100 protein-coding genes (1 of these 100 cut by a window edge) are annotated in these 114,622 nt (G+C 62.7%); 30 read left to right on the top strand and 70 right to left on the bottom strand.

Annotated elements, in window-relative coordinates; genetic code table 11:
- Positions 1–657: the start of a serine protease gene (locus NEZ08_RS24805; protein ID WP_298113142.1), read on the bottom strand. 693 nt of this gene lie to the left of the window's left edge; the window shows 657 of its 1,350 coding nt (coding positions 1–657); it begins with the start codon at positions 655–657; its stop codon lies off the left edge, out of view.
- 112 nt (positions 658–769) lie between these two features.
- On the opposite strand from NEZ08_RS24805, the gene NEZ08_RS24800 reads away from it, so the two are divergent.
- Positions 770–1,570 (top strand): molybdopterin-synthase adenylyltransferase MoeB, encoded by an 801-nt coding sequence (locus NEZ08_RS24800; protein WP_298113139.1) that lies wholly within the window; start codon positions 770–772, stop codon positions 1,568–1,570.
- Positions 1,571–1,591: 21 nt separating this feature from the next.
- Here the strand turns inward: NEZ08_RS24800 and NEZ08_RS24795 are convergent, their stop codons facing one another.
- Positions 1,592–2,593 (bottom strand): D-glycerate dehydrogenase, encoded by a 1,002-nt coding sequence (locus tag NEZ08_RS24795; RefSeq protein ID WP_298113136.1) that lies wholly within the window; start codon positions 2,591–2,593, stop codon positions 1,592–1,594.
- 260 nt (positions 2,594–2,853) lie between these two features.
- Here NEZ08_RS24795 and NEZ08_RS24790 point away from each other — a divergent pair, with 260 nt between their 5' ends.
- On the top strand, positions 2,854–3,372 hold the full coding sequence (locus NEZ08_RS24790) for an SH3 domain-containing protein (RefSeq protein ID WP_298113133.1): 519 nt from the start codon (positions 2,854–2,856) through the stop codon (positions 3,370–3,372).
- An 81-nt stretch (positions 3,373–3,453) separates the two neighbouring features.
- Here the strand turns inward: NEZ08_RS24790 and irrA are convergent, their stop codons facing one another.
- Positions 3,454–3,945 (bottom strand): iron response transcriptional regulator IrrA, encoded by a 492-nt coding sequence (gene irrA / locus NEZ08_RS24785; protein ID WP_298113130.1) that lies wholly within the window; start codon positions 3,943–3,945, stop codon positions 3,454–3,456.
- A gap of 382 nt (positions 3,946–4,327) precedes the next feature.
- Here irrA and fabA point away from each other — a divergent pair, with 382 nt between their 5' ends.
- The 3 genes from fabA (at position 4,328) to fabV (ending at position 7,351) form a co-directional block, all read left to right on the top strand.
- A complete protein-coding gene (fabA, locus tag NEZ08_RS24780) occupies positions 4,328–4,858 on the top strand; it encodes a 3-hydroxyacyl-[acyl-carrier-protein] dehydratase FabA (protein ID WP_298113128.1) in 531 nt (176 codons plus the stop codon).
- Positions 4,859–4,933: 75 nt separating this feature from the next.
- Positions 4,934–6,157, top strand: coding sequence for a beta-ketoacyl-ACP synthase I (gene fabB, locus NEZ08_RS24775; protein WP_298113126.1), 1,224 nt, complete (start codon positions 4,934–4,936; stop codon positions 6,155–6,157).
- Positions 6,158–6,181: 24 nt separating this feature from the next.
- Positions 6,182–7,351 carry an enoyl-ACP reductase FabV gene (fabV, locus tag NEZ08_RS24770; RefSeq protein ID WP_298113122.1) on the top strand — a complete coding sequence of 390 codons (1,170 nt, stop codon included), beginning with the start codon at positions 6,182–6,184 and terminating at the stop codon, positions 7,349–7,351.
- A gap of 1 nt (position 7,352) precedes the next feature.
- Here the strand turns inward: fabV and NEZ08_RS24765 are convergent, their stop codons facing one another.
- The 3 genes from NEZ08_RS24765 to NEZ08_RS24755 form a co-directional block, all read right to left on the bottom strand.
- A complete protein-coding gene (locus NEZ08_RS24765; RefSeq protein WP_298113119.1) occupies positions 7,353–7,949 on the bottom strand; it encodes a glutathione S-transferase family protein in 597 nt (198 codons plus the stop codon).
- A 56-nt stretch (positions 7,950–8,005) separates the two neighbouring features.
- Positions 8,006–8,953 carry a hypothetical protein gene (locus tag NEZ08_RS24760; protein WP_298113116.1) on the bottom strand — a complete coding sequence of 316 codons (948 nt, stop codon included), beginning with the start codon at positions 8,951–8,953 and terminating at the stop codon, positions 8,006–8,008.
- Positions 8,954–9,033: 80 nt separating this feature from the next.
- On the bottom strand, positions 9,034–9,972 hold the full coding sequence (locus NEZ08_RS24755) for a hydrogen peroxide-inducible genes activator (RefSeq protein ID WP_298113113.1): 939 nt from the start codon (positions 9,970–9,972) through the stop codon (positions 9,034–9,036).
- Positions 9,973–10,101: 129 nt separating this feature from the next.
- Between NEZ08_RS24755 and katG the strand changes: the two genes are divergently transcribed.
- Entirely contained in the window at positions 10,102–12,252 is a 2,151-nt protein-coding gene (katG, locus tag NEZ08_RS24750; RefSeq protein WP_298113110.1) for a catalase/peroxidase HPI, read from the top strand.
- 70 nt (positions 12,253–12,322) lie between these two features.
- Here katG and pnp read toward each other — a convergent pair whose 3' ends face one another.
- The 8 genes from pnp to rimP all read right to left on the bottom strand — a co-directional run bounded on the left by pnp (position 12,323) and on the right by rimP (position 22,505).
- Positions 12,323–14,485 (bottom strand): polyribonucleotide nucleotidyltransferase, encoded by a 2,163-nt coding sequence (gene pnp, locus NEZ08_RS24745; RefSeq protein WP_298113107.1) that lies wholly within the window; start codon positions 14,483–14,485, stop codon positions 12,323–12,325.
- Positions 14,486–14,811: 326 nt separating this feature from the next.
- Positions 14,812–15,081 carry a 30S ribosomal protein S15 gene (gene rpsO / locus NEZ08_RS24740; protein WP_298113103.1) on the bottom strand — a complete coding sequence of 90 codons (270 nt, stop codon included), beginning with the start codon at positions 15,079–15,081 and terminating at the stop codon, positions 14,812–14,814.
- A gap of 2 nt (positions 15,082–15,083) precedes the next feature.
- Positions 15,084–16,187, bottom strand: coding sequence for a tRNA pseudouridine(55) synthase TruB (gene truB / locus NEZ08_RS24735; RefSeq protein ID WP_298113192.1), 1,104 nt, complete (start codon positions 16,185–16,187; stop codon positions 15,084–15,086).
- Entirely contained in the window at positions 16,187–16,600 is a 414-nt protein-coding gene (gene rbfA / locus NEZ08_RS24730; protein WP_298113100.1) for a 30S ribosome-binding factor RbfA, read from the bottom strand. Before rbfA ends, truB begins: the two co-directional genes overlap by 1 nt.
- Before the next feature lie 155 nt (positions 16,601–16,755).
- Complete coding sequence (gene infB / locus NEZ08_RS24725; protein ID WP_298113098.1) at positions 16,756–19,395, bottom strand: translation initiation factor IF-2; 2,640 nt, start codon at positions 19,393–19,395, stop codon at positions 16,756–16,758.
- Positions 19,396–19,414: 19 nt separating this feature from the next.
- Positions 19,415–20,128: an RNA-binding protein gene (locus NEZ08_RS24720; RefSeq protein ID WP_298113094.1), complete on the bottom strand. Its 714-nt coding sequence runs from the start codon at positions 20,126–20,128 to the stop codon at positions 19,415–19,417.
- A gap of 22 nt (positions 20,129–20,150) precedes the next feature.
- Complete coding sequence (gene nusA, locus NEZ08_RS24715; RefSeq protein WP_298113091.1) at positions 20,151–21,761, bottom strand: transcription termination factor NusA; 1,611 nt, start codon at positions 21,759–21,761, stop codon at positions 20,151–20,153.
- Between the two features lie 3 nt (positions 21,762–21,764).
- A complete protein-coding gene (gene rimP / locus NEZ08_RS24710; RefSeq protein WP_298113188.1) occupies positions 21,765–22,505 on the bottom strand; it encodes a ribosome maturation factor RimP in 741 nt (246 codons plus the stop codon).
- A gap of 315 nt (positions 22,506–22,820) precedes the next feature.
- On the opposite strand from rimP, the gene NEZ08_RS24705 reads away from it, so the two are divergent.
- Positions 22,821–23,903, top strand: a complete 1,083-nt coding sequence (locus NEZ08_RS24705) for a DUF2336 domain-containing protein (RefSeq protein ID WP_298113088.1) — start codon at positions 22,821–22,823, stop codon at positions 23,901–23,903.
- A 15-nt stretch (positions 23,904–23,918) separates the two neighbouring features.
- On the opposite strand, the gene NEZ08_RS24700 is transcribed toward NEZ08_RS24705, so the two are convergent.
- The 15 genes from NEZ08_RS24700 to murJ all read right to left on the bottom strand — a co-directional run bounded on the left by NEZ08_RS24700 (position 23,919) and on the right by murJ (position 38,182).
- Positions 23,919–24,659, bottom strand: a complete 741-nt coding sequence (locus NEZ08_RS24700; protein WP_298113086.1) for a tRNA (guanine(46)-N(7))-methyltransferase TrmB — start codon at positions 24,657–24,659, stop codon at positions 23,919–23,921.
- Positions 24,656–25,789, bottom strand: coding sequence for a M20 family metallopeptidase (locus NEZ08_RS24695; RefSeq protein WP_298113083.1), 1,134 nt, complete (start codon positions 25,787–25,789; stop codon positions 24,656–24,658). Before NEZ08_RS24695 ends, NEZ08_RS24700 begins: the two co-directional genes overlap by 4 nt.
- A gap of 137 nt (positions 25,790–25,926) precedes the next feature.
- On the bottom strand, positions 25,927–26,349 hold the full coding sequence (locus NEZ08_RS24690; protein WP_298113080.1) for a helix-turn-helix transcriptional regulator: 423 nt from the start codon (positions 26,347–26,349) through the stop codon (positions 25,927–25,929).
- 109 nt (positions 26,350–26,458) lie between these two features.
- Positions 26,459–28,063 (bottom strand): apolipoprotein N-acyltransferase, encoded by a 1,605-nt coding sequence (gene lnt / locus NEZ08_RS24685; RefSeq protein ID WP_298113078.1) that lies wholly within the window; start codon positions 28,061–28,063, stop codon positions 26,459–26,461.
- Positions 28,060–29,166, bottom strand: a complete 1,107-nt coding sequence (locus tag NEZ08_RS24680; RefSeq protein ID WP_298113075.1) for a hemolysin family protein — start codon at positions 29,164–29,166, stop codon at positions 28,060–28,062. Before NEZ08_RS24680 ends, lnt begins: the two co-directional genes overlap by 4 nt.
- 1 nt (position 29,167) lies before the next feature.
- On the bottom strand, positions 29,168–29,668 hold the full coding sequence (ybeY, locus tag NEZ08_RS24675; protein WP_298113073.1) for an rRNA maturation RNase YbeY: 501 nt from the start codon (positions 29,666–29,668) through the stop codon (positions 29,168–29,170).
- Positions 29,669–29,750: 82 nt separating this feature from the next.
- Positions 29,751–30,746 carry a PhoH family protein gene (locus NEZ08_RS24670; protein ID WP_298113070.1) on the bottom strand — a complete coding sequence of 332 codons (996 nt, stop codon included), beginning with the start codon at positions 30,744–30,746 and terminating at the stop codon, positions 29,751–29,753.
- Between the two features lie 229 nt (positions 30,747–30,975).
- Positions 30,976–32,394: a tRNA (N6-isopentenyl adenosine(37)-C2)-methylthiotransferase MiaB gene (gene miaB / locus NEZ08_RS24665; protein ID WP_298113067.1), complete on the bottom strand. Its 1,419-nt coding sequence runs from the start codon at positions 32,392–32,394 to the stop codon at positions 30,976–30,978.
- A gap of 28 nt (positions 32,395–32,422) precedes the next feature.
- Entirely contained in the window at positions 32,423–32,872 is a 450-nt protein-coding gene (locus NEZ08_RS24660; protein ID WP_298113064.1) for a Fur family transcriptional regulator, read from the bottom strand.
- A gap of 68 nt (positions 32,873–32,940) precedes the next feature.
- Positions 32,941–33,426 carry a ribosomal protein S18-alanine N-acetyltransferase gene (gene rimI / locus NEZ08_RS24655; RefSeq protein WP_298113061.1) on the bottom strand — a complete coding sequence of 162 codons (486 nt, stop codon included), beginning with the start codon at positions 33,424–33,426 and terminating at the stop codon, positions 32,941–32,943.
- Positions 33,423–34,121, bottom strand: coding sequence for a tRNA (adenosine(37)-N6)-threonylcarbamoyltransferase complex dimerization subunit type 1 TsaB (gene tsaB / locus NEZ08_RS24650; protein WP_298113058.1), 699 nt, complete (start codon positions 34,119–34,121; stop codon positions 33,423–33,425). The genes rimI and tsaB overlap by 4 nt, the downstream gene beginning before the upstream one ends.
- An 89-nt stretch (positions 34,122–34,210) precedes the next feature.
- The gene (locus NEZ08_RS24645) at positions 34,211–34,780 is read right to left on the bottom strand and encodes a NifU family protein (protein WP_298113056.1); all 570 of its coding nucleotides are present in this window, start codon (positions 34,778–34,780) and stop codon (positions 34,211–34,213) included.
- Positions 34,781–34,879: 99 nt separating this feature from the next.
- Positions 34,880–35,374 carry a universal stress protein gene (locus NEZ08_RS24640; protein ID WP_298113055.1) on the bottom strand — a complete coding sequence of 165 codons (495 nt, stop codon included), beginning with the start codon at positions 35,372–35,374 and terminating at the stop codon, positions 34,880–34,882.
- A gap of 118 nt (positions 35,375–35,492) precedes the next feature.
- The gene (gene trpS / locus NEZ08_RS24635) at positions 35,493–36,545 is read right to left on the bottom strand and encodes a tryptophan--tRNA ligase (protein ID WP_298113053.1); all 1,053 of its coding nucleotides are present in this window, start codon (positions 36,543–36,545) and stop codon (positions 35,493–35,495) included.
- Between the two features lie 95 nt (positions 36,546–36,640).
- Positions 36,641–38,182 (bottom strand): murein biosynthesis integral membrane protein MurJ, encoded by a 1,542-nt coding sequence (gene murJ / locus NEZ08_RS24630; RefSeq protein ID WP_298113051.1) that lies wholly within the window; start codon positions 38,180–38,182, stop codon positions 36,641–36,643.
- A 102-nt stretch (positions 38,183–38,284) separates the two neighbouring features.
- On the opposite strand from murJ, the gene NEZ08_RS24625 reads away from it, so the two are divergent.
- Positions 38,285–39,286: an adenosine kinase gene (locus NEZ08_RS24625; RefSeq protein WP_298113049.1), complete on the top strand. Its 1,002-nt coding sequence runs from the start codon at positions 38,285–38,287 to the stop codon at positions 39,284–39,286.
- 53 nt (positions 39,287–39,339) lie between these two features.
- On the opposite strand, the gene NEZ08_RS24620 is transcribed toward NEZ08_RS24625, so the two are convergent.
- Positions 39,340–40,533 carry a serine hydrolase gene (locus NEZ08_RS24620; protein ID WP_298113046.1) on the bottom strand — a complete coding sequence of 398 codons (1,194 nt, stop codon included), beginning with the start codon at positions 40,531–40,533 and terminating at the stop codon, positions 39,340–39,342.
- A gap of 336 nt (positions 40,534–40,869) precedes the next feature.
- Here NEZ08_RS24620 and NEZ08_RS24615 point away from each other — a divergent pair, with 336 nt between their 5' ends.
- Complete coding sequence (locus tag NEZ08_RS24615) at positions 40,870–41,190, top strand: hypothetical protein (protein WP_298113043.1); 321 nt, start codon at positions 40,870–40,872, stop codon at positions 41,188–41,190.
- A 138-nt stretch (positions 41,191–41,328) separates the two neighbouring features.
- Positions 41,329–42,825: an NAD-dependent succinate-semialdehyde dehydrogenase gene (locus NEZ08_RS24610; protein ID WP_298113038.1), complete on the top strand. Its 1,497-nt coding sequence runs from the start codon at positions 41,329–41,331 to the stop codon at positions 42,823–42,825.
- Positions 42,826–42,865: 40 nt separating this feature from the next.
- Here the strand turns inward: NEZ08_RS24610 and NEZ08_RS24605 are convergent, their stop codons facing one another.
- From NEZ08_RS24605 to NEZ08_RS24560, 10 genes are all read right to left on the bottom strand, one after another.
- Complete coding sequence (locus NEZ08_RS24605; RefSeq protein ID WP_298113036.1) at positions 42,866–43,432, bottom strand: hypothetical protein; 567 nt, start codon at positions 43,430–43,432, stop codon at positions 42,866–42,868.
- A gap of 1 nt (position 43,433) precedes the next feature.
- Positions 43,434–43,754 carry a hypothetical protein gene (locus NEZ08_RS24600; protein WP_298113033.1) on the bottom strand — a complete coding sequence of 107 codons (321 nt, stop codon included), beginning with the start codon at positions 43,752–43,754 and terminating at the stop codon, positions 43,434–43,436.
- 5 nt (positions 43,755–43,759) lie between these two features.
- Complete coding sequence (locus NEZ08_RS24595) at positions 43,760–44,260, bottom strand: hypothetical protein (RefSeq protein WP_298113030.1); 501 nt, start codon at positions 44,258–44,260, stop codon at positions 43,760–43,762.
- Between the two features lie 114 nt (positions 44,261–44,374).
- On the bottom strand, positions 44,375–45,013 hold the full coding sequence (locus NEZ08_RS24590) for a hypothetical protein (protein ID WP_298113026.1): 639 nt from the start codon (positions 45,011–45,013) through the stop codon (positions 44,375–44,377).
- Between the two features lie 117 nt (positions 45,014–45,130).
- Positions 45,131–47,287: a SulP family inorganic anion transporter gene (locus NEZ08_RS24585; RefSeq protein WP_298113185.1), complete on the bottom strand. Its 2,157-nt coding sequence runs from the start codon at positions 47,285–47,287 to the stop codon at positions 45,131–45,133.
- A 68-nt stretch (positions 47,288–47,355) separates the two neighbouring features.
- Entirely contained in the window at positions 47,356–48,270 is a 915-nt protein-coding gene (locus NEZ08_RS24580) for a phosphoribosylaminoimidazolesuccinocarboxamide synthase (protein WP_298113024.1), read from the bottom strand.
- A 51-nt stretch (positions 48,271–48,321) separates the two neighbouring features.
- Complete coding sequence (locus NEZ08_RS24575) at positions 48,322–49,239, bottom strand: pirin family protein (RefSeq protein WP_298113021.1); 918 nt, start codon at positions 49,237–49,239, stop codon at positions 48,322–48,324.
- Positions 49,240–49,251: 12 nt separating this feature from the next.
- Positions 49,252–50,589 carry a Rieske 2Fe-2S domain-containing protein gene (locus tag NEZ08_RS24570; protein WP_298113018.1) on the bottom strand — a complete coding sequence of 446 codons (1,338 nt, stop codon included), beginning with the start codon at positions 50,587–50,589 and terminating at the stop codon, positions 49,252–49,254.
- 711 nt (positions 50,590–51,300) lie between these two features.
- Positions 51,301–53,304 (bottom strand): methyl-accepting chemotaxis protein, encoded by a 2,004-nt coding sequence (locus tag NEZ08_RS24565; protein WP_298113015.1) that lies wholly within the window; start codon positions 53,302–53,304, stop codon positions 51,301–51,303.
- 246 nt (positions 53,305–53,550) lie between these two features.
- The gene (locus NEZ08_RS24560; protein ID WP_298113013.1) at positions 53,551–55,104 is read right to left on the bottom strand and encodes a winged helix-turn-helix domain-containing protein; all 1,554 of its coding nucleotides are present in this window, start codon (positions 55,102–55,104) and stop codon (positions 53,551–53,553) included.
- Between the two features lie 184 nt (positions 55,105–55,288).
- On the opposite strand from NEZ08_RS24560, the gene NEZ08_RS24555 reads away from it, so the two are divergent.
- The gene (locus NEZ08_RS24555) at positions 55,289–56,338 is read left to right on the top strand and encodes an alpha/beta hydrolase (protein WP_298113010.1); all 1,050 of its coding nucleotides are present in this window, start codon (positions 55,289–55,291) and stop codon (positions 56,336–56,338) included.
- A 51-nt stretch (positions 56,339–56,389) separates the two neighbouring features.
- Here NEZ08_RS24555 and NEZ08_RS24550 read toward each other — a convergent pair whose 3' ends face one another.
- The 5 genes from NEZ08_RS24550 to NEZ08_RS24530 all read right to left on the bottom strand — a co-directional run bounded on the left by NEZ08_RS24550 (position 56,390) and on the right by NEZ08_RS24530 (position 60,925).
- Complete coding sequence (locus NEZ08_RS24550; protein ID WP_298113007.1) at positions 56,390–57,256, bottom strand: alpha/beta hydrolase; 867 nt, start codon at positions 57,254–57,256, stop codon at positions 56,390–56,392.
- A 190-nt stretch (positions 57,257–57,446) separates the two neighbouring features.
- Complete coding sequence (locus NEZ08_RS24545; protein WP_298113004.1) at positions 57,447–57,896, bottom strand: cupin domain-containing protein; 450 nt, start codon at positions 57,894–57,896, stop codon at positions 57,447–57,449.
- Positions 57,897–58,159: 263 nt separating this feature from the next.
- Positions 58,160–59,446 carry a flavodoxin-dependent (E)-4-hydroxy-3-methylbut-2-enyl-diphosphate synthase gene (gene ispG / locus NEZ08_RS24540; protein ID WP_298113002.1) on the bottom strand — a complete coding sequence of 429 codons (1,287 nt, stop codon included), beginning with the start codon at positions 59,444–59,446 and terminating at the stop codon, positions 58,160–58,162.
- Positions 59,447–59,458: 12 nt separating this feature from the next.
- A complete protein-coding gene (locus NEZ08_RS24535) occupies positions 59,459–60,415 on the bottom strand; it encodes a DMT family transporter (protein ID WP_298113000.1) in 957 nt (318 codons plus the stop codon).
- Between the two features lie 24 nt (positions 60,416–60,439).
- A complete protein-coding gene (locus tag NEZ08_RS24530) occupies positions 60,440–60,925 on the bottom strand; it encodes a Fur family transcriptional regulator (protein WP_298112997.1) in 486 nt (161 codons plus the stop codon).
- A gap of 239 nt (positions 60,926–61,164) precedes the next feature.
- Between NEZ08_RS24530 and NEZ08_RS24525 the strand changes: the two genes are divergently transcribed.
- From NEZ08_RS24525 to NEZ08_RS24515, 3 genes are read left to right on the top strand one after another with little or no spacing between them, the layout of a single operon-like run.
- Positions 61,165–61,644: a MarR family winged helix-turn-helix transcriptional regulator gene (locus NEZ08_RS24525; protein WP_298112995.1), complete on the top strand. Its 480-nt coding sequence runs from the start codon at positions 61,165–61,167 to the stop codon at positions 61,642–61,644.
- Positions 61,637–62,800 (top strand): HlyD family secretion protein, encoded by a 1,164-nt coding sequence (locus NEZ08_RS24520; protein ID WP_298112992.1) that lies wholly within the window; start codon positions 61,637–61,639, stop codon positions 62,798–62,800. The genes NEZ08_RS24525 and NEZ08_RS24520 overlap by 8 nt, the downstream gene beginning before the upstream one ends.
- Entirely contained in the window at positions 62,800–64,338 is a 1,539-nt protein-coding gene (locus NEZ08_RS24515; protein ID WP_298112989.1) for an MDR family MFS transporter, read from the top strand. Before NEZ08_RS24520 ends, NEZ08_RS24515 begins: the two co-directional genes overlap by 1 nt.
- 59 nt (positions 64,339–64,397) lie before the next feature.
- Here the strand turns inward: NEZ08_RS24515 and NEZ08_RS24510 are convergent, their stop codons facing one another.
- From NEZ08_RS24510 to pcaF, 9 genes are all read right to left on the bottom strand, one after another.
- On the bottom strand, positions 64,398–65,351 hold the full coding sequence (locus NEZ08_RS24510) for a Gfo/Idh/MocA family oxidoreductase (RefSeq protein ID WP_298112986.1): 954 nt from the start codon (positions 65,349–65,351) through the stop codon (positions 64,398–64,400).
- Position 65,352: 1 nt separating this feature from the next.
- Positions 65,353–66,207, bottom strand: coding sequence for a class III extradiol dioxygenase subunit beta (locus tag NEZ08_RS24505; protein ID WP_298112984.1), 855 nt, complete (start codon positions 66,205–66,207; stop codon positions 65,353–65,355).
- Positions 66,207–66,596 (bottom strand): protocatechuate 4,5-dioxygenase subunit alpha, encoded by a 390-nt coding sequence (gene ligA, locus NEZ08_RS24500; protein WP_298112982.1) that lies wholly within the window; start codon positions 66,594–66,596, stop codon positions 66,207–66,209. Before ligA ends, NEZ08_RS24505 begins: the two co-directional genes overlap by 1 nt.
- Before the next feature lie 13 nt (positions 66,597–66,609).
- Positions 66,610–67,542 carry an amidohydrolase family protein gene (locus NEZ08_RS24495; RefSeq protein WP_298112979.1) on the bottom strand — a complete coding sequence of 311 codons (933 nt, stop codon included), beginning with the start codon at positions 67,540–67,542 and terminating at the stop codon, positions 66,610–66,612.
- A 31-nt stretch (positions 67,543–67,573) separates the two neighbouring features.
- Positions 67,574–68,275 (bottom strand): substrate-binding domain-containing protein, encoded by a 702-nt coding sequence (locus NEZ08_RS24490; protein WP_298112977.1) that lies wholly within the window; start codon positions 68,273–68,275, stop codon positions 67,574–67,576.
- A 33-nt stretch (positions 68,276–68,308) separates the two neighbouring features.
- On the bottom strand, positions 68,309–69,004 hold the full coding sequence (ligK, locus tag NEZ08_RS24485; protein WP_298112974.1) for a 4-carboxy-4-hydroxy-2-oxoadipate aldolase/oxaloacetate decarboxylase: 696 nt from the start codon (positions 69,002–69,004) through the stop codon (positions 68,309–68,311).
- Positions 69,005–69,006: 2 nt separating this feature from the next.
- On the bottom strand, positions 69,007–70,035 hold the full coding sequence (locus NEZ08_RS24480) for an amidohydrolase family protein (protein WP_298112971.1): 1,029 nt from the start codon (positions 70,033–70,035) through the stop codon (positions 69,007–69,009).
- 142 nt (positions 70,036–70,177) lie between these two features.
- Positions 70,178–70,915, bottom strand: a complete 738-nt coding sequence (locus NEZ08_RS24475; RefSeq protein ID WP_298112967.1) for a TetR/AcrR family transcriptional regulator — start codon at positions 70,913–70,915, stop codon at positions 70,178–70,180.
- Between the two features lie 222 nt (positions 70,916–71,137).
- Entirely contained in the window at positions 71,138–72,346 is a 1,209-nt protein-coding gene (gene pcaF / locus NEZ08_RS24470) for a 3-oxoadipyl-CoA thiolase (RefSeq protein ID WP_298112964.1), read from the bottom strand.
- A gap of 305 nt (positions 72,347–72,651) precedes the next feature.
- Here pcaF and mutS point away from each other — a divergent pair, with 305 nt between their 5' ends.
- Entirely contained in the window at positions 72,652–75,378 is a 2,727-nt protein-coding gene (mutS, locus tag NEZ08_RS24465) for a DNA mismatch repair protein MutS (RefSeq protein WP_298112961.1), read from the top strand.
- Positions 75,379–75,488: 110 nt separating this feature from the next.
- On the opposite strand, the gene NEZ08_RS24460 is transcribed toward mutS, so the two are convergent.
- Both NEZ08_RS24460 and NEZ08_RS24455 read right to left on the bottom strand, forming a co-directional pair.
- Positions 75,489–76,286 carry a hypothetical protein gene (locus NEZ08_RS24460; protein ID WP_298112958.1) on the bottom strand — a complete coding sequence of 266 codons (798 nt, stop codon included), beginning with the start codon at positions 76,284–76,286 and terminating at the stop codon, positions 75,489–75,491.
- Positions 76,287–76,442: 156 nt separating this feature from the next.
- Positions 76,443–76,952: an OsmC family protein gene (locus NEZ08_RS24455; RefSeq protein WP_298112957.1), complete on the bottom strand. Its 510-nt coding sequence runs from the start codon at positions 76,950–76,952 to the stop codon at positions 76,443–76,445.
- A 304-nt stretch (positions 76,953–77,256) separates the two neighbouring features.
- On the opposite strand from NEZ08_RS24455, the gene NEZ08_RS24450 reads away from it, so the two are divergent.
- Complete coding sequence (locus NEZ08_RS24450) at positions 77,257–80,040, top strand: [protein-PII] uridylyltransferase (protein WP_298112954.1); 2,784 nt, start codon at positions 77,257–77,259, stop codon at positions 80,038–80,040.
- Positions 80,041–80,049: 9 nt separating this feature from the next.
- Here the strand turns inward: NEZ08_RS24450 and NEZ08_RS24445 are convergent, their stop codons facing one another.
- Complete coding sequence (locus NEZ08_RS24445) at positions 80,050–80,484, bottom strand: DUF1330 domain-containing protein (protein WP_298112951.1); 435 nt, start codon at positions 80,482–80,484, stop codon at positions 80,050–80,052.
- Positions 80,485–80,832: 348 nt separating this feature from the next.
- On the opposite strand from NEZ08_RS24445, the gene NEZ08_RS24440 reads away from it, so the two are divergent.
- Both NEZ08_RS24440 and NEZ08_RS24435 read left to right on the top strand, forming a co-directional pair.
- Positions 80,833–82,056: an ABC transporter substrate-binding protein gene (locus NEZ08_RS24440; protein ID WP_298112948.1), complete on the top strand. Its 1,224-nt coding sequence runs from the start codon at positions 80,833–80,835 to the stop codon at positions 82,054–82,056.
- A 228-nt stretch (positions 82,057–82,284) separates the two neighbouring features.
- Positions 82,285–84,462: a transglycosylase domain-containing protein gene (locus NEZ08_RS24435; protein ID WP_298112945.1), complete on the top strand. Its 2,178-nt coding sequence runs from the start codon at positions 82,285–82,287 to the stop codon at positions 84,460–84,462.
- Positions 84,463–84,969: 507 nt separating this feature from the next.
- Here the strand turns inward: NEZ08_RS24435 and NEZ08_RS24430 are convergent.
- The 5 genes from NEZ08_RS24430 to NEZ08_RS24410 form a co-directional block, all read right to left on the bottom strand.
- Complete coding sequence (locus NEZ08_RS24430) at positions 84,970–86,358, bottom strand: TolC family outer membrane protein (protein WP_298112942.1); 1,389 nt, start codon at positions 86,356–86,358, stop codon at positions 84,970–84,972.
- A gap of 207 nt (positions 86,359–86,565) precedes the next feature.
- Complete coding sequence (locus NEZ08_RS24425) at positions 86,566–87,405, bottom strand: M48 family metallopeptidase (RefSeq protein ID WP_298112939.1); 840 nt, start codon at positions 87,403–87,405, stop codon at positions 86,566–86,568.
- Positions 87,406–87,644: 239 nt separating this feature from the next.
- On the bottom strand, positions 87,645–88,973 hold the full coding sequence (locus NEZ08_RS24420; protein ID WP_298112936.1) for a polyhydroxyalkanoate depolymerase: 1,329 nt from the start codon (positions 88,971–88,973) through the stop codon (positions 87,645–87,647).
- Between the two features lie 126 nt (positions 88,974–89,099).
- A complete protein-coding gene (locus NEZ08_RS24415) occupies positions 89,100–89,915 on the bottom strand; it encodes an ABC transporter permease (RefSeq protein ID WP_298112933.1) in 816 nt (271 codons plus the stop codon).
- Positions 89,912–90,703, bottom strand: a complete 792-nt coding sequence (locus NEZ08_RS24410; protein ID WP_298112930.1) for an ABC transporter ATP-binding protein — start codon at positions 90,701–90,703, stop codon at positions 89,912–89,914. Before NEZ08_RS24410 ends, NEZ08_RS24415 begins: the two co-directional genes overlap by 4 nt.
- A gap of 123 nt (positions 90,704–90,826) precedes the next feature.
- Here NEZ08_RS24410 and NEZ08_RS24405 point away from each other — a divergent pair, with 123 nt between their 5' ends.
- Together NEZ08_RS24405 and NEZ08_RS24400 are read left to right on the top strand one after the other, a co-directional pair.
- Positions 90,827–92,161 (top strand): ActS/PrrB/RegB family redox-sensitive histidine kinase, encoded by a 1,335-nt coding sequence (locus tag NEZ08_RS24405; protein ID WP_298112927.1) that lies wholly within the window; start codon positions 90,827–90,829, stop codon positions 92,159–92,161.
- Positions 92,162–92,245: 84 nt separating this feature from the next.
- The gene (locus NEZ08_RS24400; protein ID WP_298112922.1) at positions 92,246–92,800 is read left to right on the top strand and encodes an ActR/PrrA/RegA family redox response regulator transcription factor; all 555 of its coding nucleotides are present in this window, start codon (positions 92,246–92,248) and stop codon (positions 92,798–92,800) included.
- Positions 92,801–92,809: 9 nt separating this feature from the next.
- On the opposite strand, the gene NEZ08_RS24395 is transcribed toward NEZ08_RS24400, so the two are convergent.
- Positions 92,810–93,295, bottom strand: coding sequence for an MmcB family DNA repair protein (locus NEZ08_RS24395; protein ID WP_298112918.1), 486 nt, complete (start codon positions 93,293–93,295; stop codon positions 92,810–92,812).
- A gap of 178 nt (positions 93,296–93,473) precedes the next feature.
- On the opposite strand from NEZ08_RS24395, the gene NEZ08_RS24390 reads away from it, so the two are divergent.
- Positions 93,474–94,142, top strand: coding sequence for an MBL fold metallo-hydrolase (locus tag NEZ08_RS24390; protein ID WP_298112916.1), 669 nt, complete (start codon positions 93,474–93,476; stop codon positions 94,140–94,142).
- A gap of 22 nt (positions 94,143–94,164) precedes the next feature.
- On the opposite strand, the gene NEZ08_RS24385 is transcribed toward NEZ08_RS24390, so the two are convergent.
- Both NEZ08_RS24385 and NEZ08_RS24380 read right to left on the bottom strand, forming a co-directional pair.
- The gene (locus tag NEZ08_RS24385) at positions 94,165–95,394 is read right to left on the bottom strand and encodes a PHB depolymerase family esterase (protein ID WP_298112913.1); all 1,230 of its coding nucleotides are present in this window, start codon (positions 95,392–95,394) and stop codon (positions 94,165–94,167) included.
- A 572-nt stretch (positions 95,395–95,966) separates the two neighbouring features.
- A complete protein-coding gene (locus tag NEZ08_RS24380) occupies positions 95,967–96,356 on the bottom strand; it encodes a response regulator (protein WP_298112910.1) in 390 nt (129 codons plus the stop codon).
- A 102-nt stretch (positions 96,357–96,458) separates the two neighbouring features.
- On the opposite strand from NEZ08_RS24380, the gene NEZ08_RS24375 reads away from it, so the two are divergent.
- The 3 genes from NEZ08_RS24375 (at position 96,459) to NEZ08_RS24365 (ending at position 101,253) form a co-directional block, all read left to right on the top strand.
- Positions 96,459–97,466: a chemotaxis protein CheB gene (locus NEZ08_RS24375; RefSeq protein ID WP_298112907.1), complete on the top strand. Its 1,008-nt coding sequence runs from the start codon at positions 96,459–96,461 to the stop codon at positions 97,464–97,466.
- A gap of 8 nt (positions 97,467–97,474) precedes the next feature.
- Positions 97,475–97,756, top strand: coding sequence for a hypothetical protein (locus NEZ08_RS24370; RefSeq protein ID WP_298112904.1), 282 nt, complete (start codon positions 97,475–97,477; stop codon positions 97,754–97,756).
- Between the two features lie 323 nt (positions 97,757–98,079).
- Entirely contained in the window at positions 98,080–101,253 is a 3,174-nt protein-coding gene (locus tag NEZ08_RS24365) for a CheR family methyltransferase (RefSeq protein WP_298112901.1), read from the top strand.
- A 457-nt stretch (positions 101,254–101,710) separates the two neighbouring features.
- On the opposite strand, the gene NEZ08_RS24355 is transcribed toward NEZ08_RS24365, so the two are convergent.
- Positions 101,711–101,905, bottom strand: a complete 195-nt coding sequence (locus NEZ08_RS24355) for a hypothetical protein (protein ID WP_298112898.1) — start codon at positions 101,903–101,905, stop codon at positions 101,711–101,713.
- 236 nt (positions 101,906–102,141) lie between these two features.
- On the bottom strand, positions 102,142–103,611 hold the full coding sequence (locus tag NEZ08_RS24350) for a glycosyltransferase (protein ID WP_298112895.1): 1,470 nt from the start codon (positions 103,609–103,611) through the stop codon (positions 102,142–102,144).
- A 192-nt stretch (positions 103,612–103,803) separates the two neighbouring features.
- On the opposite strand from NEZ08_RS24350, the gene NEZ08_RS24345 reads away from it, so the two are divergent.
- Positions 103,804–105,063 (top strand): LLM class flavin-dependent oxidoreductase, encoded by a 1,260-nt coding sequence (locus NEZ08_RS24345; RefSeq protein WP_298112892.1) that lies wholly within the window; start codon positions 103,804–103,806, stop codon positions 105,061–105,063.
- A 41-nt stretch (positions 105,064–105,104) separates the two neighbouring features.
- Complete coding sequence (locus NEZ08_RS24340; protein ID WP_298112888.1) at positions 105,105–106,481, top strand: cytochrome P450; 1,377 nt, start codon at positions 105,105–105,107, stop codon at positions 106,479–106,481.
- 13 nt (positions 106,482–106,494) lie between these two features.
- Here NEZ08_RS24340 and NEZ08_RS24335 read toward each other — a convergent pair whose 3' ends face one another.
- Positions 106,495–107,337 (bottom strand): SDR family NAD(P)-dependent oxidoreductase, encoded by an 843-nt coding sequence (locus NEZ08_RS24335; protein WP_298112884.1) that lies wholly within the window; start codon positions 107,335–107,337, stop codon positions 106,495–106,497.
- 228 nt (positions 107,338–107,565) lie between these two features.
- Between NEZ08_RS24335 and NEZ08_RS24330 the strand changes: the two genes are divergently transcribed.
- The 3 genes from NEZ08_RS24330 to NEZ08_RS24320 all read left to right on the top strand — a co-directional run bounded on the left by NEZ08_RS24330 (position 107,566) and on the right by NEZ08_RS24320 (position 111,041).
- On the top strand, positions 107,566–108,531 hold the full coding sequence (locus NEZ08_RS24330; RefSeq protein WP_298113179.1) for an HWE histidine kinase domain-containing protein: 966 nt from the start codon (positions 107,566–107,568) through the stop codon (positions 108,529–108,531).
- Positions 108,532–108,699: 168 nt separating this feature from the next.
- Positions 108,700–110,484: an EAL domain-containing protein gene (locus NEZ08_RS24325; RefSeq protein WP_298112881.1), complete on the top strand. Its 1,785-nt coding sequence runs from the start codon at positions 108,700–108,702 to the stop codon at positions 110,482–110,484.
- 152 nt (positions 110,485–110,636) lie between these two features.
- Positions 110,637–111,041, top strand: a complete 405-nt coding sequence (locus NEZ08_RS24320) for a YccF domain-containing protein (RefSeq protein WP_298112878.1) — start codon at positions 110,637–110,639, stop codon at positions 111,039–111,041.
- A gap of 17 nt (positions 111,042–111,058) precedes the next feature.
- On the opposite strand, the gene NEZ08_RS24315 is transcribed toward NEZ08_RS24320, so the two are convergent.
- Both NEZ08_RS24315 and NEZ08_RS24310 read right to left on the bottom strand, forming a co-directional pair.
- Positions 111,059–112,765, bottom strand: coding sequence for a SulP family inorganic anion transporter (locus NEZ08_RS24315; RefSeq protein WP_298112875.1), 1,707 nt, complete (start codon positions 112,763–112,765; stop codon positions 111,059–111,061).
- A 139-nt stretch (positions 112,766–112,904) separates the two neighbouring features.
- Positions 112,905–113,393 (bottom strand): Lrp/AsnC family transcriptional regulator, encoded by a 489-nt coding sequence (locus NEZ08_RS24310; RefSeq protein ID WP_298112873.1) that lies wholly within the window; start codon positions 113,391–113,393, stop codon positions 112,905–112,907.
- Positions 113,394–113,519: 126 nt separating this feature from the next.
- Between NEZ08_RS24310 and ald the strand changes: the two genes are divergently transcribed.
- On the top strand, positions 113,520–114,622 hold a 1,103-nt coding region (ald, locus tag NEZ08_RS24305), incomplete at its 3' end, for an alanine dehydrogenase (RefSeq protein ID WP_298112871.1).

Here is a 114,622-nt window from a genome sequence, read left to right as displayed (position 1 = left end):
GTCAGTCCTGAAGGCGCCGCGCACATAAAACTTCTTCAGGCCTTGCCGGCCGGAGAGTACGAAGAATTCCGGCTTCACCACGCTGTAGTCGACGGTGCGGCCGGCCGGCTCCTTCTTCTCTCGGTTGGCCAGCTTGGCCGTGGTCGGGCCTGCTTCCTTGCGTCGCCTCAGCAGCACCTGGATGGTGCCATTCGGCGAGCTCCATTTCGTGCCGTCGCCATCGGAGGTCTGCTGCGGCACCAGCCTGGTCGGAACGCCGAGCTGTGCGCCGGTTACCGCATCGGTCACGAGCTTCCAGCCGGCATTTTCGCGCTTTCGCCGTCCCATCTCGGCGAGCACGGCGCGTTCCTTCGTATTGAGCACGCCGGTCGGCGTGCCGCCATTGACCTTCTGGAATTGTTTGATCGATTCCACCATCCGCTCGCTGACGTCGCCGGATATCGCGCCATTATATTGACCCACCCAGGCGAGGTCGGACTGGATCGCCAGCCGCTCGCTTTGGTCCATCGCATTGGCGGTTTCCGCGGGCGATTGCAGCGCGGGGCGTGCCGGCGCGGCATGTTTGGCCTTGGCGTGAGAGGAAAGGGTGCTGGTCTGGGCGTCCGCGGAGGCCATTGCTGTCACGAATATCAATGTTGCGCTCAGCATCGATCTCATGACACTTCTAAAGTCCATTGACGTGGCCTCTTTTAAGCACATTTGTTGGGTCGGTACCAACGGCCCGACGGTTCATGAGAGTTCATGGCCGAAGCGAAGGTAAGTCTGCGACATGCTGAGTTCTGAAGAACTCGAACGCTATGCCCGGCATATCGTGCTGCGCGAAGTTGGAGGCCCCGGCCAGGCGGCCTTGAAGGAAGCTTGCGTGCTGGTGATCGGAGCCGGTGGCCTCGGCGCGCCGGCATTGATGTATCTGGCGGCGGCTGGCGTCGGCACCTTGGGCGTGGTGGACGACGACGTGGTGTCGCTCTCCAATCTTCAGCGTCAGATCATTCACGACACCTATGATATCGGCAAAGCGAAGGTCGATAGTGCCGCCGAGCGCATTGCCGGTCTCAACCCGCATGTCAGTTTTGCCGCTCACGCCACGCGGTTGAATGCAGGAAACGCGCTCGAATTGATCGGCAGCTACGATCTGGTGCTCGATGGCTCCGACAATTTCGACACGCGCTATCTCGTCTCCGATGCCTGCTATCTCGCGGGTAAACCCCTGATCACGGCGGCGCTCGGCATGTTCGACGGCTCGCTGACGACGATTCGTGCGCACGAGAGAAACGCCCAGGGCGAGTTCAATCCGACCTATCGCTGCCTGTTTCCCGAGCCGCCGCCGCCGGGCACGGTGCCGACTTGTGCGGAAGCCGGCGTGATGGGCGCGCTCGCCGGCATTTTGGGGTCAATGATGGCGCTGGAGGCGATCCGCGAAATCGTCGGCTTCGGCGAGGGGTTGGTCGGACGGCTGTTGATGGTGGATGCGCGCTCCATGCGCTTCGAGACGCTGCGTTACGCGCGCGACCCGCTCAATCCGCTTAACGGCGATGCGCCTGTCGTCACCGACCTGAGCGCGCATCGCTGAAACCTCTCGGCGAAGTGCCTTTCACAGCATGTTGGGTAGCACGCGATCCGGCGGCTTGTGATTGTCGAGGAAGGCTCTGATGTTGATGATCACCTTCTCGCCCATCTCGACGCGGCCTTCGATCGTAGCGGAGCCCATATGCGGCAGCAGCGCCACCTTTCCGGCCTTGGCAAGCCGCACCAGTTTCGGACTGACGGCTGGCTCGTGCTCGAACACGTCGAGGCCCGCGCCGGCGATCTCGCCGGCTTCGATCAGCTTGGTCAGTGTCTCCTCGTCGATGATTTCGCCGCGCGCGGTGTTGACGATATAGGCGTCCTTTCGGATCAGCTTCAGCCGCCGCGCTGACAGCAGGTGGAAGGTCGCCGGCGTATGCGGACAATTCACCGAGATGATGTCCATCCGCGCCAGCATCTGGTCGAGGCTTTCCCAATAGGTCGCGCCGAGTTCCTCGGCGATACGCGGCGCCACCGGCCGGCGGTTATGATAGTGGATTTGCAGGCCGAAGGCGTGCGCGCGGCGCGCGACCGCCTGGCCGATCCGGCCCATGCCGACGATGCCGAGCCTTTTTCCCCCGAGCCGATGGCCGAGCATCCAGGTCGGCGACCAGCCCGCCCAATGCTTGCCGTCGGTAAGCACGGAAGCGCCCTCGATCAGCCGCCGCGGCACCGCCAGGATCAGCGCCATGGTCATGTCGGCGGTGTCTTCGGTCAAAACTTTCGGCGTGTTGGTCACTGTGATGCCGCGCGCATGCGCCGCCGCGACATCGATGTTGTCGACGCCATTGCCGAAATTGGCGATAAGCCTCAGCCGCAGATCCGGCTGGTTGAGCAATTCTTCATCGATCTCGTCAGTAACCGTCGGAACCAGGATATCGGCGGTGCGGGCCGCATCAATCAGTTGTTCCCGCGTCAGCGGAGTATCCTCGAGGTTAAGCCGCGCATCGAACAGCTCCCGCATCCGGGTCTCAATCGAGTCCGGCAACTTGCGCGTGACGACAACGAGAGGCTTTTTCCTGACCGACATGTCCTGCTCTCATGAGGTTGTTCAGACCTCATTAACCCGGGTGTTCGACACTGCCGGAGCCACGTAGTCCGGGCGTTTCCATTGGCCTCCCGGGGGCTTCTGTGTCGTGCCGTTTGGTCCTCTCTAGCAGAAGACCGGGGCAAAACAAGAACCCGCGAGATGCGGTAGGAATTTAAGCCGGGGCCATGCGGGTCGGCAGCGGGGTTTGGGTCGGCGGCCCGAAGAATCCGGGCCGGTGGGTGTCGGCGGGAGACGCGTTGATGGAGTTGGGGCGTTTTGGTTCGCAGGCGCTTTTGGTCTGCCTGCTGTGTGTGACGGCCGGCATGGCCGCTTCAGCCAAGGAGTCCACGACCAGCGGGTTGCCAATCCCGCGCTACGTCAGTCTCAAATCCGACCATGTGAATGTCCGCGCCGGTCCCACCAAGGACAATGACGTGGAGTGGGTCTATACGCGATCGGGCCTGCCGGTCGAGATCACGGCTGAATTCGAGAATTGGCGCCGGGTCCGCGATTCGGAAGGCGCAGAGGGCTGGGTCTATCATTCGCTGCTGTCGGGCCGCCGCACCGCGGTCGTGACCATGAAGCACAAGGACGACCTCGCCTCGATCTACGAGCGCGCCGATAGTACGAGCCCGGTCACGGCCCGCCTGCAAGCCGGCGTCGTCGCGCAGGTCAAGCACTGCGGTTCCGGATGGTGCCACGTCGCGGGCAATGGTTTCGACGGCTGGATCGAGCAGCAGCGGCTCTGGGGCGTCTATGCCGACGAGAAGGTGGATTGACGCGATCGGGATTGACCGGCAGTCATCTGATCCAGATGAATACATCGTATGCGCGGATCAAGCCCCGCGCATGACGAGGACTCAGCGCTTCTTGCGCAGCCGCACGACCATGTCGATGCGGGCGATCTCATAACCCTCGGGAACTTCAGGCATCTTCTGCAACACCAGATTCGGATCCTCGATGTCGACCAGCTCGTGGTTGTTTTCGAGGTAGAAATGGTGATGCGCGGACACATTAGTGTCGAAATAGGTCTTGGTGCCGTCGACGCTGACCTGGCGCAAAAGACCGGCGTCGGTCAGCTGGTTCAGCGTGTTATAAACTGTCGCCAGAGAGACCGGGACCTTGGCCAAGCTCGCTTCTTCATAAAGCATTTCGGCGGTCAGGTGGCGGGCGCCCTTGCCGAACAACAGCCAGCCCAATGCCATCCGTTGGCGTGTCGGACGCAGGCCCGCGGCCTGCAACATTTCATTGACGTCATGCCAAGGGCAGCCGGTCAGCGTCGGCTCCCGCACGGTCGCTCTGGGCTCGGAAGCCGGTACCTCGCCATTCAAAACCGGTCGACTGTCGCTCATTTCCACGTCAAACTCTAAAAAGAACCATGATATTTCGTGAGAATATAAGGACCGGAGCTCGCAGATGCAAGTTTTTCGCAACTAGAGCCGTCCGAGCGTTGGGGGGTCGAGCCATGTCCGTGTCGTATGCGAGGTATCTTGCCCGAGGTTGTTCGAACCCCCGGCAAACCGCGCGTTTGGCCCCGGTCCCGCGCTTTGCGGCCCGCATGCCCTGTGATAGAGAGCCCGAACTTCGGTTGATCCCGGACAGTATGGATAATCGCCGGCACAGGGTTCCCGAGCCTGTGCAGTGAGGGCGAACCGGGATGATGGCACCGCTTTCCCGTCCATAGGAGGCGTCGCGCCAACTGCTTGATCGGGTCTTTATATCAGGGGCTGGCACATGCTGAATCGGCGCAGTGGTTACGAATATGAAGATCTACTCGCCTGTGCCCGCGGCGAGCTGTTCGGACCCGGCAACGCCCAATTGCCTTTACCGCCGATGCTGATGTTCGACCGCATTACGGAGATCACCGAAACCGGCGGAGAATTCGGCAAGGGCCTGATCCGCGCGGAACTCGACGTCAAGCCGGATCTTTGGTTCTTCGGTTGCCATTTCAAGAACGATCCCGTCATGCCCGGCTGCCTGGGGCTGGATGCGATGTGGCAGATGGTTGGTTTCTACCTCGGCTGGATTGGCGGCACCGGCCGCGGTCGCGCGTTGGGTATGGGGGAGGTGAAGTTCGCCGGCCAAGTGCTGCCGAATGTCCGCAAGGTTGTGTACAACATCGACATCAAGCGCGTGATGCGATCGAAGCTGGTGCTGGGCATCGCGGATGGCTGGCTTTCCATGGATGGCGAGATTATCTATCGCGCCAAGGACTTGAGGGTCGGCCTGTTCAAGCAGGATACCGCTGTTCTGCCGGCGGCCTGAACCTTTTTGCCGGCGCGAGACGACTTTCAGTTTTGGCGACAAAGATCGCAGAAGAAGACAACGAGGTGAGGCGTCATGAGGCGGGTTGTGATCACGGGGATGGGCATTGTCTCATCGATCGGAAACAACACCCAGGAAGTGCTTTCGAGCCTCCACGAGGCCAAGTCGGGAATCACGCGGGCGGAAAAATACGCCGAGATGGGATTCCGCTCGCAGGTCCAGGGCGCGCCCACGCTCGATCCCTCCAGCGTGATCGATCGCCGCGCGATGCGTTTCCTCGCTGATGGTGCAGCCTGGAATCATATCGCCATGGAACAGGCGATCCGGGACTCCGGCCTGGAGCCATCTGACGTATCCAATATCCGAACCGGCATCATCATGGGATCGGGTGGTCCGTCCGCGCGCACGATCGTCGAGGCTGCCGACATCACGCGTACCAAAGGGCCGAAGCGGGTCGGTCCGTTTGCCGTACCGAAGGCCATGTCGTCGACTGCATCGGCAACCCTTGCCACCTGGTTCAAGATCAAGGGGGTGAACTATTCGATCTCGTCGGCTTGCGCGACCTCCAATCACTGCATCGGCAATGCCTACGAGATCATTCAGATCGGCAAGCAGGACATTATCTTCGCCGGCGGCTGCGAGGAGCTGGACTGGAGCCTGTCGGTGCTGTTCGACGCGATGGGAGCGATGTCCTCGAAGTACAACGACACGCCGGCGACCGCTTCGCGGCCCTATGACGTCAGTCGCGATGGTTTCGTCATTGCCGGCGGTGCAGGTGTCGTTGTGCTGGAAGAACTCGAGCACGCCAAGGCGCGCGGCGCGCGCATCTATGGCGAAATCGTCGGCTACGGCGCAACCTCGGACGGTTATGACATGGTCGCCCCGTCGGGTGAAGGCGCCGAGCGCTGCATGCGGATGGCGCTGTCCACCGTTAACACCAGGATCGATTATATCAACCCGCACGCTACTTCGACGCCGGCTGGCGACCCGCCGGAGATCGAGGCGATTCGCAAGGTGTTCGGGACCGGCGACAACTGCCCGCCGATTTCCGCGACTAAGGCGCTCACCGGGCATTCGCTCGGCGCGACCGGCGTGCAGGAAGCGATCTATTCGCTTCTGATGATGAACAACGGCTTCATCTGCGAAAGCGCCCACATCAATGAACTCGACCCCGTGTTCGCCGACATGCCGATCGTGCGCAAGCGCATCGACAACGCCAAGCTCGGCACGGTACTGTCGAATTCCTTCGGTTTCGGCGGCACCAACGCGACGCTGGTGTTCAAGCGGCTTGACGCGTGATTGGCGATTGAAGACGGGGTGGGCATGATCATCGAACCGCGCGTGCGAGGTTTCATCTGCACGACCGCGCATCCTGTCGGCTGCGCGCAGAATGTCCGTGAGCAGATCGCTTATGTCCGCCGCCAGGGCCCCATATCGGATCGTCCCCAGCGCGTCGCTGTGCTTGGCTGCTCGACCGGATACGGTCTCGCGAGCCGCATCGTCGCGACCTTCGCGGGCGGGGCGGACACCATCGGCGTGTCGCTGGAGCGCGAGCCGACAGAAAAAAGGACGGCCAGCGCAGGCTGGTACAACAACCGTGCCTTCGAGATCGAAGCCAGGAAGATCGGACGATCTCCCCTCACTTTGGAGGGAGACGCGTTCTCCGACGAGCTGAAGGCAACGTTTATCGAGCGCGTGCGGGAAAAATTCGGTCAGCTGGACATGCTGGTCTACAGCATGGCCGCGCCAGTCCGGACAGATCCCGTGACGGGAACAACATATCGCTCTGTCATCAAGCCGCTGGGCGCGCCTGTTCAGATCAAGACCCTCGACACCGAAACCGGCGAAGTCTTCGAGACGACCCTTGAGCCGGCGAGCGAGGATCAAACGACGGCCACGGTCGCGGTGATGGGTGGCGAAGACTGGAAGCGCTGGATCGACCGGCTCGCGGATGCCGATGTCCTGGCCCCGGGCTTCCGGACACTCAACTACACCTATATCGGCAGCGAACTAACGTGGCCGATCTATTGGAATGGTACGCTGGGTCGCGCCAAGGTCGATCTTGATCACAAGGCGGAAGCGATCCGCGGGCGGTTGGGTACGGACGCCGCGCGCGTGGTGGCGCTGAAGGCCGTGGTCACGCAAGCGAGTTCAGCCATTCCGGTGGTGCCGCTCTACGGCACCGTGCTGTTCAAGGTGATGAAGCAGCTCGGGCTTCACGAAGGCTGCATCGAGCAGATCGATCGCTTGTTCCGGACACGCCTGGGCTCCGGGGAACTTGACGAGGCGCAGCGCGTCAGGGTCGACGACTGGGAGCTCTCGCCGGAAGTTCAGGACGAAGTGCGCCGGCGCTGGCCGCTGCTCTCTACCGAAACGCTCGGCGAACTGGCGGATCTCGCAGAATACAAGAGCCAATTCCTTCGCCTATTCGGATTCGGCATCGATGGTGTCGACTACGCGCAGGACGTCGACCCCCGCGTCGTGCCCGGTTAGCTCATCCCATCACGAGTTCAGCGGCGCGCTTAAACGCCGGTCGCGCCGTGCAGCGGTCGAGATAGCGATCGAATGACGGACGTGTCGGGATCATCTTGAACAGGCGGACCGAGAAATTCAGCCCCGACCCGATCACGATGTCGGCGGCCGAAAAATTCTCGCCGAGAATCCACGGTCCTTTCTGAAGTGCGGCATCGAGGACATCGAACACCCGCTGCGCATCGCCCCAGCCAGCGGAGACGGGATTCATCTCGATCTTGGTTGCGACCTGTACCATCGCCGGCTCGATGCAGCCCGGTCCGAAGAATAGCCAATAGTAATATTTCGCGCGCAGCGCATCGCCGACGGGCGGCGCCAGCTTCGCTTGCGGATAGCGCTCGGCTACATAGGCGCAGATCGCGGCCGCTTCGGCGAGCGTCGTTTCGCCCTCCTGAATGGCCGGCACCTTGCCCATCGGATTGATTGCGAGATATTCCGGCGTCTTCTGCGCGCCCTTGGTGATGTCGGTCAGCACCCGCTCATACGGTTGGCCTGCCTCTTCCATCAGCCAAAGAGCGGAAAACGAGCGCGAGCGCGGCGACCAATAAAGCTTCATCATAATGGCGGTTCCTTCAATGCCGTCGCTTTCCGAGCGGACGTGGTGAAAGTTTTTATCTATTGGGCGCTGCCAGTATCATTAAGATATGCAGGCAATTCTTTGTCCAGCTTTGCGGCGACCAGGGCGCGCGCGCCGTCGCGCAATCGGCTGTTGCCAGCTACTGCCTCGGACGTCGCTGGGACTTCGAAATCCCTGAGCGGCTCGAAGAACTCGCTCCTCCCCAGATTCGAAAGATGTGCAGCGAGCCTCGCCCCGAACCCGATCGGGTCTGCACGTTTGGCAAAGGACTTGCCGTCGTAAACGACGATGCCAATGAAGGAAAACAACTGAGCATTCCTGAAAGTCCCGGAAGCCCAGTTGGTCAGCAGGCCGATGCCGGTCGCCGTCTGATTTGTTCCGGAGACTTGCCCCGTGAAACGGGTGACAACGAGATAGCGCTCGCAATTCGCATTTCCGGCGACTCGCCTGACGACGTCGACCAGATCATGGCTGGCGTCGCGGAACAACTCTCTGGGAGGATGATAAAAGGGCTCAAATGCGTCTCTGGCGTATAGGATTCGCTTGACCGACTTACCGGGGGCAGCCGCGCGAGCACGCGCGACCACCAGATCGTCGAGCCCCCAGGATTCGATCGGTACCTCGGTCAGTTCATTGCCGAACACCGTGAGCCCAATGTGCTCCATCACAAACGTGTCGCCGATCGCTGGAATGACCCCGATCTGGCACGGGCCGTTCTCGGTCGTGACCGTGGCCTGCGTTGCAGTCGCTTTGACTTTCGCCGCACGCTTCTTGACTGCGGACTTGGCAGGCGAGGGGGTGGAATGCGTGGCTGTTACCGGAGGAGACTGGCTCCAGCCAGGAGATGTGAGGAATGCGGCGAAAAGGACGGCGCCGGTGAGTGAACGTAGCATGAGATGAAAATGGCCAGCGGGATGAAAGTTGAGGAGCAGGACACCGAAAACTAGAACGTGCAGGGGTCGTCTGGCAAGGAGAGCGACGTTCAAGGTCGCCCACTCCCATCAATCATATTTCGTCGTCTCTTCGATCTCGGGGGCTTATGCGCAGCCCGGCATGACCGCGATGGTCAGCCGGTCAGACGGCGCAAGGCAGGCGCGATCGGCTGGCGCGGGCGCTCCTTGCCGGCCGACAGGCATACGACGTCGGAGATTTGCGCAAGTTGGCGCGCGAGCGGGCTGGTCTTGCGCCAGACCATGCCGATGGTACGTGACGGCTGCGGATTCTTGAAGCGCGCAACCGACACTGAAGCCGAGCGCGTCTCGACGGCGACAGCCATTTCCGGAATCAACGTCACGCCGATTCCGGCGCCGACCATCTGGACCAGCGTCGACAGCGAACTTGCGTCCAGCATTTCGCGTGGCGGCGAAGTGTGCATGTTGCAAAACGACAGGGCCTGGTCGCGGAAACAATGTCCCTCTTCGAGAAGCAGAAGCTTCATTTCGCGCAAACTCTCCCGGCTCGGTACCGGCGTTCCCGCCTGCTCTCCCGGCCTCACGAGCAGGAAATTTTCCTTGAACAACGCGATCTCGGTCAGCGAGGGTTCGGAGACCGGCAAAGCCACGATCGCGGTATCAAGCCGGCCTTCGGCGACTTCCTTGATCAGCCTCGGCGTCAGCGTCTCGCGCACATGGATATCCAGTTCCGGATGCAGCCGCGCCAGATTCTCGATCACCTTGGGCAACAAATATGGTGCGATGGTCGGAATCATGCCGACGCGCAGGCGTCCGGCCAGCCGGTCGCGCGAAGCGCGGGCAAAATCGCCGAGTTCATCGACCGAACGCAGGATGTCGCGGACGCGTTGCAGCAGCTCCTCGCCGAATTTGGTCAACCGCAGCTGGCGTGCGCTGCGTTCGAGCAGTACCCCGCCCAGCGCTTCCTCCATTTCCTTGATTTGCATCGAGAGCGCCGGCTGCGAAATCGAGCAGGCCTCGGCAGCGCGTCCGAAATGGCCGTGCCGTGCCAGCGCATCGAAATAGCGCAGTTGCCGCAGGGAGACGTTTATCATGAGACGCGAGCCATCAGAATATCCTATCGCTATTATCATTAAACCCTATTTTACCTGATGGAAAGGGCTGCGTAGATTGGCGCCGGCTGGCCTTAAGGGCGAACTCCCGAACCACAAGAGGAGACGATCATGGACGACAAAACGAAGTGCCCGTTTACGGGCGGTACACACGGCTTCACCAATCGCGACTGGTGGCCGGATATGCTCGACATTTCCGTTCTCCATCGCAATTCGACGCTGTCCGATCCGATGGGCAAGGCATTCGACTATGCCAAGGAGTTCAAGACCCTGGACCTGAATGCCGTCATCAAGGACCTGAACGCCTTGATGACGGCCTCGCAGGAGTGGTGGCCCGCCGACTTCGGTCACTATGGCGGCTTGATGATCCGCATGGCTTGGCACTCCGCCGGCACGTACCGCATCACCGACGGCCGGGGGGGCGCCGGCGCGGGTCAGCAGCGCTTTGCGCCGCTCAACAGCTGGCCGGACAACGCCAACCTCGACAAAGCGCGCCGGCTGCTCTGGCCGATCAAGCAGAAGTACGGCCGCAAGATATCATGGGCCGACCTGATGGTTCTCGCCGGCAACGTCGCGCTGGAATCGATGGGTTTCAGGACGTTCGGATTTGCCGGCGGTCGCGCCGACGTCTGGGAGCCGGAGGAATTGTACTGGGGGCCCGAAGGCACCTGGCTGGGCGACGAACGCTACTCTGGTGAACGGCAACTTGCCGAACCACTTGGTGCCGTGCAGATGGGCCTCATCTACGTCAATCCGGAAGGGCCGAACGGCAACCCGGACCCGGTTGCCGCCGCCAAGGACATCCGCGAAACCTTCTTCCGCATGGCAATGAATGACGAAGAGACCGTCGCGTTGATTGCCGGCGGACACTCGTTCGGCAAGACGCATGGTGCGGGCGATCCCTCCCTGGTGGGAGCGGCGCCGGAAGGCGGCGCGATCGAGGATCAGGGCCTGGGGTGGAAGAGCAAGCACGGCACCGGCATCGGCGCCGACGCCATCACCGGCGGCCCCGAAGTCACCTGGACACAGACGCCGACCAAGTGGAGCAATCTCTTCTTCAAGAACCTGTTCGAGAACGAATGGGAGCTGACGACGAGCCCGGCCGGCGCGAAGCAGTGGAAGGCGAAGGGCGCGGAGGCTTCAATCCCGGACGCCTTCGACAAATCGAAGAAGCATGTCCCGACGATGCTGACCACCGACCTGTCGCTGCGCTTCGATCCGGCCTATGAGAAGATCTCGCGCCGGTTCTACGAGCATCCGGATCAGTTCGCCGACGCCTTTGCACGGGCCTGGTTCAAGCTCACGCACCGCGATATGGGCCCAGTCGCGCGTTACCTTGGCCCGCTGGTGCCGAAGGAAACGCTGATCTGGCAGGATCCGATCCCACCTGCCGACCATCCGCCGATCAGCGAGGCCGATGTCGTGGCGCTGAAGGCGAAGATTCTCGCCTCCGGCCTCACCGTGTCGCAGCTCGTTTCGACCGCTTGGGCGTCGGCCTCGACCTTCCGCGGCTCGGACAAGCGTGGCGGCGCGAATGGTGCGCGCATTCGCCTGGCGCCCCAGAAGGACTGGGAGGTCAACGAGCCGGCGGAGCTCAAGACCGTTCTCGGCAAACTCGAAGCAATCCAGAAGGAGTTCGGCAAGAAGGTTTCGCTTGCCGACCTGATCGTACTCGGTGGCTCCGCCGCGGTCGAAAAGGCCGCCAAGGACGCCGGCGTCGACGTGAAGGTGCCGTTCACGCCGGGCCGCACGGATGCCTCGCAGGATCAGACTGATGTCGAATCCTTCGCACCGCTCGAGCCCCGCGCCGACGCCTTCCGCAATTATATCGGCAAGAAGCAGCAGTTCATGGGGCCCGCCGAGGCGATGGTGGACCGTGCGCAACTGCTCGGGCTGACGGGACCCGAGATGACGGTCCTCATCGGCGGACTGCGCGTGCTCGGCGCCAATTACGGCAAGTCAAAGCATGGCGTCTTCACCCAGAAGCCGGGCACGCTTTCCAACGATTTCTTCGTCAAACTGCTTGACATGGGCACGGTCTGGCAGCCTGCGGCCGACGGTACTTATGAAGGCCGCGACCGCAAGACAAAGGCTCCGAAGTGGACGGGAACGCACGTCGATCTGATCTTCGGGTCGCACTCACAGCTGCGGGCGTTCGCCGAAGTCTATGCCTGCGCCGACTCGAAGGAGAAATTCGTCAAGGATTTCGTCGCCGCGTGGGTGAAGGTAATGAACGCCGACCGGTTCGACCTGGCGGCGTAACGCGGAGCAGGCAACCAAAACAAAAGGGCGGCTGAAAAGCCGCCCTTTTTCAGTTCCATTTGTTGCGAGCTTACTCGCCGGCAACAGCAGCCGGGGCGGCCTCGGTCTTCTCCGCCTTCTGCTTGGCTTCGAGGTCTTCGCCGGTCGTCTGGTCGACCGCCTTCATCGACAGCCGCGTCTTGCCGCGGTCGTCGAAGCCGAGCAGCTTGACCTTGACCTTGTCGCCTTCCTTGACGACGTCGGAGGTCTTCTGCACCCGGTTGGGGGCGAGCTGGCTGATGTGAACGAGGCCATCCTTGGCGCCGAAGAAGTTCACGAACGCGCCGAACTCCATCACCTTGACCACGGTGCCGTCATAGATCTGGCCGATCTCCGGATCGGAAGCGATCGACTTGATCCACTTGATTGCGGCCTTCATCGCTTCGCCGTCATTGGAGGCGACCTTCACGGTGCCGTCGTCTTCGATATTGACCTTGGCGCCGGTCTTCTCGACGATTTCGCGGATCACCTTGCCGCCGGTGCCGATCACTTCGCGGATCTTGTCGGTGGCGATCTTGAAGGTCTCGATACGCGGCGCGTACTCTCCGAGCTCGGCGCGGGCGGCCGTCAGCGCCTTGGCCATCTCACCCAGGATGTGGATGCGGCCTTCCTTGGCCTGGCCGAGCGCGACCCGCATGATCTCCTCGGTGATGCCCTCGATCTTGATGTCCATCTGGAGCGAGGTGATGCCCTGATCGGTGCCGGCGACCTTGAAGTCCATGTCGCCGAGATGATCCTCGTCGCCGAGGATGTCCGAGAGCACCGCATAACGCTTGTCTTCGAGGATGAGACCCATCGCGATGCCCGCGGTCGGCCGCTTCAACGGCACGCCGGCATCCATCAGCGCAAGCGAAGCGCCGCAGACCGAAGCCATCGAGGACGAACCGTTCGACTCGGTGATCTCGGAGACCACGCGCACCGTGTAGGGGAATTCGTGGTGCGGCGGCAGCACGGGGTGGATTGCGCGCCAGGCAAGCTTGCCGTGGCCGATCTCGCGCCGCTTGGTGCCGCCGAGGCGGCCGGTCTCGCCGACCGAGTAGGGCGGGAAGTTATAGTGCAGCAGGAACGTCTCCTTGTACGTCCCCGACAGCGCGTCGATGTACTGCTCATCCTCGCCTGTGCCGAGCGTGGTCACGACCATCGCCTGGGTTTCGCCGCGGGTGAACAACGCCGAGCCGTGGGCGCGCGGCAGCACGCCGACCTCGGCGATGATGTTACGGACGGTCTTGACGTCGCGGCCGTCGATGCGCTTGCCGGTGTCGAGGATGTTCCAGCGGACGATCTTCGCTTCCAGCTCCTTGAACACGTCGGCGACGCGCAGCTTGTCGTACTTCGGCTCCTGCCCTTCGGGGAAGAAGTGCGCCATCACCTTTTCCTTGGCGACGCCGACCGCAGCGTAGCGGTCCTGCTTGACCGGAATGGCGTAAGCCGCACGCAGATCCTGCTCGATCAGCCCGAGCATTTCCTTCTCGATCGCCGAATTGTCGATCGGCGTGACTTCGAGAGGTTCCTTTGCCGCCTTTTCGGCGAGCTCGATGATCGCGCTGATCACCGGCTGGAAGTGACGGTGGCCGAACATCACGGCGCCCAGCATCACGTCCTCATTGAGCTCCTTGGCTTCCGATTCCACCATCAGCACGGCATCCGCCGTGCCGGCGACGACGAGATCGAGCTGGGTCTCGGTCATCTCGTCGAGGGTCGGATTGAGGATAAATTCGTCGTTGGCGAAGCCGACGCGGGCCGCGCCGATCGGTCCCTTGAACGGCACGCCCGACAGCGTCAGCGCGGCGGAAGCCGCGACCATCGCGAGCACGTCAGGATCGTTCTCCATGTCATGCGACAGGGTGGTGATGATCACCTGGGTTTCGTTGCGCCAGCCGTCGACGAACAGCGGGCGGATCGGGCGGTCGATCAGACGGGAGACCAGCGTCTCCTTTTCCGTGGGACGGCCCTCGCGCTTGAAATAGCCGCCCGGGATGCGGCCTGCGGCGTAAGCCTTTTCCTGATAGTCAACGGTCAGCGGCAGGAAGTCGACGCCCTCACGCGGCGCTTTCGCTGCAACCACCGTGGCTAGCACGATGGTCTCGCCGTAAGTTGCAACAACAGCGCCGCCGGCCTGGCGTGCGATCTTTCCGGTTTCAAGTTTGAGCGGACGCCCGCCCCAGTCGATCTCGACTGAATGGATATTGAACATCGAAGTCTTCTTTCATCTGTTTAGGAAAGAAGAGGCGCCACAAAAACGAAAAACCATGCGCAAGATGGCGAGACGCTGAGCGCGACGGGGCATCAGCATCCGGCGATCCTGCCATGGTTTCTGGTTTTAGGATGGCGTCCATCCTTTCGCTTAAGTCCCGGGCACCTTGCCCGGCACGCCCATCAGCCGGATTGCTGCTGGACGTCTTATGAGGGCACGAACGCTTCCTGCCCTTGCGCATGACCGATTCCGAAGGCCGAACCTGAGGACTGTCGGACGATCATGCAAAAACGCGCGCCAGGCGACGCGCGTACTTCACTAAAAGCTCAACGCCGAATGTTGTGCTTTTCAATCAGCGCGAGATAGCGCGCCTCGTCCTTGCGCTTCAAATAGTCGAGAAGCGAACGGCGCGTGGCGACCATTTTCAACAAACCGCGGCGTGAATGGTTGTCCTTCACGTGGCTCTTGAAATGATCGGTGAGGTTGTTGATGCGTTCCGACAGAATCGCAACCTGCACCTCGGGTGAGCCGGTGTCGCCGGCCTTGTTGGCATTGTTCTTGATGACTTCCGCTTTGCGTTCGGCGGTAATCGACATCGTCAGCTACTTTCGTTGTTGCGAGCCGGACTGGCAGTCAGTCCGTTCAGGTTGAACACGCGCTTGGGGATGAGTTCGCCATTGCCAATTTCGGCAAGCGCCAGAAGACGGCCTGCCACCGTGACATAGACTGTGCCGCTACAATTGGGCGCATCCCGTCCGCGCAACAAAACGGCCTGGCCCCTGTGGAGCCTTGCCGCATCCGCCCGAGTGACGGCCAGTGCCGGGATGTCGTCCAGCGCGGTCTCAACGGGCAAAAGCGCCTCGGCGAGGCTAGCCTCACCGGACGCGGCTCTATGGCACAAAGCCTCCAATTGTTCCAGAGGAATCATGTCGTTCTCGACGAACGGGCCGACCAGCGTCCGCCGGAGCCCGCTGATATGGCCAAAACAGCCGAGAATTCGCCCGATATCGCGGGCCAGTGCCCTCACATAGGTACCTTTGCCGCACTCGGCCTCGAATACCGAATGGCTGCTATCGGGCTGCTCTACAAGGGTTAATTGGTGAATCTCGACCGGGCGCGGCTTCAATTCGACCGCTTCCCCGTCCCGCGCCAGGTCATAAGCCCGTTCGCCTTGGACCTTGATGGCCGAATATTGCGGCGGGATCTGCTCGATCAGGCCGGTGAACTGCGGGAGCAACGCCTCGATCGCCTCAACCGAGGGTCTGAATTCGCTGGTCCGGATAATGCGGCCTTCGGTGTCATCGGTATCGCGTTCCTCGCCCCACGTGACGGTGAAGCGATAGCGCTTGCGGCCGTCCATCACGAACGGCACGGTCTTGGTTGCCTCGCCGAGGGCGATCGGCAAACCGCCGGAGGCCAGCGGATCGAGGGTACCGGCGTGGCCCGCCCGCTTGGCGGAGAACAGCCGTTTGACCACGGCGACCGCGTGGGTGGACGTCATGCCGATCGGCTTGTCGAGCACGACCCAGCCGTGGACGTCGCGCTTGTCGCGGCGCGGCTGGTTTTGCCTCGATTGTTTCTGACGAGGGTCGTTATTGACGTGCCGCGCCTCATCGCGGGAACCTGAAAAAATATTTTTTTCCGCGGCGGCGGAATCGGCATTTTCCGATTCGATCGAGTGGTTGGCCGTCGTCACAGTCATCATTCGTCATCCGAATCGGGTGCGAGATCGCGCTGCACCGCAGGTGTTCGCAGTAATTTCTCGATACGTTCCGCTTCGTCGAATCGGTCGTCGATGCGGAATCGAATCTCAGGTGCAAATTTCAGGTTAACGCGGTGAGCCACTTCGCCGCGCAGGAAGCGCTTGTTGCGATTGAGGGCCGCTATAACGACATCGGCGTCGTGGCCGCCAAGCGGCATCACATAAATGGTCGCCAGCTTGAGATCCGGAGACATCTTCACTTCCGGAACCGTGATGATGTGGCCTTCGAGATCCGGGTCGTGGACGTTGCCATGCGCCAGAATCTCGGCGAGCGCATGGCGTACCGTCTCGCCAACGCGCAATTGGCGCTGCGAACCGCCGCCGGCGGAGTTCTTGTGATGATGGCGGGGCATTGGATCCTAACGGAACGTCGTCATGGCCGGGCTTGTCCCGGCCATCCACGTCTGCCTTGCTGCTGAATTCCTTGCGACGTGGCTGCCCGGCATAAAGCCGGGCGTGACGTCAGATTATTTCAACCTTCCTTGTAACGTAGCCGTAAGGATCAGACTTACAGGCTGCGCTGGATCGTTTCGACACGATAGCACTCGATGACGTCGCCGACCCGCATGTCGCCGTAGTTCTCGAACGCCATGCCGCATTCCTGACCCGACTGCACTTCCTTCACTTCGTCCTTGAAGCGCTTCAGCGTCGACAGCTTGCCTTCATGCACGACGACGTTGTCACGAATCAGGCGGACATTTGCGCCGCGTTCCACGGTGCCGTCGGTGACGCGACAGCCCGCAACCTTGCCGACCTTGGAGATGTTGAACACTTCCAGGATCTGGGCATTGCCGAGCATGGTTTCGCGCAGCGTCGGTGCGAGCAGACCGCTCATCGCCTTCTTCACGTCATCCACGAGGTCGTAGATGATGTTGTAGTAGCGAATCTCGATGCCGTTGCGCTTGGCGGCGGCCGCCGCCTCCTTGTTGGCGCGGACGGAGAAGCCGATGATCGCGGCGTTGAAGCCTTCCGCCAGCGTCACGTCGGATTCCGAGATGCCGCCGACGCCGGCATGCAGGATGCGAGCGGCGACTTCGTCGGTGCCGAGCTTCTCCAGTGAGCCGAGGATCGCTTCCAGCGAGCCCTGAACGTCGGCCTTGACGACCAGCGGGAATTCCTTGCGGCCGGATGTCTTCAGCTGCGACATCATCTGTTCGAGCGAACCGCGCATGCCTGAAACCGAGGCCGCGGCGTTCTCCCGCTTCTGGTGGGCGCGATAGCTCGTGATCTGGCGGGCTCTCGCTTCGTTCTCCACAACGGCGAGACGGTCGCCAGCCTCCGGCGGGCCATTAAAGCCGAGCACCTCGACAGGAACCGACGGCCCGGCTTCCTCGACGGTGTCGCCCTGATCGGAAATCAGCGCGCGTACGCGGCCCATTTCGGCGCCGGCCACGATGATATCGCCGACGCGCAGGGTGCCGCGCTGTACCAGCACGGTCGCGACCGGGCCGCGGCCGCGGTCGAGCTTGGCTTCGATCACGGTACCCTCCGCCGGCCGCGCAGAATTGGTCTTGAGGTCGAGGATCTCCGCCTGCAAGGCGATCATCTCGAGCAGCCGGTCGAGATTGGTCTTGTTCTTGGCCGAGACCTCGACGTCGACGACATCGCCGCCGAGCGATTCGACCTGAACCTCGTGCTGCAACAGTTCGGTGCGCACGCGCTCGGGTCTGGCGTCCGGCTTGTCGATCTTATTGATGGCGACGATCATCGGCACCTTCGCCGCCTTGGCGTGATTGATCGCTTCCACCGTCTGCGGCATCACGCCGTCATCGGCAGCGACCACCAGCACGACGATGTCGGTCACCTTCGCGCCGCGGGCGCGCATCGCGGTGAACGCGGCGTGGCCGGGCGTATCGATGAAGGTGATCTTCTTGCCGCTTTCCGGAGAGGTCACCTGATAGGCGCCGATATGCTGGGTAATGCCGCCCGCTTCGCCGGACACGACATTGGCGTGGCGCAGCGCGTCGAGAAGCGAAGTCTTGCCGTGGTCGACATGGCCCATCACGGTGACGACAGGCGAGCGCGGTTCGGTATCGGTGGAATCGTCGACGACGTCGAACAGGCCTTCCTCGACATCGGAAGCTGCGACGCGCTTGACGGTGTGGCCCAATTCCTCCGCGATCAGCTGTGCGGTATCGGCGTCGATCACGTCCGTGATCTTGTGCATCGCGCCCTGCTTCATCAGCAGGCGGATGACGTCAACGGCCCGCTCCGACATGCGGTTAGCGAGTTCCTGGATGGTAATGGCTTCCGGGATCGTCACCTCGCGAACAAGCTTTTCTTTCGGCTCGGCTGTTTGGTGGCCTTTGAGACGCTGCGTGCGGCGGCGGAACGAGGCGATCGAGCGCTCGCGTACGTCGTCGGCGTTAAGGGCGGTGACCAGGGTCAGCCGGCCGCGCTGCTTGGGCGGAGCGGCCTTGTTGGCTTTCGGAGCTGGTGCGGGACGGCCGGCACCAGGGCCGCGCCTGATCTGGCGCGGGCCTTCATCCTCGTCGGAAGCATCGGCGGCAATGCCGGGCGCACGGGCCACCGGAATTGCCGGGCGGGCGGCGGGTGACGTGCTGCGGGCGCCCGGCGCTGCCGGACGGGCCGGTGCCGCCGCAGCAGGGCGGGCTTCGGCTTCGCCGAAACGCTTCTTGGCTTCGAGTTCGGCCTTGCGCTTGGACTCTTCGTCCTGGCGATGACGCTCTTCCTCGGCCTTGCGCCGAGCTTCGGCCGCTTCGCGCTCGGCCCGTTCGATGCTCTCCCGGCTGGCGCGTCGCTGGGCCTCTTCTTCGGCAATCCGCCGTTCCTCGACGTCGCGCAGCCTGGCGTCCGCCAACGCGCTCGCGCGCGCGGAGCGTTCGTCCTCGGTGAGGGTGCGCAGCACCACCCCCGAGTTGCCGCGCGCTGCGGCGGGCGGCGGAGCGGAACGGGCGGTCGGCGCCGGGGTCGCAGCCTTGGCAGCAACCGGTTCGGTCGCATGCGTTTCGGCGGCGGGGGCTTCACCCCCGACGCGGCGCTTGCCGCGCTTTTCCACCACGACCTGTTTGGTGCGGCCGTGGCTGAAGCTCTGGCGCACGGTTCCGGTCTCGACCCGCGGTTTGAGCGTCAGGGTCTTGGTCGGCACACTGAGCGTCTTGTCGCCAGGCGTTTTGGTATCAACCATTCAGCAGTCCTAATCCTGTCTAGTCGTGCGTCGTCTGCACGGTCTTGATGGGCGAATTCTTGGCCGCGGATCTGTCGTCGTCCGCCATCCGGTATCGGACCAGCAACTGGCTACGTGACAGGAACGTGTCGCTCGCCGGGCCTGCGAGCAGGGCAGCATGTATCACATTTGACCGCCCTAGTGCCAAATCCAATTGCTCGGAAGTGAGCACATTAACTATGAGAATTTCGGCCTGACTGCCGTCACCCATGCGGTTTTGTCGGACGAGGGCGTCCAATTTGCGGACTCCGTCCGTGGCCCCGTCGCTGGCGTGGACCAAGGCCCGGACCGGGTTCTGACGTTGCCGATCGAGTGCCTCGGCGACCTTCGCGAAACCGGAAACGACCTGTCCCGCCTTGGCTGCCATAGCGAGAGCCTCGACGGCAGACCGCGCCAGCAGCCGCTCGGTATCGTCAGCAAGCGTCGCCGCCACACGGACTTGGCGCTTGAATCCTCTCGTAAAATGGTGACGCCGCACCGCTTCTGCAACGGCTGAGCGGGACGCGGAAACCCACAGGCCGCGCCCCGGAAGCCTGCGCTTGAGATCGGGGATCACCTCGCCGGACGGGGCGACCACAAAACGGATCAGTTCATCGATCGGCCGCACATCCCGGCTGACCGCGCACATCCGCAAGGTCGCGGACTTGTGAGTCCGCGGTCCATGGTCGAGTTCCGGATCGATGGCGGCGAGCATGCGGGCGACATGGCTCCCAACGTCAGGCCGGCTGAGCTTCGGAGGCGGTTGCCTCCTCGGTCTTCTTCTCCAGGTCGGCCTCGCTAATCCAGCCGGCGAGCACGCGCGCCTGCATGATCAGGTGCTCGGCGTCATCGCGGGAAATCTCGATGCCGTCGAGGGCGCCAGGATGCTTGACCGGCTCGGCGCCTTCCTTGCGCTCGGTCCAGCCGACGAGGTCGTCGGTCGCGCAGCCCGCGAGGTCCTCGACGCTCTTGATGTCGTTTTCGCCGAATTTCACCAGCATCTTCGAGGTGACGCCCGGCACCTTCTTCAGATCGTCGGAAACGCCAAGCTCCTTCCGCTTGTTTTCGAGTTCGCTCTCGAGCCGCTCCAGATATTCCTTGGCGCGGTTCTGCAACTCGTTGGCGGTTTCGTCGTCAAAGCCCTCGATACCGGCCAGCTCCCGGACGTCGACCATCGCCAGTTCCTCAACCGAGGTGAAGCCTTCGGAGGCGAGCAGCTGGCCGACCACTTCGTCGACATTGAGCGCTTCCATGAAGACGCGGGTGGAGTTTTCGAAATCAGCCTGACGGCGCTCCGATTCCTCCTGCTCGGTCAGGATGTCGATGTCCCAGCCCGTCAATTGCGAGGCCAGCCGCACGTTCTGGCCACGGCGGCCAATGGCGAGCGACAACTGGTTGTTGGTATCGGGCACCACGACCTCGATGCGCTCGCGGTCTTCGTCGATCACGACCTTGGAGACTTCGGCCGGCGCCAGCGCGTTGACCACGAAGGTCGCGATATCCGGCGACCAGGGGATGATGTCGATCTTCTCGCCCTGCAGCTCGTTGACGACCGCCTGCACGCGCGAGCCGCGCATGCCGACGCAGGCGCCGACCGGATCGACCGACGAATCCCGCGAGATCACGCCGATTTTCGCGCGCGAGCCGGGGTCACGGGCAACTGCCTTGATCTCGACGATGCCGTCATAGATTTCCGGCACTTCCTGCGCGAACAGCTTGGCCATAAACTGCGGATGGGTCCGGGACAGGAAGATTTGCGGCCCGCGGGTTTCGCGCCGCACGTCGAAGATATAGGCGCGGACGCGGTCGCCGTTGCGGAACACCTCGCGCGGCAGCATTTCGTCCCGCCGGATGATGGCCTCGCCCCGGCCGAGATCGACGATCACGCTGCCATATTCGACACGCTTGACGATGCCGTTGACGATATCGCCGATGCGGTCCTTGAATTCCTGATATTGCCGGTCGCGCTCGGCCTCGCGCACCTTCTGCACAATTACCTGCTTGGCCGATTGGGCGGCGATACGGCCGTATTCCAGGGGCGGCAGCGTGTCGGCGATGGTGTCGCCGATCTGCGCGCCGGGATTGGCGCGGCGCGCGTCTTCCAGCGAGATCTGGTTGGCGGAGTTTTCAACATGCTCGACCACCAGCATGTGGCGGGACAGCCGCAGTTCGCCCTTCTTGGCGTCGATCTCGGCGTGGACGTCGGTCTCGCTGCCGTAGCGGGCGCGGGCTGCTTTCGCGATGGCGTCTTCCATTGCCGCGATCACGATGCCGCGATCGATCGATTTCTCGCGCGCAACTGCATCGGCGATTTGCAGCAGTTCAAGCTTGTTGGCGCTGACGGCCATGGCTCAGTCTCCTCTTTCGGGATCGATGTCGCCCCGGCGCGCGCGTTCGGCGGCCAAGCGATGTTGTTTGGTGTTCTTCGGAAATGGCTTCTTCGCCCGCTTCGGCGTGTGAATGTTGGCGTGTGGCGCCCCCGGCGGCTCGAGACCGAGGCTGCGCTTCAATTCGCGTTCGGCAGCCTTGCCGCGCCGCATGGATTCCGCGACCAGTTCGTCGGTGAGAACAAGCCGCGCTTCTGCGATATCTTCCATCGTCAGCCACACGTCCGCGTCCTCACCGGCTCTGGCATCATCCCGGTGCAGCCGCACCGCGCCGCCCTCGACGCCGGCGAGCGTTCCGCGGAAGCGCTTGCGTCCCTGATGGGCAAGCGCCATCTCGACCTTCGCAAGGTGGCCGGTAAAGCGTTCGAAGTCCGAGCGGCGCACCAGGGGACGATCGATGCCGGGCGAAGAAATCTCCAGCCGATAGGCGCGGTCGATCGGGTCCGCGATGTCGAGCACCGGCGACAGTGCTCGCGAGATCGCCTCGCAATCCTCGATCTGCATGGAACCGTCTGGTCGCTCAGCCATGATCTGTACGGTGCAGCCAGCCTCTCCGGAAATCTTGATCCGGACCAGGCGGTACCCCATGCCGTGCAAGACTGGCGCAGCGACCGCCGATACGCGCGCCGCCACGCCCGGCTCGACGACGAGCCGGGGCTCATCGAGCAGGTCGGTCTCAAGGGAACCAGGCGTTGGGTCTATCATATCAGGGGTCAAAGGGGTCTTCGGGCGTCTTGCGTCGATGCTGCTCGCGTCCATGTCAGGTTCCGGGCCTCAACAGGCCAAGCCCTTTCAGGTAATAAAAAAGAGCGGGTCCCGCAGGGCCCACTCTCACTACGCGATCGTAGAGAAAATGTAAGTTGGATTGAAATATAGCTTTTTTTCGCGGGTCCGACAAGGCCCGCAAGACGCCGGAGGCGCTAATTTCGCGGACGCCGGCCCACGGCAAACCTAACGCTTCTTTCACCATGCCAACCTAGATTGCCGCCGGCTAGCGTCCCAACGGTTTACGTGTAGTCCATGACCGTCGTCACGTCGCTGTTACCGGACATCGAAGAAATCGTCAGGCGCGGCGATCCACAGCGCCTCGCCAAAGTGAGCCGCGGCATCGCCGAGCTGTTCGTGCAGCGGGCGGTCAGCTTTCAGCCCGGCCATATTGAATTGTTCGATCACATCCTGACCGGCATTGTTCCGCAAACCGAGATCTCGGCTCGCGCGGCTATTGCCGAGCGTATCGCAGCACTTGTCAACGCGCCGCCGACGCTGATCGGCCAGCTCGCGCGCGAAGACAACATATCGGTGGCAGGCCCGGTGCTGCGCCGGTCGCCTGTGCTCGAGGAGCGGACGCTGGTCGAGATTGCGCGCGCAAAGGGGCAGGATCATCTGCTCGCAATGACGGAGCGCGCGACACTTTCGCCTGGCCTGACCGACGTGATGGTTCAACGCGGCGAGCGCGATGTCATCCGCCGGGCGGCCGCCAATGCAGGGGCGAGATTTTCGGCGATCGGCTACTCCGCGCTGGTCAAACGCGCCGCCAAGGATGGCATGCTGACGCTCACGGTCGGCCAGCGCAGGGATCTCCCTGACCGACTGTTGAAGGAGCTTTTGTCGGGATCGGTCGACGTCTTGCGGCGGCGCCTGTTCGACATTGCCGAGCCCACCCGGCAGGCTGCCGTCGCAAAAGCGATGGGCGAGATTTCCGGCAAGGCGGACCAGCCCGAAAAGCAGCGCGACTTCGTGCCGGCGCAACGCACGATTCTCTCGTTGTATCGCGCCGGCGATCTGGACCAGGACGCGTTGCTCGGATTTGCCAAGGGCTTCAAATACGCGGAGACGGTCGCCGCTTTATCGGCGATGTCAGGTGTTCCGATCGCCGCCGTTGACCGGTTGATGGCCGGTGATCGTCACGATCCTATCCTGATCATCGCCAAATCGATCGGGCTCGATTGGCCGACCGTGCGTGCGCTGGTTCTGCTGCGGCTCGGGCCCGCGCGGATACCGGCCGCGGCGGATATCGACAATATCAGGATGAACTTCATGCGGCTCGCGCCCTCCACCGCTGAGCGGGTCGTCAGTTTCTGGCGGGCGCGCGAGACGGCGTGATCCAGCGTGGCTAAATTAGTCGATCTTCTTAAAAGTCAGATACGTGGCGGCGCGGCCTTCCCGCGTCGCCTTGCGGCCATAGCGGGTCATCGTGTAGCCGGGCCACGGCACGCACCAATCGGATGCTCGCTCCGCCGTCCACACAAAATCCGGCGCGTGCGCAAAATGCCTCAGCGTCCAGGCAGAGTAGTCATCGATGTCGCTGACAAAGCGAAACTCTCCGCCCGGCTTCAACGCGCGCGCCATCGCCGATATGGTCGCATCCTGCACGAAGCGCCGTTTCCAGTGGCGCCGTTTTGGCCATGGATCCGGGTGGATCAAATCGATCCGTGCCAGCGAGCATGCCGGCAGCCAGGCCAGCAGCTCCGCGGCATCACCGGCGAACAGCCGGACATTCCCGATGCCGTTTGTCTCGATCAATGTCAGGATCTTGGCCATGCCGTTGACATAGGGCTCGCAGCCGATGAAGCCGGCATTCGGAAAGGCGCGCGCCTCGGCGATCAGATGCTCGCCACCGCCGAAGCCGATCTCGAGCCGGACATGATCGACCGGTGCGTCGAACAGCGCGTTCAGGTCGGTGACCGGCGCATCAGCAATGTTGAGCGACAGCTTCGGCAGCAGATGCGCGACGAGGTCAGCCTGATGGGCACGCAGTTTGTGGCCCTTGCGGCGGCCGAAAAACGCGCGCTGACCCTGGGGCGTCGCATCGCCCGGGCGCTTTTCGCCGATGTCGTGATCGCCGGTTCGCGTGTTCATTGCAGCGTCTGGTAGAGCCGGTACAACAGCCGCGTCCTCGGCTCGATCGACGAAATGTACATCTGCTCGTAGTGGGTGTGCGCGCCCTCGCCGTCGACGCCGAGACCGTCAAGTGTTGCGGTGAAGGGCGCGGTAAAATTGCCGTCGGAGCCGCCGCCGGAATAGCTGTCGCGCAGTTCAAAGCCGATGTCTGCGGCAAGCGCCTTGGCATGTTCGAACAGTGCGGTTCCACCAGGGCTCTTCTCGAACGGCGGACGGTTGAGCTCGCCTGTCACCTTGACGCTGACGTCTTCGGTCTTTGCCGTCAGGCCCATTATCTTCTGCATCAGCGCTTCCGCATCGGCAAGGGTCGGCACGCGCATGTCGACTTCGGCATAGGCCTCTTCCGCAATCACATTGGGTTTGGTGCCGCCTCTGACAACGCCGACGTTCACCGTGATGCCGCGCGAAAGATCGTTCATCGCCTCCAGCGTCTGGATGACGCTGCCCAGTTCACGGATGGCGCTTCGGCCATCCTGCGGCCGCGTGCCGGCGTGGGAAGGCACGCCTCTGATGAACACCTCGAAGCGCGCCACGCCCTTGCGGCTGGTGACGATCTTGCCGCCGTCGCGCGCCGGTTCCGTGACCAGCACATATTTGGCCTTGCGCCCTTCCGCCTCGATCAGGGCGCGCGAGGTGGGGCTGCCGATCTCCTCATCGGAAACATAGAGATGGGTGATACCGAGCGGCGAATGTTCGCCATTGGCGCAGAGTTCGCGAAACGCATGAAAAGCCAGATAGGCGCCGCCCTTCATATCGTAGATGCCTGGGCCGAAGGCGCTGTCGTCCTTCACATGAAATGGCAGCCGCCCGATGAATCCAAGCGGATGCACCGTGTCAAGATGGCTCAGGACGAGAATCCCCGGCCGCTCCTGGCCCCATGACGACCGCACCACGAGGTGATCGCCGCATCCGGAATGGCCTGCGACGCGATCGAGCCTTGCGGGCAGGCCGCGATAGCCGTCGGCGACAATGCTGGCAAGCTTGTTGACCTGATCGGGTGCGTCGGTCGGCGTCTCGATCTCGACCCAGCGGCGGATGCCGTCGAGGATCGCATCGGGATCAAGGGGACGGGCGGTTGCAATTGGCATGGGGTTACTTGTCCGATCGATTTAAGCCTTGCTCGCTCCCGCGCAAAGGCGAGCCGCCGGTACTTTGGAAGCCCGGTTCAATAGCATCATTGCCAATTCCGGCAACGGATAGTGTGAAAGCGATCCGTGCCGATCGCCTATATCGGACGCTTGTCCGCGCCCTCATGGGCAGCGATCTGTTCGACGAGTTCGACTATGCTGCGCCGAAGCTTGGCGTCGCCGATGCGCGTGAAAGCGCGCGTCAGCGCCAGACCCTCCGATGTCGCAAGGAAATCGGAGACGTAGGAGGGCGAGGGGCCGTCGATGACATTGTCCGCTTTCGCCGTGCCGCTTGGGCCGCCTTCGAACAGAAAGGATACCGGTACCTGAAGGATTTCGGCGATCTGCTGAATGCGGCTCGCACCGACGCGGTTGGTACCCTTTTCGTATTTCTGCACTTGCTGAAAAGTAAGGCCGAGCGCCTCGCCCAATTTTTCCTGGCTCATGCCGAGCATGATGCGGCGCATACGCACCCGGCTGCCGACATATTTGTCAACAGGGTTGGGCGCTTTGGTCGACATCGCCGACGCTCCTCCAGCCACGGTGCAGCGGATACGAATTATGCCTCAGGCGGAGAAGCCGTCAAATGCTGAGCGGCGCGAAGCTGTGGCCGAAATGACGCTCCATGACTTATTTTGCAGTGCGACGGCGGAGCACCAAGAACCATGCAGCGGCCAGGATGATCAGGATCGGAACATCGCCGACGCGGGCGTACGTCGTCGGCGGGATGGCGGCCGGCAAGGACGAATCCAGCACGCCTTCCAGCCCCAGTCCGAGCCGCGCGACGATGCGTCCCACCGGGTCGATCACCGCGGAGATGCCTGTATTTGCTGCGCGAACCAGCGGCAACCCCTGTTCGACGGCGCGCATGCGCGCCTGTTGCAGATGCTGATAGGGGCCCGTGGAAATTCCAAACCAGCCGTCATTGGTGACGTTGACGATCCAGCCCGGCCGGTCCTTTTGTTCGACAACATCACCGGGAAAGATCGCCTCATAGCAGATCAGAGGTAGCATGGGCGGTGCATTCGGCACCTTCATGCTGCGGCGAACCGTCCCCGGAATGAATCCGCCCTGGACCTTGGTCAGCTGCTCGAAGCCGATCTTTTCCATCAGGCCCTGGAACGGCAGAAATTCGCCGAACGGCACCAGATGCAGCTTGTCGTATACCGACAGCACGTTGCCCTCGTGGTCGATGACATAGATCGAGTTATAGGCGCGCCGGATCCGCGTGCCCGGCGGCACGTCGGGCGCGCGCACCGATCCGGTGATCAAGACCGCACCCTTGGGCAACAGGTCGGCGATCTCTGCCATCGCCTCAGGTTCGCGGGTCAGGAAGAATGGAAACGCCGATTCCGGCCAGACCAGGATGTTGACGTCGCGCACGCCGGTGGACTGCGGTCCGGAGGCGCGGTCAGACAGCGAGAGATATTTCTTCATCACCTCCGCCCTGGCGCCATAGTTGAACTTCGCATCCTGCTGCAAGTCGGGCTGCATGATCCGCAGTTTCGGGCCCGCCAGCATCACGGTCGGATGCCGGTTCAAGCGGACGGCACCGAAGACCGTCATGGCGAGCAGTACGGCGAGGGCGAGTGCCGGCGCGATCCAGCGCTTGCGCTTGCGCGAGGCGCCGTCGATCAGGACCGCCGGACTTGCGAAGATCGCCACCGCCAGAAATGTCAGGCCCCACAGACCGATCAGCGAGGCGGTCTGTGCGAGCACCAGCGGTTCGGTCAGCGCGTAGCCGAGCGCATTCCACGGAAACCCCGTGAGCGCATGGCCGCGCAGCCATTCGCTCATGGTCAGGCTGGCGGCGAGTGCGACCACGCGCGACGCATCGCGAGTCCAGAACAGCCGCGCGAGCCCAAAGCCGAGCGCCATGAACAGCGCGAGATAGGCCGGCAGTCCCAGAATCGCGAACGGCATCAGCCAGGCGAAGGTCGATGCGTCCACCAGGAAAGCATAGCCGATCCAGTACAGTCCCGGCACGAAATAGCCGAGCCCGAACCACCAGCCGGTCAGCGCCGCTGCCGGCACGCCGCGCCATCGCCCCGCACCGGCGCCATCGATCTGCCAGACGATGACGGGAAAGGTGACAAACAGGATCGGCCACGCATTGAACGGCGCCATCGCGAGCGAGGAGAGCGCGCCGGCGAGAAGCGCGATCGCTGCGCGCTTCCACCCCCAGGCCAGGATGATCGCAAGACCGCCTGCCCGCAGTTTATGGGAGATCGTCACGACGAGGCGGCTCCATCGCCGGGCGGGTTGGTCTGCTCGCCCGGCGGGGTAGCGTCGGGCGCCGCCTCGCGGCGCCGATTTTCACGCTGGGTGCGCAGCGGCGTGCGCTCCTTGCGCGTGGCGATGCGCAGCCGCTTGACCCGCCGCGGATCGGCATCGAGCACTTCGATTTCGAAGTTGCCGGGCCCGGAGATCACCTCGCCGCGCACCGGCAGTCGGCCGACGTGGCTGACCAGAAAACCGCCCAGTGTTGCGACTTCCTCGCCGGCCTCTCCGGTTACGAACTCTTCGCCGATCACGGAGCGGACGTCCTCGAGGCTTGCGCGCGCATCTGCAATGAAGGAATTATCCCCCTGCCTCACGATCGCCGGCGGTTCGTCGCTGTCGTGCTCGTCGTCGATCTCTCCGACGATCTGTTCAACGATGTCCTCGATGGAAACCAGGCCATCTGTGCCGCCATATTCGTCGACAACGAGCGCCAGGTGAATGCGCGAGGCCTGCATCTGCGCCAGGAGATCAATCGCCCGCATCGACGGCGGCACGAACAGGAGCTTGCGGATGATATTGGCCTCCGACAGCGGCAGCGCCAGATCGACCGCGCGTAGATCAAGTCCTGCCGGAAGCGGCTTCTTGGATTTCGGCCTGGTTTTCGGCTTTGCCGCCTGATTCGTCATGAACGCCAGCAGGTCGCGGATGTGAACGATGCCTTCGGGGTCGTCGAGGGTTTCGTTGTACACCACAAGACGGGAATGGGCGGCGCTCTCGAACAGGCTCATCAATTCACCGAGCGGAATGTCGCGCTTGACCGCAACGATATCGGCGCGGTGGATCATCACATCCGCAATACGTCGCTCATGCAGCGAAAGGATGTTGCGCAACATGGTGCGCTCGACGGCGGAAAAGCCGACCTCATCGGGCCGCGAGGCGTCGAGCACGACTTGCAGGTCGTCACGGACCGATCCTGGCTTCCAACCGAACAGCGTGCGGATGGCGCGCACCAGCCAGTTATCCGCGACCGGGCGCATAAGCTCGCCCTCCTGCACGACCGCCGGCAGGTTGCGCGTGTTGCGCGGATTGTCTTGGATCGGGTCGGAGTCCGGCATCTCACATCCGCTCCGCGTAAGGGTCGGGAATGCCCAGCTGCGACAGGATTTCGCGTTCCAGTTGCTCCATGGTCTCGGCGTCCTGATCCTTCTCGTGATCATGGCCGATCAGATGCAGGAAACCATGCACGGCCAAATGGCTGAGATGTTGATCGAACGGCTTTTGCTCCTCGTCGGCCTCGCGCCGCGTCGTCTCGTAGGCGATCGCGATATCCCCGAGCATGCGCGGTGCATCATCAGTCTGCCGCGGGCCGCGTGGTTGCAGGGCCGGGAACGATAGCACGTTGGTCGGCTTGTCGATGCCGCGCCAGTTTCGATTCAATGTCCTGATGCCGGCATCGTCGGTCAGCATGATCGCGAGTTCGCTTTCGCCGACATCGGCGGTGACGAATTCGGCCGCAGCCGCGATGGCGCGGTCGATCACAGCCGCCGCTTCAGGTTCGGCCTGCCAGCAGTCGGCGGTCACGAGAATTTCGGTAATCGGAAGGGCAGACGGTGCCATCGGTTAGGGCGTTATCTATGCAACGGTGGTTCGGCCGCCAGTGTGACAACAGGCGAGCGGGCGGAGAAGCGGTGTTCCGGCATTATGCTTTCCCGGCTGCCGGCCGCTGCGGCTTTCCTTCATAGGCCGCCACGATCCGCGCCACCAGTTCATGGCGAATCACGTCTTCGGCGGTGAAATGCACCTGGGCAATGCCGGTCACGCCGTCGAGCAGTTTCACCGCTTCCGCAAGGCCGGACGCCTGACCGTTCGGCAGGTCGACCTGGGAAGGATCACCGGTGACGATCATGCGGCTGTTTTCGCCGAGGCGCGTCAGAAACATCTTCATCTGCATCGACGTCGTGTTCTGCGCTTCGTCCAGAATGATAACGGCATTGGTGAGCGTGCGACCGCGCATGAACGCCAGCGGCGCAATCTCGATTTCGCTGGTTTGCAGCGCGCGCTCGACGATGCGCGCATCCATCAGGTCATAGAGCGCGTCGTAGATCGGGCGCAAATAGGGGTCAACCTTTTCGCGCAGATCGCCGGGCAGGAAGCCGAGCCGCTCGCCGGCTTCCACCGCCGGACGCGTCAGGATGATGCGATCGACTTCCTTGCGCTCGAACAGTTGCGCGGCATGCGCGACCGCGAGCCAGGTCTTGCCGGTGCCGGCGGGCCCGACGCCGAATACCAGTTCGTGGCGCTTGAGCGCGCGAATGTAGGAATCCTGAGCTGCGGTGCGCGCCCGCACCGGACGCTTGCGCAGGTTGATGGTCTCGAACGAAGACTTGGCTGCTTTGGGGTCGAATTCGAAAAGCGAACCTTGGGCGATCACGGCGCGGATCGCTCCTTCGACGTCACCTTGCGCGATGTCCTGGCCCTGGCTCGCCTGCGTATACAATGTCTCCAGCACCCGCCGCGCCGCGTCGCAGCCGTCGCGCGAACCGGCCACCGTGATGTGATTGCCGCGGGAATCGACCACGACGCCGAGACGCCGCTCGATCATCGCGAGATTTTGTCCGTAGGGGCCGACCAGCGCGGAAGCGGCTCGGTTATCGTCGAAGTCGATGACGAATTGAGTCTCGGGCGGAACTTGCATGTCGCGGTCAGGTCTGCGGCTGGTGCTCACTTTCCGTGGTTCGTAGTCCATTGCAGCGCCCATCTGTTACGAACCACGGAAAGTCATGAGCACCAGCAAATCTGTTGTCGTGGCGCCGTCTATCGATTTGAAGTTTCCAAAAGGAGTTTGCAGCGCACTCGGAGGAAATTTCAAATCGGCGGCGCCATTAGCGAGCGACTGTGAATCCGATGCGCTTTTTGGCAAGTGTTCAGGCTCCCATTGGCGTTTCATGAGAGGTGGTCACAAGCCGCGTATCGGGCGAGGCAGAAAGCGGCGGCGCATTCTCCGCGAGTTCACCGAGCAGGCTGTAGCGCTCCAGGCTTTCGATCTTCACCGGCAGGACCTGTCCGATGATGCTCTGCGGCGCCATTACATGCGCGGGTTGAAGATAGGCGGTGCGGCCGACGATCTGTCCAGGATTGCGGGCCGCGCGCTCGAACAGCACATCGACGGTAGTCCCAATCGAGGCCTTGTTGAAGGCCGATTGCTGGCTGTCGATCAGTTCCTGAAGCCGCGCCAATCGCTCGTCCATCACTTCCGCTGACACCGTCTCCTGCATTTCCGCGGCCGGGGTGCCGGGCCGCGGCGAGTATTTGAATGAATAGGCACCAGCGTATCCGATTTGTGTGACCAGAGCGAGGGTGGCTCGAAAATCTTCTTCGCTCTCGCCGGGGAAGCCAACGATAAAATCTGATGAAAATGCAATGCCTTGGCAGGCCGCGCGGAACCGGTCGACGACGCGGCGATAATCTTGAGCGGTATGTTTGCGGTTCATCGCCATCAGGATCCGGTCGGAGCCCGACTGCACCGGCAGATGCACGAACGGCATCACCGCCGGGATGTCGCGGTGTGCTTCGATCAGCGCCTCGTCGATATCGCGGGGATGGCTCGTCGAATAGCGCAGTCGGAGGATGCCGGGAATCTCGGCGAGCTGCCGCAACAATGTCCCGAGCGACCAGGTTCGTCCATCGGGCCCTTCGCCGTGATAGGCGTTGACGTTCTGACCGATCAACGTGATCTCGCGCACGCCATGTTCGGCGAGGCGTTTGACGTCATCGACGATCTTGGCAACCGGCCGCGACACTTCGGCGCCGCGCGTATAGGGCACGACGCAGAAAGTGCAGAACTTGTCGCAGCCTTCCTGGATGGTGACGAACGAAGATACGCCTCGAGCGCGGATCACGTCCGGCTGCGGTGGCGGCAGAAACGAGAATTTATCCTTTGCCGGAAATTCTGTTTCCAGCGCGCGGCCCTCCTTTTCGGCGCGCGCCAATAGTTCCGGCAGGTGATGATAGCTCTGCGGGCCGACCACCACGTCGACCGCGGGCGCCCGATTGATAATTTCGCCGCCTTCGGCCTGCGCCACGCAACCTGCAACCGCGATGTTCATGCGGCGGCCCTGACGCGCGGCGTCCTCCTTCATGACGCGCAGCCGGCCGAGTTCGGAGTACACTTTCTCCGACGCCTTCTCGCGGATGTGGCAGGTGTTGAGAATAACGAGATCGGCATCGGCCGCGTTCGCGCTCTCGACAAAGCCCTCGCCGGCCAGCGTGTCCACCATGCGCTGCGCATCGTAGACGTTCATCTGACAGCCATATGATTTGATATGGAGTTTGCGTGGCTTCATGGAATTCAGGTTTTGCGCGCCGCGCGTTTCAGGATTTGTCGTCGTCCAGCGGGACGCAATAGAGCTCCAGGCGGTGGTCGACGAGCTTGTAGCCGAGCTTGCGGGCGATTTCGGCCTGCAACTTCTCGATCTCCTCGGAGGTAAATTCGATCACCTTGCCGTCGCGCAGATTGATCAAATGGTCGTGGTGGCTGTCACGCATCTGCTCGTAGCGGGCGCGACCCTCGCGGAAATCATGCCGTTCGATGATGCCGGCGTCTTCGAACAGCTTGACCGTGCGGTAGACGGTCGAAATCGAGATCTTGTCGTCAACCGCGACGCAGCGCCGGTACAGTTCCTCGACGTCGGGATGGTCTTCCGCCTCGGCCAGCACGCGCGCAATCACACGCCGTTGCTCGGTCATGCGCATTCCGGTTGCCGCGCACCGTTCTTCGATGCCGGTCGTTTTGGGCGCGGGGTTGGATCTAAGCGCGGTCATTCGGGCCGTCACCGTCAGATATCGGGCTGCTGGAGTTGATCATAACACGTTCTGCCATCACGCAAATGTCACGACAAGTCGCGCCGCATCACCAGTGCATTCATGGCCTCGCCGCCGCTGTGCTTGTAATAGCGTTCGCGGCGCCCGACGACGCTAAATCCGGCATGCTCGTAGAGCCGCCGGGCCGGCTGGTTATTTTCTTCCACTTCCAGAAATACCCTCCGGACGCCTCGACCGGCGAGATGGCCCAGGTGGGTCGACAACAAGCCAATGGAAAGACCCCGGCCCCGATACGCTTCAGCGACCGCAATGGACAGTATTTCGGCTTCGTCTGCCCCGATCCGGGACGCCGAAAAGCCGACGATTTTACGTCCCATTCTCAAGCGGTGGATCAGCGTGTTTCGCTCGCTCAGCATGCGTTCGAATTCGTCTTCACCCCAGCCCTGATGGAACGATGCGCCATGGATGCGGGCCAGCGTCGCCGCGTCGCGCTGGCTTGCGGGTTCGACGACCGGCTGGTCGCCGCTCCATAGTCCGGAGAGCCATGAGTTCATGGTGAAACAGGCGGCACGCCGCCGGCGAGTTGCGCCTTCGGCGGCTTGACGTCAGGGGCCCGCAAATAAAACGGGCGCGCCGGGGCGGTATCGGGACTGACGGCAGCTCCAAGCCATCCGACCCAGGAAATGTCCGGGGCCGGTTGCGCATCGACCTTAAACGGGGCAACCGCATGCTCAGGCCAGCGCTCGGCGACCATGCCTGCGGCATTGCCGACCAGATGCGGCGCGCCAAACTGCCAGGTGTTGAGCGCTTCCGCGATCGGCGCCACGCGGGGCCGGACCAGCGCGCTCCCATTGCCGCTGACGACCTGCAGATAGACGTGGTCGTGCCGGGCATCGATCGCCGATACCACGGGGTGTTCGGCGTTCTGGCTGACGATCGGCGCGGCATAGGCTGCCAGCGTCGAGACGCCGACCGCAGGTATATTGGCTGCCAGTGCAATGCCGCGCGCCGCCGACAGGCCGACCCGAAGCCCGGTAAAGCTTCCCGGCCCGGCGGTCACAGCGATACGGCCGAGCCCTTTGAAAGCTACTCCGGATGCGCCCATCACACGTCCGATCAGCGGCATCAGCGCTTCGGCGTGCCCGCGCTTCATGGCCTGTGATTCCTGTGCGATCAGTTTGCCGGTCTCGGTATCGAGCACCGCAGCAGCGCAGGCATCAAGAGCCGTGTCGATGGCAAGGATCAGCATTGGGGAGCGAATAGCGAACCTTGAATCGCCAAGAGAACGTCAGGGTCTCTCATCTCTGCTCGCCATTCGCTGTTCCCCATTCGTCCCTTTCACATCGGCCGCACTTCGTTCACCTCGGGCACGAAATGCCTGAGCAGGTTCTGGATGCCATGCTGCAAGGTCGCGGTTGATGAGGGGCAGCCCGAGCAGGCGCCCTTCATGTTGAGATAGACGATGCCATCCTTGAAGCCGCGGAAGGTGATGTCGCCGCCGTCATTGGCGACTGCCGGCCGCACGCGCGTTTCGATCAGGTCCTTGATCATGTCCACCGTTTCAGCGTCGGCTTCGTCGAAAAACTCGTCCGCCTCGTCACTCGTGTCATCGCCGCCCACCGCGCCGTCGGCCAGCAGCGGCGCTCCCGACATATAGTGCTCCATGATGGCGCCCAGGATCGCGGGCTTCAGGTGTTGCCAGTCGCTGTCGTCCTTAGTGACGGTGACGAAGTCGGATCCGTAAAAAACGCTCTTCACGCCCGGGACACTGAACAGCCGTTCGGCAAGCGGCGAGCGGCTGGCGGATTCGCGGTTCGAGAATTCCATGGTGCCGCCGTCGAGCACGGTGCGGCCCGGAATGAACTTCAGGGTAGCGGGATTGGGCGTCGCTTCGGTCTGGATAAACATGAATCTCTCCGGCATCGCCAGTTAAACTGGCGTGTGAGGTGTGTCTATCAGATGGCGATCAGGAAAGCACGGTCAAGGGCGAAAATCCCGCCTAAACCTTTATGAAAGCGCGTCAATTTGCGCGCCCGAGAGGTCGCCGGGAACGATGACGACCGGTACCGGGAAGGTGCCAACCGCATTGGCCATGGCGGTGATGATCGGTCCCGGGCCCTCGGGGCCCGGATTGGCGGCCAATACCAGCATGACGATATCGACGTCCTTTTCGATCACGTCGATCATCTGCTCGGTGGGATCGCCTTCGCGGATCACCCGCTCCGGCGTGATCGCTGCAATGCCGTTGGCGCGGCCGCTGGCGCGATCGAGCGCGGCATTCGCCTCTTCCAGAGCCTCGGCGCGCATGATGTCGGCGACGCCCAGCCACTGTTGATTCTGGTTTTCGATCTCGACGATACGCAGCATCACCACGCTTCCGCCGGCCCTCACCGCCCAGCGGCTCGCATAGTGAACCGCGCGGTCCCCTTCCTCGGTGTCGTCAACGATAACCAGACATTTCGGCTTGTGACCCGTCTCGTAGCTGCGTCGCTGGGTGACCATGCGTGTTCCGAAGCTGCAACCAGCTCACATGGTGCCACGGCGCAGCCATCGACGACAAGCAGGGAGGCGGCGGGGTTTTCCGGAAAACCGAATGAGTGCGCCGCGAGATGACGCGGAACTAATGCTTTCGGATAAAGCCGACGATGTCCCGCGTCAGTTCCATGGTTTCGTCGGCGATCGCCCGCGCCCGGTCGGCGCCATCCACCAGAACGCCGTCGACATATCCGGGATCCGCCACCAGCCGCTTCATTTCGGATGCAACCGGCGACAGTTTTGTAACACAAAGCTCCACCAGCGAATTCTTGAAGCTGGAGAACTGTCCGCCCCCGAATTCGCCAAGCACGTCGGCCTTGCTGCGGGCGGATAATGCCGCAAAGATTCCGACCAGATTGTCGGCTTCCGGCCGCGCCTCCAGACCCTTTTCTTCCGACGGCAACGGCTCAGGGTCGGTCTTCGCCTTGCGGATCTTCTGCGCGATCGTGTCGGCATCGTCCGTCAGATTGATCCGCGAATAATCGGAGGGGTCGGATTTCGACATTTTCTTGGTGCCGTCGCGCAAGCTCATCACCCGTGTCGCCGGACCCGTGATCAGCGGCTCCGGCTGGGGAAAGAACAGGCCTTCATTGAAGCCGTGCCTGCGGATCGAATCGCCGAAGTCGTTGTTGAACTTTTGCGCGATATCGCGGGAGAGTTCGAGGTGCTGCTTCTGGTCTTCGCCGACCGGAACGTGCGTGGCGCGGTAGAGCAGGATGTCCGCCGCCATCAACACCGGATAATCATAAAGTCCCACGGACGCGTTTTCACGGTCCTTGCCGGCTTTTTCCTTGAACTGGGTCATTCGGTTCAGCCAGCCGACCCGCGCGACGCAGTTGAAGATCCAGGTGAGCTCGGTGTGGCCGGTCACCTGGCTCTGGTTGAACACGATATGCTTCTTTGGATCGATGCCTGAGGCGATGAAGGCCGCGGTCACTTCGCGCGTGTTGCGCGCAAGCTGGGCGGGGCCACCCCACACGTCGATGCCTTGCGTGATCGCATGCAGGTCGACGACGCAATAGATGCAGTTGTGCGTTTCCTGCAACTTCACGAAGTTGACGATCGCGCCGAGATAATTGCCGAGATGCAGGTTACCGGTCGGCTGCACGCCTGAAAAAACCCGTTCAACAATCGCCATGGTCAGTTTCCGAGGGGCTTCGTATCGCGGCAACCGACACGGGTCACAGCGTCTTGCGCCGTCCATTGCCATGCAAGTCCGCCCTGCGCAAGCTTTCAGACGCCGGTTCGGCGCACTGCGCGGATCGCTTCATTCCAGTCAATAACGCCAAGCAGGCTAAGGAACAGGCCGTAGAGGGCGATTCCCCCTGCAATGAGCGCGGCCACCAGGAGTAAATGCAGAGGCCCGGATGGATCGGCCGACGACAGCACGAACGGGACGGCCAGCCACAACAAGCCGCCCATCGCGAGCGCCGCAGCAACGATCCGCGGCAGACGGTGCCGAGCGGCGGCGTCGATCGAGAAACCGAATGTGGTGAGACTTCGCCGGATCAGCGACAGCGCGCCGCTCCAGGCGCCGAGCGCGATCGCGACCGAGATGCCGCGGATGCCGAACGACCGGTCGAGCATGACGGCGACAACGATCGTGACCGCAAGGCCCTTGAGTGTCGCCCACAGCGGCGTGACAGTATCGCCGCGGGCGAAGAATGCAGGCGAGGTCGCCTTGGTTAACACCTGTGCCGGGAGTGCGAGCGCAAGCCATGCCAGCGCCTGCGCGGTGCCCGTGGTGTCGCTCGCGACAAATGCGCCGTGCTGGAACAGCAACCGCACCACCGGCTCGCTCAACGCGATCAGTCCAAGCGCGGCCGGAAGGGCCAGCCCGGTTGCAAGTTCGAGCCCGCGCGATTGGGCGTGAATCGTTGCGCTTTGATCATCGGCATGTACGGTGCGCGCCAGTTCGGGCACCAGCACGGCGCCGACGGCAACGCCCACGATCCCGAGCGGCAGCTCGATCAGACGGTTGGCAAAATAGAGCCAGGACACGGCGGATGATGAGCTCGATGCGACGATCGCGCCCACCACGATCAATAGCTGTGGTCCGGCGCCGGCCACCATTCCGGGAACTGCCCGGGCCACAAAGCCGCGCATCTCGGAATCGAAGGCGACGCGCAGTGGTGTCGCGAAATGGCTGCCGCGCGATCGCAAGATCAAGATCAACAACTGCATCAGGCCGGCGACGCCGACCGTAGCGGCGATGCCAAATCCTGCATGAAATTCATCCCATCGCCGGAAGAGAAGGACGACCATCACCGCGATCAGGGTGCCATTGAAAAACAGCGGCGCGAACGCCGTCAGCGCGAAGCGGCCTTGCGCATTCAATAGCGCCATTGTCACCGTCGCCGGTCCGGCAAAAGCCAGATACGGCAGCATCAGGCGGGCATCGTTCACGGCGAGCTGCAGGGTTGTCGTGGCAAAGCCTGGCGCCAGCGCCGCGATGATCAGAGGCATCAACAGTCCTGCCGCGAGAGTTGCGGCGATCAGCGCCATGCTGATGGTGCCCAGCACCCGGCCGGCAAAGGCGCTGGCTGCGTTTGTGCCTTTCGTCTCCTTTGCGGCGAGCCAGATCGGCACCAGGGCGTTGTTCAGAGCGCCTTCGGTCAGGAGCCGGCGCACCACATTGACGAGCTGAAACGCCAGCAGAAAGGCGTCGGCCACAGGTCCAGCGCCAAGCAGCGCCGCGACCATGGCGTCGCGCGCAAAGCCGAGCAGCCGCGAGGCCAGCGTCCCCATCGAGACCGTGAGAAACGGGCGAATCATCGGCTCTTCTATAGCAGAAGGGTCGATTTGAGTTTGCCTCTCGCGCCGCGATCGTGATAGGCGGCTACACCCATCAACTGGACGCCTCATCAGGACAGCGACATGACCCCCGCGAAATACGACGTGCTCGGGATCGGCAATGCCATTTTCGACGTATTGGTGCAGACCGACGAGGGTTTTTTGATCCGCCACGGCATGACCAAGGGCGGCATGTCGCTAATCGACGAGGAGCGCGCGGCGGCGATCTATCGCGAGATGGGAACGGCAACCGAGATGTCGGGCGGATCGGCGGCCAACACCATAGTCGGCATCGCCAGCCTCGGGGCCCGCGCCGCCTACGTCGGCAAAGTTAAGGACGACCAGATCGGACGTCTCTATGCGCATGACATCCGCGCCGCAGGCGTCACATTCGAAACCAGGGCGGCGGCTGACGGTCCCGCGACCGGCTGCTCTTATATTTTGGTGACGGGCGACGGCGAGCGCACCATGAACACATATCTCGGCGCGGCCCAGGAACTGACGCCGGCCGATATCGATGCCGATCAGATCTCGGCATCCGCGATCCTTTATCTCGAGGGTTATTTGTGGGACCCCAAAAGCGCCAAGGAAGCCTTTGTGAAGGCGGCGACGATCGCGCACAAAGCGGGCCGTCAGGTTGCGCTGACCTTGTCGGATTCTTTTTGCGTCGACCGTTATCGCGACGAATTCCTCGAGTTGATGCGTAGCGGCACGGTCGATCTCGTCTTCGCCAACGAGGCCGAACTGCATTCGCTTTACCAGACAGCTGATTTCGACACCGCACTCAAGCAATTGCGCGGCGATATCGGTCTTGGTGTGGTGACCCGGAGCGAGAAGGGCTGCGTCGTCGCTGCAAAGGACGGCGTGACGGCGGTCCCGGCATTTCCGATCGAGCGGCTCGTCGATACGACGGGGGCGGGCGATCTGTTCGCGGCAGGCTTCCTGTTCGGCCTCTCGCGCGGCGCGGGTCATGAGAATGCCGGTCGCCTCGGCGCGCTCGCCGCGGCCGAGGTGATCCAGCACATCGGCGCGCGGCCGCAGGTGTCACTGAAGGAACTGGCGCAGCAAAACGGATTGCCGGTTTAAGCCACGCGACAGTCCGTCATGTCCGGTTAGGGCCGGGCACGACGGCTGTGAAGCTACGCTGCTTTGCGCCCCGTCGTGGCGTCTAGCCCATCATAGACGCCACGCTCGAATCCGGCGAAGGCTTCCAGACACGTTTCATCGGCGAACGGCAGCACCTGCATCAGGATCACGCCGGTCACGTCTCGGGCCGGATCGATCCAGTAATAGGTGTTGGCAAGACCAGCCCAGGCGAGGCTGCCGGGACTGCGGCCTTCCGGCGTCTGCTCGGTCGTGATCAGGAAGGAAAGTCCCCACTTCTTGACCATGCCCGGGTAGAGATCGACATCGTTGGTGTATGGCGGCGCCGCCGAAATCATCTTGGTCACGACAAGGTCGCCGATGTGGTTCTGACCCATCATGGCGACGGTTTCGGGTTTGAGTACTTGATTGCCGTTGCCGCGCCCCTTGTTGAGGATCATCTGCGTGAACTTGATATAGTCGCCGGCGGTGCCATAGAGGCCTCCGCCACCCATGTGGAATTCCGGATTCTGCTCGAGCTCGAACTCGATCGATGACAGCGAGCCGTCGGCGTCCCGCGCATGCATGCCGACCAGCCGTTCGCGCATGGAGTCCGTCAGCTTGAAACCGGTGTCGTTCATGCCGAGCGGCGCAAACAGATGGTCGCGCAGATAGGCATCGAGCTTTTTGCCGCTGACCGCTTCCACCGCCTTGCCGACAAAATCGATATTGGTGCCGTATTCCCAGCGGGTGCCGGGATCGGAGGCGATCGGGGTTTTCAGCGCGGCATGCTGGCAGGTGATGATGCCGGGGATATTGGCTTTTGCCAAATAGGTCCCCATGTCGCCGTTCCACATGTCGTAGCAAAAGCCCGCGGTGTGCGTCATGAGGTGGCGCAGCGTGATGGCGCCGTTGGCTGGCCGCAGCTGTGGCTCGCCGTCGGCATCGAATCCTTCGAGCACCTGCGGTGCGGCGAGATCGGGCAACAGCTTGCCGACCGGCTCGTCCAGCGCCAGCTTGCCCTGTTCGACGAGTTGCATCGCCGCCGCAGTCGTAATCGCCTTGGTCATCGAGGCGATCCAGAACACGCTGTCCGTCGTCATGGCATCTGGTTTGGACAGGTCGCGCTTGCCGAATGCGCCCTGATAAATCACCTCACTGCCGCTGGCGGCCACGGCAACGACCCCGGGAATTTCCAAGGCATCGCTCTTCTGACGCAGAACATGATCGATCTGGGCTTTGCTTTGCATGGGGTTACCTCCTAGGTTATTTTTTTAGAGTGCGTGATCATCCTCCCCGATATTTGCCGCCGCAAGCGCGCGGCATTCCGGTCGCGATCTCGTGAACGGCTGGAACCAGGCAACAGCTTGCGCATTTTGTCTCGCCACAGATGCCACAATTTTCCACCAATCAGACCGCATCTTGGGCCAGATTCGATTGGCGGCACGGATCGTTTTGGGACAAATTCCCTGCCGCATCCTCAGTAATGCGTTCACATCAAAGCGAAAATGCAGCGTACGCGTTGCAATTGATCCGCCTTTGCACCAAATAAAGTGTGGCATTGCCGAGGCATTGAGGGACGTCGGATGATCACCACCTGGAGCGAATGGAAACGGTACCCTCGGGCCGGACGCGGTGAGAACCTCGAAGCACCGATCTCGCCGGGCATTTACGAAGTCCGTTTTGCGGCGACCGGTGCGCTGCATTCCTTCGGCGCGGTCGACAATGTCGCACAGGCGCTGGCGTTGCTGCCGATGGCTGCCAGATCCTGGTTCAGCCGCCGCGGGCCGGCCCAGATGCCCGATCTCGAATATCGCACCTGCGCGACGTCCACGAAGGCGGATGCCAAGGCGGCAGCCGAGCGCATGATTGGGCGGCGTGAAACCTATCTGAGCGGCGCGGCCTGATTGCGGCCGCCTGGACCGTCTCCCGCCCCTGCGATTTTCGCACGTCGGATTGATGCGGCTGCCGCGCGGGCGGACCGTGCATTGCGGCCGGTTCCGGCCTATATGGGGCCGGACCAGAAAATCCTTGGGAGTAAGGCCATGACCCCGACCGCCGCTGCACGTACATCCCAGTCCGCTGCCGCAAGCTTGCGAGACCGCCTGAAGGACCCCTCGCTGCTGCGCGAGCAGTGCTACATCGACGGCACCTGGGTCGGGCAACCCGAATTCCCCGTCACCAATCCCGCCACCGGCGTGGAGATCGCCAGGATCGCCCAACTGGGTGCGGCTGACGCGACCCGTGCGGTCGAAGCCGCCGAGCGGGCGTTTCCAGCTTGGGCGAAGCTCACCGCCAAACAGCGCTCGAATATTCTGCGCAAATGGTTCGACTTGATCGTCGCCAACCGCGAAGACCTGGCGCTCATCCTGACTTCGGAACAGGGTAAGCCGCTGTTCGAAGCCCTCGGCGAGGTCGATATCGGCGGCGCCTATGTCGAGTTCTTCGCGGAGGAAGCTCGCCGCATCTATGGCGAGACCATCCCGAGCCAGCGCAGCGACGCCCGCCTGCTGGCGATCAAGCAGCCGATCGGCGTGTGCGGGGCGATCACGCCGTGGAACTTCCCGAGCTCGATGATCACCCGCAAAGTCTCGCCGGCGCTGGCCGCCGGCTGCACCGTGGTGCTCAAGCCGGCCAATGAAACGCCGCTCAGCGCCCTGGCGCTGGTGGCGCTCGCCGAAGGGGCCGGCGTGCCCAAGGGCGTCTTCAACGTCATCACCGGCGACGCGCCGCCGATCGGGCTCGTGTTGTGCGAGCATCCGGCGGTGCGCTTTGTCGGCTTCACCGGGTCGACCGAGGTCGGCAAGATCCTTTACAAACAGGCTTCGGTCGGCGTGAAGAAGCTCGGGCTCGAGCTTGGCGGCAATGCGCCGTTCATCGTGTTCGACGACGCCGATATCGACGCCGCCGTCGAGGGTGCGATCGTCTCGAAGTACCGCAACATGGGTCAGACCTGCGTCTGCGCCAATCGCATCTACGCACAGGACAAGATCTACGATCAATTCGTCGAGAAGCTGTCCAAGAAGGTTGCGGCGATGAAGATCGGCGACGGCACCGACCAGGGCGTCATCCAGGGTCCGCTGATCAACATGGAAGCAATCGAGAAGGTCGAGCGGCATATTGCCGACGCCGTGAAGGGCGGCGCCAAGGTCGTAACCGGCGGCAAGCGCCATGCGCTTGGCCGTACCTTCTTTGAGCCGACCGTGCTCTCGGATGTGAAGGCGGATGCGCTGGTGTCGCGCGAAGAAACGTTCGGGCCGGTCGCGCCGGTGATCCGCTTCAAGGACGAAGCCGACGTGATTGCGATGTGCAACAAGTCGCCATTTGGTCTGGCGTCCTATTTCTACGCCCGCGATCTCGGGCGGGTGTGGCGGGTGGCCGAAGCGCTGGAGTCGGGGATGGTCGGCGTCAACTCCGGCCTGATCACGACCGAAGTAGCGCCATTCGGCGGCGTCAAGGAATCCGGTCTCGGCCGCGAGGGCTCTCACCACGGCATCGAGGAATATCTCGAAATCAAGTATGTGATGATGGCGGGCGTCTGACGCGACCAGTCGCCAGATCATCGAGTCTAGAGACCTAACGTCACTTCGGCCCAGTGCACGACGACCTCGCTGTTGAGGAAGGCGATGACGCTGGGCTCAAGTTCTTTCGGCGCATCGTGTGCCACTGTCGCGGTCGCCACAATCGCATCGCAATGGTCATTGAAGGCGATGGCGAGCACGAGCTGGGGGCATGGTAGGGCTCGCTCACCGTATAGGCGCGGCTGCGGCCCTTCATCCAGGCGACCTTGATCTCATGGCCTGCGCCCAGCACCGCCGGCTTGCCGCCCATCAAATTGAAGTCACTGAGCCAATCGAGTTCGTTGTCATCGGAGACGCCGGTCAGGCAATTGCAGAAGCCGATCTTGGGCCGGATGTAGACATTGACCTCGACGCCGCAATCGGCCGCCGCGCAGCGGAAGGCCTTGCCTTCACCCCACTCGTCGGTGGGGAATGGCCATTTCGCCTCGGCAAATTTCGGATGGTTGGGCGCCGTCAGTGCCTGGCTTTGAAGGCGCATCGGCCAGGCGAAGAACGCCGACAGGCCAAAGGAGGCTCCGAGCGCCAGGCCCAGCACCACGGCAATGGCAGCGCTTCGGTTCCTCGGCATCCTAGTTGCTCGCGACAAAGGTTCGCGCCACGGCGAGTACCGGCCGCGCTGAATCGGAGTTGGCGGCGAGGGCCAGCAGCTTCTTGTAATTCGCCTTGGCCGTGGTGGTGTCGCCGAGCGCCTGGGCCGCCTGCGCCGCGCCGGCATAGCCGTTGAAGCGGTTTGGCTCCTTGGCTTTCGTTGCCTCGAACTCTACCAGCGCCTCCTTGGCCATGCCGCGGTCGAGCAGAATGAAGCCGTAAAGTTCGCGGGCCGGCGCGAGTGGGCCGGGCGTGACCGGCGCTTTTTCGGTCTTGTCTTCGGCGTCTGCGGCCGCAGCCATCGCTTTCAGCGCATCGTCGTATCTGCCTGCCTTCGGCGTAGCATCCAGGCGTCCGTGATCTGCTGTTCGATATCCGCCTGTGTCGCCCAATAGTCGTTCTTCGCCTCGCGCAAGCGATCGCGAATTTCGACGAGTTTGGCGAGGTCGGCTCGCGCCGCTGCGACATCGCCTGAGCGTGCCGCGCCGAGCGCGCGGGCGAAATGAGAAATCGCCATCACCTGTGGAAACTTGTTCTGAACGACGTCAAGCCTGGCCGCCCCGCGCCAGTCGCCGCGTTCGACCACATAACGGGCCGGTGCCGCGGCGCGCGAAAACGCGCCGCCGAACGAATCCGGATCGGGCGTGACTGCTTCGATGGCGTCGATGACATGCTGCGCCTTTTCGTCCTGCGCGAGTTGCAGATACGCGTAGACGAGATAGTCCCGGCCATGCAGCTGCTCGCCGGTTTCCCCGGCGGCCTGGCGGCTTCCACCGAAGCGAGATTGGCCGCGATCGATTCCTTCCAATAACCGACGCGGGTGAAAATGTGCGACGGCATGTGCTGGGCGTGCGGTGCTTTGGGCGCAATCTTGGCATACCGCAGCGCCGCCGGCAGGCCCTTGGCCGCGAGCGCCGGATAGTCATAGAGATGGATCAAATAATGGGCGATGCCGGGATGCTGCGGCTGGCGCTGCCAGATCGGCTCCCAGGATGGCTGCGCCCTTGAGCTGGTTGGCGTAGGTCTTGTCGGCCGGAGAGGCCGCCACGTTCAGCGTGATGGCGTAGAATATCTGCGCTTCGTCGTCGTCGGGATATTTCGCGGCGAGCGCTTCCATCTTCTTCAGATAGGCCTGCACGCGCGCCTGCTGCGGGATCTTGTCGCAGTCGACATACATAACCGAGAGCGCATCGATATAGTCGTGCTCGCGCTCGCTCCTGGCCCCGGTCTCTTCGGCCTTCTGGATGGCGACCAGCCCGAGCGGAAGATTGGGGGCGGGGATGGCGCCGTGGGGATTGCCGAGCAGCGACAGCGCAATGCCCCAATAAGCGATGGCGCAGGTGGGATCGGCCTTGAGGGCCCCCTCGTAAATCTCCTTCGACTGGGCATACCAGAACGAATGCTGATAGCGCATCGCGCGGTCGAACCGCCGCTGCGCAACCTCGTTGCAGGTTGTGGCAAAGTGCACCTTGCCGAGCTTTTGATCGTTCGCGTCCTGCGCGAGAGCGGGGAAGCCGGCAGTGAGCGCCGCCGTGGCGGCAAGTGTGGCACCAAGCAGCATTCACGCATGATTGCGCTCCTTTGCCTAAACGGGCGACCGCGGATGCGGACGCGATCATAGGCCGTCGTGATAACCTGCTCAACATGCCGCAATGGCATTGCTGTCACGACCTCGCATCTACCGCCGGAGCACACCGATCAGGCGGTTGGCAAAGGTCAGTCGCTCGGCCATGACTAGCACAAAAAACGTCAGCAGTTTCTGACTGAGCAGCGGACTTTCCGTCTTGATCGCCTCGAATTGTCGGCGGCTGAGGACATAGAGAACGCTGGCGATCTCGGCCTGGATGGTGGCATTGCGCGGCGCACCCGCCACGAGGCCCATCTCGCCGATGGTCGTATAGCGGCCGAGGCTTCGCACCCGCGTCAGCCCCCCATCGCCGGTCGGGATCATCACGCCGACGCGCCCATCGAGGATGAAATGCATGGAATCGGCGGCATCGCCGGCGCGTACGATGATGTCTCCGGCGCGAACCTCCAGCCGCTCGCAGCGATGCATCAATTCCGCCGCATCTTTCTCGGTGCCGAGGATACGGGTGAACCAGTCCCGCAATGAGGCTTCCTCGCCGCCGTGACCCTCGTGCTGGGCGATGATCTCGTTTTCGCACCACTCCAGGGCATGATCGAGCTCCGGCATGATGCTGACTTCGCCGGAAATGAACTCGCTTGAGCGAAGCGCCTTTTCCGCGGCTGCCTGCATGTTCACCAGCACCAGGCGGATGCCGCGGTCCTGTGCTACGCGCTTGATCTGGGCAAAGCTGTACGCTGCCGACGAGTCGATGCCGGTCACCAGCTTGAAGTCGAACACCAGAAAGCGGCACTCCGGATGGCGCGCCAGCAGCGCCTTGACGTGCTGATAGAGGCGATTGGCGGAGCCGAAGAACAGATAGCTCTGCAGGTTCAGGCCCTGGATGCTGCCGCCATGGGCGGCGAGCACCGCGAGCTGCTCGCGGGAGCGGTCGAGCGAACTGCGATACTCCGATCCGTCGAAGGAAAATTTGATGGAGTCGATGCGCGAGGCGCTGAGGGCGAAGGTCGCGCAACCGATGACGACGCCGATCAGTATGCCGGCAATGAACCCCCATTGCACGATGATGACGATGATGGCGAGCAGCGACAGATATTCGGTGACGGAAAGCCGCCGCCGCGACTGCACGATCCATTTGTGGAGCGCGTCTGCGCCGAGATAGATCAAGAGGCCGCCGAGCACGAATTTCGGCATGTAGCCGAGCAGGGTGGGCGCAAAGGCCAGCATCAAAAGCGAAATCACCGCAACCGTCAGCCCTGAGAGGGGGCCGGTGCCGCCGGAATTGAAGTTGAGCACCGACCGGCTGATCGAGATGCAGCCGGGATAGCCGCCGAAGGCGCCGTTGAGCATGTTGGCAAGGCCTGTGATATTGAGCTCCCGCTCCAGATTGGCCTCGCGGTTCGTCGCGACTTCGATACCCGTGGTGTTGAACAGCGTGGACGAGGCGGTCACGAAGATGACGGCGACCAGATTGCCGGAAAGATCGGCCAGCATCGGCCAGGGATAGTGTCGGAGAGCGTCGCTGCTCCAGGGCAGCATGAAGCTGATGCGGGGCGGCGGCTGAAAGGTCCAGCCGGCAGATTGCGCGTCGGCGAGCGAAATGCCTGCCAGCCAGAACAGAATATGCGCCGCGATAACGCCGCCGATGAGAATGGCAGGCAGTCCGAATGACGAGCGGGAGCGGTGCCAGGTCATATAAAGCACCAGTGCCATGATGCAGGCGGCGGCAAGCTTGAACAAAGTGAGTATGTCCTGGAACTGGCCCAGCGTTGCCAATTGCAGGCGCTGGCCGGTAATGACGCGGACCGCGCCTAGAAGGATCAGGAACCCGGTTGCACCAAGAAAGCCGCCGACCACCGGATAAGGCACGTAACGGATCGCGCGGCCCATGCGCGTCATGCCGAAGCCGCACAGCACGGCCCCCGTGATCACTGTCGTCACCGCCAGCGTGATCAGGACGGGTGCAAGCAGGGGCGCGGATGGGTCGGCGGCGACAATGCGTTCCACCATGGAAGAGGCGAGAATGCCGGTCATGGCCGCGGTGGAGCTGTCGGGTCCTGCAACAGCGAAGGGCAGCGAACTCCCCAGTGCGACCACGGCGGCAAGGATCGCGGAGGAAATGAACGTTGCGGCGACGCCGTAGGACAGGTACGGCGACAGAGGCCCGCCAAAAATCAAAAGCGCATAGGACAGTCCGAAGGTGACGGTCAGCACGCTGGCGGCGCTGCCGCCGAGAATATCCTTGAGCATCCCGCGCGGCGACAGCCTCGGCAGGGCATTGATTGACTGAATGCTCACGCGCCCCTTTTCCCCGGGCGTTATAATTTGAGATCGTGTCCGGTGACGCGGCGATAGGCTTCGAGATAACGCTTGCTCGTGGCATCGACGACATCGGCCGGCAAGGGCGGCGGCGGCGCTTCGCCATTCCAGCGGCCGGCGCGGCGCTCGCCATCGAGATAGTCGCGCAGCGGCTGCTTGTCGAAACTCGGCTGCGGCCGGCCCGCTTGATAAATGTCGGCAGCCCAGAACCGCGAGCTGTCCGGCGTCATTACCTCGTCGATCAGGATGATGCGGCCATCCGCGTCGCGGCCGAATTCGAATTTCGTATCGGCGATGATGATGCCGTGCTCGCGACTGATCTTTTCGCCGCGCGCGTACACCGCGCGCGTCATGCTTTCAAGCTGGCGCGCCACGTCATCGCCGACGATCTCGCGCATCCGGGTGATTGTGATGTTCTCGTCGTGGCCGCTCTCGGCCTTGGTGGCGGGGCTGAAGATCGCGGGTTCGAGCTTGCCGCTTTCCAGAAGGCCGGATGGAAGTTTCTCGCCAGCCAGCGTGCCGGAAGCGGCGTACTCCTTCCAGGCCGAGCCGGAAAGATAGCCGCGGATCACGCATTCGATCGGAAACACCTTGGTGCGCTTGCAGAGCATCGCGCGGCCCACCAATGCATCGCGATGCGCCTTCAGCTCGGGCACCTCGCCAACGATCGCATCGGCGTCCGCGGTGATCATGTGGTGCGGCACCACGACATCGAGCTGATTGAACCACCAGGCGCTGATTTGGGTCAGCACCGCGCCCTTCATCGGAATGGTCTCGCCCATCACGATATCGAAGGCGGAGATGCGGTCGGTGGTCAACAGCAGCACGCGGTCGTCGCCGACGCTGTAGATATCGCGAACCTTGCCGCGCCCGATCCGCGGAAGAGGCAAGTCGCTCGCCAGCATGGTGGTCATGAAATCCACTTTCGAAACAGGACGCGCCGGTGCGTCAGGATGGAGAAGGTCTCACTCCGGCAGCGGAATGAACTCGTGTTCGTTGGGAACGGGAGCAAAGCGGCCGGACTTCCAGTCCTGCTTGGCTTGCTCGATCCGCTCTTTACTGGATGAAACGAAATTCCACCAGATATGACGCGGACCTTCGAGGGCATCTCCACCGAGAAACATCATCCGCGCGGGTTTGAGGGCCTTGGCAGCGATGCGGTCGCCGGGCCGGAAGACCAGCAGACGCGGCCCCTCGTAACGGTCGCCCGCGATCTCGATCTCACCATCCACGAGATAGATCGCCCGTTCTTCGTGGTCGGCATCGAGCGGCACATTGACGCCTGCGTCGGCCGTCACCTCGACATAGAACCAGGGCGAGACCATCGCGACCGGCGAAGTCGCACCGAACGAACTCCCTGCGATGATCCTTGCCGATATGCCCCGATCGGTCACCGTCGGCAGATCGGTAGCCGCATAATGCTGGAAGGTCGGCGCGATCTCTTCTTTGCCTGCCGGAAGCGCGATCCAGCTTTGCAAGCCCAGCATCTTTTGTCCGTTCTTGCGCTCAAGGTCCGGCGTACGCTCGGAATGGGCGATGCCGCGGCCAGCCGTCATCAGGTTCATGGCGCCGGGCTGGATTTCACGAATATTGCCCTCGCTGTCGCGGTGCATGATGGCCCCGTCGAACAGGTATGTGACGGTGGCAAGCCCGATGTGCGGATGCGGACGCACGTCCATACCCTTGCCGGACAGGAACTGCACCGGGCCAAAATGATCGAAGAAAATGAACGGGCCGACCATCTGCCGCTTTCCGTGCGGCAGCGCGCGCCGGACGGCAAAGCCATCGCCGAGGTCGCGGGTGCGCGGCACGATGACCAGCTCCAGCGCGTCGCAGGACAGGGGATCGCCGAGGACCGGATCGTTCGAGGGTTGCCAGCTCATTTTCTTCTCCGTTCATTCCGCCGCGGCGACGTATTGCTGTCCGACATAGCCGTTGGGATCGCCGAAGCGCTCGACCATCACTTCGGGCAGGTCTTTTTCCTTGTGCGTCACGCAGCCGCCGGAGCGTACGGTATAGCGCTGCTGATGGTTTAAGTGCGGCGGCGCCGTGCCTTGCTGGAGGGCACGCGCGCTCTCCATGATCAGCTTGCGGAAATGCATGATGCCAAGGTCGGTGGGGCCGAGGTGTTCGCGCGTGCGGTCGGCGATCGGACCCTGGCTGTCCTGCACCGCCGCGTCCTGCTCGGACACGCCCTTGATGCCGGTATAGCTCTTCGTCTTCTGGAGCTTGCGATCGATCAGGTAGTCGTTCGACTTGTTGCGAAGCGGCACGTAATTCTCGTCGACCTCGGCGATCACGCCGTGGCCATGCGAATAAGCCTCGCGTTCGGCTGAAGTCAGTGGACGATCCGGATTCCAGGCATAGGTGTAGATCCAGCAACCGGTGTCGGTCACCGGCACAAAACTCTGGCCGAAGATGCTGTCCCCGGGCATCGCGCTCGGCGCATAGGTGTGAGCCGGCATCAGGAATTGCGCGATCCGCCAGTAGATATTGTCGTCGCCGGCGATGCGGCCGCCGGCAATGGTCAGCCCGGCCTCATGCGGGTTGATCTTGATGACCGGCCGGGGGTCTTCCGCGATCCAGCGCATGTGGCCGCTGTTCATGCGCGAGATCGGGTTGATGAAATGTTTCTTGATGTCGAGGATCTCGTCTTCGTCCTTGTCGAACGCGAGATGCGCAAAGGTGAAATGCGCGGTATCGATCGAGCCTTCCAGCGCCTGCACCCAGTTGCAGTCCTGCCATTTCTTGGTGACAAAGCGGTGGGAGGCCGGCACCAGCGCCATCTCCAGCGCGGGCAGCTCCGGCGCCTCGTCCGCCGGTCCCATATAGGCCCAGATCATCTCGCCCCATTCGCGCACCGGATAGGACTTGATGCGGATCAGGTCCTTGGCGTTGAGGTCGGGATAGGAGGTCGGCATGTCGACGCACCTTCCGTCGGTGTCGAACTTCCAGCCGTGATAGACGCAGCGGATGCCGCATTCCTCGACCCGGCCGAGCCAGAGATTGGCGCCGCGATGCGGGCAATATTGATCGATCACCCCGACCACGCCCCTGGAGTCGCGGAAGGCGAGCAGTTCCTCGCCCATCACCACGATCTTCTTTGGCGCCCCGTCGGCTTCCGGCAATTCCTTCGAGAGCAGAACCGGAAGCCAGAAACGCCGGAGCAGGTCCCCCATCGGCGTACCGGCATCGCTTTGGGTGAGAAGCCGGTTGTCCTCCGCACGGAGCATGGCGCGCCTCCGGGATCAAGGTTCTGATTTTGAGCAAGCTTGGCGCAGGGCAAGCGGGCCGTCAACGCAACTTGTCGTTCCCGCGGCGCGGTGCGCCCGAGTTGTAGGGAGACCAGCGCTCCTCTTAAAGATCGGAGGGCGCGCGGGAATGCCGGATGCCAAGCGCACCCGCAGCCTTGCGTGCGAATGAAAAAAGCACGCAAGCAAGTCACCACGGTTACGCCGAGCAAGCCGGCATTCCCGCACGCGAGGGTTTTAACGGCTTATTCCACGCTCTCCCCGGCGATCGGGCTTTTTTGTCACCGTCGCCGCCGCAATGCGGAGCATTATCGGCAGCTTGACGCCAGCGTCGAGGCGTCAGGACCACATGGCTTTGCCGTCCGCGACAGCGCATTCGTCTGTTGCGCTATCGCGTCCATCGCATCCCGCACCCAACGTCCGTGACGATCGCGAAACGCCCCTCGTTTGGGGCGGGACGGGGCGGGCTTCTAAAGGTGATTTGCCCGTCGTCGCAAGCGATGTGCCTGCGACATTTCAACACGACGGGCAAATCGGCCGGGGCGAGTAGGTGCTGTCAAGCGCATTTTCTCGTGTCTTGGAAGCGTTGCGGCATATGATGCCGCTACGCAGATCCGGGAGCACGTGCGCCCAGCGCGCGCGGTCGCCTGCGCGGCGCTCGGGAAGGGTACGAGTTGCGCTTGCGCGCGGCCCTCAGGCGGCGCGCACCGACGCCAAGAATTTTGAGACTTCGGACCGGAGCCGGCCGGAGTCCGTCGACAGCGTCTGCGCCGCCGACAGCACCTGGGAAGACGCGGAACCGGTTTCGGCGGCGCCGCGCTGGACGTCGGCAATGTTGGCAGAGACGTGCTGCGTGCCGGTCGCCGCCTGCTGCACGTTGCGGGCGATCTCCTGGGTCGCCGCTCCCTGTTCTTCGACGGCCGCCGCGATGGTCGCGGAAATTTCGGAAAGCTTTTCGATCGTGCCGCTGATTTCCCGGATAGCCCCGACCGAATCCTCCGTCGCGCTCTGGATGCCGCTGATCTGCTGGCTGATCTCGCCCGTCGCCTTCGACGTCTGTTCGGCCAGCGCCTTCACTTCCGACGCCACCACGGCAAAGCCGCGGCCCGCCTCGCCGGCACGGGCAGCTTCGATGGTGGCGTTGAGCGCGAGCAGGTTGGTCTGCCCGGCAATGGTATTGATGAGCTCGACGACATCCCCGATACGGGTTGCGGCTTTGGAAAGCTCACTGACCCGCGCGGTCGTATTGTGAGCCTGATCGACGGCGGCGCCGGCCATACGCGTGGATTCCTGCACCTGCCGACTGATCTCGCTGATCGACGAGGAAAGCTCTTCCGTGGCGCTGGCGACGGATTGCACATTGGTGGATGCTTCCTCTGAAGCGCCGGCCACCCTGGTGGCGAGGTCCTGGGCGTGCTCTGCCTGCGAGGTCATGGTGCGGGCTGCAGTTTCGAGCTCGCTCGAGGCGGTCGAAACCGTGTGGACGATTGCGCCGACAGCCTCCTCAAATCCATTGGCGAGCTTTTGCATGTCTTCCCTGCGCTGGCGTGCAACGACCTCGTCCTGCCTGATCTTGGCTTCGGCTTCGTCGCGCGCCTTCTGCTCGGCCTTGAGCTTGAAATCGGAAACAGCATGCGCCATGTCGCCGAGCTCGTCCTTGCGATCCAGTCCCGGCAAAACCACGTCGAAATTGCCCGCGGCAAGCTCCTTCATACCTGAAGTAAGCCCGGCAAGAGGCCGGATTATGCCGCGCGCGATGAGGAAGGCGATCAGCAAGCCAAACAATACGGCGGCGCCGGCAACGATTTCCTGGGCCGAGATGGTGCCGTCGATGCGGTCGTCCGTCTCAGCGACGGTTGAGACCAAGCGCCCGTCGGTCTCTGACTTTATCTTTTCCATCCTCTTGATCGCGCCCACGATCGCCGGCGTGATGGCGTTGTAGTAGAGCTCGTCGGCCCGAACGATGTTGGGGCCGGTCTTCTCGAAAGCCTCGCCATATTTGGTCAGGCCAGTCTTCACCGCGGCAAGCTGGGCGGCGAGACCCTGCGGCAGCTCAAGCTTCTCGATACGGGCGACTTCCTGCTGCGCTTTGGCAAGATTGACCTTAAACGTCTCGATCCCCTTGCGGTCGCGGGTTGCGAGCATCCGCCAGTTGGCGACGCGCACGAGCAGGCCCTTCTCCAGCAGCGCATTTGCCTCGACCGCGAACGGTGTTCCGGCGGTGGCCGCGACGAATTTGTTGAGGTCTTCCGCCATCTTGTCGCCGTCGGTGAACAGAGACGCGCGTCCAGCCTGCATCTGCTTGACGGCATCGGCCAGTTCAGCGCGATTGGCCTTCAGCTCGTTGATATCGCCAATGACACGCTTGTATTCGGCTTTCCGCTCCTCGATACGCGTTGTTGCCGCGGCGTCTTCGAGCAAGGCGATGGCCGCGGCCATCCGCTTGTCGGCGTCCGCGAGCGAGGCCTCGTCCTGATCGAACGAATAGCGCAAAAGGCCGCGGCGAATGGCCTGCAGATGCGTCGTCATCTCGCCCACGCGGACGGAGACCTTCGACTGCAGCGTCATCAGATCGACTGAAGCGCGAATGGTGCTGAGCTGCCAGAACCCGATCCCGGCAAGCAAGGCGATCGAGGCGATCAGGATGCCGAACCCCAGATAAAGCCTGCCGCTGATTCGAAGGTTAAAAATCGCCACGATGCATCCTTTAAAAAGCTGCTAAAAAGGTTTGAACAGCGGCCTATCTCCTTGAGAGGCAAGCGCTGTCAGCCGCGAACCTTTGCATCGCCAAAGTTGAGATATGGTGAATCGAGCTATAAGAATTTTGCAACGCGTCGTGCCTGATCAGCGGGCATTGGTTGGTGACGGGCGAAGAGGACGCCGATTGCCTCATGCAGTATGGCCGTCAACCAGCGACGGCTGCGCCTGGTCGCTTCGCGCAGCTCACTCCGGCACGCCGGCAGCGCGGAGCGCTTCTGCATAGCTTGCCGCCATCGTTTCGCGTGGGAAGGGGATGCGCTTGAAGAAGCCTGCGATCGTCAGCTCGGGCTCAACGTCAAGCAACTCCACCGCGACGGTGGCAGCCTTGCCGTTCTGGCCGAGCTTGACCAAAGCGACGATCAAGACACGCAGGGCGACGGCAAACCGGCGGTTCTGCGTCAGCGCCCTTTCGGCCCATTGCACCGCATCCGGATAATTGCCGTCGGCAAGGGCGGCGATCGCCATGGCGCCGGAGGTGAGCCAGCCGCGCGGATCCCGCGGGCTTAGCCGCCGGGCGCGCTCGATCATCGTGCGGCCTGAGCCCTGGTTGCCGCGCATGATTTCGATCCAGCCGCCGAGCGTGAGTGCCATGACGGAGTTCGGATTGACGGAAAGCGAACGGGCGAACAGTTCCGGCGCGGCGTCGCGCTTGTCTTCCGACATGTTCCAGATGGCGAATGCGGCCATCCACAGCACCTGGGCATCATTGGGCGCAAGCTCGACCGCCCGCCACGCCAGCGCAAGGCCCTCGGCCAGGTAGCTGTGGTCGGGCGAGATCCAGCCCTGGAAATGGCGCAGCGCATGGCAATAGGCCGCCATGGCGACAGCCGGCGCGTAGGACGGATCAATGGCAATCGCCTGGTCGAGGCAGGCAAGCGCCGACGCGGTGCTGTCGGCTGTAAACTCATGCTCGAAACGATAGGCGCGCAACAGAAGGTCATAGGCCTCGAGCCGGGCCGGTCTGCCTGATTTCTGACGCGCCATCTCGGCGAACTGCACAGTCGGTTCGATGGCGGCGACCACGCTTTCGGTGATGCGGTCCTGAAGGTCGAAGACGTCGCTGAGATCGCCGTCGAAGCGGTCGGCCCAGAGATGCCGGCCAGAAGCCGCATCGATCAATTGGCCGGTGATCCGCAGGCGGTTGCCGCCGCGGCGGACGCTGCCCTCGAGCACATAGTCAACACCGAGCTCGCGGCCGACCTCGCGGATGTCGACCGGCCTGCCCTTGTAGATGAAGGACGAGTTGCGGGCGACCACGAACAGTCCGCTGCAACGTGACAGCGCGGTGATGATGTCTTCGGCCATGCCGTCGGCGAAGAAATCCTGCTCACCATCGCCGCTCATGTTGGTGAAGGGCAGCACCGCGATCGACGGCTGTTCCGGCTTCACTGAAGGCGGAGCCGGCGGCAGCGATCGATCCGGATCCTCCGCCTCGCGCACCTCGCCGACGAAGCGGATGCCCTTGCGCGGAAGCGTGCGGATCAGCCGCTGCGCCTCGCCACTGTCACCGATCGCGCTGCGCGCGGCATTGACCCGGCTCGAAAGCGTGGCATCGGAAACCGTGCGGCCATGCCAGATGGTATCGAGCAGCTCATCACGGCTGACCACGCGTTCGCGGGTGCGGATCAGAAATTCCAGCAGATCGAATACCTGCGGCTCGAGCGGGATCCGGTCGCCGCCGCGGCGCAACTCGCGGCGGCCGGTATCGAGCACGAAGTCACTGAAACAATAGAGCAATGGTCGCTCTCGCCGGACCTGGCAGGGGACACGGGCATGTCCGCCCTGCCGCAAAAATCATGACATTCTGAAGCATAAATCCACGCCTTCTGAAAGCGAGCGGGGCGGCATCAAGCTAGGGTTTTCGCAGTTCCGGGGCCGCAAGGTGCGAGCGCCGGAACGCAGGGAAATGAAGGAGATCGATATGTCCGACCCCATCAAGCGTCATCGGCGGGACTTTCTCGGCATTGCCGCGGCGACATTGGCGACTGCTCAATTGGGCGCGATCGGAGCTGCGAAGGCGCAGGCCAAGGCGAATTCGACGCTGCCCGCGGCCGGGCCGGGAACTCACACCTCCTTCGCGTCGCTAAAGCAGATCGATGCAGGATTGCTGAACGTCGGCTATGCCGATGCCGGCCCGGCCGACGGCCCCGTCGTCATCCTGCTGCACGGCTGGCCTTACGACATCTATAGCTTTGTCGATGTGACGCCGCTGCTCGCGCAAGCGGGTTATCGCGTCATCATACCTTACCTTCGCGGCTACGGCACCACGCGTTTCCTGTCCGGCGATACGTTGCGCAACGGCCAGCCCGCAGCGATCGCCGCCGACATTCTTGCGCTGATGGATGCGCTGAAGATCGAGAAGGCGACGCTTGCCGGCTTCGACTGGGGCGCCCGGACCGCCAACATCATCGCAGCGGTCCATCCCGAACGGTGCAAGGGCATGGTCTCGGTCTCAGGCTATCTGATCTCGAGCCAGCAATCCGGCAACATGCCGCTGCCGCCGTCCGCCGAATTGCAATGGTGGTATCAGTTCTATTTCGCGACCGAACGCGGCAAGGAGGGCTATGAGAAATATCGCCACGATTTCTCGAAGCTGATCTGGCAACTCGCCTCGCCGCAGTGGAAGTTCGACGATTCGACTTTCAACCGCAGCGCCAGGTCGCTTGAAAATCCCGACCATGTCGCCATCGTGGTGCATAACTACCGCTATCGCCTCGCGCTCGCCGAGGGTGAAGTGCGTTATGCGGCTATCGACAAGGTCATCGCCGCAACCCCGGTCATTTCGGTGCCCACGATCACCATGGAAGGCGATGCCAACGGCGCGCCGCATCCGCCGCCGGCCGCCTATGCCGGGAAGTTTTCCGGCCGCTACGAGCATCGCGACATCAAGGGCGGCATCGGCCACAACCTGCCGCAGGAAGCGCCGCAGGCGTTCGCGCAGGCCGTCATCGATGTCGCGCGGATGGGCTGAACAACATCGGCGCATGATGAGATCAGGTTCGAATGGAGCCGCATTGCCGGCTCATGGCGAAAACCAGTGCTGCACGAAGCGTCCGGCGCGCGCGATCGCTTCGCGGCCCTCGGGGAGGATGCGCGCGTAGAGATGCCAGGCGTGCGGCATGCGCGGCCAGACCTCGATCTCGGCATCGCATCCCGCCGCCTTCAGGCGTTCGGCCATTCGCACCGCGTCATCGCGCAGGATTTCGTCGCTGCCCACCTGAAGCAGGATCGGCGGGAGGCCGGATGCGTCGCCGTAGAGCGGCGAGGCGTAAGGATGGCGCGCATTGGCGCCGGCCAGATAGCGATCGGCGGTTGCAGGAAGATGCGTGGCCTCCATCATCGGATCGGCCGCCGCATTGCTCTGTAACGACGGCCCGGTCAGCGCAAGATCGGTCCAGGGCGAGATGGCTACCGCGGCCGCAGGAAGCGGCAGCCCCTCGTCGCGCAGCCGGTAGAGCGTGCCGAGCGCGAGACCGCCGCCGGCGGAGTCGCCGATGAACGCGAGTCGTTTGGGGTCGATGCGCTTCGCCACCCACCGATAGACGGTCATCGCATCGTCAAGCGCGGCCGGGAACGGGTGCTCCGGGGCCAGGCGGTAATCGAAATACAGCACGGAGCTGCGTGCTGCGGCGCCAATCCGCCAGGTGAAGTCGCGATACAGCGCCGCGCTGCCGATCACGTAGCCGCCGCCATGGAAATGCAGAACGCAGGTATTCTCGCGCGCCTGGGGAACTGTGATCCTCACGGCGTTCACGCCGTCGGCATCGAGCGCTTCGGTCCGTGTTCCCTTCGATGGGCCGGGCACGAGCGGTTCGAGCAGCGGCAAGCGGCGGCGGGCCGTTGCAAGCGACATCTCGCGGGCTTTGCCCAGCCGCTTGACCAGACGCAAAGCCACCCGCAGGAGTTCAGCTCTCGCGCTCATGGGCTAGAAACGCGGTGGCTGCCCGCTGTTTCCCTTGAAGAACCGGTCGGCCAGCCTGATCGGGCAGCAGACCGCATGTCGGCCGCAAAGCGCCCGGCCGCCCGACCCGCTGATGTGCCTGATGTGACGGCTGGCTCGCCGCTTGCCGGCTGCCCGCTTACTCGTTGGCCTCGGGCGGCAGGAAATTGACCTCGTGCAGTGCCGAGATGCGCACGACCTCAGCAGGATCGGCGAGGTTGTGCAGCATGTTGAACAGCGCTTCCAGCTTCTGCATCGGGGAGACCCAGAACATCGCGCGCGCCGGCTTGTCCGACTTGTTGAAATAGCCGTGCGGAATGCCGCGCGGCATACGCACGAGGTCGCCGGCCTTTGCCTTGACCCACTGGCCGTCGAGCTTGAGGTCGAGCACGCCGTCCTGCACGAGGATGAACTCATCCTGCGTGGGATGGACGTGAACCGGAACGAACTGGCCCGGTTCGCTGTTGGTTTCGAACGCGAAGGTGGAATCGCAAATTGCCTTGGGGAAATAAAGCTGGCCGAGAATGTTCCAGCTCTTGCCGCCGTAACCGGTACCGCTCGCAGTAATGCCCTTTTCCAGTGCAGTCATCGTTCACCCTCCCATGATGGACTCCGGCAAGGGCTAGCATCGAACAGGCGCAAAGGTCTGTCTACCCGCTAAACGAATCCGCGTCCGTCCGGGGCGGACTTTTCGAATTTCGCGTTACCCTTCAGACGCCTTGCTACTCGACCGTTGCGCGCGTCTCGAAAGATGGGGCTCAAGTCGGCGGCCTCATGGTTCGGGACGCCGCGTCAGACGATTCGGCTCCTCACCATGAGGGTTTGAAGCAACGGGATTAAGCCGACGAAGTCTCACTCCGCGGCCGTCGTCTCCGGCAGCTTGGCGCCCTTGCCGTAGCGCTGGTCGATATAGTCGATCACCAGCGCCTTGAATTCGGTCGCGATTGTCGGCCCGCGCAGCGTGCGGAATTTCTTGCCGTCCACAAACACCGGCGCCGCGGGCGCTTCGCCGGTGCCGGGCAATGAGATGCCGATATTGGCGTGCTTGGATTCGCCGGGGCCGTTGACGATGCAGCCCATGACCGCAACGTTGAGCTCTTCAACGCCAGGATACTTTGTCTTCCAGTTCGGCATCTCGTCGCGGATGAAATCCTGGATCGAGCGCGCCAGTTCCTGGAATGTGGTCGAGGTGGTGCGGCCGCAACCGGGGCATGCCGCCACCAGCGGCACGAAGGTGCGGAAGCCCATGGTCTGCAACAATTCCTGCGCCACCTGGACTTCCAGCGTGCGATCGCCGCCGGGTTCGGGGGTCAGCGAAATGCGGATGGTGTCGCCGATGCCTTGTTGCAGCAGAATGCCAAGCGCGGCCGACGAGGCGACGATGCCCTTCGAGCCCATGCCGGCTTCTGTCAAACCGAGATGGATGGCGTAGTCGGAGCGGCGTGCCAGTTCCTGATAGACCGCGATCAGATCCTGCACGGCGGAAACCTTGGCCGAGAGGATGATGCGGTTCTTCGGCATGCCGAGCTCTTCGGCGCGCGCGGCCGACAGCAGCGCCGACTGCACCATCGCCTCGCGCGTCACGGCGCGAGCATCGCGCGGATTGGCGGAAGCCGTATTCTCGTCCATCAGCTTGGTGAGCAGTTCCTGATCGAGCGAGCCCCAGTTGGCGCCGATGCGTACCGGCTTGTCGTTCTTGTTGGCGATCTCGATGATGTCGGCGAACTGCGTATCGCGCTTGTTCTTGAAGCCGACATTGCCGGGATTGATGCGGTACTTGTCGAGCGCTTCGGCGCAGGCCGGATATTCGGCGAGCAGCTTGTGGCCGATGTAATGGAAATCGCCGATCAAGGGCGTGTTGATGCCGCGCTTGCGCAGGCCGTCGCGAATATGCGGAACAGCGGCTGCAGCTTCCTCGCGGTCGACGGTGATGCGCACCATCTCGGAGCCGGCGCGCGTCAGCGCTGCAACCTGGGCAATGGTGCTTTCGACGTCGGCGGTGTCGGTATTGGTCATCGACTGCACGACGATTGGCGCGCCGCCGCCAACAGCGACGTGGCCGACCTTGACCTGGGTGGTTTTGTGCCGCGCCTTGGGGCCGGCGATATCGGAATCTGGCAAAATCTCGGGCTTGTTCATGGGCGTCAGATATCAGGTTTCGGTGACGGTGAGCAACGGATCAGCGGTAACGGGGTCCCCCGGATGGGGTCGGTTTACGAGGTAAAGCCCCGCGATGACAAGGAGTGCCGCGGCCCCGAAAACGGGGGTCAGCCTATCATGCAGGATGAAATAACTAGCCGCGACGCCAAACAAAGGGGTGATGAAGGTAAATGCCGACAATTTGCTGGCCGAATAGCTCTTGACCAGCACAAACCACAGCAAAAATGTCAATCCGACCACCCAGATCGCCTGATAGGCCATCAGGGACAGGGCCAGAGGTCCGGGAAAATGGGTCACCGTCTCGCCAAAGGAGAAGGCAGCCATGCCCAAAATCGGGATCGATATCGCAACCTGGTAGATCAGTGCTTTCTCGGCCGGGGCGTGGCGCAAGGCGGTTGCCTTCACGATCAGCGTGGTAGCCGCCCATAGCGCGCCGCCACCGACGATCAACAGGTCGCCCCACAGCACGCTCGCATCGACATCCGGCTGCGGCACGCCGATCGCCAGGGCGACGCCGGCAAAGCTCAAGGCGAGCCCGCCCCATTGCAGGACGCGCAGCCGTTCTCCCAGCAAGCGAAAGGAACCAAGCGCCACGAAAAACGGCGCGGTGTAGAGAAACACCACGGCGCGTGAGGCCGATGTCAGTTCCAGCCCGCGATAGACCAGCACGAATTCCATGCCGAAGGTGACGCCGAGCAGGAGGCCGGCGCGAAGCGTGCCATCGCGCTCGAACAGCTTCACGCCGCGAAAGTGCGCGATCAAAAGCAGCACGGGAAGCGCGGCCATTGAGCGGATCGTGCCCTGCCAGAGCGGCGGAATGTCCGGCAATGCAAGCTTGACCGCGATCTGGTTGAAACCCCAGCTGAAGCACAGCATCAGCATCAAGCCGATCGCTTGCGCGCTGAGCGAACGCTCCGCGAATGAGTGCGGCAATCTGTCTGAAGTCATGGACGACGGCTTATCGCCTTCTTGTTAGTTTTGGCAATGCGCGCAGATGCCGGTAATCTCGACGATCGACATTTTCGGCGTGAAACCGGTGGCGCGCGCCGACGCGGTGAGGCTTTGCGCGACGGGCGCAGCCGGCACTTCCCCGACGAGCCCGCAGCGTTCGCAGATCAAAAACGCCACCATCGCGGTTTCATCATGGTCATGCCCGCAGGCGAGAAAGGCGTTGCGGCTTTCGATGCGGTGGACGAGCCCGTTCTCGATCAAGAACTCGAGCGCGCGATACACTGTGATCGGCGCCGGCCGGGGTTTCGTCTTGGCCAGTTCCTCGATCACCTCGTAGGCGCCGAGCGGCCGATGACTGGACAATAGCGCCTCGAGCACCTGGCGCCGGATCGGCGTGAATTTTTGCGCGCGCCTGGCGCAGACCCGTTCGGCATGCTGCAAGGCCTCCGCCGTGCAGCGGCCGTGATCGTGGCCGGGAACTGGAAAGGTCGGTTTGGCGAACGTCATAACATCAAGTTTACCATTTTCCGGAGGTTTCCCGAAATCTCGTTGCTCGAAGAGCCTTTTCAACCCCGCGATCTGGGGCCGGCGCCGGCCTTAGCGGTTCCTTAGCCATGCCAATTCGACAGGGCAGGGCCGCATTGCCATCGACATGAAAAATTCATAAGCAAGCTTATTATATCGCAAGCTTATGAAGGTCCCGAGAGGGGCCGTGACGCTTCTCGATTTTCAAACGGTGCGCCCCTATGTCCCGCGATCCGGTGGACGCGAATTTTCTGTTTACGCTCGGCGAGTTGCAGCGGCTGGTGCGCGCCTATGCGGACCGCCAGGCGGCACGCTACGGCATCACCCGCGCGCAATGGGCAGTGCTCGCCAAGGTCGAGCGCTTCGAAGGCATGAAGCAGACCGAACTTGCCGAGCAGATGGAGATGCAGCCGATCACGCTGACGCGGCTGATCGATCGCCTCTGCGACAGCGGCTGGATCGAACGCCGCAGCGACGACACCGACCGGCGCGTCAACCGGCTTTACCTGCGCAAGGCCGGGCGGGTGTTGCTTGGCAAGATGAACGGCTTGAAGACGGAGATCACCGCAACCGCGCTCGAAGGCATCAGTCCGGCCGACGCGCAGCGGCTTCTCACCCAGTTGGAAACAGTCAAGGAAAACGTCCGCAACGCGATTGCCGACGCCGAAGATGATGCAAGGAAAGAACAGCGCTATGGCTGAGCCCGTATTGAAATTTGCACCCGAGCAGAAGGGCGCGCCGGCGCAGCCGCACGAGAAGGTTGCGGCACGGCCGCGTCGGCGGCTGCTGGCCGCGCTGCGCCGCTATCGCCGGTTCCTGCTGCTGGTCGTGCTGCCGATCGTTGCGGTAATTGGCGGCTTCGCTTTTTATCTGAATGGCGGCCGCTACGTCGGCACCGATGACACCTATGTCGGTGCGCAAAAGGTCCTGATCACGCCCGACATCTCCGGCCGCATCGATAAGGTGGTCGTGAAGGAAGGTGAGCTCGTCCACAAGGGCGACGTGTTGTTCGAGATCGATCCGGTCCCGTTCCGTCTCGCCGTGGACCGTGCCAAGGCCGCCGTCGAACAGGCGAAGATGAGCTACAACAACCTCGTCGCCAACATCAAGATTTACGACAAGATGGCCGATCTGATGCAGCAGGACATCGACCTGAAGCAGCGCGACGTCGACCGCAAGGCGGCGCTGGCCAAGAGCAGCTTCGGCTCGCAGCTCGACCTCGACAGGTCCAGCACCGCCCTCGTCACCTCGCGCGCCCAGCTCGCTTTCGTCCAGCAGCAGCGCTCGAGTTCGCTGACGCAGCTGCTCGGCAACCCGAACCTGAAGCTTGACGATTTCCCGCCCTACTACCAGGCGCAGGCCGCGCTCGCGCAGGCCGAGCGCGACCTCGACCACACCGAGATGCGCGCGCCGATGAACGGCATCGCAACGCTGGTCGACCAGATCCAGCTCGGACGCTTCGTCGTCGCCGGTTCGCCGGTCTTCACCATCATCGATGTCGCAAAGCCCTGGGTCGATTCCAACCTGAAGGAATCCGACATGACGCATGTCGCAGTCGGTCAGCCGGTCGAGATCGAAGTCGACGCCTTCCCGGATCATACCTTCAAGGGCACCGTGGGCTCGCTTTCGCCCGGGACCGGTGCGCAGTTCGCAATATTGCCGCCGCAGAACGCCACCGGCAACTTCGTCAAGGTGGTGCAGCGAATCCCGGTGCGGATCTACTTCGACAAAAACGATCCGATGGTGAAGAAGCTGAAGGCCGGCATGAGCGCCTATGCCACGATCGATACCGGGCACAAGCGTACGCTTGCGGGGCTGCTGGGTCTGCGGGCGACGGCGAAGCAAGACGAAAACTGATGAGCACCGTTCCGGGCCTGCGGCGGAACATGGTGACGATCTGCGCCATGACTGCCACCATCATGCAGGCGCTCGATACCACCATCGCCAACGTCGCGCTGCCCTACATGCAGGGCACCCTGTCGGCATCGCAGGACCAGATCAACTGGGTACTGACGTCGTACATCGTTGCGGCGGCGATCATGACGGCGCCGGTGGGCTGGATCGCCAACCGTTTCGGCCGCAAGCGCACCTTCATCATCTGCTCCGCCGGTTTCACCGTCGCTTCAGTAATGTGCGGGCTCGCGCAGGATATCAACCAGATGGTGCTGTTCCGCCTGCTGCAGGGCGTGTTCGGGGCCGCCCTCGTGCCGCTGTCGCAGGCGGTCATGCTCGACATGTACTCCTTGCAGGAGCGCGCCAAGGCGATGTCGATCTGGGGCATGGGCGTGATGATGGGTCCAATCATGGGCCCCTCGCTCGGTGCCTGGCTGACCGAGACCTATTCCTGGCACTGGGTGTTTTTCGTCAACCTGCCGTTCGGCATCATCACCGTGCTCGGCTTGATGGTGTTCATGGACGAAACAAAACAGGATACCGAGCTGCGCTTCGACTGGTTCGGCTTTGCCGCGCTCGCCGTCGGCATCGGCGCGCTCCAGGTCGCGCTCGATCGTGGCGAACAGCTCGGCTGGCTCGAATCCAACGAGATCATCGCCGAGTTCATTCTCTCGATCGCCGGCTTCTATTATTTCCTCGCGCACTCCTTCACCACGGACCGCCCCTTCATCCAGTTCTCGCTGTTTACCGATCGCAACTTCCTCACCGGTTGCATTTTCATGACGGTGATGGGTCTCGTGCTGTATTCGACCATGGCGCTGGCGTCGCCCTACCTGCAGAACGTGATCGGCTATCCCATCATCACCGCCGGTGTGCTGCTGGCAAGCCGCGGTTGCGGTACCTTCGTCTCGATGATGCTGGTCGGCCGGCTGATGCGTTACATCGAGGCGCGAACGCTGATCATCGCTGGTCTCGGCATCACCGCGCTGTCGCTGTACATCATGACCGGCTGGACCGATCAGACCGGCGCGACGGAAGTCGTCACCATCAGCATCATCCAGGGGTTCGGCTTCGGTCTCGTCTTCGTGCCGCTTTCGACGGTGGCATTCATGACGCTGCCGAACAATCTGCGCACCGACGGCACCTCGATGCTGACCCTGATGCGCAATGTCGCGAGCTCGGTCGGCATCTCCATCGTGATCGCGCAACTGACCGAGGGCGGCCGGCGGATCTACGCCATCCTGTCGGAACACATCAATCCGTTCAATCAGGCACTCCAGATGCCTGACGTGCACAGCTTGATCAATCTCGGTACCGACAAGGGCCGCGCGATGGCGGATGTCATGGTGGCGATCCAGGCGCAGATCATCGCATTCTCGCAGGATTATCAGCTGGTGATGATCTTCATCCTCTGCTCGATCCCGCTCGCCATCATGATCGGGTCGACCAAGGCCGCGCTTCGCAAGCAGGTGCCGGCGCCCGATCACGCCGTGATGGAATAGCTTGCAACAACTGCGGCCGTGTTGCGAGTGGAGTTCGGGATTGATACGTCATGGCAGGCCTAAACCAGCTGTTGCTCCAGCTGTTGCAGCACCTGATAGCACGGCAGGACCTGGGCGACGCTCGCGTTGGGCTCACGGCCTTCGCGGATGGCGGCAAAGAACTCGCGATCCTGCAGTTCGATGCCGTTCATCGACACATCGACCTTTGAGACGTCGATCTTTTCTTCCTTGCCGTTGAAGAGATCGTCATAGCGCGCGATATACGTGCCGGTATCGCCGATATAACGGAAGAAGGTGCCGAGCGGGCCATCATTGTTGAACGACAGGCTGAGGGTGCAGATCGCGCCGCTTTCGGTTTTTAGCTGGATGGACATATCCATCGCGATCCCCAGCGTCGGGTGGATGGGCCCCTGGACCGCGTTCGCCTTTACGATCGGCGAACGGGTCTGGTAGGCGAACAGATCCACTGTGTGCGCCGCGTGGTGCCACAACAGGTGGTCGGTCCAGCTCCGCGGCTGGCCCATCGCGTTCATATTCGACCGACGGAAGAAGAACGTCTGCACATCCATCTGCTGGATGTTGTATTCGCCGCTAACGATCCTTTTGTGCACCCATTGGTGGCTGGGATTGAAACGTCTGGTGTGGCCGCACATCGCGACCAGTCCGGTTTTTTTCTGCAAGTCGACGACAGCCTGTGCATCCTTAAGGGAATCGGCCAGCGGGATCTCGACCTGCACGTGCTTGCCGGCCTTCAGGCAGGCGAGCGATTGCGACGCATGAATCTGGGTAGGCGTGCACAGGATCACGGCGTCAACTTCCCTCAGTGCAAGACTGTCGGCGAGATCGGTCGAGACATGGGCGATGCCGTATTTGGCAGCGACTTCCCTGGTCGGTTCCAGCCTGCGGCCGACCAGCGACACCACTTCGACGCCTTCGATATTCTTGATGCCATCGAGATGCTTGATGCCGAACGCACCGGCGCCGGCGAGCGCGACTTTGATGACTTTGGTCATGTCAGTTGTTCTCCAGGATCAGGTGGCCGACGGCGGTGTTGCTCGCCGGCACATGATAGAAGCGGTGCCGGACCGTCGGTGGCTTGCCGCCGTCGACGTCGCTCATGGCGCCCCTTGCGATCAACCACATCACGAGTTCAATGCCCTCGCTGCCCGCTTCGCGGACGTAGTCGATGTGCGGCATCTTGGAAAGCCCCTCGGGGTCGGCGATCAGCCGATCGAGGAAAGCCTGATCCCACTCCTTGTTGATCAGCCCGGCGCGCGGACCCTGGAGCTGGTGGCTCATGCCCCCGGTACCCCAGATCTGCACGTTGAGCGGCTCCTCATAGGATTCGATCGCCTTGCGAATCGCCTTGCCGAGCATGAAGCAGCGCCGGCCGGACGGCACCGGGTACTGCACGACATTGACGGCGAACGGGATGACCGGGCAGGGCCACGCCTTCGGCTGGCCGCACATCAGGCTGAGTGGCACCGTGAGGCCGTGGTCGATATCCATCTTGTTGATGATCGTCAGATCGAAGTCGTCCTGGATCACCGACTGCGCGATATGAGAGGCGAGCTTCGGGTGGCCGATGACCTTGGGCACGGGACGCGGACCCCAGCCCTCGTCGGCCACCGCGAACTCGGGTGCGGTGCCGATCGCAAAGGTCGGGATAATGTCGAGGCTGAACGCGTTGGCGTGATCGTTGTAGACCAGAAAGATCACGTCCGGCTTCTGCTCCTTCAGCCAATCCTTGGAGAATTCGTAGCCCTTGAAGACCGGCTGCCAATAGGGTTCGTTGGTCTTGCCGAGATCGATCGCCGCCCCGATCGCCGGGACGTGTGAGGTGTAGACGCTCGCGGTGATACGGGCCATCACTTCTTCTCCCCAATGCGACGGTTGCCATCGATGGAGCGACCGCCCTTCACCATCATTTCACGATATTGTTCCTCGCTCATGCCCGTCATGCTGCCGGCCATCTGCTGGAAGCTTTTGCCGTCGGTCGCGCCGATCTTCGCAAGGAAGTAGATGTTGCCGCCGAGCTGGATGCAGCGGTTGAGGTCCCGTGCGAGCACGGCCTGCTTTTGATCCTCGGTCATCGGCCATTCGTCGAGATAGGCTCGCTCGTTGGCTTTGAAGCGCGCGCGATTTTCCGCCTTCATGAGCGACATGCAAAACTGGTTCAGGTGATAGCCTTGCCGCGACATGTCGGCGTCGAAGATCGTCGTACCGGGAACATCCGTGTAGGGTTTTTCGAGCGGCATCGCAGTGCCTCCTTTATGTTTCCTCCGGCCAGTACAATCGCATCGGATTGTCGACCAGAAGTTTGCGCTGAAGCTCAGGCGTGGTGGCGATGTGCGGAATGAAATCGACCAGGAGACCGTCATCGGGCATGTGCCCCTTGAGATTGGGATGCGGCCAGTCGGTGCCCCAGAGCACGCGATCCGGAAAGGTCTCGACGATCCGCTTTGCGAATGGCACGACGTCTCGATAGGCGTTCTGCTCGCCATTGAGCGCCGGCGGTCCCGAAACAGATAAGCGTTCCGGGCAGCTGACCTTCGACCAGACGTTCTGGTTCTCACGCATGAATTTCACGAACAGCCCGAACTCGGGGCCGTCTACCGGCTTGGCGACGTCGGGCCTGCCCATATGGTCGACGACGACAGTGGTTGGCAGCGCCGTGAAGAAATCCCAGAGCTCGGCCAAATCCACAGCCTCGAAATAGATCACGACATGCCAGCCCAACTTTGCGATCCGGCCGGCTATCTCGATGAGTTCGTCGCGCGGCGTGAAATCGACCAGTCGCTTGACGAAATTGAAGCGAACCCCGCGCACGCCTGCCTCGTGCATCGCCTTGAGCTCGGCATCGCTTACGCCGCGCTTTACGGTCGCGATACCACGCGCCCGGCCGCCCGAATGAACGAGTGCGTCGATCATCGCGCGGTTGTCGCTGCCGTGACAGGTCGCCTGAACGACCACGTTTCGCGCGAAGCCGAGATGGTCGCGCAGCGCGTAGAGCTGCTGCCTCGACGCATCGCAGGGCGTGTATTTGCGCTCCGGCGCGTAAGGGAATTCGGCTCCCGGCCCGAACACATGGCAGTGCGCGTCGACTGCGCCGACCGGCACCACGAAGCGCGGCTTCGAGGGAGCGGCATACCAGTCAAGCCAACCCGGGGTCTTCTCGAACGGCCCCGTAACAGGTTTCGACATAAACGCTTCCTTCAATGTTCCAACCCTCGCGTCACGATCTTGGTTGCGTCGGTTGCATGCCGTGACGCCGTATGGATGCATCCGCCTCTGTCGAGGTCAGATAGCTGACAAAATCAAGCGCCGCGGCTTCGTTGGATGTCAGCGCGCACACCCCACATGAAAACCGGGTCAATGATTGAATCTCCCGGGGCAAGGACCCGACGACATCGATGCCCGGGACATCCAGAAACTCGCTCAATTGCTGAAAGCCGAGTTCAACATCCCCGCGCGCCAGCAAGGTGCCCACCGGAACGCCCGGGGGAGCCTGAACGATACGCACCGTGTTTGACCGATCGGCCCCCCATTTTTCCAGTAGCTTGAGCACATGCGTCCCGCTGGGACCCGTGGAGTAGCCAACCGAGCGCGCGGACAAAACTGCCGCTTTTGTCGCGGCTTCGTCCGAGAGATCGGGACGTGTGGCGCCGCCTCGCACAGCCACCGCAATCGCCGACTCGGCGAAGGCAGCGCGGGTCCCCGGTTTGAGGAAACCGTCCTCTTCGAGCTTCCTCATGGCGTCGTCGGCGAGCACGACGATGTCGAATTTCTCGCGGGCCCGGACGCGGCGCGCAGCATCGACGCCGCCGACTGACTCGATAGCGACCGAGCGTCCCGCCTTTTGCCGATATGCGCCGGAACACTCCGCCAGGATCTGACGGGTGGCCATCGATGAAATGCCAACGATATCAGCGGTCATTGACAAACTCTCTTGAACTCTCGCCGCTGTGGGTCAATCGATATATCTCAACCCAGCCTTTGCGAGCGGTTCCCGCATCTTGTACATGTCGATGCCCAGAACGCCTTGCGCAAGCTTGTCGCGCTTGTCCGCTTCGTTGGCCTCACGTGCTTCCGCCGCATCCGCCGCCTGCTGCGCGATCCGGGCGGGTACGATCACCACTCCGTCCATATCCGCAACCACCACGTCGCCCGGATTTACGGTTGCGCCGGCGCAGACGACTGGAATGTTCACGGAGCCAAGCGTCGCCTTGACCGTGCCCCGAGCGCTGATCGCGCGCGAAAACACCGGGAATTGCATTTCGGTAAGATCCGTAACGTCGCGCACGCCGCCATCGATGACGAGACCCTTCGCGCCGCGGGCACGGTAGCTGGTAGCGAGCAGATCGCCAAAAAAGCCGTCGGTGTTGTCGACGGTGCAGGCCGCGACCACGACATCACCCGGATGTATCTGCTCGGCCGCCACGTGCAGCATCCAGTTATCCCCCGGCTGCAGCAGCACAGTAACGGCGGTGCCGCACAGGCGGGCTCCGGCATAGATCGGACGCATATAAGGATGCATCAGGCCGACCCGACCCATCGCCTCGTGGATCGTGGCGACGCCGAATCGCGACAATTTCTCGACCGCGGCCTTATCTGCCCGGTCGATATTGCGCTTGACGATTCCGAGGTCGTTCATCGCACCGCTCATGCTCAGATTCCTTTTGCTTTCAGCGCCGCATCCAGGCGCGGAAATACGCGCCTCGCATTGCCTTCGTAGATCTTGTACCGGTCCTGCGCGCTGAGGGTGGAGGCGGCTTCGATGTAGCGCTTTGTGTCGTCGTAGTGGAAACCGGTTTCCGGATCGATGCCGCGAACGGCGCCGATCATCTCGCTGGCGAACAGGACGTTATCGACCGGGATCACCCTGGTGAGCAGGTCGATTCCAGGCTGGTGATAGACGCAGGTATCGAAAAAGATGTTCTTCAGAAGATGATCCTTGAGCAGCGGCTTCTTCATCTCCTGCGCGAGGCCGCGGAAGCGGCCCCAATGATAAGGAACCGCGCCGCCGCCATGCGGGATCAGGAATCTCAAGGTCGGGAAATCCTTGAACAGATCCGACGTCAAACACTGCATGAAGGCTGTCGTATCGGCATTCAGGTAGTGCGCCCCGGTCGTATGGAAGCAGGGATTGCAACTCGTCGAGACATGGATCATGGCCGGGATGTCGAGCTCGACCATCTTCTCGTAGATCGGGTACCAATGACGATCCGAAAGCGGCGGCGAGGTCCAGTGCCCTCCGGAGGGATCGGGGTTGAGGTTGATGCCGACGAAGCCATACTCCTTGACGCACTTCTCGATCTCCGGCACGCAGGTCTTCGGATCGACGCCGGGCGATTGAGGCAACATCGCAGCAGCGGCGAAATTGTCCGGGAATAGCGTGCTGACGCGCCAGCACAGCTCGTTGCATATCGCGGCCCATGTCGACGACACCTCGAAATCGCCGATGTGGTGGGCCATGAAGCTTGCGCGCGGGCTGAAGATGGTCAGGTCGCTGCCACGCTCCTTCATTTGCCTGAGCTGGTTGTCGATGATGGACTCCCGCAGCTCGTCGTCGCTGATCTTCAGCTCGCTGGCCTTGGGTCTGACCGCGGGATCCTTGATGCCGGCGATCTGCCGGCTGCGCCAATCCTCAAGGGCCTTCGGCGCCGTGGTATAGTGGCCGTGCACATCGATGATCACGTGATCTCCTCTTCAGTTGCGGCAGTGGGACGGGGGTCGCTGCGGGTCCCCAAGCGATCGATCTGCCGTCAGCGCTGCCGGCTTGCCCACCTGCCCCGTTCGTCTTTCCTCTTCGAATAATCCGGGACGATCGGAAATCCCTTTATCTTGGCGTGTAACCGTCGCCCGCGCGAGACTTGGTTGGTGCCGCGGATCGCCGCAAAGGTGGTCCCCCCCGATCGAGTGCAGGCGCTTGCAGCGAAGCCACAGTCGCCTTTACCAACTGCTCGATCGCATCTCCGGCGTCGGCCCCGTCGGAATCGCCGCGCGACAGCCGGGACACGCGCTCTGGCATCACCAGCGTATAATAGAGTGCCCCGAGAAGGAAATGGTTGCGCCAGACGATGTCCGCGCGCGGGATATGTGGAAGGCTGTTATGCACTGCATCGATAAAGGCGTGACTGATGTCGTCGAAGGTCTGCGCGATGATGCGCCGGGTGACTTCATTTCCCTCGGCCGACATGATGGCGCGCAACCGCGTGAAACGCGCTCCTCCGCCGGCGAGATCGCTGCCGGAAGAAAATGCCGGCAGGACGTAGGCACGGACGATTGCCTCCAGTCTGTCCTGCAGATCGCGCACCCGATTGGCGGCGGCCAGTAGCTCGGCGCGCCTGAGGTTCATCGGCTTGCAGTGACGCCGGTAGATTTCCAGAAGCAACTCGTCCTTGGTCCGGAAATGATACGTCACGCTGCCCGGATTTGCGCCGGCGGCCTGCGCAATATCCCGCACCGTCACGGCGCTGAACCCTTTCGTCGAGAACAATTCCTCCGCGGCCACGAGAATGGCTTCGCGCATGTTCGGCTTGCGCGACCGTTCCTTATCGGCGGGCTTTCTATCCATATCATTTGTACCTTTGTACAAACGATATGGATAAGTCAACAAGGATCGCCGGCCCGGCAGAGCGCCGATCCGTGAATCGATTTCAGGTCGTCAATGCGAGCGAGGGTGCTCGCGGAACCGCGATTGTTTGTCTCTGCGCGCCTCTAGATCCCGGTCGTCCTAGCGCCTGGCAGGCAGAACAGGGCAGCCCGACTCGATGCAAACTGCGCGATGCCCGCGCAGTCAGTTCAGCTTCTCGATCGCCATGGCGACGCCCTGGCCCACGCCGACGCACATCGTCGCGAGCGCCCTTTTTCCGCCTCGCTTCTCCATGCCGTGCACGGCAGTCACGACCAGTCGCGCGCCGCTCATGCCCAGGGGGTGACCGAGCGCAATGGCGCCGCCATGCGGATTGACGAAGTCGGCGTCTTCCGCAACGCCAAGCTGGCGAAGGCAGGCTATTCCCTGGCTCGCGAAAGCTTCATTGAGCTCGATCAGATCGAAATCGGAAATTTTCAATCCCAGCCGCTCCATCAACTTCCGCGTCGCTGGCACCGGGCCGATACCCATGATGCGCGGCGGCACGGCGGCCGAGGCCAGACCGAGGATCCGGGCCCGCGGCGTCAAGCCATGCTTCTTAACGGCGGCCTCCGACGCGAGGATCATGGCGGCGGCGCCATCATTGACGCCGGACGCATTGCCGGCGGTCACGGTGCCCGGGTTACGCACGATCGGCCTCAATTTGGCGAGGCCTTCCATCGTGGTTTCGGGGCGCGGATGCTCGTCCTTGTCGACGGTGATCGGGCCGGCCTTGCCGCCGGGCGCTGACACGGCAACGATTTCCTCGGCGAAATAACCCGCCGCGATGGCTTTGCCGGCGCGCTGCTGCGAGCGCAGCGCGAACGCGTCCTGATCGGCGCGCGACACCTGAAATTCCTCGGCGACGTTCTCACCGGTTTCCGGCATCGCGTCGACGCCATATTGCGCCTTCATCAGTGGATTGATGAAGCGCCAGCCGATCGTGGTGTCGAAAATCTCCGCCGAGCGCGAAAACGCCTCCGCCGCCTTGCCCATCACGAAGGGGGCCCGCGTCATCGATTCGACGCCGCCGGCAATTGCGAGATCGATCTCGCCGGCGCGGATCGCGCGGGCTCCGGCGCCGACCGCGTCCAGTCCCGACGCGCAGAGGCGGTTGAGGGTCTGGCCGGGAACCGAATCCGGTAGACCTGCAAGCAACAGCGCCATCCGCGCCACGTTGCGGTTGTCCTCGCCAGCCTGGTTGGCGCAGCCAAAATAGACCTCGTCGACCTGCGACCAGTCGAGGTTCGGGTGCTTGGCGATCAGCGCCTTGATCGGCGTTGCCGCCAGATCGTCGGCGCGAACCTTGGCCAGCGAACCGCCGAAGCGGCCAACCGGAGTCCGGACCGCGTCACATACAAATACCTCACCCATCGGTCACTCCTTGATGTTCCCTGATTGAGGGCGAGTTGTAGGAGCGGCGATAAACGAGGTCAATTGACCGGGATTGACCCGGCTTTCCTTTCTCGCATGGACGCTCGTGCAAGAAGCTGCGGCCATTCCTCCCGGGACGTGGAAAACACGCATAGAGGCGGTAAACCGAATAGGATCGGGTGGCGAAATTGGCTAGCTTGCGCCGCCGAAGCCCGGCTCTGATTGGATCAGAACCGGGCGCCGAACCTCTTATTTGACGCGTTTTCTTCACGCGAACCGGTACCCACTCCACTCGAAAACGCTTAATGACCATCCAGCCGACATTTCCTGTATCCGACGCCCCGCCTGCGGCCGAAGCACCGGCGCGCGTCACGCCGATGATGGAACAATACCTGGAAATCAAGGCGGCCAATCCGGGCTTGCTGCTGTTCTACCGGATGGGCGACTTTTACGAACTGTTTTTCGAGGACGCCGAAACCGCCTCCCGCGCGCTCGGCATCATGCTGACCAAACGCGGCAAGCATCAGGGCGCGGACATCCCGATGTGCGGCGTTCCGGTGGAGCGCTCGGACGACTATTTGCACCGCCTGATCGCGCAGGGTTTTCGCGTCGCGGTCTGCGAGCAGATGGAGGATCCGGCCGCGGCGCGCGCCCGCGGAGCCAAGAGCGTCGTCCGCCGCGACGTGGTGCGGCTGGTGACACCGGGTACGCTCACCGAAGACACGCTGCTGGATGCGAGGACCAACAACTATCTGCTCGCGATCGCGCGGATGCGCGGCTCATCCGGCGCGGATCGCTTGGGCCTCGCCTGGATCGACATCTCGACATCGGAATTCATCGTCACGGAATGTTTGGCAAGCGAGCTTGCCGCCACGCTGGCCCGGATCAATCCCAACGAGATCATCGTCGCCGACGCGCTCTATGGCGATGCCGATATTGGCCCCGTTTTGCGCGAGTGGCCGGCGGTGACGCCACTCACTCGCGATGTCTTTGACAGTTCCACGGCCGAGCGGCGGCTATGCGATTACTTCGCGGTCGCCACCATGGACGGGCTGTCGGCGATGTCGCGGCTCGAGGCCACCGCCGCCGCCGCCGCCGTCACCTATATCGACCGTACCCAGGTCGGAAAACGTCCGCCGCTGTCGCCGCCCTCGCGCGAGGCGGTCGGCACCACCATGGCGATCGATCCGGCAACCCGCGCCAACCTCGAACTGACCCGCACGCTTTCCGGCGAGCGTCGCGGCTCGCTGCTCGACGCGATCGACTGCACGGTCACCTCGGCAGGTTCGCGGCTGTTGGCGCAACGCCTGGCCGCGCCACTGACCGACAGCGCGGCGATCGCGCGGCGGCTTGATGCCATTGCGGCCTTTGTCGCCGACAGCGGCCTGCGCGACGATCTCCGTACCACGCTGCAAGCGGCGCCCGATCTGTCGCGCGCGCTGGCGCGGCTGTCGGTCGGGCGCGGCGGTCCGCGCGACCTTGCGGGTCTGCGCGATGCCATCCTCGCCGCGGATCGGGCCCTGGCGCTATTGGCGCGGATCGAGCAGCCGCCGCAGGAAATCGCGGCGGCGATGGCGGCGCTGCGCCGGCCATCGCGCGAACTGGCACGGGAATTTGCACGCGCATTGGCGGAGCAGTTGCCTTTGCTCAAGCGCGATGGCGGCTTCGTGCGCGAAGGCTATGAGGCGGCGCTCGATGAATCCCGCAACCTGCGCGATGCCTCACGGCTTGTCGTCGCCTCCATGCAGGCGCGTTATGCCGACGAGGCGGGCGTAAAGGCGCTGAAGATCCGCCACAACAACGTGCTCGGTTATTTCGTCGAGGTCACGGCGCAGCACGGCGACAAGTTGATGTCGCCGCCTTTGAACGCCACCTTCATCCATCGCCAGACGCTGGCGGGGCAGGTGCGCTTCACCACGTCCGAACTCGGCGAAATCGAAGCGAAAATCGCCAACGCTGGCGACCGCGCGCTTGGGCTAGAGCTCGAGATATTCGAGAGGCTCTGCGCGATGGCGGTCGCCGCGAGCGAGGACCTGCGTGCCGCCGCTTACGCCTTCGCCAGCCTCGATGTCGCATCCGCGCTCGCCAAGCGCGCGGTCGACGACAATTATGTCCGCCCCGAAGTCGACGGCTCGCTCTCGTTTGCGATCGAGGGCGGCCGCCATCCGGTGGTCGAGCAGGCCTTGAAGCGCGACGGTCAGCCCTTCATCGCCAATGCCTGCGATCTGTCTCCCGCGCCGGCGCAGAAATCCGGCCAGATCTGGCTGCTCACCGGCCCCAACATGGCCGGCAAATCCACTTTCCTGCGTCAGAACGCGCTGATCGCGCTGCTCGCACAGGCGGGCTCATTCGTGCCGGCATCAAAGGCGCGGATCGGCATTGTCGACCGGCTGTTCTCGCGCGTCGGTGCGGCAGATGATCTGGCGCGCGGCCGCTCCACTTTCATGGTGGAGATGGTGGAAACCGCCGTCATTCTCAATCAGGCCAGCGAACGTTCGCTCGTGATCCTTGATGAAATCGGTCGCGGCACGGCGACGTTCGATGGCCTGTCGATCGCCTGGGCGGCAATCGAACATCTGCATGAAGCCAATCGCTGCCGCGCGCTGTTCGCCACGCATTACCACGAGCTCACCGCGCTGTCGGCCAAGTTGCCGCGGCTGTTCAACGCTACGGTGCGGGTCAAGGAGTGGCAGGGCAACGTCGTGTTTCTGCACGAGGTGCTGCCGGGATCGGCGGACCGCTCCTACGGGATTCAGGTCGCCAAGCTGGCCGGATTGCCGCCTTCCGTGATCACGCGGGCCAAATCGGTGCTCGCAAAACTGGAAGCGCAGGACCGCGGCCAGACTGCGCGAGCGCTCGCTGACGATCTGCCGTTGTTTGCCGTCCCCTCGCGCGCCGCGCCGGAGCCTGCCGCCCCGGGCGAGGCCGACAAGCTCGTTGCAGCCGTGAGGGCGCTGCATCCCGACGAAATGTCGCCGCGCGAGGCGCTGGAGGCGCTCTATGCGTTGAAGGAAAAATTGCCGAAAGCCTGACCCCCGTCCCAAGGAGCGGCGCGAGCCGCGTCTCGAAGGATGGGGCCGGTCTGTGGCCTCCTGGTTCGAGACGACGCAAAGATGCGCCTCTCACCATGGGGTTCGGATGGTCAGCCCTTGATCTGGCGCCGTCCGAGCCACCACAGCACGAGATTCCAGACGGCGCCGGTGGCGAGCGCAAGGCTTAGCGCGGCAGCCGATCCCAACGGAACCGCGGCGACATGCAGGACCGCGATCGAGACGCCAAACCCCATCATGCCCCAGCCGCTATTGGCGATCACCGCCGCGGTGGCCGGGCCGCCGATGCGCGGATGCAGGATCATCGTCACGCTACTCAGCACCACCGGAAACAGGGCGATCGTGCCGCTGACACGGGGGCCGACCCAATGCGACATCGTGACCACGATGGCAACCAGCGTGGCGACCATGGCGGCGCGCAGCGGGATGTCGTACCAGCGCCGCGTGATCAGCGGCATCTTCTTGACATGCTGAAAGCGCCGAAACAGCGGAATGCAGATGGCGAAAGCAATCGCATTGGCGATCAATCCGCTCGCCAGCGTCCAGGGGACCAGACGTTCGAGCGCGGCGAGGATCAGCCATATGGCAATCGCGCCGCCGACGCTGACCACGACGCTGCGGCGCTGGGCCAGGAAAACGTAGGCCAAGCAGAAGAACATGGTCACGGCATTGATCGGTAGGCTCGCCAGCGCGCTTTCGGCGATGAAGGCCGCGTCGTGGTCGAGCGCGAGGAAGACGTAGGAGGGACCGGCCGAAACCGGCAAGGTCGCGATCAGCGCGCCGATCACCGGGCCTGAACGCTCGGTGATGATCGAGGCCGTCACCACGAAGGCGGCGGCAACTGCCATGCGAATGGCCAGCAGCAGGAGAAAAGAAAGGTCGGGGGACATTCTTGTTGTTCGCCGTTCCCGGCCAAGCGAAGCGGCAGCCGGGACCTATAATCACCGATATTGATTGTTGCGCCGAATTGGAGCCACAGCTCGTCAATACTGGAGCGCCTGTGGTTATAGGTTTCCGCCTTCGCGGGGAAGACACCTTCTGGTTGATCACACCCGATGCATCGTCACCGAAACCTTGGGGCCGTTCTTGACGGTCTGGTAGACCACGCAATAGCGCTCGGTGAGCTTGAGCAGCAGATCGAGTTTCTCCTGGGGTGCGTCGGTGTCGACATCGAAGCGCAGGCGGATTTCGGCAAAACCCACCGGCGCCTCCTTGTCGATCCCGAGCGTGCCGCGAAAATCGAGATCGCCTTCGGCACTGACCTTGCCCGATTTCAGCGGGACCTCGATCGCGGTGGCAACGGATTTCAGGGTGACTCCGGCACAGGCGACCAGCGCCTCCAGCAGCATGTCGCCGGAACAAAGTTCAAGCCCGGAGCCGCCGGATCCCGGATGCAGGCCGGCGACGGCGAGCGCGCGGCCGATCTCGACCTTGCAGGCGATGGCTTCGTTGTCGATCGAGCCTTTGGCTTTCAGCGTGATGAGCGCGCTTTTCGGGTCGGACCTGTATTTTTCCTTGAACGGGGCCTGCGTGGCGCGAAGTTGGGCAGCGTCCATTTTTCTCTCCCGGATGTTTTATGAGTTCAGGTGTACCGGGTCGGCGCCCGGATGTCACCGCGAGTTCGGTGCAGGATAGGTCATCGTTCCGGCAATGAGGGCAGTTCTCGGAAGGCAGGTTCGCGGTCCCGGAAAACTGTTCGGTTGCAATACGTTAGGGCGGCTGCCATTTAGGGATTGGCTCCCAAGGGCCCGAAAGGCCGGGAACAGCGTTACGCAAGCCGGCGCGAATTGAGGATGGCTTGGTTGCAAGCGACGCGATGGATCGTGACAGGCCGTGCCGGGTCCATTATCGGAATAACGAATGGATGACATCGTCAAAGAGGCCCCCCCCGAGGCCGATGAACGTTTCGACACCGCGCGGATCACGGCCGCAGTCGATGCGCTGGCGGCCGAGCATGCCGGGCGCGAAGACGTGTTCCGCGCAGCCGTCGCAAAGCTCTTGAAGTCCGAGATGGTCACCGCGCGCGCCACCGCGCAAGCCGTGCTGCTGAAGGACCGGCACGGGCGACGCTGCGCGGAACGGCTGTGCTTCGTTCAGGACGAGATCATCCGCATTCTCTTTGATGCCGCGACGCGCCACCTCTATCACTCGCCGATTCCCTCCGGTGCCGAGCGCATGGCTGTGGTTGCCACCGGCGGTTATGGCCGCGGCCTGATGGCGCCGGAATCCGACATCGATCTCTTGTTCATCCTGCCGTACAAGCAGACCGCCTGGGGCGAGCAGGTCGCCGAGGCCATTCTCTATTGCCTGTGGGACATGGGGTTGAAGGTCGGGCACGCGACGCGCTCGGTCGATGAATCGATCCGGCAGGCGCGCGGCGACATGACGATCCGCACCGCGATCCTGGAGACGCGCTTCCTGACAGGCGATCGGCCGCTCTATGACGAATTGGTCACGCGCTTCGACAAGGAAGTGGTGCAGGGCAACGCCACCGAATTCGTCACAGCCAAGCTTGCCGAGCGCGAGGAGCGGCATCGCCGCGCCGGACAGTCGCGTTATCTGGTCGAGCCGAATGTCAAGGACGGCAAGGGCGGCCTTCGCGACCTGCACACGCTGTTCTGGATCGCGAAATACGTCTATCGCGTTCGCGACACCGACGAGCTGCTCAAGCGCGGCGTGTTCGACGCACAGGAGTACCGCACCTTCCGCCGCTGCGCCGATTTCCTCTGGTCGGTCCGCTGCAACCTGCATTTCTTTGCCGGGCGCGCCGAAGAGCGGCTGTCATTCGACATGCAGCGCGAGATCGCGGTTCGGCTCGGCTATACGTCGCATCCCGGCATGCAGGACGTCGAGCGCTTCATGAAGCATTACTTCCTGGTCGCCAAGGAAGTGGGCGACCTCACCGCGATCCTGTGCGCCAAGCTGGAGAACGAACAGGCCAAGCCCGTACCGGTGCTGAGCCGCATGATGGCGCGGTTCCGGCCGAGCGCGGCGCGGCGGCGCGTGCCGGACAGCGACGACTTCATCGTCGACAACAACCGCATCAACCTCGCCGCGCCGGACGTCTTCAGGCACGATCCGGTCAACCTGATCCGGATTTTCCGTCTCGCCCAAAAGAACAACCTCGCCTTCCATCCCGATGCGATGCGCACGGTGACGCGCTCGCTGAAGCTGATCAATCCCGAATTGCGCGCCGACCCCGAGGCCAACCGGCTGTTCATGGAGATCCTTACCTCGAACGACGCCGAGATCGTGTTGCGGCGGATGAACGAGACCGGGGTGCTCGGTCATTTCATCCGCGCCTTCGGCAAGATCGTCTCGATGATGCAGTTCAACATGTACCACCACTACACGGTGGACGAGCATCTGATCCGCTGCATCGGCTTCCTGCAGGAGATCGAGCGCGGCGGCAGCGATGAATTCATTGTCGCGAGCGACCTGATGCGCAAGATCAGGCCTGAGCATCGCGCCGTGCTCTATGTTGCAACGCTGTTGCACGATATCGCCAAGGGCCGGCCCGAGGATCACTCAATAGCCGGCGCCAAGGTCGCCCGCCGGCTGTGCCCGCGGCTCGGCTTCAACACCGCCGACACGGAACTGACGGCCTGGCTGATCGAACAGCACCTGACCATGTCCACGGTCGCGCAATCGCGCGACCTGTCGGACCGCAAGACCATCGAAAATTTCGCCGCCGTGGTTCAGTCGGTCGAGCAGATGAAGCTTCTGACCATCCTGACGACCGCAGATATTCGGGGCGTCGGCCCAGGGGTCTGGAACGGCTGGAAGGCGCAGCTCATCCGCACGCTTTATCACGAGACCGAGCCGGTTCTGACCGGCGGCTTCTCGGAATTCGATCGCGCCCGGCGGATCGCCATCGCGCAGGCCGAGTTCCGCGAAGCCTTTACCGAGTGGCCGGAGCAGGAACTCAATTCCTACGTGGCGCGGCACTATCCAGCCTATTGGCTCAAGGTCGAGCTGCCGCGCAAGATCCGCCAGGCCCGGTTTGTGCGGGCGAGCGAGCAGGCCGGCCACAAGCTCGCGATCAATGTCGGCTTCGACGAGGCGCGCGGCGTCACCGAACTCACCATCCTGGCGATGGACCATCCCTGGCTATTGTCGATCATCGCGGGCGCCTGCGCGTCGGCGGGCGCCAACATCGTCGACGCCCAGATCTACACGACGACCGACGGGCGCGCGCTCGACACCATCGCGATCACGCGGGAATACGACCGCGACGAAGACGAGGGCCGCCGCGCGACACGGATCGGCGAAATGATCGAGGAGGTGCTGGAAGGCAAGCTGCGGCTGCCGGAAGTCGTGGCGCGGCGTGCCGCCAGCCGCGGCAAGGCGCGGCCCTTTGTCGTGGAGCCGGAAGTCGCCGTCAACAACCAGTGGTCGGATCGCTACACCGTGATCGAGGTCTCCGGCCTTGACCGGCCTGGACTGTTGTACGAACTGACCACCGCGATCTCGAAGCTCAACCTCAACATCGCTTCCGCCCATGTCGCGACGTTCGGCGAGCGGGCGCGCGACGTGTTCTACGTCACCGATCTGCTCGGCGCGCAGATCACGGCCCCGACGCGGCAGGCCGCGATCCGAAGTGCGCTCTTGCATTTGCTCACGAGCGAGAAGGTGGCGGCGTAACCACGCCGCCTACTTGCCTTCGGGAATCTCGCCAAAGGTCTTGCCGGTTGGCAGGGGCTTCAGACGGATCAGGCGCGAGTCTTCCACCGCGGCTTGCCGGTGCTTGACCGCCTCGCGGTAAACCGGATCGCGGATCATCTCGACGAAGGCTGAGACACTCGGATATTCCGCGATGAAGCAGTGATCCCAGGACTCGGTTTGCGGGCCGATCAGCATCAACTCAAACCGGCCCTGCCACGCCACCTTGCCGCCGAGGCGGGTGAAGACCGGTCCGCTTTCCCGGCCGTAGGCGGCGTAGGCCTCCGCGCCTGACGCCGACCTGCCGTCCGGATACGCCGCGCGTTCGCGCAATTTCACCAGGTTGAGCATGTGGATCGGGCCGGGGCGATCGCTCTCGCGGAATCTGGCGAACGTTTCCTTGGTCGGATCAATGTAACTTGTCATCTTCGATGCCTCGCTGAAATCAGTCGCGTCGGGGACGCGGGATGGCGTGAAAGCGCGCCGGCCATCCTAGTCGCGCGGGATACTGCGCTACACGTCTATTATTCTCTCGCTCGAATTATTGATTTGGACCGGAACATCGGCGTTCATGGCGGCTTCCGTCAGCCGGAAAATTCCATTTGTCCGCGTTGGGACGGGTCTTTTCGGCGACTGATATAGGCCTTTGGTTAAGGCGACGCTGCCTTGCTTTGCCTTGGTCGTTCATCCAGTATCGAGGCCAAGCGGCGAGCGTCCATCAGCAATGGATGAATTCGCCGAACGAAATCAAAAACAGCAGGGAGAGGGCACGACATGAGGAGCTTTGTTCATTTCGTCACCGCGGCCGCGCTAGCGCTGGCATTCGCCGCGCCTGCGGTTCACGCCCAGAAGAAGTACGATCCCGGCGCCAGCGATACCGAGATCAAGATTGGCCAGACCGTGCCGTTCTCCGGCCCGGCTTCCGCCTATGCCTCGATCGGCAAGACGCAGGCGGCCTACTTCCACATGATCAACGATCAGGGCGGAGTGAACGGGCGCAAGATCAATCTCATTCAGTATGACGACGCCTATAGCCCGCCGAAAACAGTCGAGCAGGTGCGCAAGCTGGTGGAGAGCGACGAGGTTCTGCTGACGTTCCAGCTCATTGGCACGCCTCCTAACGCAGCAGTCCAGAAATATCTCAACGCGAAGAAGGTGCCGCAGTTGTTCGCCGCGACCGGCGCGTCCCGCTTCACTGATCCGAAGCACTATCCCTGGACGCTCGGCTTCAATCCGAACTACTTCGTCGAGGGCCGCATCTACGGGCAGTACATTCTCAAGAACTATCCGAATGCCAAGGTCGGCGTGATCTACCAGAACGACGATCTGGGCCGCGATTATCTGAACGGCATCAAGTCGGGCCTCGGAGACAAGGCATCGACGATGGTGGTGGCGGAAGCCTCCTATGAAATGTCCGATCCGACCGTCGATTCGCAGATACTGAAGTTGAAGGGCGCCGGCGTCGATGTGCTGTTCGATGCCTCGACTCCGAAATTTGCCGCGCAAACCATCAAGAAGACCTTCGAGCTCGGCTGGAAGCCGGTGCATATTCTCGACATCAACGCCACTTCGGTCGGCGCGGTGCTGCAGCCGGCAGGGCTCGAGGCCTCCAAGGGCGTGATCAGCACCAATTACGGCAAGGACCCGTTGGATCCGACCTGGAAAGACGATCCGGGCATGAAGAAGTATTTCGACTTCATGGCGAAGTACTATCCGGAAGGCGACAAGAACTCGAATTTCAACACCTATGGCTACTCGACCGCGCAGTTGATGGTGCATGTGCTGAAACAGTGCGGTGACGACCTCACCCGTGAAAACGTGATGAAGCAGGCCACCAACATCAAGAACTTCCAGGCCGATCTCGCGCTGCCCGGAATGTCGACCAGCACCACGCCGAACGACTATCGCGTCAACAAGCAGATGCAGATGATGCGCTTCGACGGCCAGCGCTGGGAGCTGTTCGGCCCGATCATGGAAGACAACGGTCCGGCAGGTTAGCGCCATCCCGCAAAATGCCGCCGCGAAAGGATCGTCTCGCGGCGGCATTTTTGTTTCCAGCGCGCATGATCGGGCAGATTCGCGCTGCTCAGGGTTAAGCCGGTCTGAATCCCTGGCGGCCCAGGCGCTCAAGAGACGCGAGGCCACCTTCAATTAACCATCGTTTAAGACGGCCTTAAACCGGTGCGGTTAACGTCGATCGCATCGGGTGTGCAGGCGTAATTGCGTATGGCTTTGGGACGGAAAAAGAGCGGTGGGCGCAAGGAGCCGATATTCGGTCTTGCCGCGGCGCTTTCCGACTTGCGGCTGTCGCCCGATGACCGGATCCCCGGCGGGGATGGCCGGCCGAAGAAATCGCCGCCGCGAAAGAGCAACGATGGTGACGACGAGCCACCGCCAGAGCGGAAGCCGCGCGTGAGCCGCAGCGATGCCAAGCGGCGCTCGAAATCGCGCAGCCGCCTTTCGATTTCGCGGCTGGTCTATTGGGGCGCGGTGCTTGGCCTCTGGGCCGCAATCGCGGTGGTTGGCCTCGTCGTCTGGGTCGGCGCGCATTTGCCGCCGATCCAGTCGCTGGAAATCCCGAAACGGCCCCCGACAATCCAGATCACCGCTGCCGACGGCAGCGTGCTTGCCATTCGCGGCGAGATGCCCGGCGCCAATGTCGCGCTGAAGGATCTGCCGCCCTATCTGCCGAAGGCGTTCATCGCCATCGAGGACCGCCGTTTCTATCATCATTTCGGCATCGATCCCTGGGGTATTTTGCGCGCAGCAGTAACGAACGTTCTGCATCGCGGCGTGTCGCAAGGTGGCTCGACGCTGACCCAGCAGCTCGCCAAAAACCTGTTCCTGACCCAGGAGCGCACCTTCCAGCGCAAATTGCAGGAAGCGGAGCTCGCTCTGTGGCTCGAGCGCAAGTACTCCAAGCACGAGATCCTCGAGCTTTATCTCAATCGCGTCTACTTCGGCTCCGGTGCCTATGGCGTCGAGGCCGCGGCACAGCGCTATTTCGGAAAGTCGGCCAGGAACGTCACGCTGGCGGAAGCCGCGATGCTCGCCGGCCTCGTCAAGTCGCCGTCGCGCCTGGCGCCCAATCGCAATCCGGAAGGGGCGGAGCAGCGTGCGCACACGGTGCTCGCGGCGATGGCGGAGGCCAAGTTCATCACCGAGGCGCAGGCGCAAGCCTCGATCGGCCATCCCGCCTACAGCGTCAGACCGGTCGGCGCCGGCACGGTCAACTATGTCGCGGACTGGATCGGCGAGGTGCTCGACGATCTCGTCGGCCAGATCGATCAGAGCGTGGTGGTGGAAACCTCGATCGATGCGAAATTGCAGGCGGTGGCCGAAGCCGCGGTCATCGATGAGTTGGCGGCGAAAAGCGTCAAGTATAATGTCAGCCAGGGCGCGCTGGTGGCGATGTCGCCCGATGGGGCAGTGCGTGCCATGGTCGGCGGCCGCAATTATTCGGAAAGCCAGTATAACCGGGCGGTCACGGCGAAACGCCAGCCGGGATCCGCATTCAAGCCGTTCGTCTATCTCACCGCCATCGAATCCGGCCTGACGCCGGACACGATCCGCCAGGACGCGCCGCTCGACATCAAGGGCTGGAAGCCCGAAAACTACACCCACCACTACCTCGGCCCGGTCACGCTGACCCAGGCGCTGTCGATGTCGCTCAACACGGTCGCAGTGAGGCTCGGGCTCGAGGTTGGCCCCAAGAATGTCGTGCGCACCGCGCATCGGCTGGGCATTTCATCGAAGCTCGAGCCCAATGCCTCGATCGCCCTCGGCACCAGCGAAGTCTCGATGGTCGAACTGGTCGGCGCCTATGTGCCGTTTGCCAATGGCGGCTTCGGCGTCTCGCCGCATGTCGTGACCAAGATCCGCACCCTCGACGGCAAGGTTCTCTATGCCCGTCAGCCCGATCAGCTCGGCCAGGTCGTCGATCCGCATTACGTCGGGATGATGAACACGATGATGGAGGAGACGCTGCTCTCCGGTACCGCGCACAAGGCCGAGCTGCCGGGCTGGCAGGCGGCCGGCAAGACCGGCACCAGCCAGGATTTCCGCGACGCCTGGTTCATCGGCTATACGGCGAACCTCGTCACCGGCGTCTGGCTCGGCAATGACGACAACTCGCCGACCCGCAAGGCGACCGGCGGCGGCTTGCCGGTGGAAATCTGGACGCGCTTCATGAAGGCGGCGCATCAGGGCGTGACGCCGATTCCGCTGCCCGCCGCGCCGCCTGTCCTGCCGACCACCATCGCCCAGGCTGCCAGCCCCGGCGCGGCCGTTGCGCCGCCGCCCTTCGTTCCCGGCCGCCCAGCGCCGATGCGCACAACGTCGGTGCGGCCCGAAGCCGACGCCGGTCTCGACGGCTGGCTGATGCAGCGGCTGTTCGGGCGCTAGAGCAGACCGTCAGTGTGACGGTCTTGCCACGAAGCGGAAACACTCGGTAATTAGCGTTTTGCCGCAGCGGTCGCAGCTCCAGAGGTAGGTTACCGCGCCGTCGGCCAGCAGCGCCGAGCCCTCGGGCGCAGTCATTCGATCGAGACAATCCGCGCAGCGTGGCATTTCGCTTACGCGTGGCTGATGCGTGAAACTGGATCTCCGCGATAGCTGATCGAGCATGGCCCCCTCCCCGACTTTGCAGAAATCCTGCGGCCCGATTCGAAGTGGGTCCATAACCAATGTTAGCTTTCGCCAAAGAATCGATCGCGTCGCCGCGTCATTCTCGTCTCGCCGATCGCTGACTGGACACGAGACTGTCCGGCCGCAACCAGGCGAGCGTCACGCGGGCTGAAGTCAGCTAAAGCGCGATGAGATTGAGGAGAGTTGATTGACATGATCTGTCGGAAAAGCGCTACACACTTTTCCGGATCGTGCTTTGGGAGCGCTGCAATGTAGACGTGCACCCTAGCGCCCGCCGGGCGTCCGGACGCCGACCCAGTTGTCGCGTACCTGCTGGTAATGAACGCTCGGGTCGTAGGTCATTGTCGGCAGATGCAGCACTTCTGGCGAGAGGCGGCCGATCGCGTTGAGGACCGCATAGGAGGCGACGACGCGGTCGTGCTGCGCTGTCACCAGCGCGACGCGTGCATTCACCAGCGTCTGCTGGGCGTTCAGAATGTCGATGACGGTGCGCTGGCCGACCTGGGCTTCCTTGGTCGTGCCGAGATAAGCGAGTTCCGACGCAGCGACCTGGGACTGGGCGGCGGCCACCTGCGCCTTGCCGGCCGCAAGCTGGCCCCATGCGGTGACAAGGTCGGCCCTGGCCTGGTCTCGCACCTGCTCGAGAATGAGCCGCTGCTGCTCCAATGTCTCCTTGGATTGGCGGATCAGCGAATATTCGGCTCCGCCCTGGTAGATCGGCACGGTTGCCTGCGCGGTCGCCGACGCGGTGAACTGCTTTGTCTGTATAATGGTCTGCTGCCAGGATTTCTGGGTCGCCGCCTGGAGCGTGACCGTCGGCAACAGCGCCCCTTCGTTGATCTTCACAGTGAGGAAGCTGACGTCGATGCCGTACATCGCCGCGGTGACGCTCGGATTTTCCACCAGAGCGAGGTTGGTCGCATCGCGCACCGTCGCCGGCAAATAGCGGTCGACCGGAGAGGCCGGTTTCAGGTTCGCAGGTTCGTTGCCGATGATACGGCGGAAGTTTGCACGCGTGGTCGTGAGGGTGGATTCGGCCGAAAGCTCCTGGCTCTTCGCTGCCGCAAGCTGTGCTTCCGACTGCGCGACGTCCGTCGGCGTGACCAAACCCGCGGCGTAGCGCTCGCGGGTCTGCCGCAAGGTCACTTCGAGAACTTTGGTGTTGCTGCGCTGGACTTCCAGGATCGCGGCATCCCGCAGGTAATCCATATAGATGGTCGCCGCCGCAAGAAGCACCGACTGCTCCATGAGCCGCAGGCTTTCGCGCGCGCCAAGAACCTGGTTTTCCGCGGCGCGGGTCTTGTTGGCGGTCTGATTTCCGTTATAGAGCGTCTGGCTGACAGTAAGGCCGATGGCGTGCGGGCTGTTTGGGCCTTGGAATACCTTGGGCCTTCCGAAGTTGGACAATTCGCTGGTATATGAATAGCCGCCGCTCATGGTCACGGCAGCTTTCGGGCGATAGCCGGCCAGCGCCTGCGGAACGTTTTCGTCGGTGGCGCGCACCAGCGCGCGCTGGGCATTGAGTTGCGGGTTACTCTGATAGGCGCGCTGCAGCGCGCTCTCCATGGTTTCGGCGCACGCAGGAAATGCCGCGACCTGCCCCAGGAAAACGACGGCCGTCGTTGCCCCGCCTAGAAACCTACCCCCAAACATATCTTGATTTATCCAACGCCCCGTGCGGCCTGACAACATCCATACGTAATTCATGAACTGACCAAAAGCGCATAGCTGTGCGCTGCTCAGCACGCCCGGGTGATGTCCGTCGAATAATCAATCACTGTTGCTTTTTTCGCGCAGCTGTTTGCGCAAGCGAGCGGCAGCGCCGGCTTGTGGCCCTGCCGCCAAACAATCGGCGACGCTTTAATCCTGGATGCCGTAACGATGCAGATCGTTGCCGTGGGTGTCGAGCCAGGTCTTGGCGCGTTCGACGTGGTTGCAGACTTTGTCGACGACCCTCCAGAATCGCGCCGAATGGTTCATCTCGACAAGGTGCGCGACCTCGTGGGCCGCGAGATAGTCCAGCACGTAGGGCGGGGCGAGGATCAGCCGCCAGGAGAATGACAGCGATCCGGCCGAGGTGCAGGAACCCCAGCGGCTCGACTGGTCGCGGATCGACAACCGCTTGACCTTCACGCCCAGCGCCAGTGCGTGGGCATCGGCTGCCTTCTGCAGATCCTTGCGGGCTTCGCGCTTGAGATAGTCATGCACGCGCCGCTCGGTGTGTTCGACCCCGCCGGCGACGCAAAGAATGCGCTCGCCGCTGTCGCGAACCTCAAGCCAGACCGTGCCGCGCTGACCGGCGCGATGCACGATGCGATGGGGGTTGCCGCGCAGCGGAACTACCGTGCCCGGAAGAAACGGCGCTGCCTTCGGCAAACGGCCTAGACGGGCAGCGATCCAGCCGCCGTGACGCTGCGCAAAATCCTTGGCATCGGCGATCGTACCGCGGGGCGGGATGGTGAGGATCGCTTCGCGGTCGCTCGGATGGATTCTCAAGGTGTACCGGCGCGCGCGCCGGTGCCGTCTGAGCCGGACGGAATAGATTTGCGAGCCGTGTTTGATCAAAAGGCGAGAAGGCTCGTAGGGCCGCCGATAGAGAAGCGCGCGTGTGGCCATGTCTGTCAATCCGGGGATTAGGAGTTCGCCCGGATTCTGCCATATCCGCCGCCAGGGAAATCGCTCGGCGCAAAAACAAATCATTTGCCCAATATACAGCGGTCGGCGGCTTAACAGACCCTATAGAATGGGGCTGGAACCCAAAAATTTGGGTGAGACAATCCCTCGCTAACGCCTCCATGGCTTGAATTAAGATTCATTACCTCAGGCGGGCTCAGATTCGCGTTTCCAGAGGTTAATTCAGGGGGTTAGCCGACCCGCGGCGAACGCTGATGATTGCGCAAGTGTGCGCATTCGCGTTGATTCAGCGCCGCCTGATGCGATCACTCCGCAGCGTAAGCGAGCGAAGGCTTCACATTGGCGGAAGACATCATGAAATCGGAGATGCGCGGCACGATTTCCGATTTGAAACGCGAGCCGTTGAACACTCCGTAGTGCCCGACGCCCTTTTGCACGTAGTGCACGCGGCGATGGTTGGGAATTGAACTGCAAAGTGCATGGGTCGCTTCGGTCTGGCCGAGGCCGGAGATATCGTCGTTCTCGCCTTCAACCGTCATGAGCGCGACACGCCTGACCTTGGAGGGATCGACCGGCTTGCCGCGATGGGTCATCTCGCCCTTGGGCAAAGCGTGCTTGACGAACACCGTATCGACCGTCTGCAGGTAATATTCCGCCGACAGATCCATCACCGCCAGATATTCGTCGTAGAAGTCGCGGTGCTTGTCGACGAGGTCGCCGTCGCCCTTCACAAGATTGCGGAACAGCTCCTTGTGAGCGTCCATGTGGCGGTCGAGATTCATGCTGATGAAGCCGTTGAGCTGCAAAAAGCCCGGATAGACGTCTCGCATGACGCCGGGATGCGGAAACGGCACCTTGGTGATGACGTTGTGGCGAAACCAGTCGATGCCGCGCTCGGCAGCCAGGTTGTTCACCGCGGTCGGATTGCGGCGGGTATCGATCGGACCGCCCATCAGCGTCATGGAGAGCGGAACGAAAGGGTCATTCTCCGCTTCCATGACGGAAACCGCGGCCACAACAGGCACGGAGGGCTGGCAGACCGCGATCACATGCATGTTGCCACCCAGGACATGCAGCATCTCGATCACGTAGTCGATGTAGTCGTCGAGGTCGAAGCGACCGGCGGCGAGGGGAACCATGCGGGCGTCGGCCCAGTCGGTGATGTAGACCTCATGCGTCGGAAGAAAGGCCTCCACCGTGCCGCGCAACAGCGTTGCATAATGGCCGGACATCGGTGCCACGATCAGCACGCGCGGTTGTTGGATGCGCAAAGGGCGCGTCAGCTTGCGTTCAAAGTAGAGCAGGCGGCAGAACGGCTTTTCCCACACGGTGCGAACCTCGATCGGCGTGCGGATGCCGTTGACGTCGGTATCGTGGAGGCCCCATTCGGGCTTGCCGTAGCGGCGCGTGGTGCGCTCGAACAATTCGCAGGCCGCGGCGATCGACTTGCCCGCTTCGGTGTGCGACCACGGATTGAGCGGATTCTGAAACAGGATCTTGGTGGCGTCGCTGACGGCGCGCACCGGATTAAGCGACGCGTGCGCCATCTCGTACATCCAGTACATCGGCGTGGTCAGCGCCGGACTGCCTTCGGCCGCCAGTGGCGGCGCGCCGCCAAACTCCCCAATCGGCATGTCGCCCTCATCTCTTTTGCGTCGCAGCATAGTGCAAAAAGCCCAATAAAGCGTCAATGCTTAGATCGTCATTGCCCCCGTACTTAACAAGCTAATTAGGGACCAAACCCCCGGGTTTTAACGGGACTATTCGCCGGTTTGGATCAACGAACCGTGCTCGCGGGCGCTGCGCAGAAGCATCAGAAAGACGGAAAACGAGGCCGCAATCAGGACCACGTTGATCGCGAGCGCGTCCGCCATCAGTTCGGCGCGAAACACGTGCTGCATCAGCAAGGCCCGCATCCCCTCGAACACATAGGTCGGCGGCAGCGCCCAGGCGACGAACTGAAGCCAATGCGGCAGCACCGTCACCGGGTAATAGACGCAGGCGAGCGGCATCATGCCGAACATCAGCGTCCAGACGATGCTCTCCACGCCGAGGCCAAAACGCAGGACAAGGCCGGAGACAAAGATCCCGACCGACCAGCTGGTGAAGATCAGGTTGCAGAAAAAGGCGATCAGCGGAAGACCGATGGCATAGAAGTTAAAGCCGAAAAAGACCATCGCGAGCAGCGTCATCGGGATGATCCCGATCGCGAGGCGAACGAGGCTCATCGCCATCAGCGCCAGCAGAAACTCGATCGGCTTGAGCGGGCTCATCATGAGATTGGCGAGATTGCGTGCCCACATCTCTTCCAGGAACGAGATGGAAAAGCCGAGCTGGCCGCGGAACAGGATGTCCCACAGGATCACCGCGCCGACCAGCGTGCCGCCTGCGCGGGCGAAAAACCCGGCATTCTGCGAAACATAATTCTGAAGGAAGCCCCAGGTGATGATCTGGAGCGCGGGCCAGTAGAGCAGCTCCAGCATCCGCGGCCATGACGAGATCAGGACATACCAGTAGCGCAGGATCATGGCTGCGATTCGCCGCAGCGAGATGGCCGGCCGGCGCACCTCGCTCATGATGTCGTCTCCTGAACGCGGCCACGGGCGACGTCGAGAAACACTTCCTCCATCGTAGAGCGGTTATAGCGCGCCATGATCGCTTCCGGGCTGTCGTCATCCTCGATGCGGCCGCGCTTCATGATGATGACACGGTCACACAGTCGCTCCACCTCCAGCATGTTGTGGGAGGCGAGCAGGATGGTCGCGCCGTTCTCCTTGCGATAGGTCGCAAGATGCTGCCTGATCCAGTCGGCAGTGTCCGGGTCGAGCGAGGCCGTCGGTTCGTCGAGCAGCAGTAGTTCGGGCTGGTTGATCAGCGCCTTTGCCAGCGCCACGCGGGTCTTCTGCCCGGCGGAGAGCTTGCCATTGGATCGGTCGAGGAAATCGCCGAGATCAAGATCGGAGGCGAGCCTTGCGATCCGCGCTTCGAGATTTGCCACCGAATAGAGGCGCCCGAATATCGTGAGGTTTTGCCGCACGGTGAGCCGCGCCGGCATGTCCACATAAGGGCTTTCGAAATTCATCCGGCCGAGAACATCGGCGCTGTGGTCCGGCATCGGGTGACCCAGCACCTCGATGTGCCCCGACGTTGGCGAGACGAGTCCCATGATCATTGCTATCGTCGTGGTCTTGCCGGCGCCGTTGCCGCCGAGCAGCCCGGTGATGCTGCCACGCGTGATGGAAAATGAGATATCGTCGACCGCGCGGGTCTGCTTGTAGAGCTTCGAAAGCTGCGTGACCGCGATCGCGGCGGCTTCGCAGGCCTCGCTCGCCGGAGAGGACGTTATGGTGCCATTACCTATCATCGGGCCTGTTCATTGAGCCATCCGTCCTGCCTGCGCAAGGCTTGCCGTGGCCTTACGCCGCGTGAAAAGCGACCAGGGAAATTTGTCGACAGCCGCGCGCGCCGTTAGATTGGTCGAATAATCATGTCCGACGCCGCCGCCACCGACTTCCGCCTCCCGCGCCGCCAAGTTCGCCTGGATACGCTCCTGCGGCTGCGCTGGCTTGCCGCGCTGGGCCAGCTTGCCGCCATTTTCATCGTCCAGCAGGGTCTCGAATTCGACGTCGAGGTCGTGCCGTGCCTGGCGATCATCGGCTTCTCCGCGCTGCTCAACCTCTTCCTTCAGCTCTGGTACAACCCGATGGAGCGGCTGGAGCCGTTCTTTGCGGCGGCGCTGCTGGCGATCAATATCATCGAGCTCGCTGGCTTGTTGTTTTTTACCGGCGGCTTGCAGAACCCGTTCTCATTCCTGTTCCTGGCGCCGGTGCTGATCTCGGCCACTGCGCTGCCGATCCGGCTGACCATTGCGCTCGGATTGCTCGCGGTCGCCTGCGCGTCCGTCCTGGTCTTCTTCTCCTTTCCGCTGCCCTGGGACAGCGACGATCCTCTGGTGCTGCCGCCGATCTATCTGTTTGGCGTGTGGCTCTCGATCGTGGTCGCCATCGGCGTCACCAGCCTCTACGCGTTTCAGGTCGCCGAAGAAGCACGCAAACTGTCCGATGCGCTCGCCGCAACGGAGCTTGTGCTGGCGCGGGAACAGCATCTCACCCAGCTCGATGGCCTTGCCGCCGCCGCGGCCCATGAGCTGGGTACGCCGCTGTCGACAATTTTCCTGATCTCGCGAGAGCTGGAACAGGATCTGAAGGATCAGCCGCAGTTCGCCGCCGACATCAGGACATTGCGGGAGCAGACACAGCGCTGCCGCGACATTCTGGGGAAGATCACGCAGTTGTCCTCGAGTGGAGCGCCGTTCGACAGCATGCCGCTGTCCGCCCTGATCGAGGAGACGGTGGCGCCACATCGCGATTTCGGCGTGGCGATCAAGGTGCGCATAGCGGTATCCGGCACGCCCGAACCAATCGGCGCGCGAAATCCGGCCATCATCTACGGGGTGGGCAACATCCTGGAGAATGCTGTCGATTTTGCCCGCGAGAGCGTCGAGGTGAACGCGTGGTGGAACGCTGAGAGCGTCGAAATCGTCATTTCCGATGATGGTCCGGGCATCGCGCCCGATCTGCTCAAGCGCATCGGCGAGCCGTATTTGTCCCGGCGGCGCGAGACCGAGGAGGTCCGGGGCTCATCCGGCGGTCTTCACAGTGGCCTCGGGCTTGGCGTGTTCATCGCTCGCACCTTGCTCGAACGCACCGGTGCGAAGGTTTCCTTCACCAACCGGGTCTTTCCGGATCACGGCGCCGTCGTCCAGATCGTGTGGCCGCGCAACCGCTTCGAGGTCAAGGAGGCCGCGCCGGCATTAACCTGAGAGGGAAATCGGCGGGAACCGGCCTTGGCAGCGCCGCGGCAGACGCCATATGTTGAGAGGTAGAGGGGAAAGGACAACGGTATCTTGAACGCTATCGCGGAACTGACTGGACATACCGATCGCTCACTCCTGATAGTTGAGGACGACAAGCCGTTTCTGGAGCGCCTTGCGCGCGCCATGGAGACGAGGGGCTTTTCGGTGACCTCCTGCGACAGCGTAGCCGACGGCCTGCGCCAGATCGCCAAGGCCGCACCGGCCTTTGCCGTGGTGGATCTGCGGCTCGGCGACGGCAATGGCCTCGACGTTGTTTCTGCCTTGAAGCGCAAGCGTCCGGAGGCGCGCGCCATCGTTCTCACCGGCTACGGCAACATTGCCACTGCCGTGACCGCGGTCAAACTTGGCGCGGTCGATTACCTCTCGAAGCCTGCCGATGCCGACGACGTGGTGGCGGCGCTTCTCGCCAGCGGCAATGAGAAATCCGAGCCGCCGAGCAACCCGATGTCGGCGGATCGCGTCCGCTGGGAACACATCCAGCGGATTTACGAGATGTGCAACCGCAACGTCTCGGAGACGGCGCGGCGGCTCAACATGCATCGGCGCACCCTGCAGCGGATTCTCGCCAAGCGCGCCCCGCGTTAGGCGGCAGATTCAGAACTCGCGGTGACCCTGCGGATCGACCAGACGGTTCATTCGCAAGGCTGCCGCCATTCCGAACCGCACCGTCATCGATTTGCGGGTCGCGCCCGGCAGGCGGTGCTCCGGTGCGGGGCGCTGAAGATGCGCGCCATAGGCGTCGGCAATGATCAGCCCGGTTTCGTCGGGAAAAATGTCGCAAGGCAGATTTTGCGTGAAGGCGAAGAACAGGCGGTCGCAATGGATGCGATAGTCCGGCCACTTCTGGTCCGCGCGCAGATCATCGACCGAAGATTTGATCTCGACGATCCAGATCTCGCCGCGCTCGTTCAGAGCGACAAGGTCGGCACGCCGACCCGAGGGCAGCGGCAATTCGGCTACACAGGCAAAGCCCAGCGAATGCAACAGCCGCGCGGTGCCGCGCGCAATCAACAGGGCCATCTCCGATTGACGGCGGTCCGGCGCGGGCACGAGAACGGCTTTCTGGGCGGATGATTCCATCGCAGCAAGCATAGAACGCGACCCGACAAAGGGGCAATGCGTTTGATCGAGGCGCGCGCTGGAGGCCTTGCTTTAAGGTCGATCTGCCCGGGCGATGGCTGCCATGTTCCGAAATAAAGGTCAGTCTCGCGGGAAGTTTGTCTTGGCGGACGCAGAAAAATAGGCATTGTCCCCTCCCATGGCACAGCAATCCGACACCAAGGCGAAGGCCGGGGCGATGATCGTCCCGGTGACGCCATTTGAACAGAACTGCACGCTGATCTGGTGCACGGCGACCCAGAAAGCCGTCGTCATCGATCCCGGCGGCGAGGTTCCAAAGATCCAGGCCGCGATTAAACAGGCCAACGTGACGGTCGAGAAGATCTGGCTCACCCACGGCCATATCGATCACGTTGGCGGCGCGGCCGATCTGCGCGATGCGCTCAACGTCGCCATCGAAGGCCCGCATGCCGCTGACAAATTCCTGCTCGACCATGTGGTCGAGAGCGGTGCGCGCTTCGGCATGACTGGCGTGCGCAACTTTGCGCCGGATCGCTGGCTGGAGGAAGGCCAACAGGTTTTGGTTGGCGAATTGACATTCGATATCCTGCACTGCCCCGGTCACTCGCCGGGCAGTGTGGTGTTCTTCAACAGGGACATGCGCTTTGCCCATGTTGGCGATGTGCTGTTCAACGGCTCGGTCGGACGCACCGATCTGCCCGGCGGCGATCACGCCACCTTGATCCGGTCGATCAGGGAAAAGCTGCTGCCGCTCGGCGACGATGTCGGCTTCATCTGCGGGCACGGCCCCGGTTCGCGGATCGGTCACGAGCGAATGACCAATCCATTCCTCACCGGCGCAATTTAAGGGCTTTCAGGCGGCGCGCTCGTTATTTCAGCAGCCCCGCGGCGGTCAGCGCGCGGGTAATGACTGCGTTGATGTCGAGAGCTCGGCGTCGTTTCGCCTTGACGCTTGGCTTTTCCGGCGCCTTCGCCGCAGGCTCCGGGCCCGTCATCAGCGGCTGCAGGAGCTTGCTGAGGTCCGGCGCCAGCGTGGAAATCGGCGAGGCCAGCGGGATAAGTTTTGCGCTTGGGGATTCGACGCTCGCGCGCGGCGAAGGCCTTGCAATTTTCGCAACGGTGCCGGTCAGGCCGAAGAAGTTCGCGATGTGGTAGGAGGACGAGATGCCGGCCTCGATCAGGAACGGTCCTTCCTTGCCGTATCGCTGGTCGTTTTCGGCCTTTCCGAGCGGCGTGCCGTGCGCCATGTCGGTGATGGTGTAGGATTCCACCACGGTTTCTCCGTCCGCGTTCCACCAGATCTGGTGCGGATGGCCGTCGACCATGCCTTCCGACATCGGTTCCGGCGGCAGCCGATGCACATCGAGCCATTGCTTGAGGATTTCGTCGGCATTGGCAGGATTGACGGTACGATCGGCGCTGCCGTGCCAGACCGAAATCCGCGGCCAGGGTGGACGATGTTTTGACGCCTTACGCACGAGATCGCCCAATTCATCGGCCGAACGGGAAGACGAGCGCAACATGCCGTTCAGCGCTTCGCGCACGTTGCTCGCAACGCCGTACGGCAATCCGGCGATGATCGCGCCGGCGGCAAAAACCTCCGGATAGGTCGCAAGCATCACGGATGTCATGGCGCCGCCGGCGGACAGTCCGGTGATGAAAATTCTGCTCTTGTCGATCCGATGCTGGCTCACCATTCGCGCGATCATCTGGCGGATGGAGCTGGCTTCGCCATGTCCGCGCCTTGTGTCGTCCGGATTGAACCAGTTGAAGCAGGTATGGGTGTTGTTGCTTGCCTGCTGCTCGGGCAGCAGCAACGCGAAGCCGTAATGTTTGGCGAGGGTCGACCAGCCTGCACCGAGGTCGTATCCGGCCGCGGTTTGTCCGCAGCCATGCAGAACGACGACCAGGGCCGACGACGGCGGCAAGTCCGCAGGCACGTAGGAGAACATCCGCAGGTCGCCCGGATTGGTGCCGAATTGCCGGGTCTCCATCAACGCGCTGCCGCGCTGCGCTGTCAGGCCCATTGCATCCCATGTATTCAATCCGTGCAGCCGGGGCAGGTGGCGCAGGAATTCGATGTTTTTCGCAAGCGACACGGCTGCTCCTCGGCCCGAAAATAGGGACAGACTCAAAACTAGATAGTTGCTGCACTGCAAGATAAAAAGCCCGTGCGCTGACAGTCCTCGGAAATATTTGTTCGTGTCCGCGACCGAAATGCAGACGGAGTGCGCTTGACAAAAACGAAGCGCGCCTGGAGTTCCTGTTCGATCGAATGAACCTCCAGCCGCATGCAGAAGCACCTCAACGCGACGGATGGAACTCAAACATCAACTTGCACAGAACTGTCACATTCGATTCGTCGTCAGATCAGAGGAGCGCGGCGGTGCGTCAGTATTTTTTCATCTCGCCGGACTACCTGCGATAGCGCGCAAAACAGCAAATCACCTGCATGATCTATCGATGCGGGAGTTGCTCACAAGAGCTAACCAGTCCATCGTGGAATCGCAGCACTTGCGACGAGAACGGCGTTCTCTCCGTTTTGAGGCTTCCGCCCTGACAAATCGGATCGGCCACACCATCGTGCAATCGCAACGCGCGGAAAGAGACTCAGCCCGCCTCAAGACCAGCCTCGATCAGGCGTTGTCGGATTCTGCGGCCGGGATGGCGCTCAGTTGCCCTTTATCATGCTGGTCAATTCTCGAGCCAAAGCCTTGATGTCCAATGGCTTGCCCCACAACTGCACATCCTGCAATTCGGTGGCGATCGAGTTCCTGTCGTAGCCCGAAGTGAAGACAAGCGGCACCTTGCGGGAGCGCAGGATGTGCGCCAGCGGGTAAGCCATCTTGTCTCTCAGATTGATATCCACGACCGCCGCATCGATCGCGACGTCGCGGTCAACGACGTCGGCTGCTTCATCAAGATCGCCATAGGGGCCGACGATCCGTGCGCCGAGCGCGGTCAGCGCGCGGGCGATATCATCGGCGAGAAAATATTCGTCCTCGATCACGAGGACGCGGCGGCCCGCAAGCGGACCTGGACGTTCGGGATGGGTGATCATCTCGCTTCCCAAGCTCAACGGCCGGTTTTCGTTAGGAACGTATGCTGCGGGCATGCCTTGGTGCAAACTGAATGCAAACGGCAATGGCTCGAGGCTGGTTCCATGCCTAACCGCGACATCATCGTGATCGGCGGCTCGTCAGGCGCGACCGGACCTTTGAAAGACATTCTTGGCCGGCTACCTGCCGACCTTGCGGCGGCGGTGTTCGTGGTTCTGCATATCCCGGCGCAGGGGATCGGGATTCTATCGACCGTCGTGAACGCTTCGGCGCGAATGCCGGTGGTTCAGGCCAAGAACGGCATGGTGATCGAGAACGGTCATATCTATCTGGCCGCGCCGGATCATCATCTCTTGCTGCTCGAAAGCCACATGATGCTGGGTCGTGGCCCGCGCGAAAACATGGTGCGGCCGGCGATCGACCCGCTTTTTCGCTCGGCGGCGCTGCATTACGGCCCTCGTGTGATCGGTGTGGTCCTCTCGGGGCTGTTGTCGGATGGCGCTGCTGGCCTGACCGCGATCAAGCAATGTGGCGGCGTTGCGCTGGTGCAGGATCCAGCGGATGCAATCGCCAACGAGATGCCGCTACGAGCTCTGGAGTCCACCACGGTTGATCTCTGTGTTCCGGGCGTCAGGATCGGCGATGTCTTGTCGGATCTCGTGCGCGAGGAGCCCGGAACCCGGCTTCCCGTGCCGCCGGAAATCCGCCTTGAGGTCGAAATCGCCGCCGGCGAGCGCATCGGCAGCGATAGCCTGGCGAAGATCGCCGATCCTGCGCCGCTCACCTGCCCGAGTTGCGGCGGCGTGCTCTCTGCGCTCAAAATGGAAAATCCGCTGCGCTTTCGTTGCCAGGTCGGCCACGGCTTCACGGCCGATGTGCTCGCCAGGGAACAGGAGGGTCGGGTCGACGAAGCGCTGCGCGTGGCACTGCGGATCATCGAGGAGCGCGCCGAACTGGTGCACCGGATGGCGGAAGATGGCCGGCACAGCGGGCGCACGGCGGTGGCACAGATGTATGACGCCCGCGCCGCCGAATATCGCGAATATGCCGACATGGTACGGCGTGTCGTGCTACATTCGCTCGACCCCCAGGCTCCGAAACCGGAGAGTTAGGTCGCGGCATGACAGCCTTTCCCGCCGATCCGGCCGAGCAACTCAGCACGGAAAAGGCGCTTCTGGTTAAAGCTGACAGCGACATTGAGCAGGGGTGGGCGCGGCTGCGAAACCAGCAGCTCTTGCTCTCGGAATTGCGGGCCTCCGGTCACGATTCGAGGCAGGCCGAACGGCTCGTTCAGCTGCTGCAGCAGACCCTCGTCGAGTGGGAACGGCACCGCGCACTGATCGCAGAGCGGGTGAATTATCTTGAGCGGCAATTCTGTCCGGAGAATCTCAGGCAGGGTTGACGCGGCGCGTGTTCCTGAATTCGGCTCCGAGTTCGAATATGGTGTCCAGTCGCTCAAGTGCGCTTTGGCGCCAGCGGCCGTTTTCGTCGAGAAGGCGGCGGGCCTGAGTGCTCGCAAGCTCTGCGCGGCTGAAGAGAGCCAGCAGCTCGGGGGGCGGGCGCGGGAATCATGGCCCACTATCATCCGTTTCGGCCGGCTTTGCAATTCCGCGCCGCATGCAGGCGCGCGGTTGCCGGATTCCCCGATAGTCTGTTGAATGGGCTTGCAATCTGCTATTCACGCGAGTCCGGGAAATAGCCGAATAATTCAGAAAGCCGTCCGGCATGGATGAACCCAGCCAGTCTCCGACAGGAGACACTTCGCGTCAGGCGAAAGCCCCCTTGGTGATCGGAGTTGGCGCGTCAGCCAGCACGATGACCAGCATCGAACGATTTTTCTCCAAGTTCTCGCTTGAAGCCGAGCAGGCGATCGTCCTCGTTCTGCAGCACCGCGAGGCCTTCGACGAAACCTGGCTGCGAGGTATTCTCGCGCGTGTCGATGGGACGAGGCTTGCCGAGGCCCATGACGGCGCAAAGATCGAAGGCGGCACGATTTATCTGTGTCCGGCCGGCGTGATTACGACGATCCAGAACGACAGGCTTGCGGTCAGGCCCGCACAGCAGGCACCGGGCGAGCGCGCCACGATCGACAGTTTTCTCGTGTCATTGGCGGAAGAGCGCGCGGAGCAATCCATCGGCGTGGTGCTGGCCGGCACCGGCGGCGATGGAACGCTGGGCGTTGCCACCCTGAAAGACCATGGCGGGCTGGCGATCTCGGAACAGGCCGTCAATGAAGGCTCCGATCATCTCACCGACAGCAACACGCCGGCGGCGATCGCCGACTTCGTGCTGGCGCCGGAACAGATTCCCGAACATATCCAGGTCTATGCCCGGCACTTGCGCCGCCTCGACGAAAAGCAGGGCTTTGACGAGGTGTTGGCTGCGGCAGCCACCTCGCTGTCGCGCATCGCCGACATCCTGCGCAACAAGACTGGCAACGATTTCCACGGCTACAAGCAGAACACTTTCCTGCGCCGCGTGCACCGGCGCATGCAGGTCGTTCAGATCGGCGAGATCGCCGCCTATGTCGATTTCCTGCGCAACGACAAGGACGAAGCACAGCATCTCTTCAACGATCTGTTGATCGGCGTGACCGAATTCTTTCGCGACAAGCGGGAGTTTGAGGTGCTCGAGACCCAGGTGATCCCGAAGATTTTCGAGGACAAGGGGGCGGGCCAGCAGGTTCGTATCTGGGTACTGGGCTGCGCTACGGGCGAGGAAGCCTACTCGATCGGCATTCTGCTCCGCGAGCAGATGGCAAAGCTCGATGCGCCGCCGCAGGTGCAGATCTTCGCCACCGATATTGACGGCCGCGCGCTCGCCACCGCACGGGTCGGCCGATACCGGACCAGTATCGAGGATGACATGTCGCCGGAGCGGCTGGCGCGCTGGTTCGTTCGCGAAGGCGACACGTACTGTGTTGTCAAGGAGCTGCGCGAAATGTGCATCTTCTCTCAGCATAATGTCATCAAGGATGCACCGTTTTCAAAGCTCGACCTGGTGTCCTGCCGCAATCTTCTGATTTACCTGAATGCGGAGCTGCAAAACCGGGTGATCCCGCTGTTTCATTTCGCGCTTCTGCCGGGCCGCTTCCTTTTCCTGGGCAATTCAGAAAATGTCACACGGCATCCGAAGCTGTTTGCGCCTGTCGATCGCCGCGCGCGGATTTTCAAGAAGCTCGAAACCGGCACGCGGCTGCCGCCGGAGTTTCCGATCACGACCGCCGCCGGCCGTGCGGCGGCCGAGGTGCCGCCGGTGCGCACCTTCGGACCCGATGTCGGCCTGGAGCGGCGGGCCCAGCGCATCGCGGAGCGGTACGCGCCGGCCTATGTGATCACCGACGAGAACTTCCAGATCCTGCATTTCTCCGGCCGCACCGGCCGTTACATCGAGCCGACCGCCGGAGCCGCGACGCTCGATCTGCTGGGTCTCGTTCACCGCGATCTCCGGCTCGAATTGCGCACCGCGCTGGGCCGCGCTCTCGAGACCAACGAGGCGGCCCACGCCGACCAGGTCCAGCTCGGCGTCAACGGCCACCGCGTGCTTGTCGACATCACGGTCGAACCGGTGCTCGATGGGCCGGCCGGACACCGCAATTTCGTTGTGCTGTTCAAGGACGGCCCCGTGCGCCTCGCCGATACCGCTGAGAGCAACTCGAATGTGCTGGTGCGGACCGAGCATGTCGAGCGGCTCGAAAGCGAATTGCGCGCCACGCGGGAACGCTTGCAGGCGACGATCGAGGAACTCGAAAGCACCAACGAGGAGCTGAAATCTTCCAATGAAGAGTATCAGTCCCTCAATGAAGAGCTGCAATCGGCCAATGAAGAGCTGGAAACCTCGCGCGAGGAGCTGCAATCGGTCAACGAAGAGCTGACCACCGTCAATGGCGAGCTGGCGCACCGCGTTCAGGAGTTGACGCGCGCCACCAGCGACCTGAAGAATTTCCTGGAAAGCACGCAGATCGCAACGGTCTTTCTCGACAACGATCTGCGCGTGATGAATTTTACCCCGGCGATCACCCAGGTGCTGCATCTGGTCGAAACCGATGTCGGTCGCCCCATTGCCCACATCAAGGCCCGTATTCCGATCGAGGATCTCTACGACGACGTTCGCCGCGTTCTCCGCACGCTCGCCAGCGCCGAGCGCGAACTGACCGCACCCGACAGCGGCACGCGCTACATCGTGCGCATCCTGCCCTATCGAAGCATCGACAATTTCATCGCCGGCGTCGTGATCACGTTCATCGACGTGACCGCCATTACGCGCGCGGAGGAGCGCCAGCGTCTCCTGCTTGCCGAATTGCAGCACCGCGTTCGCAACACCCTCGGCGTCGTGCGCTCGATCGCCCGGCGGTCGGCCGAAACATCGTCCAGCGTCGAGGACTATGCCTCGCATCTCGACGGCCGGCTCAATGCGTTCGCGCGGACGCAGGCCATGGTGACACGCGATCCCGAGGGCGGCGTCGATCTTGAATATCTCGTGGTCGAAGAGATGCTCGGCTATAACGCCCGCGAAGGGGAGCAGCTTCGCGTCTCAGGTCCGCCCGTGCGGTTCCAGCCGAAGGCGGCCGAGACCTTTGCGCTCGCGATCCATGAGCTGGCCACCAACGCCATCAAGTATGGCGCGCTGAGCCGGCCGACGGGCAAGGTCGACGTGTCCTGGCGGCTCGATGATAGTGTCAATCCGATTGAGCTGATCCTTGACTGGCAGGAACGGGGGGGGCCGCGCATCGAGCGGCCTCAGCGCAAGGGCTTCGGCACCGAATTGCTCGAAAAGACCCTGGCCTTCGAACTCAAGGGCAAGACAATGCTGAACTATGATCCGTCAGGGCTGCATTGCACGATCGCAATTCCGCTCAATCGCCGGGTCGTGCACACGCCGGTCGTCGGGGCGGGATAGTCGAAGCACGGAACGAACAGTTCGGCGCTTCATCAGGCCGCTTTGCAGGGCGGTAAAGTTTAAAAAATGGCTATCGGGTAGCTCGCCGGCCTCGAATGCCCGGGTAGCAGGTCGTTGACTATGTCGAACGAGCAGGCTGGAAGATCAGCTTGAGGCATAGCATCATCGCGGCCATGGCAGGCAGCATCTGGACCACCGAATTTTTTGACTGTCCCAATTGCGGGCTAGGTTACGCTGCAACGAAAGAGCAGCACTCGGCCAGGCGTTCCGGCCGTTTTGATTGCGAGGTTTGCGGTGTCGAAGTCCACGCCTGGTCCGGCAATCACGATTTCTTCGATTGGAAGATCGATCAGCCGAAGGCCCCCGTGTTCGGAAAAAGGTGGGCGTGAGCGCGAATCAGCCGACGTGCTCGCCGTGCGGCGATGTCACACCATGACGACCGGCATTCCGGACCGGATCATTCGGCAGCCAGGGGTGTATTGGCCCGCTTCGCAATGACCTGCCGAAATTTTGCAGCCAGATCGTCGCAATAGGAAGCAAGTCCCTGGTAAAACGCGCGGTCAGGCCCGCTGGTCGCTTGTTGCGCCGCCTTTTCGTACTGTGCGGCTTTGCGCTCATATTTCTCAAGTTTGGTTTGAAGCTCACTCAGCACCGACGCTACTCCACTCGGGCACACTCGACAGCCGTTGAATGGTTGCCCCGTGCTTCGACCGAAACGATGACTGGCTTGAGGCAATTTTGCAGCCGCCTTGCGGCCCGCGTTTGGCACCAGCGCCTAGCCGGCTTTGATCAAAGCAGGGCTGCGGCTCCGGATTCTGGCTTTGACGCGCGCCAGCCGGTTCCACCCTCGGTTCAAGCCCGACGGCGTGCTTGCTCGGACAACGTCGTCTAAATCGCCTTCAGTTTGCGGTAGGCAAACCACACCATCTTCAGCAGCAGCCATCCGTCGCGGAAGCGCGAGATCTGGGTCTCGCCGAAGGTGCGGGCCTTGTAGTGGATCGGGGTCTCGATAATTTTCAGGTTCTGCTTCGCCGCGCCGAAGATCAGGTCGAAATCGCCGAACGGGTCGAAGTTGCCGAAATAGCTGCGCTCGCGCGCCAGCACCTCGTAGTCCTTGCGCAGGAGCACCTTGGTGCCGCACAGCGTGTCGGTAAGGCGCGTGTTGACGAGATAGCTGAAGAGATAGGCGAAGATGCGGTTAGCGATGAAGTTGAGCGGGCGCATCGCCTCGTCCTCCATCGGATAGATCAGGCGCGTGCCGTTGACGAACTCGGCCTTACCGGTCTCGATGACGGCGTGGAATTTCGGCAGAGCTTCCGGCGGCATCGTCAGATCGGCGTCCAATATCAGCAGCACGTCGCCGGTTGCGGCAGCAAAACCCTTGCGCACCGCATCGCCCTTGCCCTTGCCGTCCTGCTTCAGCACCTTGATGTCCCAGCTGTCCTTGTAGGCGTCGCGCACGCGCTCGCATTCGGCAAAAGTGCCGTCGCTGGAATTACCCTCGACGAACAGGATTTCCTGCGAGGTGCCAAACCGCGGCATGCGCCGGATTGCGTTCTCGATATTGCCTCTCTCGTTGCGGCAGGGAATGAGAATGCTCGCGGAGAATTTCCGGTCCGGAAATTGCCGCACCGGACGGCCGACCAGATAAGTCCGCAGGCACAGTTTCCTGATGCCGGGCAGCGGCGCGATGAAGCGGTTGATGAACGGGCCCAGCCCCAGCCAGTGGCGCGGTAACAGCTGGCGCTGTTCCTGGCTGATGACCTCGAAATCCGCAAGATCCATCAGATTGAGGAAGTCGGCGGTCGCGATGTAGTTGATGGTCGGCTGCGTGGCCCGCAGCTTGAGCGCTTCGGCCGCCTTCAGCACCGGCTCCCACAGATGGGAGTAATAGGAGATGATGATGCGCGTCGACGGTGCGCAAAGCTGATGCACCAGCCGCAAGGTCGCATCGATGTCCTCGAACATACCGATGGTGTCGGCAATTACGATGTAGTCGAACGGTCCTTCGATCGAGGCGAGCGTCGCTGGATCTTCGACGTCGCCCAGCACAAAATACAGATGGGGGTGCAGTTCGTTGGCCTTGGCGATCGTCTTGGCGCCGAAGTCGATGCCGACGCCATAAGAAGGCTCCAGCGCGGCAAGCAGATCGCCGCGGCCGCATCCCAATTCCAGCACGCGCTTGCCCGGTGGAACCAGGAAGCGCATGAACTTCAAATCGTCTTCGTGGTAGGCGGCGTTGAATTCGCGCCAGCTCTGGAGCTCATCGCCATTGGCCTCGAAATGCTCGACGAGGTCGCGCTTGCGCTGCGTCGGCAGCTCGAGGGAGCGCGCAGAGTCGGACGGCCTCAAATACATCCCAACCTCGATCTCGGTAAACCGAGCGCCCTCTTAGCCGAACGGTAAAGAGCTGTAAATTCGATCGAAAATGACCGATTTTGCCGGACGGGAGATGCATGCGGCGCGTGCGGAAGCCCCCGATTGCCTTGTGCTTTTTCAACCCCTAACGTGGCGTCAAGCAAAAGCGATAAACGCCCGGAGAGAACACCCATGTCTTCTCTAAAGTCGGCCCGTCTCAAGTTCGGCGCCTTTCTCGCCCCGCATCATCCGATCGGCGAGCACCCGATGCTGCAATTCCGCCGCGATCTCGATCTGGTCGAGCAGCTCGATTCACTCGGTTATGACGAGTTCTGGTGCGGCGAGCATCACTCCTCGGGCTGGGAAATGATCGCCTCGCCGGAAATGTTTCTGGCGGCTGCCGGCGAACGTACCAAGCGCATCAAGCTCGGCACCGGCGTGATTTCGTTGCCTTACCACCATCCATTCAACGTCGCCCAGCGCATGGTGCAGCTCGATCACATGACCGGCGGGCGCGCCATCTTCGGCTCCGGCCCCGGGGCACTGGCGTCGGATGCGCATACGCTCGGCATCGATCCGATGGTGCAGCGCGACCGCCAGGACGAGGCGATCGCGATCATCCGCCGGCTGTTTCGCGGTGAGCGGGTGACCGCGAAGAGCGACTGGTTCACCCTGAACGATGCGGCGTTGCAGATCCTTCCGCTTCAGGAGGACATGCCATTTGTAGTCGCCTCGCAAATTTCGCCGTCCGGAATGACGCTCGCCGGCAAATACGGCATCGGCATCATTTCGCTCGGCTCGATGTCGACGCAAGGATTGATGGCGCTGCCCACCCAGTGGAGTTTTGCCGAGGACGCCGCGAAAAAGCACGGCACGACCGTCAGCCGCGCCGACTGGCGCGTGCTTTTGTCCTGGCACATTGCCGAAAGCCGCGAACAGGCGAGGGCCGAGGCTGGCGCCGGGCTGATGCGCTGGCATAACGAATATAATGTGCAGACGTTGCAGCGTCCGGGCCTTGTGCCCTTTACCTCGCCCGAGGATGCGCTGGAGAAGACCGCCGGGGGCGAGAATGCCGCGTCCACTATCGGCACGCCCGACGACCTCGTCAAAACCATCAAAAAATTGATGGAGGTGTCCGGCGGCGTCGGCAGTATTATCGGTTTCGTCCACGATTGGGCGAGCCCCGAGAATACGCGCCGCAGCTGGGACATGGTGGCGCGTTATGTGATCCCGGAGATCAACGGCTATGTCACCAAGCTTCGCGAGTCGCAGAAATTCCTGATCGAAAACCGCGCGGTGTTCGAGCGCGCCGGCCAGGCCGTGATGGCCAAGATCATGGAGAACGAAAAGGCCGCCGCGGCCCTGCCGTTGACCGGTCCGGGCCGCGTCGCCATTCCGGCCGTGAATGCACCGGATTTGCAGAAGGAAGCGGCCAAACACCAAAAGGCCTGATAGGCGCTTAATCGTTCCCTCGAGTCCATGGAGCTTCCGACATGTCGATGCAAAGTGCGACTTTTCAGCCGATGGCACTGACCGCGCCGCACCGCAAGGCGCTTTCGCACATTCCGGGCGACGAGGGCTGGCCGCTGGTCGGCCGGACCCTCAACATCCTTGCTGATCCGAAGGGCGAGGTCGAGCGGATGGCGGCGAAATATGGCCACGTCTATCGGAGCCGCGTGCTTGGCGAGACCAGCCTGACGATTCTCGGACCTGAAGCCAACGAGCTCGTGCTGTTCGATCAGGTCAGGCTGTTCTCGTCCACCCATGGCTGGGGCACCATCCTGGGCCGTCTGTTCCCGCGCGGCCTGATGCTGCTCGACTTCGACGAGCATCGGCTGCACCGCCGCGCCCTGTCGGTCGCGTTCAAATCCGGTCCGATGAAGTCCTATCTGGCGGCGCTCGACGCCGGCATTGCGCAGCGCGTCGCCGAGTGGCGGCAGCGTCCGGGAGAAATGCTGTTTTATCCGGCGATGAAGCAGCTGACGCTCGATCTTGCCGCCACGTCATTTCTCGGCACCGCGATCGGTCCCGAGGTCGAGGAGATCACCAAAGCCTTTGTCGATATGGTCGCGGCGTCGATCGCGCCGATCCGAACGCCTTTGCCGGGCACGCAGATGGCGCGCGGCGTCAAGGGCCGCGCGCGCATCGTGGCTTACTTTTCCGAGCAGATCCCCATCCGCCGGGCCAAAGGCGGCGAGGATCTGTTCTCCCAGCTCTGCCGTGCCACCCATGAGGACGGTGCGCTGCTGTCGCCGCAGGATATCGTCGATCATATGAGTTTTCTGATGATGGCCGCGCACGACACGCTGACATCGTCGCTGACCTCCTTCGTGGCGGCACTCGCCGCGAACCCGCAGTGGCAGCAGAAACTGCGTGACGAAGTTTCGAGTCTCGGCGTTGCGAGCGATGCGCCGACCTCCTTCGAGCACCTCGAAGCGATGCCGCTCACCGAAATGGCGTTCAAGGAAGCGATGCGGCTGCGACCGCCCGTACCGTCGGTCCCCCGGCGCGCGACGCGCGATTTCGCCTTCGGCGGCTACGACATTCCGGCCGGTACGCTGGTCGGCATCAACCCGCTGTTCACGCATCACATGCGCGATATCTGGCCCGATCCCGATGGCTTCGATCCGCTGCGCTTCACCGAGGAGGCGCAGCGCAGCCGCCATCGTTTCGCTTTCGTGCCGTTCGGCGGCGGCGCGCATATGTGCCTGGGACTGCATTTCGCCTACATGCAGGCGAAATGTTTTGCGCGGCATTTCCTGCAAAGCGTCAGCGTCTCGCTGCCGAGTGGCCGGGCGCCGGACTGGTACATGTGGCCGATCCCCAAGCCGCGCGACGGGTTGCGGGTGATGGTGACGCCGACGGCTTAGGCCGATCGAGAGTTCAGCCGCCGATCTGATCGAACGCCTTGCGCATGGCCACATAACCCTGTTGTTGCTGGGTCCAGTTGCGGCCGCCGGTGATGGCGCCGTCGACGACGAGATCATGCCCGTTGATAAAGGTGGATTCGTCGCTGGCAAGGAACACCGCCGCATGTGCGATGTCATCTGGCAGACCGGCGCGCGGGATCGGCTGTGCCGACTTGGTGACCTCGCGCATCACCGCCGCTGTTTTCTCGGCAGCCTCAACCGACAGTCCCAGCGCCTTGCCGAAAATGCCGGTGGCGATCGCGCCCGGTGAAATGCTGTTGACGCGGATGCCGGCTTCGCCGAGTTCCATGGCGACGCACTTGGTCAGGTGAATGACGGCAGCCTTGGCGGCGCCATAGACGATCGAGGATGAGAAGCCGGCGAGCCGGCCGGCGATGCTGCCATTGTTGATGATGCTGCCGGAGCCCTGGCGCCGCATGTGCGGAGCGACATGCTTCATGCCGAGCATGACGTTGCGCACCAGCGTCGCCATGGCGGCATCGAAACGCTCGGCTTCGAGGCCCTCGATCCCACCCGTCTGCGCCGGTCCGCCAGCATTGTTGAAAAGACAGTCGATGCGGCCGAATTTGTCGACAGCCTCATTGATCAGCTTTCGAATATCGTCTTCGACGGTGACGTCGGTGCGGCGGAAGAGGCAGGCTGGGCCGAGCCTTCTCGCAAGCGCGTCGCCCTCTGCGGAGCGGCGCCCGGCGACGACAATTTTTGCGCCCTCGGCCACGAATATCTCGGCGGTGCGTAAACCAATTCCGCTCGTCGCACCGGTGATGACAGCAATCTTCCCGTCCAGCCTGCCCATTGGAATCGTCCTCCTTTTGATGGCCTCATTGAACTATGTTAGGCAGGTCCAGTCAGCGCAAGTCGCCTGCTGCCGATTGGCGCTCCCGCCGAGATCGGTTTCATCCCAAGGAATGCCTTGGCTCATCCTGGTGGTCGGATTCTTACGCTCACATCCCTTCTCGGCGGCCGGCCAATTTCGGTTATGATGACGTCTCCTTCGAGTCCAGAATACCCCGTGATGCAGCCTATGGCAGGTTTGGTCGGTGAGTTTCGGCGAGGCTGGCAAGGAATCGGCCGGCCCTCACCGGCGTTCATCTTGGGATTTTCAATTGCCTGCCTGGCGCTCTCGACGGCGGCGCGCTGGATTCTCTCCATGCTCCGGCCGGACGTCTATTTCACGCCGTATTTCCCGGCCGTGCTCTTTGCAACCGCTCTCGGCGGCTATCGCGCGGGCATTGGCACGGCCGCCGCCGCCGGAGGGTTCGGCATTGCGCTGAATTTCGGCGAGGCGCCGAGCGGCTTTTTCCCGCGGCTTATGCTGCTGGCGATTTTCGCAGTGGTGTCCGGGCTGACGATCTGGGGGGTGGAGCACTATCGGTCGCTCACTGCCAGACAGCGGGAAATTTCCAGGCGGCTGATCCGGGAAGAGGAGTATCGCAAGCTCATCGTCGAGGAGTTGCAACACCGGCTGAAGAACAAGCTCTCGACTATCCATGCCGTGCTGCATCAGGCGCTGCAAAACCAGCCGCAGGTCTGGGAGAGCGTCGACCATCGCCTCCGCGCGCTGGCCGCGACCGACGAACTGATCACCAAGGTCGACGGCGGCGGCTGCGACATCAAGGATCTGCTGCTCTCTGAACTTGGACCTTATGGCCATGTCCGCTTCAACCTCAACGGCGAGCGGTTGTTTCTGCCGGCCAAGCTCGCCGTCAGCCTCGCGCTGATCTTCCACGAGCTTGCGACCAACGCGGCGAAATACGGCGCATTTTCCTCCGAGCGCGGTGTGCTTCAGGTGTCCTGGTCCATCACGGACGATCGTCTGCGTATCGCATGGGACGAAACCGAAGGACCTGTAATCGGCGCCGTCGGGCAGCCCGGATTCGGCACCAAGTTGCTCCAATCGGCGCTCGCCCCTTTCGATGGCAAGACGGAACTCAGCTTCTTGAAGAGCGGCCTCCATTGCACCATGCAATGCCGCGTGCCCAAAACCTGATCAACGGCCTGTTCATGGCAGGATCGGGCGAGCCGATGGCGCGCGGGACGGATCATTGACGTTCTGTTAATGACGATCGCGACCGCCCGGTTTGAAAGCGGCGACGCGCGAATCCGTGAGAGGCCACTTAACCAAAACTACAAGAGACTTTGCCAGTCTCGCCCGGTCATGCAGAACGCGTCACCGCTCCAAGCATCCGCAATCAGCGCCGACTCCACCGAATTCGCAGCCGAGCATGACCTCGGCCTGCTTCGGGATATTCTTCGCCTGCTCCCCACCGGCGTCACCGTTCAGGATGAGGAGGGCCGATTTCTTCTGATCAATGACGCCGCGGCGTCGCAGCTGGGGATGGCCGCCGGGCCTGCGGGACAGTTTGTCTCGAAATATCTCGACGAGCGGCAGAAACACGGACGTGAGCTGCTTCGCGCCGGCCGCGCGGCCGTTGTGGAGATGCCCGTTGCCGGCAACGGCGGCGAGCAGGTCCTGCTCGCCGCGCATCGGCCGGTGGATATCGCGGGCCGCAAGCTGCTGCTCTCGAGTTCGACCGATATCAGCGAACAGAAGGCCGTCGAGGATCATCTGTTCCGTTCGGCCTATTTTGACGAATTGACCGGCCTGCCGATGCGGCGGGTGATCGAGCACCGCGTGCAGACTCTGATCCAGCGCTCCGAACAGCGCGATGCTTTTGCGGTCGCTTTTCTCGATGTCGACAATTTCAAGCACATCAACGACTATTACGGCCACTCGGTCGGCGATGCGCTGCTGGTCGAGGTAGCCAAGCGGATCAGTCTCCACCTCCGCGAGACCGACATGCTGTCGCGGATCAGCGGCGACGAATTCCTGCTGCTTCTCAACCCGATCGAGAGCGAGATGGATGTCGCCGATTATTTCGAGGCGACCTTGCAGCGGCTGAAGGCGCCGTTCTTCATCGACGGCTCGGAGATATTCGCATCGACCTCGATCGGTGTCAGCCTGTTTCCGGACCATGGGCGCAGTTACGATGCGCTGCTCCAGAACGCTGATATTGCGATGTACCGGGTCAAGAACGACGGCAAGGGGGCGGCCGCTCTCTTCGATGCCGGCATGGAGCGCGAGGCGCTTGCGCGAATGAAGGTCGAGCAGTCGCTGCGGCACGCCATCCTGGAGAAGCGCTTCTGCTGCGCTTTTCAGGCCAAGGTCGACATCCGGACCAAGGAAGTCAAAGGCGTGGAGGCGCTTGTGCGACTGCGCGACGAGGAGGGTATCATCCAGGCGCCCGGCACTTTCGTCGAACTCGCCGCAGAGCTCGGCCTGATCGACGATCTGACCCATCTTGTGCTGGCCGAGATCGTCCGTTCGATCGACCTCATCAACGAGACGTTCGGGTCCACGGCGACGATCAGCATCAACGTCGCCGCCAGGCAGGCCGACAATCCCGAATTCATGCGGTCATTTGCCGATGCGCTGGAGGCAACCGGCTTCCCGCGACGTTTCATGATCGAGGTCACGGAAGACGCCTTTGTCACCAAGCGGCGATTCCAGGAAGTGGTTGTGCCGATCTTCCGCAACATGGGGGTAGGGATATCGATCGACGATTTTGGTATCGGCTATTCGTCCTTGTCGGCGCTCGCCGACATCACGGCCGACGAAATCAAGATCGATCGCTCCTTCATCACCGACATCCACCTTCGTCCGCGCAGCCAGGGAATTCTGCGGGCGATCGAATCGCTGGCTGAAGCGCTCGGCATGAGCGTGATTGCGGAGGGGGTCGAGAGCTTCGAGGAACTGGCCTACCTCCAGGCGGCTACGCGGATTCGCTACGCGCAGGGTTTCTACTTTGCAAGGCCCGTCTTCCTGGAAGAGCTCAACCTGGTGGTGCCCGCCGCCAGTGAGTCGCGCGTCAGCGAGATGAGCCGGCCCGCGCAGCAGAGCCGGAACGCTTATTCGTCACGACCGGGCCGCTATCGGCGTTAGCGCCCGTATTCGAGTTTTCCTGTCCGGCCATTCCGGCGCGGCATCTTCCCTGCTATCCTCTCGTCGTGTTGCCTGCCGTGGATGCCTGCGCTTTTCCCGCGCAGTGCGGCCGCAACGCCTGTCGCAGCTCGCGCACCGTTCGAAGAGGTCACATGCAACCGGTCTCGCTTTTTCTGAATATCCTGTGGCTGCTGCTGGGCGGGGTCTGGATGGCCGCCGGATGGGTTGTTGCTGCGGTGATCATGGCGATCACCATCATCGGCCTGCCGTGGGCGCGGGCGGCCTTCAACATCGCCGTCTATACGCTGTTGCCGTTCGGCCAGCGAGCCGTGCGGCGCGATCTTCTGACCGGCGAGTCCGATGTCGGCACCGGTCTATTGGGCCTGATCGGCAACCTGATCTGGCTGGTACTGGCCGGCTGGTGGCTGGCGCTTGGTCATCTTGCGACCGCGGTGGTCCTGGCCGTGACAATCATCGGCCTTCCCTTTGCATGGGCGCACTTGAAGCTCGCCGGCATCGCGTTGTGGCCGATCGGGCGCGCGATCGTTCCGGCGTAAGCGTCTCGCGCCTTCGCTTAACCTTTTCCGGCGCGGGCGCGGATCGCCTCTTCGACGCTGCGAAACTGGCGATCCGGCCCCAGCAGCGCATCGATGCCGAAGCGGTTGATCGCGGCTTGCGCGCGCTCGGATTCCAGCCGGGCGATGGCAAAGTCGATGCCGTCCTCCTGGCATTGGCGGATAACCTGGATGAGTACCTGCGCGGCGGTGAAGTCGATCTCGACGATGCCGGTCGCCTCCAGTACCATGAGCTGCACTTTTTGGGGCGACGACTTAAGCGCTGCCATAACATCGCGCCGGAAATCATAGGCGTTGAGAAACGACAGCGGGGCCTGCAGTCCGACCACGATCACGCCTTGCTCCTGCTCGCCGGGCAGCTTTGAACTCACCGGCCACCAGATCGACGTGCCCGGCACGCGCTCGAAGCGCTGGACGCGGGCGCGGGTCGTGGTCCAGATACCATGCAACAGCGACAGCCCGATGCCGATGCCGACGCCCTGTTCGATCGGCAGAAGGATGATCCCGGCCGCGGTCACCAGGATCAGCAGAAATTCGCCGAACGACTGCCGGAAGATGGCGATGATCTGGCCAAGGCGGACGATGCGAAGCGCGACAAACAACAAGACCCCGCCAAGGGCAGCGTTCGGGATCCGGTGCAGCAGCGACGTGCCGAAGGCAAGCAGCGCGATGACGATCGCAACTGACGCAAGGCCCGCGATCTGCGAGCGGCCGCCGGTCTCGGAAACCACGGCAGTTCGCGGCGGGCTCGCATCGACGGCAAAGGCGCCGATCGTGCCGGCAAAGATGCTCCCGATGCCGACACCGACGAAGTCGCGGTTGACGTCCGGCGGTTCATTGGGATCGGTTGGAAAGGATCGCGTCGTCGCCGCTGTCTGTACCATGACGACGATCGAGATGATCAGGCCGAGCGGCAGCAGACTGGTGAGGTGCCCCACCGACACGACGGGAATTGCGAGCTTCGGCGGTTCGACCGAAATTGCGCCGAGCACGCTGACGCCGCGGCCCTCCAGATGCAAGAGCATGACCGCGGCGGCGGCCAAAGCAAGACCGATCAGCGCGCCGGGAATCCGCGAGTCGATCCGTTCTGACAACGCGATGATCGTGAGCACGCCTAAACCGATGACGAGCGTAAAGACGTTAGCCTCCCCAAGATGTTCGGCAAGGGTCGCGAAGCGCTGGAGCGTCGGACCTTCAGGCGCCGGCACTCCTAAAATTCCCGGCAGCTGCGATATCAGGATGTGCACTGAAATTCCTGCCAGAAAGCCGATCGTGACCGGGACCGACAGCAAATCGGCAATCCAGCCCAGCCGGAAAATGCCGGCCGCGGTCAGCATCAGACCGACCATCAGCGCAAGCGCGGCGGCGAGCGTCGCATAATCCGGCGAACCAGTGGCCGCGAGCGCTGCAAGGCCGCCGGCAAAGATCGGCGTGATGGTCGAATCCGCGCCCGATGACAGGAAGCGGTTGCTGCCGAACGCTGCGAAGGCAAGCGAGCCCGCCACAAAGGCCAAAAAGCCGATCTGCGGGGCGAAGCCGCCAAGGCGAGCGGTCGCCATCTGTTCGGGGATGACGATGGCGGCAAGCGTCACTCCTGCGAACAGATCACGGCTGAGAAACGCGGCGCGATAGCCTTCAAGCGAACGAAAGAGCGGCCATGCTTTGTCGGAGGTGGAAGGCTGCGAAGCCCCGGAATGACCCGCCATAATACGCTGTTTCCCTTCACCTTGCCGGCTCACCGATCGCGCCAGCACTGGACGATTTCCGCCCGGCAAAATCAAGATGGCAGCACGCTGCTTCGGCGTAGCCGGATTTTGCTGCGGTGATCGCTCCCGGCTTTGGAGGTCAGCGGCTCTTGTCCGGCGACAGAAGCGCCGCCGGCGGAAACGAACGGTTGACGACATCGCGAATCGCAAAGCTCGACTGGATGCGCGAGACCCGCGGCAGGCGGGCGAGTTGCGATTTGTGGATATGCTCGAAATCCTCGATGTCGCGCGCGATCACCGTGACCAGATAGTCGTCGCTACCCGACATCAGCAAGCATCGCACCACCGACGGACATTTGAGAATCGAGTGTTCGAAGGTTTCCAGGGCGTCTTCGCTCTGGCTGTCGAGCGTGATGCGCACCACCACCGTGGTGCCGAGACCCAGGGCCTTCAGCCCGAGTACGGCCTGATATCCCTCGATCAAGCCGTCTTGTTCGAGCCCGGCGAGACGGCGGGCGCAGGCGGTGCTTGAAAGGCCGACGCGTTCGGCGAGTTCGACGTGTGAAGTGCGGGCGTTCGAAGTCACTTCCCGAAGCAAGGCGATATCGGATCGGTCTAGTTTTCGCATGATTCCTGCACCATATCGAGTTTTTACGCAGGAATACAGCGCAATTCGGGGTGCGTGGCGTAGCCTTTGCCGGAAACGCCAGCGGCTGCGTTGTTAGATAGAAGACTTGAAGAGGGAAGGACGACGATGCTGGTAGGTGTTCCCAGAGAAATCAAGGCGCAGGAATATCGCGTCGGTCTGACGCCTTCTTCCGTGCGCGAATATGTGGCGGCAGGTCACAGCGTTCTGATCGAGCGGGAGGCCGGGGCGGGCATCGGCGCGTCCGACGAAATCTATCAGCGCGCCGGTGCCTCGATCGCGGCAAGCGCCGAAGAAGTGTTTGAGCGCGCCGCAATGATCGTCAAGGTCAAGGAGCCGCAGCCGCAGGAATGGCAGCAGCTTCGCGAGGGCCAGATCCTCTTTACCTACCTGCACCTCGCTGCAGATCGCGAGCAGACCGAAGGCCTGCTGCGGTCGGGCTGCACGGCGGTCGCCTACGAGACCGTCACCGATGAGCGTGGCGGCTTGCCTCTGCTTGCGCCGATGAGCGAGGTCGCGGGGCGCCTGTCGGTCGAAGCTGCGGGTTCGGCGTTGAAGCGGCCGGCGGGCGGTCGCGGCGTGTTGATCGGCGGCGTTCCGGGCGTTGAGCCGGCGCGCATCGTCGTCATCGGCGGGGGCATCGTCGGCACGCAGGCCGCACGCATGGCCGTCGGCCTCGGGGCCGAAGTCACCATCCTCGATCGTTCGCTGCCGCGCCTGAAAGAACTCGACGATATGTTCGCGGGCCGGGTCCGAACTCGGTTTTCGACCAGCGAGGCGCTGGATCAGGAGATTGTTGCGGCCGACGTGGTGATCGGTGCCGTGTTGATTCCCGGTGCCAGCGCGCCGAAGCTGGTGACGCGGCCGATGCTGAAAACGATGAAGAAGGGCGCCGTCGTCGTTGACGTCGCGATCGATCAGGGGGGCTGTTTCGAAACGTCTCACCCGACCACCCATGATCACCCGACATTCGTCGTCGATAGCGTGATCCACTACTGCGTTGCCAACATGCCGGGCGCCGTTCCCCTGACGTCGAGCCACGCGCTCAACAACGCCACCCTGCGGTTCGGTCTTGCGCTGGCCTCCGAGGGGCTTTCGGCGATCAGGCGCGATCCTCACCTGCGTGCCGGGTTGAACATCCATCGCGGCAAGGTGACCTGCGAGGCTGTGGCAAACAGCCTTGCGCTGGCCTATCAGGCGCCGCTCGAGGC

The sequence above is a fragment of the Bradyrhizobium sp. genome (assembly GCF_027451485.1).
In the GTDB taxonomy this organism is placed as follows: Bacteria; Pseudomonadota; Alphaproteobacteria; order Rhizobiales; family Xanthobacteraceae; genus Bradyrhizobium.
This window is presented reverse-complemented; position numbering and strand designations above follow the sequence as displayed.

What these genes read in the sequence shown, in the direction of transcription:
- NEZ08_RS24800 (WP_298113139.1), top strand. Translation starts at nt 770, where the DNA reads ATGCTGAGTTCTGAAGAACTCGAACGCTATGCCCGGCATATCGTGCTG.
- NEZ08_RS24795 (WP_298113136.1), bottom strand. Translation starts at nt 2,593, where the DNA reads ATGTCGGTCAGGAAAAAGCCTCTCGTTGTCGTCACGCGCAAGTTGCCG.
- NEZ08_RS24790 (WP_298113133.1), top strand. Translation starts at nt 2,854, where the DNA reads ATGGAGTTGGGGCGTTTTGGTTCGCAGGCGCTTTTGGTCTGCCTGCTG.
- irrA (WP_298113130.1), bottom strand. Translation starts at nt 3,945, where the DNA reads ATGAGCGACAGTCGACCGGTTTTGAATGGCGAGGTACCGGCTTCCGAG.
- fabA (WP_298113128.1), top strand. Translation starts at nt 4,328, where the DNA reads ATGCTGAATCGGCGCAGTGGTTACGAATATGAAGATCTACTCGCCTGT.
- fabB (WP_298113126.1), top strand. Translation starts at nt 4,934, where the DNA reads ATGAGGCGGGTTGTGATCACGGGGATGGGCATTGTCTCATCGATCGGA.
- fabV (WP_298113122.1), top strand. Translation starts at nt 6,182, where the DNA reads ATGATCATCGAACCGCGCGTGCGAGGTTTCATCTGCACGACCGCGCAT.
- NEZ08_RS24765 (WP_298113119.1), bottom strand. Translation starts at nt 7,949, where the DNA reads ATGATGAAGCTTTATTGGTCGCCGCGCTCGCGCTCGTTTTCCGCTCTT.
- NEZ08_RS24755 (WP_298113113.1), bottom strand. Translation starts at nt 9,972, where the DNA reads ATGATAAACGTCTCCCTGCGGCAACTGCGCTATTTCGATGCGCTGGCA.
- katG (WP_298113110.1), top strand. Translation starts at nt 10,102, where the DNA reads ATGGACGACAAAACGAAGTGCCCGTTTACGGGCGGTACACACGGCTTC.
- pnp (WP_298113107.1), bottom strand. Translation starts at nt 14,485, where the DNA reads ATGTTCAATATCCATTCAGTCGAGATCGACTGGGGCGGGCGTCCGCTC.
- rpsO (WP_298113103.1), bottom strand. Translation starts at nt 15,081, where the DNA reads ATGTCGATTACCGCCGAACGCAAAGCGGAAGTCATCAAGAACAATGCC.
- truB (WP_298113192.1), bottom strand. Translation starts at nt 16,187, where the DNA reads ATGACTGTGACGACGGCCAACCACTCGATCGAATCGGAAAATGCCGAT.
- rbfA (WP_298113100.1), bottom strand. Translation starts at nt 16,600, where the DNA reads ATGCCCCGCCATCATCACAAGAACTCCGCCGGCGGCGGTTCGCAGCGC.
- infB (WP_298113098.1), bottom strand. Translation starts at nt 19,395, where the DNA reads ATGGTTGATACCAAAACGCCTGGCGACAAGACGCTCAGTGTGCCGACC.
- NEZ08_RS24720 (WP_298113094.1), bottom strand. Translation starts at nt 20,128, where the DNA reads ATGCTCGCCGCCATCGATCCGGAACTCGACCATGGACCGCGGACTCAC.
- nusA (WP_298113091.1), bottom strand. Translation starts at nt 21,761, where the DNA reads ATGGCCGTCAGCGCCAACAAGCTTGAACTGCTGCAAATCGCCGATGCA.
- rimP (WP_298113188.1), bottom strand. Translation starts at nt 22,505, where the DNA reads ATGATAGACCCAACGCCTGGTTCCCTTGAGACCGACCTGCTCGATGAG.
- NEZ08_RS24705 (WP_298113088.1), top strand. Translation starts at nt 22,821, where the DNA reads ATGACCGTCGTCACGTCGCTGTTACCGGACATCGAAGAAATCGTCAGG.
- NEZ08_RS24700 (WP_298113086.1), bottom strand. Translation starts at nt 24,659, where the DNA reads ATGAACACGCGAACCGGCGATCACGACATCGGCGAAAAGCGCCCGGGC.
- NEZ08_RS24695 (WP_298113083.1), bottom strand. Translation starts at nt 25,789, where the DNA reads ATGCCAATTGCAACCGCCCGTCCCCTTGATCCCGATGCGATCCTCGAC.
- NEZ08_RS24690 (WP_298113080.1), bottom strand. Translation starts at nt 26,349, where the DNA reads ATGTCGACCAAAGCGCCCAACCCTGTTGACAAATATGTCGGCAGCCGG.
- NEZ08_RS24680 (WP_298113075.1), bottom strand. Translation starts at nt 29,166, where the DNA reads ATGCCGGACTCCGACCCGATCCAAGACAATCCGCGCAACACGCGCAAC.
- ybeY (WP_298113073.1), bottom strand. Translation starts at nt 29,668, where the DNA reads ATGGCACCGTCTGCCCTTCCGATTACCGAAATTCTCGTGACCGCCGAC.
- NEZ08_RS24670 (WP_298113070.1), bottom strand. Translation starts at nt 30,746, where the DNA reads ATGCAAGTTCCGCCCGAGACTCAATTCGTCATCGACTTCGACGATAAC.
- miaB (WP_298113067.1), bottom strand. Translation starts at nt 32,394, where the DNA reads ATGAAGCCACGCAAACTCCATATCAAATCATATGGCTGTCAGATGAAC.
- NEZ08_RS24660 (WP_298113064.1), bottom strand. Translation starts at nt 32,872, where the DNA reads ATGACCGCGCTTAGATCCAACCCCGCGCCCAAAACGACCGGCATCGAA.
- rimI (WP_298113061.1), bottom strand. Translation starts at nt 33,426, where the DNA reads ATGAACTCATGGCTCTCCGGACTATGGAGCGGCGACCAGCCGGTCGTC.
- tsaB (WP_298113058.1), bottom strand. Translation starts at nt 34,121, where the DNA reads ATGCTGATCCTTGCCATCGACACGGCTCTTGATGCCTGCGCTGCTGCG.
- NEZ08_RS24645 (WP_298113056.1), bottom strand. Translation starts at nt 34,780, where the DNA reads ATGTTTATCCAGACCGAAGCGACGCCCAATCCCGCTACCCTGAAGTTC.
- NEZ08_RS24640 (WP_298113055.1), bottom strand. Translation starts at nt 35,374, where the DNA reads ATGGTCACCCAGCGACGCAGCTACGAGACGGGTCACAAGCCGAAATGT.
- trpS (WP_298113053.1), bottom strand. Translation starts at nt 36,545, where the DNA reads ATGGCGATTGTTGAACGGGTTTTTTCAGGCGTGCAGCCGACCGGTAAC.
- murJ (WP_298113051.1), bottom strand. Translation starts at nt 38,182, where the DNA reads ATGATTCGCCCGTTTCTCACGGTCTCGATGGGGACGCTGGCCTCGCGG.
- NEZ08_RS24625 (WP_298113049.1), top strand. Translation starts at nt 38,285, where the DNA reads ATGACCCCCGCGAAATACGACGTGCTCGGGATCGGCAATGCCATTTTC.
- NEZ08_RS24620 (WP_298113046.1), bottom strand. Translation starts at nt 40,533, where the DNA reads ATGCAAAGCAAAGCCCAGATCGATCATGTTCTGCGTCAGAAGAGCGAT.
- NEZ08_RS24615 (WP_298113043.1), top strand. Translation starts at nt 40,870, where the DNA reads ATGATCACCACCTGGAGCGAATGGAAACGGTACCCTCGGGCCGGACGC.
- NEZ08_RS24610 (WP_298113038.1), top strand. Translation starts at nt 41,329, where the DNA reads ATGACCCCGACCGCCGCTGCACGTACATCCCAGTCCGCTGCCGCAAGC.
- NEZ08_RS24605 (WP_298113036.1), bottom strand. Translation starts at nt 43,432, where the DNA reads ATGCCGAGGAACCGAAGCGCTGCCATTGCCGTGGTGCTGGGCCTGGCG.
- NEZ08_RS24600 (WP_298113033.1), bottom strand. Translation starts at nt 43,754, where the DNA reads ATGGCTGCGGCCGCAGACGCCGAAGACAAGACCGAAAAAGCGCCGGTC.
- NEZ08_RS24590 (WP_298113026.1), bottom strand. Translation starts at nt 45,013, where the DNA reads ATGCTGCTTGGTGCCACACTTGCCGCCACGGCGGCGCTCACTGCCGGC.
- NEZ08_RS24585 (WP_298113185.1), bottom strand. Translation starts at nt 47,287, where the DNA reads ATGCTCAAGGATATTCTCGGCGGCAGCGCCGCCAGCGTGCTGACCGTC.
- NEZ08_RS24580 (WP_298113024.1), bottom strand. Translation starts at nt 48,270, where the DNA reads ATGACCACCATGCTGGCGAGCGACTTGCCTCTTCCGCGGATCGGGCGC.
- NEZ08_RS24575 (WP_298113021.1), bottom strand. Translation starts at nt 49,239, where the DNA reads ATGAGCTGGCAACCCTCGAACGATCCGGTCCTCGGCGATCCCCTGTCC.
- NEZ08_RS24570 (WP_298113018.1), bottom strand. Translation starts at nt 50,589, where the DNA reads ATGCTCCGTGCGGAGGACAACCGGCTTCTCACCCAAAGCGATGCCGGT.
- NEZ08_RS24555 (WP_298113010.1), top strand. Translation starts at nt 55,289, where the DNA reads ATGTCCGACCCCATCAAGCGTCATCGGCGGGACTTTCTCGGCATTGCC.
- NEZ08_RS24545 (WP_298113004.1), bottom strand. Translation starts at nt 57,896, where the DNA reads ATGACTGCACTGGAAAAGGGCATTACTGCGAGCGGTACCGGTTACGGC.
- ispG (WP_298113002.1), bottom strand. Translation starts at nt 59,446, where the DNA reads ATGAACAAGCCCGAGATTTTGCCAGATTCCGATATCGCCGGCCCCAAG.
- NEZ08_RS24535 (WP_298113000.1), bottom strand. Translation starts at nt 60,415, where the DNA reads ATGACTTCAGACAGATTGCCGCACTCATTCGCGGAGCGTTCGCTCAGC.
- NEZ08_RS24530 (WP_298112997.1), bottom strand. Translation starts at nt 60,925, where the DNA reads ATGACGTTCGCCAAACCGACCTTTCCAGTTCCCGGCCACGATCACGGC.
- NEZ08_RS24525 (WP_298112995.1), top strand. Translation starts at nt 61,165, where the DNA reads ATGTCCCGCGATCCGGTGGACGCGAATTTTCTGTTTACGCTCGGCGAG.
- NEZ08_RS24520 (WP_298112992.1), top strand. Translation starts at nt 61,637, where the DNA reads ATGGCTGAGCCCGTATTGAAATTTGCACCCGAGCAGAAGGGCGCGCCG.
- NEZ08_RS24515 (WP_298112989.1), top strand. Translation starts at nt 62,800, where the DNA reads ATGAGCACCGTTCCGGGCCTGCGGCGGAACATGGTGACGATCTGCGCC.
- NEZ08_RS24510 (WP_298112986.1), bottom strand. Translation starts at nt 65,351, where the DNA reads ATGACCAAAGTCATCAAAGTCGCGCTCGCCGGCGCCGGTGCGTTCGGC.
- NEZ08_RS24505 (WP_298112984.1), bottom strand. Translation starts at nt 66,207, where the DNA reads ATGGCCCGTATCACCGCGAGCGTCTACACCTCACACGTCCCGGCGATC.
- ligA (WP_298112982.1), bottom strand. Translation starts at nt 66,596, where the DNA reads ATGCCGCTCGAAAAACCCTACACGGATGTTCCCGGTACGACGATCTTC.
- NEZ08_RS24495 (WP_298112979.1), bottom strand. Translation starts at nt 67,542, where the DNA reads ATGTCGAAACCTGTTACGGGGCCGTTCGAGAAGACCCCGGGTTGGCTT.
- NEZ08_RS24490 (WP_298112977.1), bottom strand. Translation starts at nt 68,275, where the DNA reads ATGACCGCTGATATCGTTGGCATTTCATCGATGGCCACCCGTCAGATC.
- ligK (WP_298112974.1), bottom strand. Translation starts at nt 69,004, where the DNA reads ATGAGCGGTGCGATGAACGACCTCGGAATCGTCAAGCGCAATATCGAC.
- NEZ08_RS24475 (WP_298112967.1), bottom strand. Translation starts at nt 70,915, where the DNA reads ATGGATAGAAAGCCCGCCGATAAGGAACGGTCGCGCAAGCCGAACATG.
- pcaF (WP_298112964.1), bottom strand. Translation starts at nt 72,346, where the DNA reads ATGGGTGAGGTATTTGTATGTGACGCGGTCCGGACTCCGGTTGGCCGC.
- mutS (WP_298112961.1), top strand. Translation starts at nt 72,652, where the DNA reads ATGACCATCCAGCCGACATTTCCTGTATCCGACGCCCCGCCTGCGGCC.
- NEZ08_RS24460 (WP_298112958.1), bottom strand. Translation starts at nt 76,286, where the DNA reads ATGTCCCCCGACCTTTCTTTTCTCCTGCTGCTGGCCATTCGCATGGCA.
- NEZ08_RS24455 (WP_298112957.1), bottom strand. Translation starts at nt 76,952, where the DNA reads ATGGACGCTGCCCAACTTCGCGCCACGCAGGCCCCGTTCAAGGAAAAA.
- NEZ08_RS24450 (WP_298112954.1), top strand. Translation starts at nt 77,257, where the DNA reads ATGGATGACATCGTCAAAGAGGCCCCCCCCGAGGCCGATGAACGTTTC.
- NEZ08_RS24445 (WP_298112951.1), bottom strand. Translation starts at nt 80,484, where the DNA reads ATGACAAGTTACATTGATCCGACCAAGGAAACGTTCGCCAGATTCCGC.
- NEZ08_RS24440 (WP_298112948.1), top strand. Translation starts at nt 80,833, where the DNA reads ATGAGGAGCTTTGTTCATTTCGTCACCGCGGCCGCGCTAGCGCTGGCA.
- NEZ08_RS24435 (WP_298112945.1), top strand. Translation starts at nt 82,285, where the DNA reads ATGGCTTTGGGACGGAAAAAGAGCGGTGGGCGCAAGGAGCCGATATTC.
- NEZ08_RS24430 (WP_298112942.1), bottom strand. Translation starts at nt 86,358, where the DNA reads ATGTTTGGGGGTAGGTTTCTAGGCGGGGCAACGACGGCCGTCGTTTTC.
- NEZ08_RS24425 (WP_298112939.1), bottom strand. Translation starts at nt 87,405, where the DNA reads ATGATTTGTTTTTGCGCCGAGCGATTTCCCTGGCGGCGGATATGGCAG.
- NEZ08_RS24420 (WP_298112936.1), bottom strand. Translation starts at nt 88,973, where the DNA reads ATGCCGATTGGGGAGTTTGGCGGCGCGCCGCCACTGGCGGCCGAAGGC.
- NEZ08_RS24415 (WP_298112933.1), bottom strand. Translation starts at nt 89,915, where the DNA reads ATGAGCGAGGTGCGCCGGCCGGCCATCTCGCTGCGGCGAATCGCAGCC.
- NEZ08_RS24410 (WP_298112930.1), bottom strand. Translation starts at nt 90,703, where the DNA reads ATGATAGGTAATGGCACCATAACGTCCTCTCCGGCGAGCGAGGCCTGC.
- NEZ08_RS24405 (WP_298112927.1), top strand. Translation starts at nt 90,827, where the DNA reads ATGTCCGACGCCGCCGCCACCGACTTCCGCCTCCCGCGCCGCCAAGTT.
- NEZ08_RS24395 (WP_298112918.1), bottom strand. Translation starts at nt 93,295, where the DNA reads ATGGAATCATCCGCCCAGAAAGCCGTTCTCGTGCCCGCGCCGGACCGC.
- NEZ08_RS24390 (WP_298112916.1), top strand. Translation starts at nt 93,474, where the DNA reads ATGGCACAGCAATCCGACACCAAGGCGAAGGCCGGGGCGATGATCGTC.
- NEZ08_RS24380 (WP_298112910.1), bottom strand. Translation starts at nt 96,356, where the DNA reads ATGATCACCCATCCCGAACGTCCAGGTCCGCTTGCGGGCCGCCGCGTC.
- NEZ08_RS24375 (WP_298112907.1), top strand. Translation starts at nt 96,459, where the DNA reads ATGCCTAACCGCGACATCATCGTGATCGGCGGCTCGTCAGGCGCGACC.
- NEZ08_RS24370 (WP_298112904.1), top strand. Translation starts at nt 97,475, where the DNA reads ATGACAGCCTTTCCCGCCGATCCGGCCGAGCAACTCAGCACGGAAAAG.
- NEZ08_RS24365 (WP_298112901.1), top strand. Translation starts at nt 98,080, where the DNA reads ATGGATGAACCCAGCCAGTCTCCGACAGGAGACACTTCGCGTCAGGCG.
- NEZ08_RS24350 (WP_298112895.1), bottom strand. Translation starts at nt 103,611, where the DNA reads ATGTATTTGAGGCCGTCCGACTCTGCGCGCTCCCTCGAGCTGCCGACG.
- NEZ08_RS24345 (WP_298112892.1), top strand. Translation starts at nt 103,804, where the DNA reads ATGTCTTCTCTAAAGTCGGCCCGTCTCAAGTTCGGCGCCTTTCTCGCC.
- NEZ08_RS24340 (WP_298112888.1), top strand. Translation starts at nt 105,105, where the DNA reads ATGTCGATGCAAAGTGCGACTTTTCAGCCGATGGCACTGACCGCGCCG.
- NEZ08_RS24335 (WP_298112884.1), bottom strand. Translation starts at nt 107,337, where the DNA reads ATGGGCAGGCTGGACGGGAAGATTGCTGTCATCACCGGTGCGACGAGC.
- NEZ08_RS24330 (WP_298113179.1), top strand. Translation starts at nt 107,566, where the DNA reads ATGGCAGGTTTGGTCGGTGAGTTTCGGCGAGGCTGGCAAGGAATCGGC.
- NEZ08_RS24325 (WP_298112881.1), top strand. Translation starts at nt 108,700, where the DNA reads ATGCAGAACGCGTCACCGCTCCAAGCATCCGCAATCAGCGCCGACTCC.
- NEZ08_RS24320 (WP_298112878.1), top strand. Translation starts at nt 110,637, where the DNA reads ATGCAACCGGTCTCGCTTTTTCTGAATATCCTGTGGCTGCTGCTGGGC.
- NEZ08_RS24315 (WP_298112875.1), bottom strand. Translation starts at nt 112,765, where the DNA reads ATGGCGGGTCATTCCGGGGCTTCGCAGCCTTCCACCTCCGACAAAGCA.
- NEZ08_RS24310 (WP_298112873.1), bottom strand. Translation starts at nt 113,393, where the DNA reads ATGCGAAAACTAGACCGATCCGATATCGCCTTGCTTCGGGAAGTGACT.